This window comes from Bacillus sp. FSL K6-1218, assembly GCF_038006445.1.
In the GTDB taxonomy this organism is placed as follows: domain Bacteria; phylum Bacillota; class Bacilli; order Bacillales; family Bacillaceae_G; genus Bacillus_A; species Bacillus_A thuringiensis_S.
This window is the reverse complement of the sequence record NZ_JBBOVE010000001.1, coordinates 3,150,962-3,266,304: the sequence shown is the minus strand read 5'-3', so window position 1 is coordinate 3,266,304 and position 115,343 is coordinate 3,150,962. Positions and strand designations below refer to the sequence as shown.

Genomic DNA, 115,343 nt, shown 5'->3' with positions numbered 1-115,343 from the left:
AGAAGGAATGAAGGTTTTAGTACGGGTATAATATACGAATTTAATATTAGCTATAAAGAAATGATTGAAGTGGATGTAGATTTTAAAGTAGCAAAAAAAGTAATGTGAGAAGCATATAGATATTTTGATGGATTAGGAGGATTTAAATGATAAATGTTGAAAAATTGTCAACTTACGAATTATATTCTTCAGTTGATGAAAATGAAATTAAAAAAATTGAAGAGGAAATGGGATTAATACTCCCTAATGTTTATAAACAATTACTAAAGCATACAAATGGCTTTGTATCCGATAATGGAGTCGTTATATTTGGAGTGGATATAATAGATGAAATGAATAAAACATATGAAGTCCATGAATATGCAAAGGGTTATGTTGCTGTAGGAAGTAATGGTGGAGGCAAAATACTGTTAATGACTGCAAATGAAAACGCAACAGAGTTAGTACAAGTTGATTCGGGGATTATGGATCCGAATTATGCAACCACAGTAAGTGAGAATTTTATACAGTGGATAAATGACGGAGCGATAGATATTGACTGTGTGGACGAAGAACAGGAAGTGTTTAAGGAAAAACTGTGTAATCTTATATTGGTAAGTCCACCAGTAGGAGGGGCTATGGATTTAAAGAAAATACAAGAGGTATTTATCATCAAAAAGGGATTGTTTGACTTATTAAAAGGATCAAAACAATTACCATTCGTGTTAATGAAAGACATACCTGTTGAGTTGGCTTTAAAAAACATAGAACTGTTAGGCGAATTAGGGGATATATTGAAAATATCTAGTACTGATTAACTGATTTTAGGGCTTAAAATAGAGGGTATTTGAATTAAGCACCGTTTAATACAATTATTAATTCAAAATAATATTGTTGGAAAATTGCTATTGGTTCCGTGTATGTCTTATATAATCAATAAATTAAACTCTTAGAAAATATTATTTGAATTTAGAGCACTTGATTGTCGACTAAAGGCAACGAGTGCTTTTTATTAGATAGAAATGCTATAAATTTTTAGAAATTATTTTTTATGAATTCAGGCTAATGAAAATTACTAGTATTATATAATTGAAAGTACATTAGCAAAAGGTGCGGACTCCGTATCCCTATTCGTTAAAGGTGTAGAAATACTGCCAGATGGAAGTGTCGCTAGAACTGGAACGAACTATAGCGGGAAATTCCAAGAAGCCCATGATGCCTCAAAGGCGAGTATTCAGAGTAGGATCTCGAATTTGGAGAGTGGTGGGGTTAAGGGTACGGGTAATCCTGTTCATAGATCTGAAATTGACGAAGTAATTAAAAATAATTACGATAAAGACGGAAATTTGATTAATAGATCAATTGTGCCTAAGGGATATGATAGTGTTGAAGATTTCTTAAAACAAGTAGATGATACTACTATCAAAGAATTTGGGTATGATAGTGTTGATGAGTTTAAAGAAGTCGTGGGACTAACAGAAACATATTTGAATACTAAAACGAAAAATAATATATTAAATAAGCCTTTAGCAGGAGGAACACATGTGAAAAAAGGAGTAGATTTTGATATTTTAGGATTCCCAATATTTAAAGGGGACGATGTTAAATTTACAATGAGACTAGATAAGAATTTACATATTAGTCCAGATGAGGCACAGTTTAAGGAATGTACAAGGAAATTAAAAGAAGCGATTGATTCAGGCAAGATTCCAAAAGAATTGTTTTCTCCAGATCAATTAGCTCAAATAAATGCTGGTAAGGCAAGAATAAAAGGATTAACTTGGCATCACCATCAAGTCCCTGGCAAGATGCAATTAGTTATTTCAAAAGTACATAAAGTAAATCACTTAGGTGGAAATAAATTATGGGGAGATGGAATTAGATGAGAAAAGTAGAGTGGCAATTTGCTGATGCAACTGTAAGTGAAGATTTTGTAGTGGAAATTGGTAATGAAATAGGTGTTAAATTTCCAAACGATTATATAAAATGTGTAGCTGTGAATAATGGTGCTAATGTGGAACCAGAAATATTTAATGTGAATAATCATGAAAGAGTTTTTGGGACTTTATTATCTTTTGATGAAAATAGTGACGAATATATAGTTGAAGTATATAATGACTTTAGTGATACATTACCTAAAGAATTAATTCCATTTGCATTTGACCCAGCAGGAAATTTAATTTGCTTTGATTATAAAAATCATGAAGAAAATCCAATTGTTGTTTTTTGGGAACATGAAGATGCATGGGAAAAGGAAGCGCTGATGGAAAGTGAAGGGATTACGGCAGAAGAAGCAGAGAAAATCGCAAGAGAAAATGTATTTTACATTGCAGATACATTTACTGATTTTTTAAGTAAATTACACGATTAAAAAATATAATGATGAATGAAAAATAAATTTTATGTGAAGTGGATAGAAAAAATAATAGGGTGTTTGCAAATAGATACTCTATGATGGTTGTACCATCATAGAGTATTATTTGCAATGATAGAATAAAAAAAGAAGTACGAGCTTAGGCGAGATGACATTTTACATGGCGATGAATATAAACACACGGAATGTATACGAAACTAACGAACTCGTACAAACTCGTAAGTTTTAACGTAGTAGTTGTCATGACATATAAAAGGTGTCATACTGTTACTATAAAACTTACAAATTTATGCTACTTAACAACATATGAACTTAAAGCACTTGATTGTCTATGATAGGCAACAAGTGCTTTTTTCGTCTTAGTATAGAAATAAGTTATAATAAAAAAGTTAATATTTTGTTAGATTGAGAAAATAAAGAGTATCTACTAAAAAGCAGCTGTCGATGGCATAAAAACAGCCAGCCACAAAGTAAAAGAGGGTGTAAACTTTGTAGCTTCCACAGCAAAAGGATTTGCCGACAAAATCGGAAATCTATGGAACAAAGGCGCCACAAACGTAAAAACAACTTTCTTGCAGGGGAATGAAAAGATCCAGCACGCAGTAAAAACATTACTGGAATACAAATGGATCCCAGGCGATGGAAAAGGCTTCGCCATAGCTGGAGTAGGAAAGGTCTCAGGAGGAGGACAGTATTCTCTGAAAGAGGCTTATCAGTATATGGAGAGTAAGGTTGTTAAGGGTACGGGTGAAACTCCTAAGATAACTGAAATAAAAGAGAAAGATCTTGGGAAGCACATTATTAAAGGGAAAAATGGAAGAAAAGAACTGGCACCAAACGTGCGTTATATTACCGAGGATGGTTATAAATATACAACAGATGAGCTTGGTAGAATAGTAGATGTTGAGGCAGGAGAATTAATACTTCAAAAAGGAAAACGAAACAAAGGAATGCAAGTGGCAGCAGGCCGTGAAGATAGGTTACCTGATGATGATGGTGGCCACTTGATAGGAACTCAATTCCATGGTTCTGGAGATATTGATAATTTGATTGCTCAAAATAGACAAATTAATCGCTCTGGTGGAGAGTGGTATAATATGGAGCAAGAGTGGGCTAATGCGTTAGGTGGAAAGCCTCCTAAAAAAGTAACAGTAAAGATTGAACCAGTTTATCAAGGAACGTCATTAAGACCAAATTATTTTGAAATAGTTTATGAAATAGAAGGAAAAGGGATATTTGAGAAAACGATTAGAAATCGCGCAGGAGGTTGATTAAAGTGGAAAAAGAAATGAACAAGTTGTATAGAGAAATAGCTGAAACGGTTAATGAAATGATTCCAGAAGAATGGGAGAAATTTTATTTTTATGCTCAGATATCGGAAACTGGAGGGGGAACGTACTTTTTTTATAATACACCTGAAAATAGACAATGCTTTAATTATAGTGCGAAAATCCCATTTAACTATGCTATTGATAAAGAAGAATTTAAAAAAAATAAAAGAAAGCTGTTTGAGTTGAGTGATGAACTAAGAAATGTTTTTAAAGATAATCAGCAAGAACTTTGGTATTCCTTTACAATGACTCTTGAGAGTAGTGGGAAATTTAAGACGCATTATGATTATACAAATTGGTTCGATACAGAATATGGTTTTAGTGACCAAATGATTATTTGGAAAAATAAATACTTAGGAGAAGTACCAAATGATGGAGAATATAAAGCGTTAATCGATAAATATCATAGTGAATTTCCGAATAATCCTATTTAACTAAATGAAAGACAGAAAAAATAATAGGGCGTTTGAAAATAGATACTCCATGATGGTTGTACCATCATGGAGTGTTATGTGCAATGATAGAATAGAAAATAAAGTACGAGCTTAGGCGAGATGACATTTTACCGGGCGATAAATATAAACACATGGAATGTATATTAAACTAACGAACTCGTACAAACTCGTAAGTTTTAATATAGTATTTGTCATGATGTACAAAGGGTGTCATACTGTTACTACAAAACTTACAAATTTACGCTACTTAAAAACATATGAACTTAAAGCACTTGATTGTCAATTAAAGGCAACAAGTGCTTTTTTGTGTTTTAGCGTAGAAAATGGAAAAACAGCATTAGCATTTTGGAAGCAATATCCGTCACCCTCTTGTTTAGAGGGGGCAAATATAAAGCAATTAACGGCTTTTTTAGTAGAGGTTAGTCACAATACATGTTCGGTAAAGAAAGCAAGCGACATATTAAAACTTGTAAAAGAAGATGGACATACAATGAAGGAATATTAAGACACACGAGACTTTTTAGTGAGAAGTATTATACGGGAGATTGAGTTTAAAAAGAAAGAAATGAAATACATCGAAAGAGAATTAAAACAGCTAGTAAATCTACTAGATTATCAATTAGAGACGATGCCGGGAATAGAACTTGTGACGGCATCAGCATTAATTGCAGAAATTGAAGATGTAAGACGATTTCTAAATGCCAACAAATTAGCACGATTTGCGGGGATTGCGCCTGTTTACTTTGGTTCTGGTGGGAAAGGTAAGACACACAAAAGCAAACAAGGAAACAGGCGCTACACGCTTTATTTTATAATTTAGCAGTGGTGCAGCAAGTGCAAGTAGCAAAAGGCAGTAAGATGCCACGAAATCCAGTGTTTCATGCGTACTATCAAAAGAAGCTTAAAGAAGGAAAAACAAAAGGACAAGCATTGGTATGTATTATGAGAAGGCTTGTAAACATTGTATATGGCATGATGAAATATAAAACGGCATATGAATTGCCGATAGTAGAAGAAAAAGAAGTAGTTTAATAAGGTTTACATGGTTTGCTTTTTTATTGTGAGGGTTTAAGATTACAACATAGGGTACGGGTGATAGTAGTAAGACAAACCCTAACAAAATTAAACTAACCCCGGAAAGAGAAAAATACTATCGAATAAAAATAGATGAAGCCAAAGCACGGGGGGATTATAAGGAAGCAGATAACATTAGGTATAATCGTCATTGTGAAGAAACAAAAGAGCCTTTAGAACGTAAAGAGTGGGATGTTAAGCGTGAAAATTTAAAGAAAAGTCAAGAGCGTGGAAGAGAAGAAGAAATAAAAGGAAGAAAAGCTTTGGGAGAACACCTAAATCGTACATTAGAGGACAATAACTCTGGCAAGGTTGTTACGTATACATCCAGTGAAGGGCATCTTACGCGTCCAGATAGTATAGGTCGTAATGCTAAGGATGAAATCGATTTAGTTCATGATCACAAACACAAAATAAGTGACAAAGAACACGTTATTCATAATGACAGCCAAATGCGAGCTGAAAGAGAGATGCTCGAAGATAAAAGTGGAAGTCATATTGTGACAATATCAAGTGATAAACCCGATTTGAATGGAATTCCTCCTAAACCAAGACCAAGTGGGCCTTTAGGAGAAAAGAGTGAGATTTACTATACTGACCCAAGTAGTGGAAAAGTGACTCATAAATGGGAGGGCAATTCACGTTTACCTGGCGGAGGTCGATGGAAAAAACTATGAATAAAAATTATTATGTGACTATATTTTTTAGTATTAAGGAGGATATACATGAAACCTGATTTTTTCTCAATTACAATGTATCCTACAGTATCTTTTAACGAAGAAGAAGTATTAGGTCGTCTTTTGGATGTGTTTGAGTCAAATGAAAAATTTGCTCCTACTCATTGGGGTAACAGTGAAATGGTACGAGTAGAATATAATCGTCAGGAAATCCTGGAAAAAGTAGTTTCAGAGCATAAAGTATCAGAAGTTTACCTTTATCGTGATAAATCGGTGAACTATAGTGGGAGTTTTGAAGTTAACTGGAGTCATCGCTCATTTTTGAAGTTTGAGTTTCATAAATCGATACCTAAAAAATTATGGCCTGCTTTTTTTGAGTTATCTGACCAAATTGCAGAAATTGCGAAACCAAGTTATGGAGTAACTCAAATTTTTTGGCCTTTATCATATCCGTGGAATACCGAACGTGAACGATTACAAATGTGGATGGAAATATCTTCCCAACCAATACCAGTTAGGTTTCTTCCTAACGGTCCCTTAGGGGTAGGGGCTAGAACATACTTTAGCGGTCATATTTTAGAAATGTTTGATAAGGAATTATTACAAAATAGTCCAGCTGTGGTATCTGAGCTAGATTGGGGTGGCCTTTGTATTGATATTTTAAATAATCCATTAGAGAGTGATAGTGATACATTACTTGATAATTGGCTACAAGTAATGAAGTATTTTGAACCAGCACAAGTAATGGCTATACCAAGTTTTGATGAAGATCAAATGGGTGTAACTTATTCTCCAAATATTGCTTGGAAGGACTATCTGAAAAGCTAAATGAAAGGAGCTCGTAATAATGAATGAGAATGATAGAATAAGAGTCATGGAAATATTAAATCAATCTCAATACAATGATGAAATTATAGATGGGCTAGATATGAGCAATTTAGACCTTACTTTTTCTGATTTGTCAGAGGTGATGGCAGAGGGTATCATGGCAAAACAAGTCCATTTAAGAGCTTCTTCACTAATGAGAGCATCTTTTTTTGATTGTGATTTTGAGTTTGCTGATTTCAGGAGCTGTAATTTAGAGGAAATACATATTGCAGATTGTAGATTTGGTGAAGCTAATTTCTCTAAAGCCAATATGAAATATGCAAAGGTAAATATAAGTAGTTGTTTTGAAACATGTTTTGATGAAGTTGATTTTTCATATGGAGAATTAGTTGGAACGATATTAAATCATGCTACTTTTCGACGAGCAAATTTATATAAAATAGATGCAAAACAGGCCGACTGTACGGGAACGGATTTCAGCAACGCGAATCTTACAGAAGGTAACTTTGAAAAAGCATATTTAGAAGATGCTAATTTATCAGAAGTAAACGCTAGAAATGCAGATTTTACAAACGCAGATTTAACAGGAGCGACCCTTTTAAATGGTGATTTTACTGACGCGAATTTTACTGGTGCTAAACTTGACAATGTAGTTTGGACAGGAGCAAAGGTAGAAGGAGCCAAGTTTGACGAAAATGTGAAGGAACAAATCTTAAAAATGATTTAAATATGATGGGAAGTATATACATTTAAGCACTCGAAAACCTATGATTGGTAGCGAGTGCTTTTTTCGTAGAGATTGATAAATAAGTGAAAATCAATATAGATTATTTTTAAGGATTGTTAGATAGATTAAGTCGGGAATATTATATAATTGAAAATACAGTAGCAAAAGGTGCGGACTCCGTATCCCAAATCTTTAAAGGTGTAGAAATACTGCCAGATGGAAGTGTCGTTAGATCTGGAACGAACTATAGCGGGAAATTCCAAGAAGCCCATGATGCCTCAAAGGCGAGTATTCAGAGTAGGATCTCGAATTTGGAGAGTGGTGGGGTTAAGGGTACGGGGGAAGGTACTCAAACTAAAAAAATTAAACTGACTAATGAAAGAACTGCAGAATATGAAGAAGCTATGACAAAAGCAGCTAGAGATTTACCTCCTTATAGTAGAAAACCTAATAAACCAAGAGATTTTGAAGAAAAAGTAGTAGATGATTCTACAGGAATTACTACTTATACATTTACATCTAAGAAAAATGGGGAAACTTATAAAGTTAAATATGATAAAGATGGTTACCCAATTTTTAATTCAAAATATGAAACATCTTTATCAGAGTCATATCATTTAGAGCCTGACTCAGTGCAGTTTAAATATCTCTCACAAAAATTATATGACGATATAATGAAAGATCCAAACTTAGCAAAACAATTCAGCCAAACAGATATTGAGTTATTCAAATTAGGTAAGAAGCCAAAATCAGTCACATGGCATCATCATCAAGAGACTGGTAAAATGCAACTTGTTGATTACTATGAACATCAGGTTGCGGGTCATACAGGTGGTAGAGCAATTTGGGGTGGTGGAGATGACGGTAGAACAGGTAAACTGAAGAAAATTATTTTGGAGATGATAAAATGAGCCGAGTAACTTGGCTATTTACGGATGGAGCGATAGATGAGCAAGTAATTATTGCTGTGGAGAATTCATTTGGTGTCAGATTTCCAGATGACTACCGTGAATGCATTAAAAAAAATAACGGTGGTTATCCTGAGCCTAATATTTATGATATTAATGATGATGAGGGTGGAGCAGTCTTTGATTGTCTATTAAGTTTTACAAGCAAAGATGCAAATATAGAAGTTGTTTATGAATTAACTTCACTTCCGGAAGGTATTATTCCATTTGCAAGAGACCCATTTGGGGGACTTATTTGTTTTAATTACTGTGATACTAAAGATTCTCCGTCAGTAGTTTTCTATGATCAGGAATCAGTGAATGAGGATAAAATTAAATTAATATGCGACTCTTTTTCTGAATTGATTGAGAGATTATACTCTGATTGAGAAAAACAAAATGAACAGGAAAGAAGGTTAATTGTATGAGGAATTTAGATTTTGAATATACTTTTACCCCTATTGGCATTGAAGATATCGAAGATTTCGAAAATAAGTATGGTATATTGTTACCTGCTGATTATAAACAATTTTTGCTGTCTAAAAATGGAGGGAAAACTGAGCAACGAAGATTTAAAACTAATGATACAACTAAGAAAGGCGTAATAACATCGTCTGTTTCAATGTTTTTTCCTCTATCAATAGAAAATGAAATAAATCTAGAAGAGAAATTAAGAAGTTATAATTTGATGCAAGTGGTACCAAGTAATTTTCTTCCAATTGGAATTGACCCCGCGGGGAGTTTGATTTGTTTATCAATTGATGGGAAAGATAGAGGTAGTGTATATCATTGTGATATGGATTACTTTGAAGAAGATAACGAGTTAAGAGAGGAATACATCCGACTAATTTCTAAAAGTTTCTCTGAATTTGTGGATAATTTATATATTCCTGAAAACTAATGATAGGATTTTATTGATTGGAATTAGTTAATAGTTGGTTAATCTCTTTAATTTAAACGGGGCTTTCTTTATGGTCTAACGACCTAGAGAAAGCCTCTTCTTTTTCCCCGAATTATTTAAAAGTACAACATAGGGGACGGGTGAAGTTCCTAAAGTTAATCCGAAAATTAAAGTGAATTTTAAGACTGGTTATGATAAGCATTTAATTGAAGTAGAAGGTTTTAAAGCAAAACAGACTATAGGTATAAAAGATGGACACAACCTTGAAAACTTTGAATAGTACATTTTAGACAACTTCGGTGATCCGATAAAGAATATTAATCAAGGTGTAACAAAAACGCCACATCCGGATATTCTAGGTATTTATGAAGTTAAATACAAGCTCCCTGTTTATGACGGAATGAGCACGGCTTAACGGTGGAAAAAGGAATATCAGAATGTTCCAATTCCTGTTAAGGTTAGGCTTAGTCAAACGGCTGATTTATTCGGATTGAGGTCCCTCCAAGTTGATACGGAAAAGTTTGGAAACCTAATTAGCAAGTTCGAAAGGAAAGTCGATGAAGTTTCTAAGGGTACGGGTGAAGGTAGTAGGATTATTCCTGGTACTCCGGGTATTGCAATAGGAGGAAATTCTACTAAATTAGGAAAAAATATGATGACAGAAATGGGGCTTAGACGTTCAACTAAATGGAGTGGATATCAAGCACAGCATATTATTCCTTCTGAAATGGCAGATAATCCTGTCATTAAAAAGATAGGTATGAACTTTGATGACTCATCAAATGGTATTTTTCTAAGAGTACCAGATGATAATATAAGTACAATGGCTAGACACAGAGGATATCATTCTGTTTACAATGAAGTAGTTGCAAGAGCATTAAATAAAATGGATATTAGCCAAAGTATTGATAGTTTACAAAAGCAGGTATATGATTTGCAAAAAAATTTAAGGAAATTACAGGGGAATGGTTTACCATTGTACCCAAGCCCAGGTGCAACAGTAGAACTCTGGGAAAGAAAGCTAAAACAATTGGAAATACAAAATAAGTAAATATCAGTAAGGTGGTAAGGTGTAATGGAAAATAAAGATATTAGTTTGCTTGAAGAATTACTTTATAATACAAATAAAGAGGATACAATTAGCCGAATAAAGAATATAGATAATCCAATACTCCTTCATTGTTTTGCAGCAAATTATAATTGGAATAGTGGATTTGATATACCAAATGCAATTCTTGAAAACAAAGATTGTGACTTAGGAACGGGATTACTAATGTTTCATTATGCAGACGGATATCGATTATTAGAAAGTCCAGAGGAAGTTTCGAATTCTCCATTACAAGAATGGAAGGTTTTTATATTAAAACTTCAAAATAAAATTATGAATTTGGAGTTTAAAACACAAAATATATCATTTAGCTCTGAATTAACAAAAATTCAAATATTCAAGTTGAAAAAAAGGAACCCAAGTATTTCAGATATTCTTATTAATGAGTCACCAGGAAATATAATTGATATTCCTAAAATATAAATAAACATTAAAAACTCATTACAGTAAATAAATGAGCTTAGTTATAGTGATTTTATAAACCTTACTATACTAAATTATATTTTATGGACGGATATAATAAAGTTCGTGGTGCTAAATTTAAATACGCATAAGTATATATGAATAAAAAATAAAGTATATGTGAAGTAGATAGAAAAAATAAAAGGTTTTTTGAAAGTATGTACTCCATCATGGTTGTACCATCATGGAGTACTGTGTGCAATGATAGAATAGAAAATAAAGTAAAATCTTAGGTGAGATAGCATTTTATTTGGCGATGAATATAAACATATGGAATGTATATTAAACTAACGAACTCATACAAACTCGTAAGTGTTAACATAGTCGTTGTCACGACATATAAATGGTGTCATACTGTTACTACAAAATTTATAAATTTATGCTACTTAAAAATAGATGAACTTAAAGCACTCGATTGTCGATTAAAGGCAACGAGTGTTTTTTTGCGTATTAGCGTAGAAATTTAACAGATAACTATAATTTTATTATGTAAAATTTTTATATAGTTTTCTATACAACTAAAGAGAAGAAAAATGTTCACTATTACTTTCATTTCTGTTATAAAAATTCTACAATAGAAGACAGAACGTATATTTGGTATAATCAAAATATACTATATGAAATGATGTACATGAGTTTGAAATTCATGTAATGAGGTAAGAAATACATAACAATAGCTAATATTTAAAGTTTTCGTACCTATAGAATTCAATTCATGTTATATAAATCAATTGTTAGAAAGGAAAAGATGTAATGAATCAAATTTCATTTGAAGATTTATTTGAAGAAGAAAAAGAAAAGGTGGAGGTAGCTGAGGTATGTAAGGTACCAGCCCCTTTATCACCATTACAAAAAGATATTTTAGAATTAATTGATTCTGAAGAAATAAGTGCGCTTGAGCTATGTGAACGATTAATACGATCTGGTAAAATACCCGATGAAAGATTCACTACGAATAAGCCTAAAGCATATGGACAAGTATGTTTACTATTAGAAGGTTTTGTTACAGAAGGAAAACTTATTTTTATCAAAGATGATGAGAAAAGAGATAGGGTATATAAATTGAAAGAAGAAGTTTGAGATGTATAGGGGGGAGATGAATGATTGGTTCCCTTTAACTTGCAGTTCCGTTAGTCTAGTAATGTCCACTAAAAAGGTGTCAATCTCTCCTAGATTGACACCTTCATACTTTTAACATCTTACATACTTACGCTTGAAACCAAGTCTTCCTCTATCAAGTTCTTTCTGAATACTTTCAGAAGCATTTAACAAATTGCTTTTTTTATTATCACGTTTGACTTCAACTATACCAACTTCTTTTGCAGTCTCGACTGCTTTTTCATGTAGTGGTACATATGAGATTGCCACAGTGTTTAGGAAATTATTCATAGCGGATTTTGTTCGTTCTGGAGAATGATGAATTGTATCTTTCACCATTCCAAGCATATCGGAAATTTTACTTTCGGAAAATTCATTGTCTTTGCGGTTTCCTAAAAGCCAACAGTAGCAACTCCAGCCTGCAGACATTTTAAGCTCGTCCCCACTTGCAATCCATTTATCAGCAACATCTTGTGCGATATTTGACTCTGATAAAGTTACTGCCACCACATAATCGGATAGCATATAAAAATATGCCCCGTCTATCCAGCGATCAAAATCAGATTCACTCATAGATTTTGGGTCGGCAATAATACCTGCAAAGTACATAGCATCGTAGTTACCTGTGGCATAAAGCTCTTCAGCTAACTCTTGATTTAATTTTATTTTTTTAGCGATTGGTTTCATAGCACCTGTAGCTACTCCGAATACTGGCTCATGCGCACCGTTAGATATGTATATTTTTTTCGTTCGTTCCTTACCTAGAGCCTCAAGTTCTTGCATAACTGTTTTAAAATCCATAGCTGTGCACTTCCTTCCTTCATGTAAGAGCCTTTTTAAGTCTTTCATATTTCTTATTTTAATACTAATTGTATTTAAGAGGTATGTCTACTTTCTAAAGGCATCGAAACTTGGTTTGAATTTTAGATGAAATAAAGAGCTAATTAAAAGGGTGGTATAATATAGAAAAAGTGAATGATGAAAATCAAATAGGGGGTATTCAATTGGAAATAAAATTGAATCGATTATATAGAGAGATAGCGGAAATGGTTCATGCCATGATTCCAGAAGAATGGGAGAAATTTTATTTTTATGCACAAATATCAGAAGCTGGAGGGGGAACTTACTTTTTTTATAACAACTTCAGAAATAAACAAAATTATAAGTATAGTGTAGAAATTCCTTTTAAATACGAAGTTAATGAAGAGGAGTTTGAAAGGAAAGAAGATTCTTTATATAAATTGAGTAAGGAATTAAGAGATGTTTTTAAAGATAATCAGCAAGAGCTTTGGTACTCTTTTACAATGTCTCTGGAACATAGTGGGGAATTTAACATGCATTTCGATTATACCAATTGGCTCGAAACAGAATATAGTTTTAGTGATCAAATGATTATTTGGAAACATAAATACTTAGGTGAAGTACCAATTAATGAAAATGATAAAGCGTTAATTAATAAGTATGATAATGAATTTCCGAATAACCCCATTTAACTAAATGGAAAGAAGAAATGTTTTTTATAAAAATTATGTGTTTTAAAGTAGTCGGTAAGTTATAAAATTGGTTCTGCAAGATAAAAAATAAAGGAGAACTACAATGGAAGTACACGGAATGGTTTCAATATGGTTCGGTAATATGCAAACGCAAGATCAGTTGGATACATATATAGATGTTACGTATGATGAAGAAGGAGACGCTATACCAGCGAGTTTTTTTGTTGATTTTAATATTGATATGATTGATGTAGATGAGGATTTTATTGAAAAGGAAGTGTTAGAAGAAGCGAGTGATGACATTTCTATGTTATTAACGGGATGTTCATATGATGACAAAATACTTTCTCGAATTAAGGAAGTAGTTAAATTAAATAAATGCTATAATTCTATCGTTTTAATTTATAATTTTCAGTATGACAATTCGGTTAGTAATTTTGAAGCTTTTGATTTTGTGACTGCTACAAGTTATCTATAGTTAGAAGCAAAGTATAGTAGAATAAAAATGCATTTGTATAGTTTTTCCAATGAATATTTGGTATGATGGTGAATGGGAAAAATATACAAGCAGTTAGTGGTTCATAAAAGGGGGATTGAATTGAAAAGAACGCCTGAATTTGTATTAGGTTTAATTGGTGGCATTTTGGGAATTATTATTTCCATAATATTAATAGTTGTAGCGTTTAATATTATGGAAGGTGTTGATTACGAACTTTTAGCTTATTACTCTATTATTTTAACGGTTCAAATAGGGTTGTTCATTTTATCGTGTTTAGTAAACAAGGTTAATAATAAAGTTTATGGAGTTTGTATGATTGTGATTCCTATAGTTATGTTATTTATGTCATTATTCTTTTTACTTATTCCGACAATTTTACAAATTATATCTGGTTCATTTGCATTTAGGACATTAAAGTTAGAATCGAATGTAAGCTAAATATAATTATTAACGTCTGAATATTCGGTTTTTTAAATGTTTTCGTTTGCAGTTCAAATTAACATAAAGTACAAAGTTGTACGCTTTAGGAGGAGAAATAGATGATTATTTGGTCTGGTTGGGGTTTTTTAGTCGCAATTATTGTAATTATTAATACTCTTTTGGGTAAGGCTATCTTTGGATCTATAACGGGGGACGCTACATATTTTCAAGACCATAGTTGGCCAATGGCGGTAATGTTTATTATATCAGGGGTTATGTCTTGGTATTTAGGTAAATATATTAATAAGCCAGATGGGAAAGTTTATATAGATGCCGAAACTGGTGAAAAAGTTATGTTTAACAAAAAGCACTCATTATTTTTTATAAAAATGGAATATTGGGGACCGATTCTAGGAGTTATTGCGATTGTAACTTTAATTACAAGATAAAAAAAGAGGATGGGTATAGTAAGAGTAATCTATTCAAGTAGAAGGAGAAATCAGTCATGAATGCAAAGAAACTACTAGGGGTAGCAGTTCCGGTCATGTTGTTATTTGGTTGTGGAGTTTCTGAGAAAACGAACACTTCTAAACAGGAGAAAACGGAAGAGTCTAAAGTAAAAGAATCGAAGTCTAATAGTAAGAAAGAAAAAGTTTCAAAGGAAGACTATCCTAATAAAGTGTATAAATTAGGAGTAGAGTTTGATAAGTTGTTTGCGGAGCATAACAATATTACAAGAGAGGTTTTTGACGGTAAGAAAAAGAAATCAGATATAGTAGATAGTGTGAAAGAATTAAATAAAACGTTAGATAAATTCGAGTCGATAGATCCCCCTGCAGAGTATGTAAATCAACAAAAGGATTTTGAAAAAGCAATTAGTTATTTTAGAGAGTCTTTTTCTTTAATAAATGAAGTATTCACCAGAAAAGAAAAAAGAGAAAAAGGTGATAAGACTGATAAAGAGTTAATAGAGAAATCTGAAAAGCTAGTGAAAGAAGGAGATATTTACTGGCTTAAGGCATTCAAAGATCTTGAAGGGGATATTAAAATCGGTGACGGTACAGTATCAATGAAAGATTTGAAAGAGTTAGATAAGAAAGCTGGAATTAATACAGATAACGTTATGAAGAATGTGAAGGATGGTACGGAATTAATCGGTAATTGGGGATTCCAAGGAACAGACGGTTTCAATATGTCACTCATTTTAAAAGGTGATAAGACATTTGAAACGTATGGTAAAGGTGAGTATCCAAATAAAAAGAATTATATTGAAGGAACTTGGGAATATGATAAGGAAGCTTTTACAATCTATTTACATCTCAATAAACGTTTAGTAGACGGTGTAGAAGATACAATTCAAAAAAAGAAAATAGCATATAAAGTTCAAGATTATGATGGGGAAAACTTGCGATTATTTAATGAGACGTCATTTAATACAATTAAGTATGTGAAGCAAAGTTAAAGTTATGTAGGACTAGGTTTAAATGGCCTGGTCCTTCATTAAAGTGCGAGTATGTAAATAATATGTTATCTTTCGTTCTGTTTACTTAGTATCATGTTATTCTTTAATAGAGTAATAAATGGAGTTTTGCATTAAATATATGAGGTTGGTTACAAATGATAAAAAAATTTACTAGATTAGTATTAATAGTGGTTATCCCAATCAGTCTTATTACAGGTTGTGGGGCTGCTGAAAAAACTGAAGCACAAAAGCCGAAAGCGGTACAAACGGAGAAAAAGGACTATATGGATTACTCATATGGTAGCAAAGGTATATTAGTAAGTGGCAAAGCGAAAGAACGGCAACAATACGAGATTGGATATATGGATGATAATAAGTTAATTGGGATTGACGAAAATATTGAAGACTGCATTATTTTAGATAATAAAGATGAAGCAGGTCTCATTTGGAAGCAAATAGAGCGTGGATCTATTATTGAAGTGCAATACGGTAAGGATCGCAATGATATCGTAGGCGTGCAATTCGTAGGAGATCGTGAGTCATACGAAATTAGTGATAAGTTTGATCGGAATACGATAAATGAGATTGTTGAAAACGTTAAAGGGAATTTGTAATAGATGTATTTCGATAGTATAGGATCTCTTATTATGAAATTGTGAATCAACGGCATTTTTTATATGAAAATGCCGTTGATTTGCGTTAAAAAATAAATGCTATTCTATAGTCTTATAGAAAAACACGTATTAATCATAAATCAATTATTCTTCGTTCAGCTGTGATGATCGCCGCAAGGTTATTATCCAAAATAAAAGAGCACAAGCACTAACAGATAAACCTAATATGCATACGCCATTCCAACCATATTTTGCATACGTATTTGTTGAAAGAATTGCACCTGTTGCACTACCGATAGAATAAAAAATCATGTAACTGGCAGTAAGTCGACTTCTTGCTTCGGGACGCACTGTGAACAGCATACTTTGATTGGTGACATGTACAGCTTGCACCGCTAAATCTAAGAGGATAATGCCGAAAATTAGTAATAATAGAGAGTGATTAATAGATTTAATTAGGAGCCATGAAAGTACTAATAAAGATAAAGCTATGCCAGTTGTTCTTTGTCCTAATCCTTTATCAGCTAATTGTCCAGCTTTAGTAGCAGCTAATGCACCTGCAACTCCAGCAAGGCCGAATGCACCAATAGCTGTATGTGAAAGATTATGTGGTGTAACACTTAGAGGTAATACTAAAGAAGTCCATAAAATACTGAATGAAGTGAAAATGAGCAATGCTAATATTCCGCGAATGCGTAGGAGTCGTTCTTCTACAAATAATAAGATTACAGAACGTATTAACTTCCGGTAAGGCATAGTTGTCATTCTGCTCTGTTCAAGAGTAGGTAAATTACGATATAACAAAACAGTTACGAATAGTATAAGTGTAGCGGAGGTGAGATAAACGGACCGCCATCCAGCTAAATCTGTTAATGCGCCTGCAAATGTACGCGCAAGGAGAATGCCTATTACAACGCCGCTTGTAACAAAACCTACTATGCGTCCACGTTCTGCTGGTTTTGCTAAAATGGATGCGTATGCGACGAGTGTTTGCGTAACTGTTGCAAGGATTCCTACTAAGGCCATACCTATAAAAAGTACGATGGCCGAAGGAGCGGTCCCAACTACAATTAAAGCGATAACAGATAAAAGCATTTGAATAATAATGAGTCTTTTTTGGTTTAATAAGTCACCAAGTGGAACTAATAAAAGTAATCCGAATGCATAACAAACTTGAGTAATAGTAATCACAATACCGATAGTTGAATGACTAATCTTAAATTCATTTGATAAAGAATCAAGTAGTGGATGAGCGAAATATATATTTGCCACCGCCATCCCACAAGCTATTGCGAATAATAGAGTCATGTAGCGGGACATGTTTGTGCTAATAGGTGAATGTAACTGGGGATCATTATGTTTTAGAGTGGTCATTATCTTTTCTTTGCTATTCATAAAATCAGCTCCATTTTGTATTGTTGTAAATAACGTACCGAACGGTATGTTATTTTGTAAGTAAAATATAATCTTGAGTAAATGTATATGTCAAGTTTATTCTAATTTAATTCCGTTTTCTTTGACAAATCGTTTATAATTTAATACGATATATAATATACTGATTGGTACATAAAGTGTTGGTTTATAATCTGAAAATGTAGAGGAAGGAGATATTTTTAAATGGCTCGACTACGCGAATTTGATGAAGAAAAAGCTTTGGATGCTGCTATGCAACTTTTTTGGGAGAAAGGATACGCTGCTACTTCATTAAGTGATCTAACTGCTAAAATGGAAATACAAAAACCGAGTTTATATTCAGCCTTTGGTGATAAAGAGGGTTTATTTGAAGTGGCATTAAGGAGATACACAAATTTACATGCGGCTAATATACGAACAAAACTTCAAAACGAACAATCTGTAAAAGAAGCAATTCGGATGTTTTTTGAAAATCTGGTGGAAGAGGAATATAAAAAAGAGTTCAGTAAAGGCTGTTTTTGTATTAACACAATGGTTGAGCTTGCTCCTCATAATGAAAAGTTTGAAGTACTGACTAGAGAACATCAAATGTATCTTGCAGTTATCTTTCAAGAATTAATCATGAAAGGAATTCGATCAGGAGAACTACAAAGTGATTTGAACGCTAAAGCATTAGCGCAAACATTAGTCACGTCCCTAATTGGATTAACAGTGTTAATGAAATCACGCCCAGAACGTTCCGTTATAGATAATTCGGTATCTATAATAGTGTCGTTAGTAAAATAATTTTTGATTGAGATGTTAATCAAAAATTAAATGTTAAGAAAGTCGATTCCTTATTAAAATAAGAAATCGACTTGTTATAATTATATATTTTGTAAGTTGTCTTTCCAAAAATTATAGCTATTATCAATAACTTCTTTTAATTTGAAATAATTTTCTCAAGTAACTTGCACGCGGTAGAGAGTTTCTCCATCGTCTGTAAAAACACCCGAGTAATCATCTATATACTTCCACTCATCCTCATTGTTAAAGTAGTACATTGCGAATTGGTTGCCCTCATCATTTAACATGTCGTCTACTAACACGCCATCCCAATTTATATAAATTTGTGTGCCAGTCATTTGTTTAAGTTTAAATTGATTATTTTGACGGCATTTGTAATTAGTTGTAAAATAATGTTTGTTGACGAATTTTATAAAAAGTATGTTAGATGAAATTCATCTGTAGGGATGACATATAAATATTTTCTTAATGGGTATAAAATATAGTAATTTAAATATATAAATAAAAAGAAAATGCGTTAGAAGTACATAGTAGATTCATATTTTAAAAAGTTAATGTGACAATAAAGGGAGGTTGAGATACATACACGGCGGGAATGTGTATGTATCTATTATAATAATGAATAAGACAATCAAACAACAAGTAATCGCACTATCAACAAGTCTAGTGATTTTAGGGAGCGTACCTTTATCAGTATCAGCAGAAGAGATAAACAACTCTCAAACTGATCAACTTAATATTGCCCAAGGAGAACACGGATCGAGCGGATTAAATTATTCTAATTTCAAGTTGGAAGTTCCTAATCATGTACAAATTAACGAAGCAGAAGTATCTGAAAATGAAAAAATGCTTTTAGAAGAATATAAGCATAAACATGATGAAACAGAAGAATTAAACAAAATGCAAGATGCTAAGAAGGGACAAGTAGCAGAAAAGGAAGCTATTTCAAACATTGAAAAGGCATTTGAATCTGTAGATGGTCGAAATGATGGGTCTGATCGTCAAATGAAACCTGTTGCAAAGCCAAGAGGTATTCAATATAGCGCACAGAGTACGAAGAAATATGGAACACTTGCAGGAGTTCCATTTGTGGAGTGGATTGTTCCAACAGGAAATCCTGATATTCGTCCTGCAAATCCGATGAAAGCACGTTACATTACAATTCATGAGACCGCAAATACAGCCGCTGGTGCTAATGCTGAAAATCATGCGAAATATTTATACAAGCAAGCAACTGAAGGCACTTTCCGAACAGCTTCATGGCATTTTACTGTAGACGATAAACAAATTTATCAACACTTACCAACAAACGAAAATGGTTGGCATGCAGGAGATGGAGATGGATCAGGAAACAGGGAATCTATCGGTATCGAGATCGCGGTTAACCAAGATGGTGATTACAATAAAGCATTAGAAAATGCAAAACGACTTGCAGGTTATTTAATGAACAAAGAAGGAATTGGTGCAGATCATATTTACAAGCATCAACAATGGAGCGGGAAAAAATGTCCTGACATTTTAATTTCACGTGGTAATTGGGCTGGTTTCGTACAAGGAATTCAGTGGTATGCAAATATAAATGCGCAGATTGATACGCCTTTACAAGATAAAAATGACTCATTTAATCCAAATGAAAATAATCCAGCTGAACCTAGCATGGAACTAGTGGTAAATGGTAGTGGCATCAATGTACGTAGTGATGCGGGTATTGAACATCGTGTTGTACGTAAAGCTTCAAACGGAGATCGTTACAAAGTATTAGCAGTTAAAAATGGTTGGTATAAAGTAGGTAATGGAGAATGGATTTTCTATGACCCAAGTTGGATTAAAATTAACTACAATGTACCAAAGGAAGAAGTACAAAAGCCAAAAGATGATATTACAGGTGGCTGGTTTGAAGGGCATATTCGTAAATTAAACAGTCTAGGTATTATGCAAGGCGAAGGTAATGGTGTATTTGCGCCATATCGAAATGTAACGAGAGCGGAGTTTGCGAAATTAATCTCCAATGCTCTTAAACTACCAGAGGGAAATAAGTCATTTGTAGATATTAATGAGGCACATCCATCACTTCATGACGGTATTAAACGTTGTGCAAGTGCAGGAATTATTAATGGTCGTGGTGAAGGGATTTTTGATCCTAACTCACCAATTACTCGTGAAGAAGTATCTATTATGATTGACAAAGCATTACGATATAAAGGAATTACAGGTGAGTTAGTAGCATTACCATTTACAGATAAGCATTTAATAACATACAAAGAATCGGTTCAACGATTATACAGTCTAAAGGTAGTTAATGGTATTGGAAATAATGAGTTTGATCCCCGAGGTACAGCAACTCGTGGTCAGGCAGCTGCCTTTATTGTGAAGATGTTAGATTCAATGCAAAAATAAAAGGAAACTTTAATCAGTGAGGGCCACTCGCATTGCAATCGAGCAGTTTATTCACCGAATTTTGAAATGAGAGTGTTACTGCCCGCAAATAGCAGAATAAATTGTATGTAGAAGCTGACATTGGTAGAAGTAAAAAATAAGAAGAATTTGAAAGGAGCTATCCAAAATAATAATTTGGAATAGTTCCTATTTAGTAGGAAGAACAAATTGTATTTCATAGATTGTAATGCAGAATGCCCTTCCAAGCCCCTCATAAGCCCCTACCAAGTAATAAATCACTAAAACAAAAACAAAAACAAAAACAACTACAAGAACAAAACAAGCACGAAAAAATGAAACCGGCGTTGTAGTAGTAAAAAAAATTGTAATTCGAATGCCAAAACCATTCCAGCATTCCTATTTTTATAATGAAGGATTAAAATCTTCCTATTTACTAGCAAAGAGTGGAGGGAAACATATGGCGGTATACCGTAATGTGCAGGTGAACTTTTGGCAAGATGAATTCATATTAGATTTAACGCCAGAGGAGCGTTATTTTTACATATATTTGTTAACTGGTACGAAAACGAAGCAATGTGGTATTTACATATTACCGAAGCGTGTGGCAGAGCTTGAAACAGGTTATAGTATGGAGACTGTTGAGAAGTTGCTAAACAGGTTTGTTGAGTATGGAAAGATTCTATATGATACGGAAACGAAAGAGGTATTCATAATAAACTGGTTACACTATAACCCTATTTCAAATACGAATGTAGAAAAGTGCGTATTACGTGAGTTAAAGACTGTAAAAAGTAATGAGTTCATACATATCTTTTTACGTAAATGCCTTGAAGAAGAATACACGATTCCATTATTACTGCAGCATTTTGGTATGCCAAAAGAAGAGGATAATAGTAGTTCACAAGTAGTTATTGAAGAGAAAGAAGAAGCGGAAGAGGTAGAAAGTATAGAAGAGGACGTTCCAAATAGTGAAGTTTATAAGTTTTATGAACAAAATATTAGTAGTTTATCCCCATATATTGTGAAAGAATTGAAGAATTGGATACAAAGACTTTCTGGAGAGAAAGTGTTAGAGGCACTTAAAATTGCGTTTGAAAATAATCAGAAAACGTTAGCTTATGTGAAGGGGATTTTGAGGAATTGGTGTAAGAAAGAACGAGTAGATTTTAGTGAAGGAATCCATAGGAGAGAAGTATTCGGTTTGTATGATCCATAGTTTGGATAAGGATTTTTTCTAGTCTAAAAGGTTCTTTTACTATAGAAGCGAATAGTGTGAGAAAGGGGTGGTTATATGGAAGTCGTTATAAAGAAGAAACGAAAAAGGGGAAAAAGAATTTTTATTTGGGCTAGTAGTATCGTTCTTTTTTTAGTTATTTCCGCTGTGATTTTTTTGAACATATATACGCTGAAATCTATGCCAAAGATAGATGGAACGATAAAGCTAGAGGATTTACAACATGCTGTTACAGTGAAGCGTGATAGTAAAGGTGTACCGCATATTAGATCGGAAAATGCACATGATTTATATTTTTCACAAGGATATGTACAAGCGCAAGATCGGTTGTTTCAAATGGATTTAAGTAGAAGACAAGCTTCTGGTATGTTAAGTGAAGTTGTTGGGGAAGCAGCTGTTGACCGAGATAAATTGTTTCGAACACTCGGTTTACGGCGAGCAGCAGAAGCCTCAGTTAGTCAATATGATGGGGAAGTAAAATATGTCCTGCAGTCATTTGCTGATGGGGTGAACGCTTTTATACGTGAGGCGAAAGCGGAAAAGAAATTACCAGTTGAGTTTACTATATTAGGTTATGAACCTGCTGAGTGGTCAATTGTTGATACTTTAACAATTGGAAAGTATATGGCGTTTGACTTAGGAGGACATTGGCATGGACAGGCGTTTCGATATTGGGCGCTGAAAAACCTTCCGAAAGAGCAAGCAAATGAGCTATTTCCTAAATATCCGAAAGATGCTCCTAGATTGCTAGCTGAACTGAAAAATACAAATGTGGACGTAGCGCAAAGTTTTTCAAAAACGATAATTCCCCCGGAGTTTAACGGTAGTAATAACTGGGTTGTGAGCGGTGAGAAGAGTGCGTCAGGTAAGCCGATTTTAGCAGATGATCCTCATTTATCTCTTGCGACGCCTTCTATTTGGTATCAAACGCGACTTGAAATGAAAGGTTTAAATGTGAGTGGCGTTATTTTCGCTGGAGTACCAGGTGTTATATTAGGCCATAATGAAAAAATAGCGTGGGGCGTTACGAATACGGGGCCTGATGTGCAAGATTTATATATTGAGAAGAGAAATCCTAATAATGAAAATGAATTTCTGTATAACGATAAATGGGAGAAAGCTACCGTTGTTAACGAGTCGATTAAAGTAAAAGGCAGGAAGACAATTCCTTATAACGTTACGATTACGAGACATGGGCCAGTAATTTCAGAGTTTGCGGATAAGGGAAAGGAAAAAAAGCAAACCGTATTCTCTTTAAAGTGGACAGCTTTAGAACCGTCAGCTGAGTTAAAAGCTGTATTAAATATGAACAAAGCAAAAGACTGGAATGAGTTTGAAACCGCTCTTCAAGATTTTCATACACCAACCCAAAACTTTGTGTTTGCATCAAACGACGGTACAATTGCTTATAAAGCGAATGGAAATATACCAGTGCGTAAAAAAGGTGATGGTAGCTTGCCTGTTCCAGGATGGACAGATGAATATGAATGGGAAGGGTATATTCCATTTGATCAATTACCGAAAGTTGTAAATCCGAAAGAAGGGTTTATTTCAACTGCGAATAATAAAATTGTTGATGATGATTATCCGTACCATATTAGCGATACGTGGGCGCAGCCATATAGGCAAATGCGTATTCAAGAATTTTTGCAAGAGAAGGAAAAGTATACGGTGAAAGATTTAGAAGAGTTACAGATGGATCAAAAGAATTTATATGGGAAAGAGTTTACTCCTATATTTTTAAAAGAGTTAAATAAAGCATCTTTAAATGAGGTAGAGAAAGAAGGCGTAAACCAATTAACAAAGTGGAATTTTTACGATAGTAAAGATGAAGCGGCACCATTAATATTCCATTTGTTAATGAAAGAGATTTCAAATACGTTATTTTCAAAAGAAATACCGAAAGATGTAATGGAGTTATTTAAAGGGAAGTCACAAGTTGTTGATGAATTGATTCGAAAAGAAGTAGCGGGAGAAAATAGCGCTTGGTTTACGAAGTACGGAGGGTTAACAAAAGTTGTGCATACATCGTACGAGAATGTAATGAAGAAATTGCAGAAGGAATATGGACCCGATGTTGGGGGCTGGAAGTGGGGCGATTATCATCAACTCGCTTTTACACATCCAATTTCGAAATCATCGAGTATGTTAGCATTACTAGCTTTTAATCGTGAGAAACCAGTTCCGATTGGGGGAAGTCAAGTTACCGTTCAAGCAGCGAGTTACGGCGATAACGGCATTGTAAATCACGGGGCTTCTTGGCGATTCGTTATTGATACGAAAGATATGTCAAACGGTTATCATATCGTAGGACCAGGACAGTCGGGACATTTTAGAAGCGATTGGTATCATGATCAAATAGATGATTGGGTAAATGGCACGTATCATACGACTACTTTAAATACAGATGGAATTGAAGGGAAAGTATTAACTTTGCAGCCGAAGTGATAGTAAGTTCTTATTTGTAGATGGCCCAGCTTTATGAAGTAATAATCCTTCGGCTAATGAAAGTTTTGCATAATAAAAGAGACTCTTACGATTGTAAGAGTCTCTTTTATTATGATAATGGATAAAATATCCTTTTTGTAAATGAGCGACAAATTTTGACAAAATATTGTACAGAGACTTGTTATAATAGATTTTGGAATATTATGTTTATTAAACAGAGGATGAAGTAGTGTACAACAAGGAAAATTTCTTAATAGTCGCAGTGAAATCTAATAGGGGGATTTAATATGAGCATTAAAGTAATGAGAGCAACAGGGATAATGGGCGGAGCAGCAAGAGTTGCTGTAAAGGTAGATAACGAAGTAGTAATAAAACTTGAGAATAACGAAGAATATACGCTTCCTTTTGAATTAGGTGAAGCGAATATTAAAGTAAAACAATTCTTTTTTGGAAGTAAAGAAAAGAAAGTAAAGGATGGCGATGTAGTAGGAATTAAGATAAATAGTATTGCCATGCTATTACTGATAGTGTCAATGATAGCTGTTTTATTCGGTTCGTCAATTGGTATAAATATTGTTGTTTTTGGTGTAATAGGAGCTTTAGTTACGTTAGTATACGGATTGAATAACTGGTTTTGTTTAGAGGTTAAATAATTATTGTATATATATTTATTTCAGTTGATTTACTATACATGGGATGAAAATATTTTTAAGTGGGAAATGGAGAGAATCAGTATGAAGAAAATGGTTGTAATATCTAGTTTGGCGCTAATAGTAGGTTTAACAACTGGTTGTAGCAGCGAAAAAACAAGTGGACCTAAAACAGTATCTGTAAAAAAAGAAAAAGAGTTAGTAGCGAAAGATATTTTTAAAAAAGCAGCTGACGGATTAAAACAAGAGGAATATCTTACATTGACATCTCTTATGTCAATGAAGGGGAGCGGCCAATCAGAAGAAATTAAAATGAAAATACAGATGGAGCCGAAACTGAAGAATTCTAGAGCTGAAATGAAAATAAGTGGTACAGATATTGTAACGTATGAAGTAGATGGAAAGGTCGCTGCTCAAGTGAAAAACCCTGATACAGGAGAGTTAGTTACGATACCTAATGATCAATTTAATGTAAATGATGTAATGGTCAGTAAAAATTTACTTAATGAGTTAGATTTACCGGAAGCTTTGGCTAAGAAAATGAAAGCAAAGAAAGATGGAGACACATATAAACTTACACTTGAATTAAAGGGAAAAGAAGCGGTAGATACGTTACAAAAAATTAATGGAGATATGAAAAAATTAACGGAAGGATTTAATATGGATGCGTTTAACATTGAATATATAATAACAAAAGATTATAAATTTGAAGAGATGCGAACAACTATAACAGTGAGTGAAAGTAACTCAGATAAAAAAGCTAGTACAGATAAGCAAAAATTGGATGCAGTTGTGAGTATAAAGATTGATTCATATGAAAAGTTTGATTCAATTAAGTTACCAGAAGGGATTCAATAATTTCAATCGTAAAAGGATAAAAAGGAGCGGAAATCTGCTCCTTTTTTATTTTTCCTACTATTTTTAGAAGATTTATATGAATATAGTTGAACGGCACTTCATTTTTTTCTGGAATAAATGTGAAACGTTGTATAAAATAATCAAGAAAGCCAAAAATTATAGGGGGAAAGTTGTGAAGGAAAATAAGAGTTTAATAAGTTTTTTAGGAGTGTTTATTATGTTGTTTTCTTTTTGTTTTCAAGGAAATGTACAGGCAGATGTAAATACTGTTCAATCTGGAAAAATCAAATCAGGAAACGTAACAGTATGGGAAGTTGGAAATGTAGCGAAAGTATTAGCGGATGTGGAGCGCTTAAATTTAAATACAGTAAATGTACCGATTCAAGTGGATATCCCAAATGTGACTTCTACTAACATGGTAATTAATCAAGCGCAAAAGCAACAAGCTATTATTTTAATTCAAGAATTATTAAAGCGTAATATTCAAGTTATAGTGGAACCGTTCCCGTATATTCAGCAGGGGAATGTTGGAGAGACAGAATGGAACCCAAGTAACATTAATGATTTCTTCTGGAATTGGAAGACGGTTATTCTGCAAGATATTTTTAATTCCATTACAAGTAAATACAATGTGTATGGACTAAAGATTGCTTCTAATTTCGTGAATATGGAGTATGCAGAAGGATACTGGAGCAATACAATTGATTTTGTTCGTAATCAGTATAAAGGAAATGTTTTGTATCAAATGAACTGGTGGTTAACAGCAAGCTGGGATCCTTCTTATGAAGCGAAGTTTATAGAGAAAATAAACCGTCCGTATTTAAAGAAGGTAGATATTGTTAGTATCGATAGTTGGTTTGAAGTTTCTGGAAAAAGAAATCCGTCATATGAAGAAGTGAAGCAAAGTTTATTTGCGACGACAGTATATAACCGTGGACAAAATGTTGTTCAGCAATTGGAACAATTACATAATGCAACAGGAAAGCCCGTTTATTTTGGTGGATTTAACGTTCCAGCGCGTGAACTTGGACTGCAAAATCCGTGGAATCCAGATGTTTCTAATGTGTTTTCGAAAGATGTACAATTAAATGGATGGCGTGCTTACCGCGATGTATTAGAACCGAAACCATATTTTAAAGGTTTTTCAATTTGGTTTATTGGCTCTAATGATAGTACACATCCGTATCAAATACATAGTAAAGAAGCGGAGGCAGTTATTAACGGCTGGTACCGAAAATAATTTTTACAAAATAGGTAAGTTTTGAAGTTTACTACATATATTTCTAGTGAAAGGCCTTTCACCATCTTATCACCTAGGGGGCAATCATAATGAAATTTTTGTCTTACCTTACAGTAATTTTGGTGATTCTCGGCGGTTTGAATTGGTTGTTTGTAGCGTTAGATTACAATGTAGTTGAGAAATGGTTTGGTTCTATGCCGGCGCTTGTGGACACTATTTATTGGCTCATTGGTCTTTCTGCTATTTATCAAATTTTTGATCGGTTCTTCACGGATAATTAGCAATTATACTTTATTACTAGAGTGTTAAGTACGATTATGTACTTAACACTTTTTTGTATGTTTATAAAAATAGTTTGCACATGCAAGCGATTCCATTGCGTCTTGCGCCGTAATAATAGAAAACAAATTGACCGTATATTATATTTTAGGTTATAATTCAGAAAGTTTAAAAATTAATAAAAATGAGAAATAGGGAGGTTATGAGGGTAATGGAGAGAGTCTATAATTTTTCAGCAGGACCATCAATACTCCCTTTGCCAGTTTTAGAGAAAGTGCAAAAGGAGCTTGTAAATTATAACGGGACAGGCATGTCTATTATGGAAATGAGTCATCGATCTTCTTATTTTCAAAGTATTATAGAGGAAGCGAGTAACTTACTTCGTGAATTAATGAGCATCCCTGATGAGTATGAAGTTTTATTTTTACAAGGCGGTGCATCATTACAATTCTCTATGATACCACTGAACTTAATGAATACGTATAAAAAAGCTGGATACGTACTAACTGGCTCATGGTCTAAAAAGGCACTACAAGAAGCCGAAAAAGTTGGGGAAGTACAAGTAATTGCTTCTTCCGAGCAAGAGAAGTTTACTACGATTCCTAAACTGGACGGTTTACTAAGCGATGAAAAACTAGATTATGTACATATTACAACGAATAATACAATTGAGGGGACAAAATATGTGGATATTCCACATGTAGAAAGAGTGCCGCTCGTTGCGGATATGTCTTCAAATATTTTGTCAGAACAATATGATGTTTCGAAGTTTGGTCTTATATACGCGGGAGCACAAAAAAATTTAGGACCAGCGGGCTTAACGATTGCTATTATAAAAAGAGATTTAATTGGGGGAGCAGATCGCTCTTGTCCGACAATGTTAAATTATGAAACTTACAGTAAAAATAACTCCTTATATAATACACCGCCATCCTTTAGTATTTACGTAACAAAACTTGTACTAGAGTGGTTGAAAGAGCAAGGCGGAGTATCTGCGATTGAAGAACAAAATAGAATGAAATCTTCACTTATTTATCATTTTTTAGATGAATCTAAATTGTTTACTTCACCAGTTGATCCTGCGTATCGATCACTTATGAACATTCCATTTACAACGCCGTCAGAAGAACTTAACAATGAGTTTTTACAAAAAGCGAAGGAACGCGGTTTCGTTACGTTAAAAGGACATCGCTCAGTTGGCGGTATGCGTGCCAGTATTTACAATGCGATGCCAGTGGAAGGTGTAAAACAATTAGTGAATTATATGAAGGAATTTGAGCTTGAGAATAGATAGGGAGATGGGGATATGTTTCGTGTTCAAACGTTAAATCAAATTGCAGAAAAAGGTTTGCAAGTCTTTACTGAAGAACGTTATGAAGTAGGAGATAGAATCAATCACCCAGATGGAATTTTGCTTCGTAGCTACTCTTTACATCAAGAAGAGTTTTCAAAAGACTTAAAGGCGATTGCAAGAGCTGGCGCTGGTGTAAATAATATTCCTGTCGAGCGATGTACAGAAAAAGGAATTGTAGTATTTAACACGCCGGGGGCAAATGCTAATGCAGTAAAGGAACTCATTATTGCCAGTCTTATTATGTCTTCACGCAACATTATTAATGGTGTAAGTTGGACGAAAAACTTAGAGGGTGAAGAAGTACCACAGCTTGTTGAATCAGGAAAAAAACAATTTGTTGGATCAGAAATTGCAGGGAAACGTCTAGGTGTTATCGGACTTGGCGCAATCGGTGCTTTAGTTGCGAACGATGCGTTAGCGTTAGGCATGGATGTTATCGGATATGATCCTTATATTTCAGTTGAAACAGCTTGGCGTCTTTCTACACATGTGCAAAGAGCATTTAGCCTTGATGAAATTTTTGCAACGTGTGATTATATTACACTGCATATTCCTCTTACGAATCAAACGAAGGGGATCATTGGGGAACACGCTGTAGAGAAGATGAAAAGAGGGATGCGTCTATTTAATTTCTCTAGAGGAGAACTTGTAGATGAAAAGGTTCTTCAAAAAGCATTAGAAGAAGATATTATTACACATTACGTAACGGATTTCCCGAATGAGAATGTAATAAAGATGAAAAATGTAACAGCGACGCCTCACCTTGGTGCATCAACGTCTGAATCGGAAGAAAATTGTGCAGTAATGGCGGCGCGTCAATTACGTGAATATTTAGAGACAGGAAATATTCGTAACTCAGTAAATTATCCAAACGTAGAATTGCCGTATATCGGAAAGAAACGAATTACAATTATGCATCAAAACGTCCCGAATATGGTAGGGCAAATTACAGGATGCTTAGCGGAACATCATATTAATATTGCCGATATGATTAATCGTAGTAAACATTCTTGGGCATACACAATGATTGATATCGATAACGGAATTGATGATATAATAAAAGAGAATATTGTAGAAAATATAAGCAAAATTACAGGTGTTGTAGCCGTTCGAATGATTGTGTAAAGGAGAGAGGAATGTGGCAAAAATACGACCGTTTCGGGCCATTCGTCCAGTAGAGGAAAAAGCGGCACAAGTGGCAGCTTTACCGTATGACGTATTAAATAGTGAAGAGGCAAGGGAAGTTGTAAAAGGGAATCCATATTCTTTCTTGCATGTTGATAAAGCAGAAATTGATTTAGATCCTGAATTGTCACCGTATGATGATTGCGTGTATGAAAAAGCGGGCGACAATTTAAAGCAATTTATACGAGAAGAAGTGTTCATACAAGATGAAGAGCCAGCGCTATATATTTATGAACTGACGATGCAAGGAAGAACGCAGTCAGGCCTTGTCGTTTGTACATCTATTGATGAGTATGAAGATGATACAATTAAAAAACATGAAAGAACACGTCATGAAAAAGAACTAGATCGTATTCGCCACGTAGATGTGTGTGACGCAAATACAGGTCCGATATTTTTAACTTACCGTACAAAAGATGAAGTAAAGCATTTAATTAGAAGCTGGAAAGAAGAGCATGCGCCAATTTATACATTTACAGCAGAAGACGGTGTTAAGCATGTTGCGTGGAAGATTGCAGATGAAGATGTAATTACGACTTTAGTAAACGCATTTGAAGATATTCCTAATCTTTATATTGCAGATGGGCATCACCGTTCTGCATCAGCTGCAAAAGTAGGACTTATGAGAAGAGAACAATATCCAAATTACACAGGAGAAGAGGAATTTAATTTCTTCTTATCGGTTCTATTCCCTCATGATGAATTATCGATTTGGGACTATAACCGAGTTGTGAAAGATTTAAACGGTTTATCAGAAGAACAGTTTTTAAAACAAATCAAGCAATACTTCTATGTAGAAGAAGCACCTGTTTCTCCGTATAAACCAAATGAACCAAAAACATTTGGAATGTATGTAAATGAGAAGTGGTATAAGCTTACTGTGAAAGAAGAAACATTCGATGCGAATGATCTTGTTAGAGGTTTAGATGTATCTATCCTGCAAGATCATTTATTAAGCCAAGTACTTGAAATACATGATCCGCGTTCTGATTCACGCATTGATTTTGTTGGCGGAATACGGGGGTTAGAAGAACTAGAACGCCTTGTGAACAGCGGCGAATACAAAGCAGCATTCGCATTATATCCGACATCTATGGAAGATTTATTAGCAATCGCAGATGCCGGAGAAGTCATGCCGCCGAAATCAACGTGGTTTGAACCGAAACTGCGTAGTGGGTTGTTTGTTCATTCGTTAAAGTAAATATTGACTTCTATAGTTTTGAAAAACCGAAATGATTATAGTTTCGGTTTTTCTTATTTATAAAGTGTTTTTGAGGAGGGGTATAGATGAAATTGCAAGTAGGCGAAAAAATCACCTTTGAGCGAACTTTTACGAAAGAGGATGTTGTTTTATTTACGGAAGTATCGAAAGATGAAGGTGTTCATCATGTTACACCAGATGAGCAGGGGAGATTTGTTGTACAAGGACTGTTAACATCAACGTTGCCTACAAAAATTGGCGGTGATTATAACGTACTAGCTCGCAAGATGGATTTTGAATTTGTACGTCCTGTTTTTAGCGGTGATACGATTCGTTGTGACGTAACTATTGAACAATTTGAGCCCGATGAAAAAAATCGTACAAAAATTATTGCGATGTTTATATGTAGGAATCAACTTGAAAAAGAAGTTATGCAGGGGAGTTTTTCTGGGATTATTCTTTAGTTAGTAGGAAAAGTAATGAATAGGTGGGGGGCACATGCCTCTCGGGCTTAGATTTTTAATTCCCCCCATAACGAAAATTTTATGCATTGCTGGATACTGATAATAAGACGTTATGTAATATACTCTGTTCTTTTCTTAGCTAATAGAAGAATAGTTGAATAAGCTTGTCAACAAAAAAAGGACATTCCTAGTATTATAAGAAATGTCCTTTCCACTAAATTATAGGATATTTTGCTGGAATTCAAACTCTAAAATTAGTTTACTAGTTGGACCTGTAAACTGATAATTATAGGACCCTCTCAGATTTTCTAAGTTACCAGTAGCTTTAATAATTGTTCCTGGGGAATTTAGATTTCCTTTATCGAATATTCCTTGCTCTATAGCTGTAAATGTTCCTTGTTGCCCCTTATAAATTCCTTCAAAGTGTAAAAATCCAGAAATTTTAGCAGTAGCCAAGTGACCATCATTTATATTTGAATCTAAATAATATAATAAATATTCAACAAAAGCTTTTCCTTTTAATTCACCATCAATTTCATATTCAACATGGGCAATATTAATAGGGAAATCTTTTCTAGTATCATCGATTAGTTTTTCATCCCATTTACTTACTGTAAATGTTACTTCCATACACGTAATCTCCCTCCAATTATATACTTTTAAAAAGTATCAATTCACAGTCATATCTTATAGGAGTGTTTTTATTTATTCCACGCCACTCTCTAAAATAGAGAAAGACCCATTTTCACAATCAATTTCTGCCATCGCACCGTAAGGTAAAATAAACTTCGGCTCGGTATGACCAAAATTTAAATTATAAAGAATCGGCAAATCTTCTAAGTTATGTTCTTTCATAACTTGCAGTATTTCGTGTTTATATTCTTCATAATACATTTCGTCTTTTGGCTTACCAAAAATGATACCTTTTGCTTTTTGGAGAATGCCTTGCGCTGCATAATTTCGTAACCAATACTTTATATAACTTGGTTCTGGATGATCTTCAGAAGTTTCAAAGAAGATAATACTATCCTCCCAATGTTTTTTCTCAGGCCAAAGTTCTGTTCCTTTTGCAAATTCCAATACTTCTATACAACCACCAATTAAGCGTCCTTGTAAGGTAGTAGAGCCTTGAAGTAGTTCATAGCCATTGTTTTGTTGCATCGTACGCCTTGTATCTTTATTTACCTCTATCCATTCTAAACGCTCACTCGTCCATTCATGAGCTGGTTGAATTTCGCCAATTGTCTCATTTGAAAAGAGAGTCCGATTTACCATTTCAACCGTATATGGATCCATCTCTATATTTTCGGCAAAATCAGTTAAAATTGCTGGACCGTAAAAAGAGGAAATTCCTGCTTTATGACAAAACAAGTGTGAAATGGTAACGTCAGAGTACCCCATAAAAATTTTCGGGTTTTCACGTATTACATTAAAATCTATATAAGGAAGTAAGCGGATGCTATCTTCACCGCCAATATTCGCAATAATTGCTTTCACGCGTGTATCTTTAAATGCTGTCATTATATCTTCCGCACGGGCCTCTGGGTTGTTATAAAGGTATTCGCTACCTTTTAAACTATTTGGCATTGGGATAATCGTAAGACCAAAAACTTCTTCTAATCTTTTTACTCCTTGCTCATATCGCCATCTTATTTCAGAATCACCTGCTCCTCCCCATGAAGGACTTACTGTCGCCACAATATCTCCTGTTTGTAACCTCTTTGGTTTTATTAACATGTTAACTCCGTTCCTACATAATGTAATGGACTACGGCTATACAAACCGTAGCGCTGAAAAATATGATACATAACATTAGCTTCTTCATCATCAACAATTTAACCTGCTGTAACTCGAGAATCTAGTCTCATTGTTGTATATTTAAAAGTTACAGTATGCAACATTGCATAAGAAAGAGGGTTGATATTTTCTACAACCTGTAACTATAATAGTTACAGGTTGGTCGTATCCAATCAAAAATAAAATCATCATGAATGGAGATGTTTCATAATGTGTATGAAAAAAATAATTTTAGCAGGTGCTTTAGGTATCGCAGCATTATCAGGAACGAATGTACCAGGATTAGAACTAACAAAAGCGAGTGCAGCTTCTATTGAATCGAATTTTTCGACGTTAGAAGGACGAGTAGTAGAAGTAGATAACGGTGTGATTGTTGTAAAATCTAAGCAATATGAGGAACCTGTTAGTGTGTATATTGATTCAATTTCAAACGTGAAAGTAGGAGATGAAGTAAAAGCTACTGGATCTATGATGCGTAATTTTACAGAATATATGGTTGCAACTGCAGTTGAAAATACAACAAACAAGTTGGGTATGCACATGAAAGAAGACGGTTCTCCTGATTATGTAATTGGGAAAGTATCAAAAGTAGGAACGATGGAAGATGAGGGAGAAGGTTCTACTAAATATGTCGTAGTTGAATATCCATCGCTAAATGGGAAGAAAGATATTATTGATGTTTTCTTAACGAAGGGACAAGTATTTAATATGGGTGAGAAAGTGAAAATTGATATGAAGTATGTGGGCTGGGGTGGAAGTTCTATTAACTGGAACACAGTTGATCATATCGAAAAAGTTTATGAGGTAAAGAGCAACGTTGAAAATAATGATGATGTTTGGATTTGGTCTTAATTAGAATTCTGTAAATAACAAATGTATCATGCAGTACCCATTGAATCATCATATGTATGATAATTCGATGGGTACTTTTTTGTTTTATGTTTTTTTGAGAATAACGGATTTCCGATTAGAATATGATGTTAACACTGGAGCGAAGGTGAAAAAACAATATGGAAAGAGGTGTTTAAGGGTGGAGCGAGATGAGGTTTATTTACGAGCTAAAAAAAGAATGGAGAATTTAAAAGCATTTTACATTCATTTAACGGTTTATATACTAGTGAACTTAATGCTTTTTTTTATAAATATAAGCTCTGATTCAAGTAAATTATGGTTTGTATATCCACTTGCAGGTTGGGGGATTGGTATCGTTATACACGGATTGACAACTTTTCCATTTGGGATATTCGGAAAAGAGTGGGAAGAACGAAAGATTAAAGAATATATGGAGAAAGATAAGTAAATTTATTTCAATGCGTGAATATAAAATTTCATATGAATCTTTATGATCACACGCTTGAGGCGAAGCCTATTCTATAGCTTCGCCTATTTGCTTTGTATTCGAAGTTTGTGCGAGTGAGTATTCATATTCATTTTTTAGCATCAACTGCATGTGAAATCAAAACTTTACTTGTAGTACATAATAAATACAGTTGTTTTACTTTTTAAATTACATGTGGATATAGGATAAAGTTGTTTTATCATCCTATATTAAAATAAAAATAAACCACTGTTCGATTTGAATATTCCACGATATAATGGTGAGAGTTTATGACAGAATAAATATTTACATAAGAAGTGAGGTACTGTATGAAAAAAAGAACGACAGACATTATTTTTATTATTATTGGTGCATTTCTTTTTGCGTTAGGTGTCAATTTGTTTGTTATCCCGAACGAGTTTGGTGAGGGTGGAGTAACTGGTATCACGATTATTACGTATTATTTATTTGAATGGTCACCAGGCTTAGTTAACTTAATTTTAAATGCGATTTTGTTAATAGCTGGTTATAAATTTTTAAATAAGATTACAACAATTTATACGATTATCGCTGTAGTTACGAACTCGCTATTTCTTCATTTGACAGAAGGTTGGACGATTACTTCGGATGAAATGCTTGTAAATGCCATTTTCGGAGGAATATTTATTGGGTGCGGGATTGGTCTTATTATTCGAGTTGGCGGAACAACAGCAGGTACTACCATTTTAGCAAGGATGACGCATAAATATTTAGGCTGGAGCATTAGCTACGGTCTACTGTTCTTCGATTTAATTGTTGCGTTTTCATCTTATTTCATCATTGGTGCAGAAAAACTGATGATAACAATTATTATGCTATATGTAGCAACGAAAGTGATGGAGTTTGTAATTGAAGGTTTAAATCCGAAGAAAGCCATTACGATTATTTCTGATAACCCGAATGAAATAGCTGGGAAGGTAACTACCTTAATGGGCAGAGGGGTTACTGTGTACTCAGGTCATGGCTATTACACGAAAACTCCGAAGGAAATTCTTTATGTTGTTATTAATAAGCAAGAAGTAGTGAAGCTAAAGAGGATTGTTCAAACTACGGATCCAGCTGCGTTTATCGCTATACACGATGTTCGTGACGTATTTGGAGAAGGATTCGTTGATATTTCTAAAGCTTAGAACTTATTTTTCATTAAAATAATCTTAATACTAAAACGTAAGAATCTATTTTGAATAATCTTTTTTCAAAATAGATTCTTTTTTATTAAACACCATTCACTTTAAGTTCAAACTTTTACATTTTAAAGAAAACTGCCGATAGAACGCTCCAGTCGGTTCTTTAATTTTGAAATGTGAGAGTTGAATAACGATGGATTATATGTGATTTTTTAATCTACTCCCCATGAGTTCCGCCATTTGTTTTGCATCTGGATTTTCTTCATCGTACAATTTCTCAATAATGTTAATATAATCCGTCTTATTTCGATTTTGACTTAATTTATATGCAGCCTGGATGTCTCCCACCTTAATCTTAAATCCAACTATACCTTTCAGTTCATTTTCTAAGAGAGTAGGGGAAAGTTTATCCCATAATACTGGATTTTCACGATGCTCTTCATATTTTTTCAGCATTGTTGTTAATTCATCTATTAATTCCTCTTTACTTAAAATACTTGCTTTACCATATATATGGACCGCTTGATAATTCCATGTTGGAACTTCTTCATGTTCATACCAAGAAGAAGAGATGTAAGAGTGTGGTCCTTGAAATATTACAAGAACATCTTCACAAGTTTCAAATGTTCTCCACTGAGGATTCCCATAAGCCATATGTCCAGTAATAAAATAGTCATCACCTTGTTTAGTTAATCCAAAGGGCAAATGAGTTGCGATTGGTTTTTCTTTTTTTGTTGTGACGATTGTTCCAAAAGAGTTTTTTTGAACAAAATCCCAAATTTCATCAACATTTGTGACTTTAAAATACTTTGGAATATACATAATAGCCCACCTTTCAAAAAAAGTTATATGAGTGTTTTGATCATTATAAGGTCAACTTGTTCGTCATCGCCCATATAAAAGGAATGAGAGCCAGCTTGTACAAAACCTAATTTCTTATAAAAAGCAATAGCATTTTCATTTTTCTCCCATACGCCTAGCCAAATATTCTTTTTATTATGTTCTATTGCAATTTCAATAGCATTATTTAGTAGATATTTACCAAGACCATGTTTTTGAAAGGAGCTCTTTATATAAATTCTCTCTACTTCAAGTGATTCATTTCCCATTTCTTCAGACTGAGCATCATCAATATTGATCTTTAAATATCCAGCAATTTCATCGTTAAAGTAGACAAAAAAGAATTGAGAAGAGATATTGGATAATTCTTTTTCTAATTGTTTTAAGTTAAATGCCTTTTCCAAATAGTGATTCATACTTTCGGGTGAATTCTGATGTTTAAAAGTCTCATTAAATGTTTCATAACTAATATCTTGAATTCTGTGTATATCTTCAAGGGTGCACTTTTCTATATGTGTAGTCATTTGAATAGTTAGCTCCTTTATATAATCAATAATTTCTCTTATTTCCCTTTTTTACAAATTCCCAATCTTTTTCTATATTTTTTCTTACTCTTTGAAGAAGATTAGAAATAGTTTCCGCTTCTGTTTCCGAAAATCCCTCTAATGCAACAGTATTTGAATAATCGTTTTCTCTTTTAATAAAAGGATAGACATTTTTCCCTTTTTCTGTTGGGAAAAGTTTTTTGATTTTCTTGTTAGATTCATCTTCTTTCTTTTCGATAAATCCATTGATTTCAAGCTTTTTGATAGCACGGGCTGCGGTTGTACGATCTACTTTTATCATCTCAGATAGCTTTTCTTGAATGATTCCTGGGTTTTCACATATTCGCACAAGGTACAAATACTGACCTTTTGTAAGCTCATATTCTTTAAATTCTATATTACTAATAGAATCTAATGCCCTTGCAATCATGCCAATTTCACGAAGAATTTCTTTCATAATGAACTCCTGATCTTTTGTTTTTATTGCAAATGCAACAATTTGAAGTTACATTTAATATAAAATATTTTTATTGTAAATGCAACAAAAATGACGATGAAGAGGTTGATTAAAATGAAGTATGTTTTTTATGTATTAGGAATTTTAATATTAACCCTTGGTATTTCTTTCACAATACAATCAGATTTTGGCACTTCACCTTTTGATGCACTTTTAGTGGGACTTTCTTTAAATGTGGGGCTTACTGTGGGAAGCTGGGAAATAATAATAGCTTTATTATTAATATGTTGTAATTCGATATTAAAAAGACAAAGACCAGAGGTACTAGGGTTGTTAACAGCATTCATAACGGGTATTGGTATTGATGTGTGGCTATTTTTATTACGCAATTTAATTACACCTGAAATATGGTACAGTAAAATGATTTATTTTGGAATCGGATTAGTTATTACAGGATTAGGAACTGCAATATATTTACAAACAAATTTTGCTCCCATTCCAATTGACCGATTAACTTTAATCATACAAGAATTAACTAGAACGAATATCTTTATAGCACGAACATTTATTTCCCTTATATTCTTAATAATGGCAACGATTTTACATGGACCAATTGGTGTTGGAACTATATTAACTGTTTGTTTAGGTGGGTTATTACTGAATTTCTTTATGCCACTTACTAAAAAAGTAATAGATCACTTATTTGTACACCAGAGTACATCACCAAGTTATAAGAAAAATAAAGCAGCTGACCACAATGATAACAAAAGCATTTTCTAAGGAATCCTTTTCTTTTTCTTGCAAAAAATCCAATTGTTTCTTAATGTAAGGATGTAGAAGGATGAACAAGAGAGGGTTTAATGAACATGATACATATTTTATTAGCTGATGATGATAAGCATATTAGAGAGTTATTGCATTACCATTTACAAAAAGAGGGGTTTAAAGTTTTTGAGGCTGAAGATGGAAAGGTAGCGCAAGGCGTATTAGAGAAAGAGAATATTCACCTTGCGATAGTAGACATTATGATGCCGTTTGTTGATGGCTATACGTTATGTGAAGAAATCCGGAAGTATCATGATATACCGGTTATTTTATTAACTGCAAAGGATCAGTTAGTCGATAAAGAAAAAGGATTCATTTCGGGTACAGACGATTATATTGTAAAACCATTTGAACCAGCGGAAGTGATTTTTCGTATGAAAGCTTTATTACGTCGCTATCAAATGCTGAGTGCTGACATTATTACACTCCACGGAACGACAATTGATCGTAAAGGTGTTGAAGTGAAGTGTAACGGGCAGACGATTTTGCTTCCTTTAAAGGAATTTGAATTGTTATCGCAACTTGCTAGTTATCCTGGCAGAACATTTTCAAGAGAAGAGCTAATTGAATTAGTATGGGGAATGGATTTTGAAGGAGATGAACGAACGGTTGACGTTCATGTAAAGCGGCTGAGAGATCGTTTTTCAAAACGAACGGATGATTTTCAAATTACGACAGTGCGCGGACTCGGGTACAAGTTGGAGTTGAAATAAAATGAAATCACTATATTCTAGATTTGTTTTTATGACAGTCGGTATTATGCTTCTTAGTAGTATTATCGGTTTTTTATTAACGAATGTATATTATCAAGTGAAGTTAAAACCGTATAACAGTGAAAAGATTTTAAAGTATGCTGAGGAAGTTAAATCGTTATATGAAAAGCAAAGTGAAGAAAATCAAGAGGCGTACTTACATTCTATTGCGAAGCTAGGATATGAAATTTATATTGTCGACGATCAAAAGAATGGAAAGCGTATCGGTAATGCGTTTCGTAAGACTTCTATTAGCGACGATACAGTTCATAAAGTATTGCAAGGAGAAACGTTTAATGGTGTTTCCACCTATCCAACGCGCCTATTTATTACAGGTTTTTTCGATAATGAATTAATTAATAGCGTTGGTGTACCAGTGCAACACGGTGATAAACAGTACGCATTATTTATTCGTCCTGACATTCAGAACCAATTTGGCGAGATGAGGATTTTCTTAGCAGTATTACTTGGGTTTATCGTACTATTAAGTATTATTTTTATAGCGATTGCAGCAGGTTATATTGTTCGCCCAATCCGTAAATTTACGAAGGCTACGCAAAAAATTGCGAGTGGAGAATATAAAATTGAATTAGACGTAAAACGAAAAGATGAAATAGGAACGTTATCTACAAGCTTCCAAAAGATGACGAAAAGTATAAAAGAACTAGATGAAATGAGACAAGAATTCGTTTCGAACGTTTCGCATGAATTTCAATCACCGCTTTCTTCCATACAAGGATTTTCGAAGACGTTGCAAACAGAAAAGATGGGCATGGAAGAAAGAAATCATTACTTACAAATTATTGAGGGCGAAAGTAAGCGAATGTCTAGTTTATGTAAACAGTTACTTACGCTTGCTTCACTAGATAAAGAAGAAAAAGTTCTACAAATAAAAGAATTCAATTTGCAGAAGCAAATTAAAGACGTCATTTTTATGCTCGAGTGGAAATGGCGTGAAAAAGATATCGCTGTTGAATTTGATGTGCCGGACATTACAATTCAAGGTGATGAAAATTTACTTCATCAAGTGTGGAGTAATATTTTTACGAATAGCATTAAATTTTCAAACGATGCTGGGACGATTGAATTTTTTGTTGAAGAGCTAGAATCTAATGTCATTATCTCTATATCTGATAACGGAATCGGTATGGAAAAAGAAGAAATGGATCGTATTTTTGATCGTTTTTACAAAGTAGATACAGCAAGGGCAAGAAACATAGAAGGTAGTGGCTTAGGATTATCGATTGTGCAGAAAATTGTTGAACTGCATCATGGAAATGTTTCGGTGTATAGTACGAAAGGTGAAGGGACTACTGTTCGGGTGGAGCTTCCCAAATAGATGGAAGAGGCTGTTTGGAAACGGCCTCTTCTTTTTTTGGCGCTAGTATACGTGTAAAGTGAAAAAATGTGCCCCATTTTAATTATATAATCGGATGAGTTTATGGAGTGAGATCAGGAGGAAGTTTATTTAAAAATGTAGAATCCCTACAGAGTTATAAGGGTTTTATTAAAACTTGAACCGTGTAGGGAGGAAATTAATTTGAAACGAACTGACTTGTTATTAAACGCACTAGATTCAACATTCGATAAAGAGAGTTGGTATGCACCGTTTAAACATGCTATAGAAGGACTTACAGCCGAACAGGCTATGTGGAAACCATCTGGTGAGGAAACGAATACCATTTGGGAGAACGTTAATCATCTCATTTATTACAAAGAGAGGCTTGCTGCAAACTTGGAAGGTCATGAATGGGCACATAACCTTGACGGTAATGACACTTTTTATCTTACTAAGCAATCTAATGATGACACGGAATGGAAGGAAGTCGTTGAACGTTCTGAAAATGCTCAGCGTAATTTAAGACAGGTATTGAGCGTGATTTCTGAAAAAGAGCTTGAACAAAATCCACTTGAAGAGAAATTACTGGACATCATGCTTCATGATGCTTATCATACAGGCCAAATTATTCAATTAAGGAAAATGCAGGGGGCATGGCCAGCAAAGCGTTAACGGAACGTATTAGTTATTCCATTAAAGGGTGCTATTTTGCATCAAAAAGTAAACAAGCATAACCCCGTTCGAAATTTCGAATAGGGTTATGCTTGTTTGAGCTTTGTAATAGAAAGAAAATATTTTCTTTCTGTTACAAAGCAGTACCTTTCACCTGTTCTTCCTTAAACCGAAGCTCAAAAGTATCCGCTGTAATTTCATCAGCTTTCGGCAAAGCCCGTAATTTCGGATGAAGCAGCCATACGAGGGAGATGAATAAAATCCCGATGCTAGCGAGCGCAAAAATGATTTGGCTACTATATACATTCGCAGTGTATCCGCCAATTAAAGAGCCAAGCGGCATAGCAATTGTGCCCATACTCCGTGTGACTGAATTGATACGCCCAAGATATTGGTTTGGAATTACAATTTGACCAATAGTCGCAAATAATATGTTGGTCGCACCAATTGGTATCCAAGCTAAGCCGAATAAAAAAATAGATAACCATTGAAACGGTACAACCGTAGAGAGAAACCAAAAGAAAGCACCAGTCGCAAAGCTAATAATGGAGACACGGCCAACATTATATTTACCAACCCATGAACTGAATAGTGCTCCAATTAAACAACCGGCGGATATGGCGGCTAAAAAGAAACCATATAATTTCACACCGCCTAAAGAATCAGCGAAAGAAGGGAGTATTGCCATCGTCATACCGATTGAAAAATTAGCGACAACGGAACCGATTAAGAAGACGCCCATCAATGAACGAAAGACGATTGAAAAGCCTTCTTTTAAATCAGAGAAATATTGCTTAGTTGAAAGTGGTGTGTCTGTTTCAGTTTGTTTTGGTATTTTTAATGAAAAGAACAACAGGGCGGTAATCGCAAATGTAAAAGAGTCGATCACATATAAAGTGATTGCGCCAAATAGTGCTACTAATATTCCAGAAAGAGTCGTACAAATTAAATCAATGCCTTGGTATGCAAATGAGAAAAGTGAATTTCCTTTTAATAATTGTGTCTTATTCAGTAGAAGTGGTAAAGCTTTTGACTGTGCAGGATAGGCGAATTGTTCGATAAAAGCTACGATGGGCATGATGATGAGTAGTAGGTGGACTGTTAGTAGGTCGAAGTAGTGTGTAATAGGAATGATCAAAATAAGGATGCATTGCAAAACTTGTGTGATGACGAGGGTGTTTTTTATTGACCATCTATCAACGAATGGACCGGTAAGAAATTGAAGTGCAGAAGGTAATAGTGTAAGGAGACCAGCCAATCCAGAATAAAAAGGATTACCACTCAGTTTATATACGAGCCACATCGCCGCTACATAATACAAGCTATCTCCTATGTTTGTAAAAATTCTCCCTAAAAATAATAAGAGGAAATTCCGGTTTTTTAATACGTCCATTTAATCTACTCCTTTATAATAAAGTGAAACTTTAATCAGTGGGGTTTTGTTCATCCCACTGATTATTAGTTGAACCAATCGGGCGTTTATGGGCAGTTGACCTCCCACCTAACTTTTCTGTGCTCCAGCTGAATTTTGAGGTGAGAGTCTTACTGCCCGTTAATGCGGGATAAATTTATTCGGTAAAATAAAATTGACCGTTTATGTAAAAAAAATCGTATTACGATTTTTCTTCTTTTTTAACAAATTGCTGCATTGTTCTCTCAGCGATTTGAAGTGCAGTAGTAGAAATATAATAAGGTTTACTATTCGGATCTTTATCTGCACCTTTTGTGATTTCGTTTAATTCAGCCATTAATTCATAAAACTTTTTTACCCACACTTGAAATTGTTCTGGCGTAGCATCAAATTCCCAGCAGGATGAAACGTAATTCCACTTAGCTGGATCTTCACTTGCATTTTGTAATGTAAAAGCTTCTTCTGGTGCAGCGAGAATTTGGCTTTTCGTTCTTTCTATCATTTGTAAAAAGATTTGGCGACCTGATTCGCTTAATATTTCTAAATGAGGTAATAGATCTGCGGCAGGGGTGAAGCCTTTAGCGACAGATTGATAAAATTTTTGAACAATCCCATTCTTTTCTTCTGTATAAACGATCTCTATAAGACCATTCTTTTCTAATTCTTTTAAATGATAATGAATTTTCGCCCTTGAAATGCCGAATTTCTCAGATAGTAATTGTCCAGTATAAGGACGTTCGCATAGACGTATCATCATTTCGGCACGTAATGGATCGCTTAATGCTTTTAGTTGGCTATAAGTAGTTAGTGTTAATACGGGCTTCAACATGATCAACTCCTTGAATTAAATTACTCGGTCAATATTATTTGACTGAATTGTATCAAGGATCCTATTTATTTTCAATACTTTCAGAAAATTTATTTTTTTGCTCTGTAATCTTCTGTTCATATTCCGTTCATATTTCTTTTTTATGATTAGTGCATAGAAAGAAAGAGGAAGGAGCGAGCATAATGTTTTTAGCTCTGCGTGAATTGAAACAATCAAAATTAAGATACGGATTAATCGGACTCATTATGGTGTTATTATCATTTTTAGTCCTTGTTATTTCAGGATTAGCAAATGGATTATCATATGATAATGCTTCATCGATTCAAAATATGGAGGCAAATAAGTTCGTTTTAGCAGATGATGCGGAAAATAAATTACTTCGTTCACAAATTAAGAAAGACGATGTAGATAACGTAGTAAATCAAGTAGGCGAGAAAGAGGCAGTTCCGTTTCGTGTGAAAGTTTCAACATATGAAAAGAAAGAGAGTTCGAAAAAGGTTGATATTGCTATTTTCTCAAGCGAACGTGATTCATTTTTAGAACCGAACATTGTAAAAGGTGAAAAATTAGGTACAGCAAACAACGAAATGGTTGCTGATGAATCCATTAAAGAAAAAGGAATCGATATCGGGGATACAATTATCGATCCTGTTTCAAAGAAAGAGTTTACAATCGTTGGATTTACGAAAGATCAAATGTTTAGCCATACGCCAGTTGTTTATGTAAATGAAGACGTATGGAGTGCTATTTCACAACCAAACCAAAAAGATTATAGTGCAATTGCGCTGAATACAGATAAAGAGATTAAAAATGCTCACGTTATCGATAAAAAAGAAGTACTGCAAAGTATTCCAGGATTTAAAGAAGAGCAAGGAACATTAACGATGATCATTGCGTTCTTACTTGTTATCGCTGCGTTACTAATCGGTGTATTCTTCTACGTCATTACATTACAAAAAACACAGCAATTAGGCGTATTAAAAGCAATTGGTACGAAGAACTCGTATTTAGCAAATAGCCTAGTCGTACAGGCGTTATTCTTATCAGTCGTTGCGATGGTAATTAGTATCGTTCTTGTACAAGGATTAGAACAAATTTTACCAGCAGGTATGCCGTTCTTATTAACAACACCGATGATTGCACAATATGCCGCAATCTTTATCGTCATTAGTATTTTAGGAACACTTATTTCGTTATATCAAGTATTAAAAGTTGATGCGCTAGAAGCAATTGGAGGTGGGATGTAATGACTTCATTATTAAAATTAGACAAAGTAAGTAAAGTGTACGGAGAAGGGAATACGGAAGTAACAGCCCTTCATCCGATATCGCTTGATGTGAAAGCTGGAGAATTTATCGGAATCGTCGGTCCTTCTGGATCAGGAAAAAGTACGTTACTATCAATCGCGGGTGCATTATTATCACCGTCAAAAGGGGACATTTACATTCGTGAGCAAAATATTACACAGTTATCAGAAAAGGAAATGACAGATATTCGTTTGAAAAAAATCGGCTTCATTTTCCAGTTTGCAAACCTAGTTCCATATTTAAATGTGAAAGAACAATTACTTTACATTGCTAAGCTAAAAAAGGAAAGTAAACAAGAATCCGAAAAGCGTGCAGATCATTTATTAGCGGCATTTGGATTAGGAGAAAGAAAGAATCATTATCCAAATCAACTATCTGGCGGGGAAAAACAAAGGGTAGCAATCGCTCGTGCGTTCATGAACAACCCAGATTTAATATTAGCGGATGAGCCAACGGCAAGCTTAGACTCAAAACGCGCACGTGAAGTTGTTGAAATGATGAAACGCGAAGTGAAAGAGAGCCAAAAAGCAGCAATTATGATTACACATGATGAAAGAATGCTTGATGTATGTGATCGTATATTGACGCTTCGAGATGGACAGTTAATATAAAAAAAGAAAAACCGTACATGTATGTGCGGTTTTCCTTTTTTTATGGACTTATTTAGAGAATAACGTTTTAATTTTATTACGAGTAAGTAATAAAACACCGCCTAATACAGATACCATTCCTAGAGCCATATTGTTTGATTGCTCGCTACCAGCGTTAGGAAGTTCTTTAGCGTTATTGTTTTTAGTACCATTATTTGCTTGCGTTTGTTTAGACTGTGATACTTCATTAATCTTGTTATCAACATTTTGCTTCGTTGTATGTAACTCAGCTAATTTGTCGTCAATTTTTTTCTCAGTATGCTTAAAGTCATTGATTTTAATATCTAGGTCTTGTTTTTTCTTTGTTAAATCGTCTGAAACAGTTTGTTTCGATTGTTTAATTTCGTTAATTTTATTGATTAAATCTTGTCTAGCTTCTTGTAAAACAGCTAGTTTGTTTTTTACATCTTGTTTAGCTAATTCTAAGTTAGCGGAAAGACTGTCTAAATTGCCTTTAATTTTCTTAAGTTCCTCTAACGTGTTACCAGTATTCGGCTTGTTTTCTTTTAGTTCAGCGAGTTTGTCCTCAGCAGTTTGTTTCGCTTTCTTTAACTCAGCTAATTTTTCATCTACTTGTTTTTTAACTTCCTTAAGTTCATTAACCTTTTGATCAATGTTCTCTTTATGTTGCTTCATTTCATTCACTTTTTCATCGACAGTTTGTTTATGTTCTTTAATCTCATTCACTTTGTTATCGATATTTTGCTTATGCTCTTTTACTTCAGCAACTTTATCTTCTACTTGTTTTTTATGCTCTTTAATTTCAGCGATTTTATCTTCGGCGATTTGTTTGTCTTGCTGAAGTTTTGCATCTAGTTCTTGTTTATGCTGTTTAACTTCGTTAATTTTTTCATCAGCAACTTGTTTACGTTCATGTAGTTCATTCACCTTTGTATCAACATTTTCCTTAACTTTGTTAAGTTCATTTAATGTTTGATCCACGTTTTCTTTGTGTTGCTGTAATTTCGCATCTAACTCTTGTTTATGTTGCTTAATTTCAGCTAATCGATCTCCCGTACTTTGCTGAGGAGTAGCATCATTTACTTCCGCATGAGCAGAGTTCGCGCCAGCAATCATTGCTAAAGCTAGTGTAGACGCAGCAATTGTTTGTTTTGTTTTCATATTTTTGTACCTCTTTTCTTTCATATGCATGAACTGTTTTGTGTAAAAATGAGCATATAGAAGTAGATTCTTCCATCATTATATACCATCTGCGCCGTCTAGAGGAAGTATTTGCATAATAATCTATGATTATGTAATTTTTATAATCTCTTATTTTGGAGTAGGGGATAAATTTTTAGCTAGATGAACAATTTCTTCTATAGTAAAGCTTATATCTTTATTATTGCGAATAACAAACAAATAATCAGCCTCATTTTCTATAGGATCTACCACATCATCGTGAAGTGATTCAGTTTGTTGTCGATCAAATACTTCTTTGAAACTAGAATATCCACCTCTAAAAATATTGGTACTTCGCGTGCTTCGAGCCACTCTTTCGTAAAGTACATCATCTGGAATGTCAAAATGAACGAGTATGCGTACATATTCATTCTGTGGAAATAATTCGTTTAGTAAATATAACCTTCCATTTTTACTGCGATTGGAGTTACTAATAATAAGGTGTAAATTTGAATGTTCTTTCGCATAATCAACAATGAATTTTGAAAGACCGTGCTTTAGTGTATTTGAACCTTCTGTCGGCTGTAATTTTTCATAATGTGTGTTAATAAATTCAGCTTGGTTGTCTTGGTCCATAATAAAAGAATTAGGTAACTCTTTTTCTAGCTCTTTTGCAAATGTAGTTTTTCCACTGTGTGTTTTTCCAACTGTAATGATGACTAATCTTTTCATGATGCCCTCCATTTGTATTGTTATGAACTGGAATATTCGGTGTAGATCGAAATCTTCCTGCTAGAGATTACACAAATTGTTGGAGCGTTAGTAGGCTGAAAACTTGACGAAAAAACTTATTTATGCTATAATTTACCAATATAAAAATAAGGTGTATAATAGGGTTCTCCTGGCCAGGGGAACCCTATTTTTGTTGTGAAAATGAAGGAGAGTGTATGTGCGTGAAACAAGGTGAAGCAAGTGTAACGTCGTTAGTATCAGCATTCGGAAGGGCGTATCATAGTGAATTTGATAATCCTAAAATCTTTGATGATTATGTAGCTAAAGATTTCATTTCACAAAAAGAACGTAACAATATTGAAACGAACATGGTTCAAGGGATTCACTTTTTCAATACAGACATTGCAGAGCAGTTTCAAGACAATCCAAAAGAAATATTAAAATGGATTACACAAGTTCAATTATCGCCAACACCTTTAGCACGTGCCGCATATTGTGAAAGAGTATTACTACATGAAATTACATTAGGAGCGAAACAATACGTCATACTCGGTGCAGGCTTAGATACGTTCAGTTTTAGACACCGAGAATTAAAAAATAAAATAGAAATATTTGAAGTGGATCATCCTTCTACGCAGGCGTTTAAGAAGGAAAGAATAAAAGAAGTAGAACTTGAAGTTCCAAATAACCTTCATTTTGTTTCAATGGATTTCACGAAAGGATTTTCCAGTGAACAGTTACGGAATGAAGGATTTGAAAATAAAAAGACTTTCTTTAGCCTATTAGGTGTTACGTACTATTTAACGAAAGAGGAGCTTTCTAGTTTAATAGTACGTTTATTTGCGATGGTTCCAGAGGGGAGTTCTATCGTTTTTGATTATCCAGATGAAAACTTATTTACAGAAAAGGGACTGTCCAATCGAGTGGAAAATATGGTAAAAATGGCTGCAGTAGGCGGAGAACCGATGAAATCGTGTTTTTCTTACGCTGAAATGGAAGCACTGTTAGAGAAGGCGGGCTTACTTATTTATGAGCATTTATCACCAGAGGATATAAATACATTATATTTTGAAGGAAGAAATGATTATTTAGAAGCTTTTGAAACGGTGCATTATGTGCATGCGGTGAAGAGGTAGGAAATTAGTAGGCATGGAGAGGAATCTCTGTGTCTTTTTTTATAAAAAAGGAAATGAGCTGTAGTGGTGGAAAATATAATTATAAATATATTGATATACATATTACATATTACATATTATATAAATATATAATATGTATGAATTGATTTTTTGTAGAAACTAAAGGAAAGGGGAAATAGAAGATGTTGAAATTACAAGGGAAATATAATGAAGCAAAAGTGTTTACTACGAATGTTGAAGAAACTGCAGCAGGTCAAATTATTGATCTTTGTAACCAAGAATTCGTAAAGGATAGCAAGATTTGTATTATGCCAGATACACATGCGGGCGCAGGTTGTACGATTGGGACAACAATGACAATTCAAGATAAGATTGTTCCTAATTTAGTCGGGGTTAACTAATCGGCTCAGACTTTAAACTACTCACTCAATTGACTGGGAACCCTAACGATAAAAGGCGAGGGCAATCAGCAGCCAGTGGTTATGGTGACAGAATCGAATGGTTCAGAGACTTGTACCATGTTAGCAGACTAAGGTACAGAATTATTCCTCATCTATTTTGAATTGAAGAGGAATAATTAATACGGTGAGCCTACAGTAGAGACTGCATATCTCGATGACTGTAGAGAAGGTATAGTCCACTCTTTCAGGAAACTGAGAGGTAAGTACGATATTGGTTGTGGCATGGAAGTTGTTATGATTAATAAGAAAAAAGAGGAAATCAACTTCGATCACTTAGACGAAACGATACGTAAATTTGTCCCAAGTGGTTTTCGTATTCGAGATAAGGAACATAGATTTTCAAAAATGATTGATTTTGATAGTGTAAGAGCCCCGTTTACATTGCAACGTGCTCAAAAAAGTATTGGTACACTTGGCGGGGGCAATCATTTTGTCGAACTGAATGAGGATGATGGAGGAAATGTATACATTGTTATTCATAGTGGTTCGCGTAATTTAGGGAAACAAGTAGCAGAGTATTATCAAAACTTTGCTTACGAGCAACTTATAAACGTTAAATCTATTAAAGAAGAAATTATTGAGCGTTTAACGAAAGAAGGCAGACAACAAGAAATACATGAAGCTTTACGTGAAATTAAGAAACCGGTGATTCGTAAAGAGTTAGCTTATTTAGAAGGACAAGGATTTAAAGATTACATGAATGATATGAAAATTGCACAAAAATATGCGGAGTTAAATCGTAAAGCAATGATTGATGAAATCGTCACTACAATGGATTGGAAAGTAACAGATCAATTCACTACAATCCATAACTACATCGATATGGACAATATGATTCTAAGAAAAGGTGCTATTTCAGCTCAGAAAGATGAACGAGTAATCATTCCAATCAATATGAGAGATGGTTCAATCATTGCATTTGGTAAAGGAAATCCAGATTGGAACTTTTCTGGCCCTCATGGAGCAGGGCGTATTATGAGTCGCAAGAAGGCGAAAGAAGTACTTAACTTAGAGGATTTTCAAAATACAATGACAGAGGTTTGGACTACATCTGTTGCAGAAAGTACTTTAGATGAAGCACCAATGGTATATAAGCCAATGGATGAAATTATTGAGAATACAAAAGAAACAATTGATATTAAACATATTATTAAGCCACTTTACAATTTTAAGGCTAATTAAAAGAGGAGTAACGTTTATTAAAGAAAGAGAACTTGAAAAGATAGCATATTTTGTGGCGGTTATATAACAGAGATAAAAAGAAAACATATTAAACTAAGAGATTCATCATATTCATTTACATTTATGTAATGTTAAAGACTAGAAAGCTAGATTGGCGCGAATTGCTAATGTGGAGTGTGAAAAAAAGACAAAATATCTTAAAAAACACTTAATTTTTTATTCCATTAATCTTTACAATCTCCCCCTATAATGTGAATTGGACAAGCACCTAAGAGAAAGCAGAACATGTCAGTTTGTACATTCTATTATTAGGGGGAGAATTTGTATGAAAAAGACAGTTGCTTCGTTAGCAGTTATGGCGGCATTATTACCGACGTTTTCAGTGCATGCGGAAGGGAAAGAGCAAGTCCGAAAATCAGCTACAACTTTTAACGTTATTAGTGATATTCAAGGGGATTTAGGGGATTTTGATCATGTGCTAAAAGATATGAACAAAGTGACGCCACTTTCTAGAGCGCTTATTATGAATGGGGATATAACGCCGACTGGACAACAGTCACAATATGATGATGTAAAGCGTGTGTTAAATAAAAATAAGCATCCGGAAAATGTATGGTCTACTGTTGGGAATCATGAGTTTTATGCTGGGAAATGGACAGCGGATGGGAAACTCTCTCAAAGTACATGGCCAAATGGTGTAACTGAGGAAACTTTATTTAATCGCTATCTGAAATTTAGTGGACAAGAAAAGGTATATCATAAAAAAGAATTAGATGGCTATCCACTTTTATTTTTAGGAACTGAAAAATATATGAAATACCACGATTCAAAAATGTGGGACGAAGTATATATGAGTGATGAGCAATTAGGTTGGTTAAAACAAAATTTAGAAGAGTATAGTCAAAAAGATAAAAATAAGCCAATCTTTATTTTCTCTCATCACGTTTTACCTGATACAGTATCTGGATCAAGACAATCACCATATTTACAAGATTATTTAAACGTGGATAAATTGTACGATATATTAAAAGACTATCCGCAGGTTGTTTTCTTCACGAGTCATACACATTGGGATTTAAACTTACCTGACTGGGCTGGTAAAAAGAAAATTACAGGCGGAGATAAAAAAGGTTTCACTGTTGTAAATACGGGCGGGATTGAAACAGGCTGGATGTCAGCAGGACCAAATGGGGGAGAGAAAACTGCTCCAGATGGCTATTCATTTAAACAAGGGTTACAAGTGAAAGCATATGGTAACGATGTAATTGTGACAGCTTACGATTACAAACGTGATAAGGATATAAAGAAGTTATTAATTAGTGATTCAAAAATTGCGCAGATGGCACCAAATGTAACGGCAGATGATCGTAAAAATATAATTGTCGGTGCAAATGAATATATGGAGTATTCTATAGAAGGAACGAATGAGTGGCATACGTATAGTCAAGCAAATCCTCCGAAATTTGATGGAGATAAAACTGTATACGTACGTCATAAAGGTGAAATGAATTTAGAGCCGGGATTAACGCAGTTACTTCGTTTTTCGGTAAATAAGTGATTGGAGAGAGTCCACATTTGAATGTGTGGGCTCTTTTTTTGTTGATGAGAAAGTGTCGTTTTTTGTCGATAGATCGATATATTAAGAAAATCGTTGATATACTGCAAGTTACGATCGATATATTTGAAAAATCGTTGATATATTGTAAGTAATGAACGATATATTTAAAAAATCGTTGATATAAATTTCATGTACCGTAATTAAGTTAAAATCATTAATACGGTTTTACTTATCAAAATGAAATTCTAATACATTTTTAACCGAGAAAGATGACTTCACCATTTTTACGTGTAATAATAGTAACGTTACATATATTGCGAAAGAAGTACAAAAGGAGCGTTACAATGAATTTAGCTAAATTCCCGAGAAAAAAATATACAGAATCATATACACCAATTGAAAAGTTAAACAATTTTTCTGAAGCACTTGGTGGCCCGACTATTTATTTTAAACGAGATGATTTACTTGGTTTAACAGCCGGTGGTAATAAGACGAGAAAGTTAGAATTTTTAGTTGCGGATGCACAGGAAAAGGGTGCAGATACGTTAATTACAGCTGGTGGTATTCAGTCAAATCATTGCCGCCTGACACTTGCTGCTGCGGTAAAAGAAAAAATGAAATGTATTCTTGTATTAGAGGAAGGGCTTGAGCCAGAAGAGAAGAGAGACTTTAACGGAAACTATTTCTTATATCACTTATTAGGTGCTGAAAACGTCATTGTTGTACCGAACGGAGCAGACCTGATGGAAGAGATGCATAAAGTAGCACAAGAAGTAAGTGGAAAAGGTAGTACACCATATGTAATTCCAGTTGGTGGATCAAACCCTACGGGCGCAATGGGATACGTTGCTTGTGCCCAAGAAATTATGGCGCAATCATTTGAGCAAGGAATTGATTTCAGTTCAGTTGTTTGCGTAAGCGGTAGCGCTGGTATGCATGCGGGTTTAATTACTGGTTTTTCTGGAACGCAAAGCCATATTCCTGTAATCGGGATTAACGTAAGTAGAGGAAAAGCTGAGCAAGAAGAGAAAGTAGCAAAACTTGTAGATGAAACTTCAGCACACGTTGGTATTCCAAACTTTATCCCGCGCGACGCTGTTACGTGCTTTGATGAATATGTAGGGCCAGGCTATGCGTTACCAACGCCGGAAATGGTAGAGGCAGTTCAGTTACTTGCGAAAACAGAAGGTATTTTACTTGATCCAGTGTATACAGGTAAGGCGGTAGCGGGATTAATCGACTTAATTAGAAAAGGTAAATTTAATAAGGAAGACAATATTTTATTCGTACATTCAGGTGGTTCACCAGCTTTATATGCGAATACGTCTCTATTTGCGTAAGTGTAAAAAGCATTGGGTATCCAATGCTTTTTTGTTATATACTGGGATTATCGGGAAGTAGGAGAATTAAAATTTAAAATGGATCATATATACGGTACTCGGCATTTTTATTCTATTGATCTTATTTATAGGTTACGGAGTGTATTTGTATTTCACATCTTAAAAGAAAGATCATAATAGAAGGAACCATTTAGTAAGAAATATCGAATGAGAAGTAATCGTGAAATAGTAAAGAATATGTTCACGGCTAAAAGAGGAGTTGTTTAAAAAACTCTCCGCATCGTTATGTAGTGTTAATAAGAAGAAGTAGAAGGTAGAAGTAAATCTAAATCTAAATAAAACCAAAAAGGGATAAATAGGAAAATGTAGAATCTTTATATATAAGATGTTCTGAATTTTTAGATATAAGGTAGAGTGGAGGAAGAAAGATGATTCAATTTCCTATGGAAGATGCTGAACAATTTTTTAGATCCTATAGTATTGGTAGGTTTACAGTTAGTGAAGATGAAGGGAAATTAATTTTTAGTACAAACTTAAATGGTCATTCTAATTTATGGGCGATGGATTTACCCAATTTATCCCCTTATCCATTAACATATTGTAATCAATCAAGCAATTTTATTAAAATGGATTCTTTAAATCAATTTATTTTAGCTGGATTTGATAAAGATGGGGATGAAAATTATCATATTTATGCATTAAAACCAGAGGGTGGTGGATTGCTTGAATTGATTCCAGCAGGAGAGACAGAAAAGGATTACTTTGTGCATTTAACAGAGGATGGGGAACGATTATACTATGTCACAAGTAAAGATAACCCAATGTTCTTAAACTCTCGTTGTTATAATATACGCACAAAAGAAGATACGCTGTTGTTAACTGGTGTGGAGACACCTACATATGTAGAGGCAGTAAGTCCGAATGAATCAAGTTACATTGTTTTAAAGTCATATAGTAATACATATAATGTAGGACATGTAAAAAAGGGAGAAGAACTTATTTGTATAGTACCTTCCAGTGAGAAAGAACATACTATAGGGTCCATTTGTTATATTGATGAAAATACAGTGATTTTTGTTACAAATTATGAAGAAGAGTTTTCCTATGTAGCTTCTTTTGATTTAAATAAACAGGAATTCAAACCAATCTGTAAAATAGAGAAGGAAGATATATCTGATATAAAATGGCATGCTGAAACAAAAAATGGCTACATTGTTTCGTCGAAAGGTGTTACAGATAGGTTATATAAATTTGTATGGGATAAAAAAGAGTTAATTCTATTGAATTCTCCGGTAGATACGATAAGTCAAATTGAAATTACAAAATCGGAAAATTTATATTTACTAGGTGAAAGTGCGACGAAAACAGCAAACATCTATTACAAGAAAAATAGAGATACAGAATGGGCAGCATTAACAAAAAACTATGTTATTGGTCTATCTGAATCTTCTTTTGTTGAACCGAATGTTATAACATATGCCTCTTTTGATGGGTTAAACATAGAAGCATTATTATTCCGGGCGAAAGGAGAAGTACAAAACGGATATACAATATTTTGGCCTCATGGTGGTCCACAAAGTGCTGAGACGAAAGATTTCAGAGCATTATTTCAATATTTATTAAGGCAGGGATATAATATTTTTGCGCCAAACTTTAGAGGTAGTACAAGATATGGTTCAACGTTTACAAAAATGATTGAAGGTGATTGGGGGGAAGCACCGCGTTTAGATTGTGTAGCAGGGATCGAATGGTTATTTGAACAGGGGATATCAACTCCTGATAAATTATTTGTTATGGGCGGTAGTTATGGAGGATATATGACCTTATTGCTTCACGGGCGTCATTCAGAGTATTTCCGTGCAGCCATTGACATTTTTGGACCTAGCAATTTATTTAGTTTTATCGAATCTATGCCTGAAAATTGGAAACCGCTCGCAGTTAATTTAATAGGTGATATTAATAATGATAAAGATAAGCTTATACAAGATTCACCAATTACTTACTTAAATCAAATGAATAAACCACTCCTTATCATCCAAGGGGCAAATGATCCACGAGTTGTAAAGGAAGAATCGGATCAAATTTTTCACGCGTTGCAAGAACAAGGAGTAGATGTAGAATACCTAGTATTAGACGATGAAGGGCATGGATTTTCAAAAAAAGAAAATGAAATATATGTATATCGTCGCATAACAGAATTTTTAGCAAAGCATAAGTAAAAGAAATGGTATTTTATGGGGTATGATCATATCGCTATCAGGCTGAAAATGCAGAGAAATGAAAATGAAATTATTGAATAAATAAGAATGAAACAACTTAATCGTTACGTAACAAAAACGCTATTCTTTCCCTAGAATCATAGGAAAGGATAGCGTTTTTGTTGTGAACTTATTGATTTTGTATGAACTGAAATTGTTGTCTAAAGAGTTGCAACAGATTTTTTTATAAATTGAAAGACAAGGAGACGAACTTGGATGGAGTATTGGAAGCACACAATAAATATATTGAGGAGTACATGTTTGAAAACATTAAATCAATGGAAAATGAAATATTTTGTTGGAATGTCTGAGCTGCGGACCAATTCTATCACTTTAATTAACTAAAAGAAGAACTTCCCCATCCCGATTAGACTACTGATCATTCCTATTCCACTCATGGTGCCTTTTCCTGCTGTAAGTAAGTTTCCAAGCATTCCTAGCTGACCGTTACCTCCGTTATTTCCCCATCCCATTGGGGCCCACGGACCACCCCATCCTGGAGGGTTTCCAAAAACACCCGAGTTATTGGTATTGAAATTAAAGGGCTTGGCTGGCGGCGATAGTAAAGCGGCAAGATGACCTTGTGCGAACATCCCTGTATGATTGAATGGTTGAGCCCAGGGGAAGGGAGGTTTTTGAAAATTAAAACCTGCATGACCTGGTAATGGAGGCCAATTAGTAGGGTGACCTTGTGGCATTATCCCTGCATAATTGATTGGTTCCCCCCAAGAGAAGGGAGGGGGTTGGGGAGTGAATCCCGTATAATTGGCTGATGAATCCCAACTAACTGGATAGACTCGGTAACTCCAATTCTCAGGAATCTTCAAATCATTCATTACCTCAGATTTAGTTATTTCGGGCTGTGAATACAATGAAATTTGGTTAGTATATTGTTCCCTGTTTCCCTTTGAATTCAAATACCAATATTGGTGCATACGCTTATTCTCCTCACTTTAAAAATGTAATGTTAGACTTAGCCTATGTAATATTCCTTTTTATGGATGGTTACATAACTAGATCTACAAGCCTGTATTTAAAGGAATGGGTGTGTGGCCTTGTTGATTTAAAGTTTCACTTTATTTTAGAAGGGTATTTTCAGTTGCTTCTTTTATATATTTCAGCCTAATTTAATTTCCGTTAACAAACGTTTTTATAAAGGTTTAATCAACAAAAAGATTTTAAAATGTTATGTTGAGCAAGTGGAATTGCTAAAAAGAGAATATCCATTCGAAGAGTGTGGCAAAATACTGTAAGAGTAATGTTTTCTTGTGCAAATATGTAAACGATTTAAACGAATCAATGAAATTTATAATGAAGGGGCAATTAAATATATGAGTGAAACATTACATAAAAGAAAACCACCATATTTAATGCTTGTAATCCTTTTTATTGGGGCATTTGTTTCATTTCTAAATAACTCGCTTTTAAATGTAGCATTGCCATCAATAATGAAAGATTTAGACATTCAAGATTATTCAACGATCCAGTGGCTTTCTACAGGGTATATGCTTGTAAGTGGTATATTAATTCCGGCATCAGCATTTTTAATAACGCGTTTCTCGAATAGAAGCCTATTTATTACATCTATGGTGATTTTTATTCTTGGTACTGCCTTAGCGGCTGTAGCGCCAAATTTTGGTTTATTACTTACTGGTCGGATGGTTCAAGCGGCAGGCTCTTCAGTTATGGGGCCTTTGTTAATGAATATTATGCTAGTAAGCTTTCCAAGAGAAAAAAGGGGAACAGCAATGGGGATTTTTGGACTAGTTATGATTACAGCTCCAGCAATTGGACCGACACTATCAGGTTATATTGTAGAGTATTATGACTGGCGTTTGCTTTTTGAAATGATTTTACCGTTAGCAATCATTAGCTTACTGTTAGGGATTTGGAAATCTGAGAATGTCATGAAACAAAACAAAAATGCAAAACTTGATTATCTCTCATTACTATTATCTTCTGTCGGTTTTGGCGGTTTGTTATATGGATTCAGTTCTGCAAGCTCCGATGGTTGGACAAATAAAGTTGTCTTAACAACCTTAACCATAGGCGCTATTGCCCTAATTGCTTTTATTATCCGCCAATTAAAAATGGATGAGCCGTTATTGGATTTACGTGTTTACAAGTACCCAATGTTTGCACTTGCGTCTGTAATTGCAATTGTCAACGCGGTGGCCATGTTTTCGGGTATGATTTTAACACCAGCCTATGTACAAAACGTCCGTGGTATTTCACCGCTGAGCTCTGGGCTGATGATGCTTCCAGGTGCGGTAATAATGGGGGTTATGTCACCAATTACAGGTAAACTATTTGATACATATGGCCCTCGTATTCTTGGCGTAGTAGGGCTTTCCATTACAGCTGTTTCAACTTATATGCTGGCAAACCTGCAAATCGACTCTAGTCACACACATATTATTCTTATTTATACGTTGCGGATGTTTGGGATGGCGATGGTGATGATGCCACTTATGACAAATGGCCTTAATCAATTGCCAACTCGCTTAAACCCGCACGGTACGGCTGTTAATAATACAGCTCAACAAGTGTCCGGTTCGATTGGTACTGCTATTCTTGTTACGATTATGAATTCTGTAACAAAAACAAAAGCTGAAAGTCTAATGTCTGATATAGATCCAACAACCTTTACAGAAACTACGAAGGCAATAGTAACTCAGAAAGCTTTATTATCTGGAATTCAATATTCATTCTATGTAGCGCTTGGCATGAATGTTGTTGCCCTACTATTAGTTTTTTTCGTTAAACGTGTAGATACAAGTGCGGAAGCTGTCGAGAAGTTAAATCGGTAGAGAAGAATAAAACGCTAGATAATGATTCCTACAATTTTTTTTGCTGCTAAGGCGCCGATATTTAAAGCTGGAAAAGAACTGAAAGAAGCAGTGAAATAATTATATTTAGTGAAAGAGGACCTGATGTTCATATCAGGTCCTCTTTCATTAGTAACACGGTATACTTGCTTATCGTATTGGTTTAACTAAACTACTGATTTTTCGAATACTACAATCTTAAGCTCGTCAACTTCTCTATTTTGGGGTGTTTTAGAAGAAAATAAATCAAAATGATCGTTTTATAAACAAATGCAAGAGATGAGATCCGTTTGCAAATTCTCATAAACATTATAATTTTATCTTATCTTTTAACACCAATATTAAAAGGATCCAATTATATTTATTCGCTTCATTTTAATTTAGTATTTTTCTACAAGTTATAAATCTAATTGCCAAGCTTATACTCAATATCATAATCATGAATAGTTAGGGAAAAGATAAAATAAGGTAATCAATTACATATCTATATCCCAGGCGATTAATTACTATTTCCTTTTTATTAAATGGGATATTTTATTTCATGCTTTTTTGAAAGGGTGTTTTAAATGGAAAAAAAAGTATCTGTCATTCCTCAGCCGAAAACATATGGACCGCTGGGTAATCTCCCATTAATCGATAAAGATAAACCGACTCTATCGTTTATTAAGCTGGCGGAAGAGTATGGTCCTATTTTTCGAATTCAAACTTTAAGTGATACCATCATTGTCGTTTCTGGACATGAACTGGTAGCAGAAATCTGTGATGAAACACGGTTCGATAAAAGTATAGAGGGTGCTTTAGCAAAGGTTCGTGCTTTTGCTGGAGACGGATTATTTACAAGCGAGACCCACGAGCCTAACTGGAAAAAAGCTCATAATATTTTGATGCCTACATTCAGCCAACGGGCAATGAAAGATTATCATGCTATGATGGTCGATATTGCCGTACAACTCGTTCAAAAATGGGCACGACTTAATCCGAATGAAAACGTAGATGTTACAGGGGATATGACTCGCCTTACACTAGATACAATTGGTCTATGTGGTTTTAATTATCGATTTAATAGCTTTTATCGTGAGACCCCTCATCCTTTTATCACTAGCATGAGCCGTGCTCTAGATGAGGCGATGCACCAATTACAGCGACTGGATATAGAAGACAAACTCATGTGGAGAACGAAACGTCAATTTCAGCATGATATCCAATCTATGTTTTCTTTAGTAGATAATATTATTGCTGAACGTAAAAATAGTGGAGATCAGGAAGAAAATGATTTACTTTCCCGTATGTTAAATGTACAGGATCCGGAAACTGGTGAAAAATTAGATGATGAAAATATTCGTTTCCAAATTATTACCTTTTTAATAGCTGGGCATGAGACAACAAGTGGATTGTTATCTTTTGCAATTTACTTTTTATTAAAGAATCCAGATAAATTGAAAAAAGCTTATGAAGAAGTAGACCGAGTTTTGAAAGATCTGACTCCAACATACCAACAAGTTATGAAACTAAAGTATATCCGGATGATTTTAAATGAATCGCTACGTCTATGGCCTACTGCTCCAGCATTCAGTCTGTATGCAAAAGAAGATACGGTGATTGGTGGGAAATATCCAATTAAGAAAGGAGAAGATCGTATTTCTGTTCTTATTCCTCAGCTACATAGGGATAAAGACGCATGGGGAGACAATGTGGAAGAATTCCAACCTGAACGATTTGAAGATCCAGATAAAGTCCCTCATCATGCCTATAAGCCATTTGGAAATGGTCAGCGTGCATGTATCGGTATGCAGTTTGCACTTCATGAAGCCACACTCGTAATGGGAATGCTTCTTCAACATTTTGAATTCATTGATTATCAAGACTATCAGTTGGATGTAAAACAAACATTAACGCTAAAGCCTGGTGATTTTAAAATTAGGATTGTACCCCGAAATCAAACTATTAGCCATACTACTGTTCTTGCGCCTACAGAGGAGAAACTGAAAAAACATGAAATCGAACAGCACGTTCAGAAGACTCCTTCTATTATTGGAGCCGATAATCTTTCCCTTCTTGTTCTGTATGGCTCGGATACAGGGGTAGCAGAAGGTATTGCAAGAGAACTAGCAGATACAGCTGGTTTAGAAGGTGTTCAAACGGAAGTAGCAGCTCTTAACGATCGAATTGGAAGTCTACCGAAAGAAGGGGCGGTTCTTATTGTAACTTCTTCTTATAATGGAAAGCCGCCAAGTAATGCCGGACAGTTTGTGCAGTGGTTGGAGGAATTAAAACCGGATGAGCTAAAAGGTGTTCAATACGCAGTTTTTGGTTGTGGAGATCATAATTGGGCTAGTACTTATCAGCGAATTCCAAGATACATTGATGAGCAAATGGCTCAAAAAGGAGCAAAGAGATTCTCTAAACGCGGAGAAGGGGATGCAAGTGGTGATTTTGAGGAACAGCTCGAGCAATGGAAACAAAGTATGTGGTCTGATGCGATGAAGACATTTGGATTGGAACTTAACAAAAACATGGAGAAAGAACGCAGTACATTAAGTTTACAATTTGTTAGTCGTCTTGGAGGATCTCCTCTTGCGCGAACATATGAAGCAGTATATGCATCTGTATTAGAAAATCGTGAACTCCAATCATCTAGCAGTGAACGAAGCACTCGACATATTGAGGTATCCTTGCCAGAAGGTGCTACGTATCAAGAAGGAGACCACCTTGGAGTGCTGCCAATTAATAGTGAGAAAAATGTCAACCGAATTTTAAAACGCTTTGGATTAAATGGGAAGGATCAGGTCATACTGAGTGCAAGTGGACGAAGTATAAATCACATACCTTTAGACAGTCCTGTTAGTTTATTTGACCTTCTTAGTTATAGTGTCGAAGTTCAAGAAGCAGCCACTCGAGCACAAATACGAGAAATGGTGGCATTCACAGTATGCCCTCCTCATAAAAAGGAATTGGAATCATTATTGGAAGAAGGAGTTTATCATGAACAAATATTAAAGAAACGTATTTCAATGTTGGATCTTCTTGAAAAGTATGAGGCTTGTGAAATCCAATTTGAACGTTTTTTAGAACTTCTTCCGGCGCTCAAACCGCGTTACTATTCTATTTCAAGCTCTCCACTCGTTGCACAGGATCGTCTGAGCATTACGGTTGGTGTTGTGAATGCGCCTGCATGGAGTGGGGAAGGGACATATGAAGGAGTCGCTTCTAATTATTTAGCTCAGCGTCATAATAAAGATGAGATTATCTGTTTCATTCGAACGCCACAATCAAACTTTCAATTACCTGAAAATCCAGAAACACCAATTATTATGGTTGGGCCAGGTACTGGCATTGCACCATTCCGTGGATTCTTGCAAGCACGTCGTGTTCAAAAGCAAAAAGGTATGAACTTAGGACAAGCGCATCTATATTTTGGTTGTCGTCATCCTGAAAAAGATTATCTCTATCGTACAGAACTAGAAAATGATGAAAGAGATGGATTAATCTCTTTACACACAGCTTTTTCTCGTCTAGAGGGACATCCAAAAACATATGTACAGCATTTAATAAAACAAGATAGAATCAATTTAATTTCGTTATTAGATAATGGAGCTCATCTTTATATATGTGGTGATGGAAGTAAAATGGCTCCGGATGTAGAAGATACCCTTTGTCAAGCATATCAAGAAATTCATGAAGTCAGTGAACAAGAAGCAAGAAATTGGTTGGATCGTGTGCAAGATGAAGGGCGATATGGAAAAGATGTTTGGGCTGGTATATGAATGTTTCTTAATTAGATACATATTAACTAATGAACTTCTTTCGAATAAATTTCACTTTATTAGTATAGTGTATTTAGATGAATAGTGATTAACCGGACTATTTAGTATCTACTAAATAAAAAACAGGACCTGATATTCATCTATCAGGTCCTGTTTCACATAGACATTATACATGGATATTTTCCACACATTATCAATGTTTGTAATGTAGTTAGCCTTGTGGATCAGCGATAAAATCAGATATTATTTTTTCGATATCGAAAGGAGTAATCCCTTTATCCAAAGAAAAAATGCTTTCTGCTTCTTCGATGTCTTGAACGAGTTCACCTCTAGCTTCAATATGTAATCGGAACAAGTCATATAAATTCGGTTTAACTAAATTAGTTAAAGCCTTTCCAACTAGTATCATACCTTTTTGATTAGCCTCGATGGTATTATCATAAGTTAGATCTCTTGTAAGAGACAAATCTGTCCAAATCAATTTTCGTTCCTTTAAGTCTAAAATAACTGGAATAGAGATTTGGGTGTCGGCAGTAATATCCACTTTATCTTGAACAGTAGAAGGTTCAAATATTTCACCTGAACCAGGATATTGACGAACCATCCAACCAGTAAAGCATTCTGGTAAATCTTTATATGGTTGGTCTGTGTAAGAAAGCAAAGTCATGACTACATAGCGTCCACCATATTTCAGCACAGACGGAATATCGAAATCAATGAATTCAGATGCCCCCTTTGGTGCAGAAGTAATATCTCCACTATGGTAGGCTTTGAAATTTTTTGAACGTAAGTTCGTGAAGGATACATGTTCTTTGTATTGCCAATCTTCGTCGTACATTGCAGCAGACAAATCAATGTCAACGCGTCCTGTATGTTGTCCATTCACATAGCCTTCTTTCCACCATAGGAAAAAACGAATTGTATCTCCTTCTGGCAAATCTACTTTACTTCCTCGAGATAATGTGCGAAGCGCTTTGCTGGCTGAACGTTGAGAGAAGGGAACTAAGTGATTTTTTAACTGTTCATCCAAAAATACTTTTCCGAGACTTGGAAGTTCTGCGAAGCGATTTTTTAAAGTATCTTCACACATTTTTACAATCATTAAACAAATATCCTCTGAGATAAATGGAAGTGTATTTTCAATACCTATAGCTTTTGCTACATTTCCCTTTGGAAAAAAAGTACGAAATTCATTTTTATCATTTCGATGCTTAAAATGAGCCGTGAGTTGAAGTAATACAGGAGTAGAAACGTTTCCTATTATACTTAGAAAATCTTCGAGAATATTGAAAACATCTGTTGACTTATCACTACATAAACGGATTAAATGATCCAAACGTCTGGCAAATTCCCCCGGGCGAGTTTTTAAAAGATTTTTCGCTGTCATGATATCACGATTCAACAAAGCTGCTTCTATTTTTCCATTAAATGTTTCAACTTTAATGTTGTTGCGAAGAATCTCAAATGCTCGGTGGGTTTTTGGGAAACGAGTATGATATTCTGCTGGATGAAGAATTTCACCTAAACGAATCCAACGTTTTTTATATCGAAGCATATCTTCGGTAATGTTTCCGCATTGCTCTAACAATCCTAAAAGGAAGCGTCTTTCTGTTCGGTTAAACTTCTTGAATCGAACGGAGGATGCTAAACTCACATCGCCTTCAGATAAAGCAACTGCAAGGCGAAGAACATCAGTTGCCGTTTTAAAATACTTTGCAGCAGCATCGGCTGATATTTTTCTGTTTATTAATAAAACCCCAATTATAAAAGACATATTTTCCTTATGAGGAATTACATTAGGTAGAAAACAGGAAACATCTTCAGTGTGTGTAATAGCCCATTCTACATCTGTCTTATCAGTTGAGGAAATAGAGCTGTTTGCACTAATCAATTGAGAAATCATTTGATTGAAATCTTCTTCACTTCCTAAGTCAATAACTTTCAAATCAACTCTATCTAAAAGAGGAAGTCGTTCTTCTACTTTTGATACAGGTAGGCGCAACGTCACATAATGAATAACGGCATTGATGTATAAATCAGCGTCACTTAAATCCATCATTTGTTGCGGAAAGTTTGGATACATAGGAGTAAACTGAATATGTGCACCAACCATTTCTTTTAAATGTTTTACCAACTCTTTGTAAAACGATGTGAATGCATCAATCGAAAGTGTTTGCAACTCTTCTATTAAAGGCTCGGAAAAAGTAAATCCTAAACTTTCCAAGTTTTTTAAAACAGTGGCTAAATAAATGTTCGGTAGTTTATTTTCTTCTCTTTTTATAATTACTTTCAAACTTCTTCTTATGTAAATAGAATTTTTCATGAGAACGCCGATTATTCACTCCTTATAAAAGAGGGGAATAGTCTGACTGTCCTCCTTTCAGTGGTAGATTTTTATTTTTACATGCATAAACACACTAATTGTAGAAAAATGCACAGAGGTTATATAGCTATTTTTTATTGAAAAATTAGGGGTATAACATTTAGTTGTTAAGTGGTAATTTGTTAATTAAGAAAAGAAAACCTCTACATCAATGGTTGATAAACTAAAGTTTATTCAATCCCAAAGAAGAAAGAGGTTTTATAGTCTAATTATTTTCATAGGAAATTGACAACTCTAAAACAATTTGAAATTTCTAAAAAAGAAGGAAGAATTGTCATAGCCTATGTGTTTAGCAGGAAAGTAACATCCCTATTTCGCCAAAGAAGTTAGAAGGAAGGAACGTCATAGCCTGCTTTATTAGTATATTCTCTTGCGAAGAGCAATTCAAGTATACTGTCTGATTTTTTATATTTTTCTTAAAGGGGAATTTTCATGTTTATCCCGCATCAACGGGTAGCCCGATTGGTGAGGGGGGTTAAAGTTTCACTTTATAAATAGGGAGACCATCACATGCCCTTTTTATAATACTATTACGGGAGGATTTTTATTTTTGATATATTATACCATTTATTTAATGGTATAATATGGTATGCGTTCTATGGAATGGAGTTGAATGAGTATTATAAATACAAAAGGTGAAATTAAAAAAACAAAAAGAAAAGTATTACTAACTATACTTACTATGTTAGTAATTATAATTGGATTTGGGTATTGGAAACTTTTTAGTTTGCAAGGTGTTCCAAAAGGGGAATTAATTCGAACAGTGAAATCTCCAGATGGAAAATATCTCATCAAGACTTATTTTCATAATGCAGGATCATTAAGTGCGGATGCTGTTAGGGGCGAATTAGTTAACCTTGATACAGATTCAGAGAAAAATATATATTGGAATTATCCAGATACCGATCCATATATTGAATGGGTAAATAAGAATATTGTTAGAATTGGAGATCAAACTTTAGATATTTCACAGAAAGAAACCTATGATTGGCGTGATGATGATAAGCACGTTAAAGAAATGCCTAAACAGTTTAGTAGATAAAGCAAGAAAATTTAAATTTATTTAATCTTATTCGTTTAACTATAGATAGGATTATATGAGTGAAAAAGTCCATTTAGATTTTTTAAATGGACTTTTTTAGGTTTCTAGATACGACTCCTGATAATAATGGAACAAACTTGTTACTTAGGTTGTCTATTAAGTATACGTATAAAACAGGTGTTCATGATAGTTCGCTCATTTTATGAAAAGGAGATGCAAGAAGAGTGATATCCGATACACTTTTTAATTGTATCAATATGTATAACACCTAGAAAAACCATATATTCTTGAAAGAGGTTGAAAATGTATGATAGTCTTAAACAAGTTTTTTAACATTTTACATTACAAAAAGATGGTACCTGTAGTATTTCTTTCATGTGCAACGCTTATAGGCTGTTCCGATGGTAATACTCAATCTGAATTACCTAAACAAACAAATCAAACCAAACAAGAAACTACCGGTAATGATTCTTTTGCTAAACTTGAAAAAGAATTTGATGCTAAACTTGGTATTTATGCATTGGACACTGATACGAATCAAACCGTTACGTATCAATCAGATAAACGGTTTGCATACGCATCTACCCACAAAGCTTTAGCTGTGGGAGTACTTTTACAAAAGAAATCAATAGAAGATCTAAATCAAAGAGTTTTGTATACTCGTGAAGATCTTGTTAATTACAATCCAATTACAGAAAAGTATGTTGATAGTGGTATGACTCTGAAAGAGCTTGCAGATGCTTCTCTTCGATATAGTGATAATACTGCACAAAATCTTATTCTTAAACAATTAGGTGGACCTAGTGAATTCAAAAAATCACTGAGAGAAATAGGAGATACAGTTACGAATCCTGAACGTTTTGAACCAGAGTTAAACGAAGTGCATCCAGGAGACGTACATGATACTAGTACCCCAAAGGCATTAGCTACTAGTCTTCAGGCTTTTACGCTAGGAGATGTACTTTCAACTGAGAAACGGGATTTATTAATAGATTGGATGAAAAGGAATACTACGGGAGACAACTTAATTCGTGCTGGAGTTCCAGGAGGATGGGAAGTAGCTGATAAGACGGGCTCGGGATCTTATGGGACCAGAAATGATATCGCAATTATTTGGCCACCAAATAAAAAGCCAATTGTTCTTGCGATACTTTCTAATCATGATAAAGAGGATGCTAAATACGATGATAAGCTTATTGCAGAAGCAACCAAAATAGCGCTGGGTGTCTTAAAAGCTAAAAATAAATAATAATAGTATTAGTTATTGAAATTTTCCTGTTTTTCCGTCACAATATTGTGACGGTCTTTTTGTGTATTTTACAAAGAATCGTCTTAAGTAAAGAAAAAAGATAGAAACTATCTCTATTAAGTTTATTAATTAAGTAACAACAAATATATGCTTTATTGTATACTTATTGCATTTAATGTGGAGGAATAATATGGAGTCAAAAATTCTTATTGTTGATGATGATAAAGAGATTAGAAATCTTATCTCTGTATATCTGGAAAATGAAGGCCTAAAAACTCAAAAGGCAGAAGATGCTATACAAGCTTTACAACTGTTAGAAGAAAAGGAATTTGATTTGATTATTTTAGATATTATGATGCCGAATATGGATGGCATTGAAGCGTGTATGAAAATTAGGGAAGATCGTAATATGCCTATCATTATGCTATCTGCAAAATCTGAGGATATAGACAAAATTCAGGGCTTAGCCTCTGGTGCAGATGATTATTTATCAAAACCGTTTAACCCACTAGAATTAATCGCTAGGGTAAAATCCCAATTAAGAAGGTTTAAAAAATACAATACGTCCATAGAACATAATAAAAGTATTCTAGAAATTGGTGACTTAACCGTAAATACAGATACATGTCAAGTATGGGTAAGAGGAAAAGAAACAAGGTTGACTCCAAAAGAGTTTGCTATTCTCGAATTACTTGCCCGCAACAAAGGGGTTGTCCTGAGCGTTGCAAAAATATATGAAGCAGTTTGGAAAGAGGTTTTTTATAAATCAGATAATACCGTCATGGTACATATTACAAAAATAAGAGACAAAATTGAAGAGGACTCTAAACATCCTATTTATATTAAAACTGTTTGGGGAATTGGATATAAAATATGAAGAATGTTAGTTTTAGAAATAAGATTATTATAAAACTTCTTGGTGCTGTTGCAGTTAGTTTTTTTATTTCATTTGGTTTAACAATCCTCATTTTGGCATACGTCATAGATCCATTATTTATAAAACACGAAGAATTTGGTATGTTTGAATTCAATTTGGTATTGTTGTTCTTATTCGCGTTCGCAATCTTTAACTTTATAATAATTTTTTTGATATTGGTTCGAAAGAAAATAGTATATCTGAAGCTCATTTCGGATAATGTAAATGATATTGCAAATGGAAAACTAGGTCTGACAATTGGGATTAAGGGGAAGGACGAACTGACCCAACTTGCCCAAAATATCAACTATATGTCTAAGGAATTGGAAAATACATTTGAACAGGAAAGACGATTAGAACGTACGAAAAATGAACTCATAACGAACGTATCTCATGACTTACGCACACCGTTGACATCTATTATTGGTTATTTAGATTTATTAAAAAGAGGGCAATACGACAGTAAAACACAATTACAGGAATACCTTGAAACCACTTATTCAAAGTCACAGAGACTGAAATATTTAATTGATGAGCTGTTTGAATATACTCGTTTATCAGGCATAGATGCTAAGTTAAATCTTAATGAAGTTGATTTATCAGGTTTGTTGGAGCAAATAGTTGGAGAATACATTCCTATATTTGAAAAGGAAAGTTTAATCGTTCAAAAATCTATCACGGAAGAAACAATACCTATCTTCATAGATGTAGAAAAAATGGTACGCGTATATGAAAATCTCTTTATGAATGCGATAAAGTACAGCATGAAACCATCCGAATTATCCGTATGTCTTGAATTAATGGATAACAAAGCAATGTTGAAAGTGTCAAATAAAGTCGAGAAACCGCCTGTTAGCGATCCGAATAAATTGTTTGAAAGGTTTTTCAGGGGGGACAAGGCAAGAAAAGATGACCAGGGAAATGGTCTGGGGCTTGCTATTTCAAAAAGAATTGTTGAACTTCATGATGGTAATATACATGCAGAATATAAAGACGGCTGGATGTCCTTTATTGTTGAACATCCAATCAAATAGACTGGCTTATGGAATTACAGATTCCATAAGCTTTTTTTTATAAAACTTAAGAATTCTTAAGAATTTTACAGGGTGTTTCCTAATTTTCATAGATTATCATGGATGTATTCAAAGTGATGAGGTGAGTGAAGAAGATAAAAGGAAAGATTTCATTGTGGCTTAAGGGTGGATGCAACATGACTATTTTGTTAGTAGTAAACAAACATAGTAGCTTATTGTAATGAAATAAAAAAACGTAGGAGGATATATATGATAAAACCAGTTGTAGATGTAAAAAATATTCAAAAATTGTACGGTAAAAAAGGTGAGAATCAATCACACGCATTAAAAGGTGTATCATTCTCAATTCAAGAGGGGGAGTTTGTCGGTATTATGGGGCCATCTGGTTCTGGTAAAACAACATTATTAAATGTAATTTCAACGTTAGACACAGCAACGGGCGGCGTTGTTCAAATTGCAGGAACGGATATTACGAGAATGAAGCAAGGTGAACTTTCTGATTTCCGTTCGCAAAAGTTAGGGTTCATTTTCCAAGACTTTAATTTATTAGAGAACTTATCTATTTATGAGAACATTGCACTTCCACTTTCACTTCAAGGTGTTTCATCTCGTAATATTGGAAAGAAAGTAGAAAAAGTAGCTGATATGTTAGGCATTACAGCGATACTTCAAAAGTATCCTTCTGAAGTATCTGGTGGACAAAAGCAACGTTCCGCAGCAGCACGTGCGTTAGTTCATGAACCAGCAATTATTTTGGGAGACGAGCCGACTGGAGCTCTAGATTCTAAAAATGCAACGAGTTTACTTGATGCCATGACAAGCTTAAATAAAGAGCAAGGTGTATCCATTATGATGGTTACGCATGATCCTTACAGCGCAAGTTACTGTCAGCGTATTTTATTCATTCAAGATGGTGAGTTATATAAAGAAATTCATCGCGGTGGTACCCGTGAAGAATTCTATAAAGAAATTTTAGACGTGCTTGCAAACTTAGGCACACAAAAAGCGTAAGAAAGGAAGTTCAATTATGTTATTTAAGCTTTCTATGTCAGGCCTAAAAAGTAAGTTGCAAGATTACATTGTTTTACTTGTTGGTCTTATTGTCTCTATTTCAACTTTTTATATGTTTCAAACGCTAGCATCCAATAAAACGTTCCTTGAATCTAACTCTTCTATTAGGGATATTGTGGCTGTGTTTAAAATTGGTTCCTTTTTGTTAGCGGTTATCACATTTTTCTATATTTTATATGCAAACTCTTTCTTATCAGCTCTTCGTCAAAAAGAGTTTGGTATGTATATGATGTTAGGTGCAAAAAAGCATAAAGTTACATTACTTATGTTTATCGAAACAATCGTATTAGGCGCTGCATCTCTTTTGATTGGAATTACAATTGGTGTAGGATTTGCAGAAGGTATCGGTCAGTTATTAATGAAACAACTCGAGTTTGCTGGTGAAGGTTATAAAGCGTTTTATCTGCCATCTATAGCTATTACTTGCGTCTTTTTCTTTGTACTATTTGTATTATCGGCAATTATGAATAGTATTAAATTATCTCGTATTTCTGTACTGCAACTTGTACATGCAGATGAACAAACAGAACGTGTTGCCATAAAAGGAAAAATGACAGTTGTAGTTGCATTCCTTGGTATTCTTTTATTAGGTATTGGTTATGCATCACTGATTTATATGTCATATGCAAATTCGCTAATTATTTTGGGATTAATGGCCGTTGGATTAATCTCAGCAACCGTTGGTACTTACCTTATATTTGGATCCCTTCTCCCAGTTATGATTAACAAGCTAAAGAGTAATAAAAAACGTAGTGAAAAAGGCCTCAATGCTTTTACTTTTGCACAATTAAATTTCCGCATTAATGGTCTAACAAATGTGCTTGCAACAGTAACAATCTTAGTGGCTCTTGGTGCTGGTGGAATTGCTTGTGGTATGGCATTTAAAAACAACATCCTAAAAATTACAGATCAAATACAAATTTACGATTCAGTCATTCATAATCCAACAGCGGAAGAAAAGACAATTTTGGGTGATATCTTATTTCAAGAAAAACTAGAATATCATTACAAAGTGGATAATAAGTATGTTTATTATTTAAAAGAAGATGTAGAGAAAAATCACCCTTTCTCGCAAGGTATGAAAAATGAGAAAATTTCAGAGGAATTACCAATTGGTGCATTTTCAATAAAACGGGCGGAAGGAGAGACAGACACAAAACAATGGATTCAGGCTTTCAGAACGATCCAACCAGATTATTTATATCCTGATTATGAAATAAAAATTGTAGAACAAAACATATACGATGGGTTGAAGGGTAAAGAAAGTACTGTGTTTATAGGGAAAACAGATGATTTTGGATCATACATAAAAGAATGGAAAAAACTTGATGAATTACAGATAGCAAAATATAAAAATGTGAAAGCGGAAGAATTGGGTAGTAAGTATCAAACATATATTATGAGTCATGATTTTGCCAGCGGACTAATGTTTATGGGCTTTTTCGTTGGAGTTGCATTTTTAGCAATGATGGCAAGTTGCTTAATGTTTAAAGTTCTGTCGGGAGCATCAAAAGATGTAGCACGTTATCAAATGCTTCGTAAAATTGGTGTTCGCCGAGAATTATTAACAAAATCAATCTATAAAGAGTTATTCTTCATATTCTTATTCCCAGCAATTGTGGGGATTACTCACATATTAGTTGGTATGAACATGTTTGGAGCGCTTTTAATCGATCCGTACTCTCGCATTTGGTTACCACTTGTTATTTTTGTAGTAATTTATTCGATGTATTACTGGATTACTGTTCAATTATTTAAAGGAATTGTACTCCCTAAAAAAGATTAATGTAATGATGTTATTTATACGAAGTATCAACATAATCGGCCCCGTGTTATTGATTATACTGATTAGGAGGAATTTTGTTTAGTTAGCTTGATAGCGATAGGGTACCATCAAACACCCATCAAGTTAACAAATATAAATACCCTCAGAACAAAAATCCTGAAAGACACTTTCTTAATTTTCATTCTAGAGAATATCCGTTTCTTAAGTTAATAGTTTTGAGGCATTTCTTTTTCTTAAACTGTTGAATATAAGTACCCTCTAGTATAAATTTTACCATTGGAACAAGTGATTTTAACAACGTTAGGAGTGTTTCCTACAGCACAACGTAATTTGTGTTACATAGCAAGAAAAATAATCAAAATTTAAAGCGTGAAAAAGAAGCACCAAAGCAAGTAACATTGGTGTTTCTTTTTTTGGCTTTCGGGCACAGAGGTTCCTACAGCACTATTATAAAAGCGTAAGGGATTTGTAAGGAATAGGTAAGAAAAAAGAGATTTTCATTGTATATGATAAAAATATAAAGTGGCGCGAAGGGGGAAAGAGGTACGACTTATATATGAAAAACAAACCAGTAACAAGAGTGTTTTAAAGAAAAGAAGTAATTTCTAGAGTTAACATACATGTGGAAAAAGAGAAAGAAGGCATTGTATATTGAAGTTTGTTTATAATAGTTTTTAACCTGCTAGAAGGGATCGTAAAGTAGATTGTTAATCGCCTTGAAAATTTCTATTTCCGTATAATACTATGCATGCCGTATTAAAAATTTGAATTATGAAGGGAGAATTAATAAATATGAGCACGAGAAAAAGAATAGTAAGTAAGTTACTACTTGTCAGTGCAATTTGTACCATAACCATTCCTTCGGTTTCATATGCGGAGGAAGTAATTTTATCTAAAAATCTCGAGGATTATCCAAACTTATTTGAGGGACGGAATAAGGATGTATTGAAAAGAAGTTTATATCAAAATACATTTAATAATCCATTTAGTCACCAAATTAAATCGACATTAAAGGAAACAAACACAAATATAAAAAAAATAGACAATATTGAAGAGGGAAATCCTGTTATATCTACTGCTTTTTCATTTGTCCGTTCTATGCATACTGAAGATTATAAATCTGCATTTGATTTAACTTCTCGATCATTACAGAAAATAATATCTAAAAAGTGGCTGAAGAACTATTGGGAAGAACTGCCTACGCAAGTACAAAAAGGTTCTTTTATAGAAATTGGAGAGGTCACACAAAAAGAGAAAAATTCTATTCATACAAATGTAGAGATTCAATTAGTTTTTGAACAAATGACTGTACCTTTACTAATAAGACTAGATCCATCTGGAAAAATAGATGATTTTCAACTCAGTATGCCGTTTAGTCCTGTTGCAGATCGGCCATCATATAGTAAGCCTGAATCATTTATTGATAAAGAAGTAGTAGTTGGAAGTGGTGCATTTCCATTACCAGGAACATTATCTGTTCCAAAGGGGAAGGGCCCTTTTCCAGCGGTTATTCTTGTTCATGGAGCTGGAGCAGCCGATCAGGATTCAGCAACATATGCTTTAAAACCATTTCGTGATTTAGCTGAAGGTCTTGCCTCGAAAGGAATTGCTGTCCTTCGCTATAATAAACGAACCTATGAACATGGATTGAAAACAGAACTTAGTCCGTTTTATACAGTTGATAAAGAGACAACAGATGATGCACTTCTTGTGACTCATTTTCTTCAAAATGAACCTATGATAGATAAGAATCAAATTTATATTCTTGGTCATAGTCAAGGTGGAATGATGATTCCGAGGATAATTGAAAAAAATCAAAATCAAAATATTGCTGGGGCAATTGTGATGGGAGGAGCGGGCAAGGCATTCACAGACAATGTTTTAGATCAACTGGAGTATCGTCTTTCTATTGGAGAAATGAAACCAGAAGAATATAAATTTTTCAAATCGCAATTTGAATTATTAAAGGATCCTAATTTTTCTAGTCAGAATCCTCCAAAGGATTTTTCTTTAGGACCACCAGTATATTGGGATTCTATCCGTAAAATTAAAGCAGCAGAAATGTCAAAAAAACAAAAAACACCGCTTCTTATTCTTCAAGGAGAAAGAGACTATCAAGTTCTATCAAAAATTGAAATTCCTTATTGGAAAGAACAATTAAAAGAGAGAGATAATATTGATTATCGACTATATCCAAAGTTAAATCACTTCTTTACAGAAGGGAATGGAGAATTAAGTAAACCGGATGAATATTATAGTCCCGCTAATATCCCTGAGTATGTTATAAATGATATTGCTACTTGGGTGCAAGGAAGAGCGAAATGAAATTAGCAACCATATTTTTAAATAGCTATTTTCAGAGATAACTAGTGAATTAGGGGGCATTTGGCTTAGAGGAATCCTCACATGAAAATAGTTCTGTAGGTGGAGAAATTACGAGATAATTATTTCGAATTAGAAAGGAATAATTATCAGATGAAAAGACCTGAAACTGGCTTCCGTATAGCAATAATAAAGATGTTTAATTTCTAATATAGAAAACAATAGCGTTGCTACATTCAATAGGTAGTAACGCTATTTAAAGTTTTTTAAAACAGGGTGAACTTTTTTAAAAAACTACCTATCAAAAATGATATTCAATTAAATTCGTAAGTTTATCCTTTACTGTACCTTGTAACTACATTTTACCTTGCTGTAAAGAAACAAAAAAACATTTTTTTATTCAATAATTCCAATTTCTAGAGCCTTTTGAACAGCTTCTTCTTTGTTACAGACTCCTAGCTTTGTATAAGCTGTAGAAGCATAATTTCTGACCGTACCATTTGACAAATATAACCTTGATGCTATGGTAGTGTATCGAAGTCCCTTTGCTACTAGCTGCAATATTTCTATCTCTCTAGCCGTTAGCTCATAAGCGGTTGCTTTTGATTGTGGTGTCTCTTTTTGCTCATCAAACTTCTCAAATATTTTGTGAGACATTCCCTGATCAATCAGTGTCCCACCTTTGTGAATAAGTCGGATTGTATTAGCTAGCTCCAACGTTTCAATAGATTTGAGTAAAAAACCATCCGCACCGTTGCGAAGCGATTCCAACGCCTGTTCGGTATCTTGAAACGTTGTAAAAATCAATATGCGGATATGTGGCCATTGTTGTTTAATCTTTTTGGTTGCTTCGATTCCATCCATGTGCTGCATATCTAAATCCATAAGTATAACATGGGGTTGAAGGCGCCCACACAAATCGATGGCTTGATTGCCATCCTCAGCCAAGCCGACTACATTTAAATCTTCATATCTATCGAGTAGTGTCCTCAAACTTTCCCGAACAAATGGCTGATCGTCTACAATTAACAAACGAATAAGTCCATCTTTTATTTCAGTTTGTCGCGGTATGGTGCATGTAACAAGCATTCCTTCCTCTGGCTTTGTATATACAGACAAATGACCTTGCAAGTTCATTGCTCGTTCTTTCATCGCATTCATACCGAAGCCTTCCTGCCATTCTACATTTCCTTTTCCATTATCTTGAACTTCTAACCTCGTATATTGTTGTTCAAACTGCAATGAAACTATAATTTCAGTCCCTTGACCATGACGTACTGCATTCGTAAGGGACTCCTGTAAGCAACGAACGAATGTGATCTTCGCTTGCCGAGATAGTTGATATTCCTCTCCGAATGTCCTAAAACTTACATTTACCTGAGCGTGCTCCTGAAATTCGGCTCCAAGATTTTGTAGAGATTGAATCAAGGAAGACGATTGACACGGAGAATCCATTTGATGTAGGTAACCTCTCACGTCCTCAATGCTTTTACGTCCCATTTCAAGCAGAGAATCTAGCCTCTGTATACCCATTTCAGTAGCAAGTTCGGTACGCAGCGTTTCCATCCCCATAATAATAGAAGTATAAGCGTGACCAACTGTATCATGAAGCTCACTCGACAGTCTGTTCCGTTCTTCTGCCAGTGTAATACGTTCAATCTGAGACATATATTGCTCAAGTACCGCGTTTTGTTTACGAATCGCTTCATTTTGCTTATGATTGACGATTAATAAATGGAAAGCGAAGCCCATTACATAAGCAAGTCCATAGTAGGTAACCATAATCCAATAGTTATTACTTGGCGCAACCGCATAGAAAATTCCAGTTGTTATAAAAACTGTTGTTGGAGCTGTCCAATAATAGGACAAATGCTGACTATTCGCAGCAATCAGAAAAGCCGATATAAGAAATGTAACGTTAGCTCCCGGAAATAAAGAAGTTAAATATATACACAGTCCACCATATAGCAGTATTTCTGTGAACAAATAATATTTATAATTGAACAGTAAGGCTACCCATGGAATCGAGAAGGCAACAATTTCCCAAAGAATAATAATCCAAAGTGGCAATGTTAAACTATCCTGAAAATCTAATGTGGTTATGGCGATAGAGACACTAACAAGTATACGGACTCCTAACATAATCCAATCGTACCAAAACCAATACTTAACCATATCTAACAAGTCATTTACCCCCTAAATAGCCTACCTTTTTACTTCCTATATTATAAATTAATCCTTCATACATTGTTGTACTTTTTAATTTTACACTACAATTCTCTCATAGAAGGTAAACTTCTATTGATTTAGTTGCCGGATCATGCTATGTGTATAGCCTCCAATTTTCTTTGTCAAACCATCTACTATTTTAATACTTATGGCAGTAAATACTATACCCATAAACATTACAAAGAGTGACTTGGAAAAAGTATCTATCTGTATGAATATAATATTCATTTCAATGTAGCGATACAGTAGTGGTGCCAACAACAACATAAGTGGCATTACATAAAAAATGATTGCACTAATGAGACTGAAAATGCCAATCACTAATTTCTGCATTAACCAAAAGACAGCAGACCAAGTACGACGATCTGTAAGCACTAATTTCACCTGAGACCAGTTTGATGTATCCATTTTTATACTTCTATCGTAAGTGTCGGTCGAAATATCTGTATAAATTTTCGTCTGTATGCGCTCGAATTGGATAAAAGGTGTCGTAGTCTGTAGTACGCGTATAACTAGTGGAATCCCAATTACCGTAAATGAAAGGGTGAAACTGAATAGCAGAGCTATTAGGTAAAAACAAAAATAAAACAATCCTGTAACGAAAGTTAGCAATAAAAAATAACCATTCTGGATGAATCTTGATTTCATAAAGTTCTCGCTCCTATCTATGTAATAACCGAATTGTACTGCTTTTTTTGTCATTTTCACTAGTGTAAAAGTGTCATATGACACTTTTAAATGATGCTAAAAAGGGGAGAGTAACCTACTTCTGGTTAAAAAAGATACTTATATCAATCACCATAAAACAATCCCGTTCTTGCAGATGCAAGAAGGGATTGTTTTGTACTTTTATTTAATATGAGATGGACTTGTTTTTCGAATATGAAAAATAATATCAAATTGCTCAAGCAATGACGTATCAAAGTATGCCGATTCGTTGGGTAAAAGTCGTGCCCCTATACTTAGTAATGGTCTTTTTGTTTTAACCCATTTCTCTGCTGGTCCTTTAAGGTGACGGTTATCCAATAAAAACATTTTATATGGTACTTTTCCAAGGGTATAATTGAAACTATTTACATCTTGTGGAATCGGATCCGTTTTAATCTTATCTTGGGTGTCGCTGTATAAGGTGAAATTCCCCTCCGTAGTTGTACTGCCAATTGTGACATAATTATTGTCTAAACGTTCCTTCAAATACTGCCCCGCAACATAAGGGTATAATTTCTCATCGATAATTCCTTTAGCTATATGAATATTGTGTCCCCATACCATCGTTTTACCACCCAATGTCTCTTGTGCCCACATTGCATGATCGGTCAAGTATTGCTCATGTAGCTTTAACACACTTGGATAGTCGTTAGGAATTAGCATTGTGGTATATTTCTCTATTACACTTGCCGTTGCTTTCGCCCAGATGTACTCAGGTGAAACTATTTCTGTGTTGGCTTGCCCATTCTCATCTTTTAGTAATTGGGCTACTCTCTCAGCGTTTGCTTTGAAATTTTCTTTTGTTTCAGGAGCAAGGTCCATATATTCCTTTATACTTCCATTAAAAGCCGACAATTCTTTATAATTTTCTTCTACTTCTGCCAGCAAATCTGGTCGATGTAGCCTTACATAATCAATTACTTTATTAAAGCAATCTTGGTCCAACTCCTTTAAGTCGAGCCCAATAAATTGGATCTTTTTTTTATTGGATGGATTAGCATTATAATCTTTCATCCAGTCAATCATGGCTATAATTTCATCAGTAGGATATAACAAGTTTAAAAATTCTCTAGGGTTTCCTTTTCCTGTTTGGATATATTCATTTAGTTTTAAGCCGTTTCCCCAATCTTCTTCCATTGTGAAATTTGTAAAACCCATCTCAGTAACCAAATATTTCACAAGGCGAAACTTCATAGTGAAAATTTCAGAGCTTCCATGAGTATTCTCTCCTAATCCTACATATTGTGCGCTCCCAATCATTTTCTTAAGTGGTTTTAAATCCTCAAATGATTTTGACGGCTCTATCGTTTTTAATGGGTAAGCCTGTGATTGTATGGATTTAACTATATTTTTTTGTATTGATTGACCTGAATTTTCGACTGCTACTGTTTGAGCCTTTCCTACTTCTACACATCCTGTGACTAATAAAGCTGTACTAACCATTGCAATTATGCTTTTCTTATTCATTTTTTCCACCTCAATTGAATTATTTGTAAAGCAAGATTGATTCATTGTACTTGCACGAATCAATTGCCTTAATTCAATTGTTATCTATTCCATATCATATTTTCTAGTTACATATTGTCATAAGGTTAATTGACACAGGTCATAGACTAATCATTACACTTTTGTACTATCGGTTATGACAACTTATAAATAATAATTACATTGATGAGTCGTAAGTAAGACTAGACTATAAATTGGGGAGGGATTTTAAAGATGAATGAATCTGTATACAAAAATATTTTTATTCTAAGTTGTGTCTGTGGAAATGACAAGAAGTAAATTCGATAAACAAGTGAATTATAGGGGAAGGGCGGATTAAAATGATATTACACGCAAAATCGTTCCACAATAAAGATAAAATCCAACGTGCTAAAATAGGACTTCAACTCTTTCTGAGTATCTTAATCATTACTTCTATTATCCTAAATGTAGTAGTAATAATTACGAAAAGTATGCCGCTTATTGTGGTATATATGTTTACCCCAGCATTTTCTTCTATTTTGACTCGCATAATACTGAAAGAAGGGTTTAAAGATGTATCTTTTAGTCTCGGTAACTTAAAGATATGGAAGGGGATCGGTTTTGCTCTGCTAATCCCTATGATTATTTGTGGAATTACTTATTCTATCGCCTGGTTGAGCGGAATTGCGGGGTTTCAGTATCCCGAAGTTGGTATGTTTATTTTAGAACCGATCTACAATATGCTTGGGCTTCAGTATGTAACGGCACCATTCAGCTTCATTTATCTAGTAGTATTGAGCGGCATTTTCGGAAGTTTGCTTGGCTTAATCCCAGCTTTGGGAGAAGAAATGGGTTGGCGAGGTTATATGCTCACAAGGCTAGTCGATGCAGAGTTTTCACGGCCCATCCTTATTAGTGGATTGATTTGGGCAACGTGGCATGTTCCAATAGTTATTGCTGGTCTATATGTAGCGGGCCCATCTGTCGTTCTTTCAGTACTTGGTATCTATCTTTGTATTGTACCATTCGGTTATATTATAGCTTATTTACGAATTATCACAGGTAGCATTTGGCCTTCGGTTATCATCCATGCTACTTGGAATGCCATTATTCAAGGACCTTTCACACGTGCAAGTACAGGGTATCAAACTGAGATTTGGATTGGAGAATCTGGCTTGATAACCGCTATTATTATCTTGATTACTGCAATAATTACGTCTCGAATCGTAAATTTTACTAAATAGCATACGGATGTGTTTTAAATTCAATTAGTGAAATATGACGAGGCGAAATAAGATGCTCCTAAAAATATTAGAAAAAATCTAGTTGAACAGACTCTTACTTAATCTTAGGCTGCTGGATATGTGGGTACATCAAGCTAAGAAAATAAACTTGGTTGCCATAAAAAACATAATGTTTTCATTTAAAGGCTATGAGATGAAATTTCATCATCTTCATCAAGTTTGACCTTCAGGAAATAAAAAGTTAAACGATTATACAAATACTCTAACTGAAAAAACGATAGTCCTTCTACATTTTAGATAGAAGGACTATCGTTTATTTTTTTGACAAAATTAGGAGGTGATGTTTATAAAATGGATAATATAATTCGTATTTTACGTAAAGAGAAAAAGTTTTCCAAAGAAGATGTAGTTAATTCCTTTGGTATAACGGTTGATTGAAATTTCATTTTATAACTTGTAAAGGGCTGTGCAATGCATCGTACTATTGAAAAATCTAAATTTAATCATTAAATTGCGATAAAATGTGGTCGGAAATAATGAAATTTTAGGAAAAATAAGGTACACTAGTCTATGATTTTAATTGAAAATCGTTTGACGTTAATACATACGGGGGAAAGATTGATGAACAACAATACAACAAATGAATCAGTTGAAGAAATTGATCAAAAACGAGTAAGATCAAACAAAAGTTATACAAATTGGAAGTTTATCGCAGCGGGTATTGGTGTAATTGCACTTCTTATTGGGGGAATGAGTTATTATCAGGCAACTCACTTCAATTCGAATGTTACAATTAATGACACAAAAGTTGGTGGTCTGAGCGCTGATCAGGCAATACAGAAATTAAAGACATCTGGACTAGCAAACAAAGTCTATGTTGATCAACAACAAATTTTAGATGAAAAAGATACAAAAACGGAACTTACGGAAAAAGATTTGCCTCAAGTTAAGAAACTATTAAAAAACCAGTGGACATTTTTCCCTTCCTCAAAGGGAGAAAATTATTCATTGCTACCAGAGAAGGCAGATCAGTATCGTAGTGAAACGATGAAAAAACTTGTAGAAGAAAAGCTCATCTCTATGAATGAAAAGTTAAAAGCGCCTCAAGATGCTATGGCGAAGCTAGAACAAGGAAAAATTGTTATTTCGAAAAGTGTTGAAGGAAAACAGTATGACGTTACTAGTCTACTGAAAGATTACGATAAGCAAAAATATAAAAGCGAAATTCATCTGAAGTCTGCATACATAAAACCTATTAAAGAAGACGATCCGATTGTCAAAAAAGAGGAGAAAGCGCTACAGAATCTTCTTGGGCAGTCTGTTGAGTATAAAGTGCAGAATGAAGTTTATCCTTTAAAAGCGAAAGATTTAATTCAAAATGCTTCTATCTCAAAGGATATGAAAGTTACAATTGACGCGAGCGACATTAAGAATAAAATTACTGAAATTAATAATGCCAAATCAACATTAAATAAAGATTTCTCATTTAAAACGCATTCCGGTTCAGTCATATCAGTAAAAGGGCAAGGCTACGGCTGGGCACTAGATGTTGAAAAAGAAACTAAACAAGTTCAACAAGCCTTTGAGAAAGGCGAAAAGTCGCTTTCTGCTTCTAATATTCACGGAAATGGTTGGGAGAAGGAAGGTATCGGTTATAAAACAACATCGAATAATGGCATCGGAGACACGTATGCAGAAGTTTCAATTGCAGAGCAACAAATTTGGATTTACAAAGATGGAAAATTAGTTGTCACAACAAATGTAGTAACGGGTAAACATAGCACGAGTGAAGATACATCACCAGGTGTGTGGTACGTTCTATATAAACGAACACCATACACGCTGAAAGGAAGCGCAGTAGGTAAAGCTGATTATGCAGTTAAAGTAGATTACTGGGTTCCATTCACAAATAGTGGTCAAGGATTCCATGATGCAGGCTGGCGAAAAGACTGGGGAAATAATGCTTATTTAACAGGGGGATCAGGTGGGTGTGTAAACCTGCTGCCTAACGTTGCAAAAACTGTATATGATAGTTTGAACACGTATGATCCAGTTATTGTGTACTAGAAAATAGGTACGTATCAAGAAATAAGGCAGGAAATTTTACTTGATGGTATATGAAAAAACACCTCTTGAATTCGCATGCGAAGTATGTAAATTCAATGGAGGTGTTTTTTGTTTGAAAACAAGAGTTCATTGCTTATAAGAAACAAAGTAGGAAGAGGTTGAAGTGAAGAAACAGGTATTCAAACAGTCAATAAAATTGACATTGAATATCATTTTCACTTATTATGGAATCATTGCATTTAATTAGACATGACTTTTTTATTAATATAATAGATTTCTAATAAGGTGTCCCATTTAATAATTTAAACGTAGGAAAGGGTAATATAAAAATGAACTGGAAAAAAGGCGGATTATGGATTATTATTTTTTTCATTGTAAAAGGTACGATTTCAACATTGTTAATCGTTACAGGTGCTAAATATTTTGATTTATCATTTATGCAACTTTTCGTACTAATACTGGTCTTATTACTGATTTCTCTCATAAGCCGAAAATTACTGTATAAACATAAACAAAACAAAAAGCAAAAAGAACTAAATATATAATGAAGCCCCAGAGACCTTTGGATTTCTGGGGTTTTATTTCGATAGTTTTTTCGCATGTATATCAATTTAACAGAATAGGTTGTCCAAAATGATAAAATCGATGATGTTTAAAATGCGTCAGTTATTTTTACATAAGGATTGTAGAGAGTCTTTAAATATCAATTTTTATTTTGAAGCGACAGACGCGCATAAATTATGCTGGTTTTTCAATTGGTAGTTTAAATGTAAAAGTACTGCCTTCTCCTAATTCACTTTCAACTGTAATTTTTCCTCCGTGTAGTTCGACAATCCATTTTACCATCGACAATCCTAAACCTGTGTTTCCGGTGCTTGAAGATGTTCTTGCTGCGTCAACTCGATAGAAGCGGTCCCATATTTTCGTAATATGTTGCTCGCTGATGCCTATGCCATTATCGGAGACTTTACCTATTATGTTGGTTTCATCACGGAACAGTTGCATATGCACAGTGCCGTTCGCTTTGCTATAAGCAATCGCATTCGTTAGTAAATTCATTAATAAACGCATCATCAATGTTTGATCTGCTTTCATAAACAGGTCTTCCTCTATATGAGTTGTGATATCAATCGAAGCTTCTTGAACCATTAATGAAAGCTCTTCTACAACGATTTCCGTTAATTCACTCATATTGATACATTCAAATTGGAAAGTATTATGATTTTCTTGGTCAGCTCTTGCTAATAATAAGAGTTGTGAGATTAGCGCGGACATTTTACGTGATTGCTTTAAAATTACTTCTAAAGATTCTTCCATTTCTTTCGGATTATTCCTCAGTGATAAAGCGTATTCGCATTGCGAAATAATAACAGATGTTGGTGTTCTTAATTCATGAGATGCATCAGATGTAAATTGTTTTTCACTTTCGAATGATGTCTCCAATCGCTCAAACATTTTGTCAAAGGTTTGTGCTAAATGATACATTTCGTCTTTCGATGAACCTTGTAAATTAATTCTCTTCGAAAGGTCTTTACCATCACCAATTTCACTGGCTGAATCACTCATTTGTTTCACAGGTCGAAACGCTCTTTTCGTAATAAAATATCCTCCCACTGCCGCAATGAGAATAAGTAATGGAAATGTGATGAGTGTTACCACGATAAGCGTATTCATTGTTGATGATAATTGGTTCATCGTCATTATTCCACGAACCCAGACTTGCTCATCGCCACCTGCATTATGGAGAAAATCATATACTATCCATTCTTTATTACCATTTTTAATGGCTTGTATTTCATCGGATTTAAGCGATACCTTTTTATTAAAGCTTGTTGGACTACTTCCTGCCAATAGCTCACCTTGCTTACTATAAATGAGGAGATTTACTCCATCTTCTAAAGTTTCAAAATCATCGTCAATCTTTAACTGTCCATGCTTATATTTGATATCTTCAATACTTTCTTTTACTGTGCTCTTTAATTGATTTTTCATATTAAAAAGCACAACTTTATCTGAAGAAGCTAAAATAAAAGCTAACACGAGTGCCATAATAATTACAACTAACCCCGTATACCAAAGGGTTACTCTCATTTTTATTGATAGTTTTTTCATGATTCTACTCGCAATACGTAACCAGTTCCTCGTACTGTATGAATTAACTTCGTTTCAAACTGGCTATCAATTTTTTTACGAAGATATCGGACGTAAACATCAATAATATTCGAGCCACCTTCATAGTCGTAATTCCACACATGTTGCTCAATTTTATCTCGTGTCAACACAACTTCTTTATTACGAATCATATATTCTAAAATAGCAAATTCTTTACTGGAAAGAGTGATAACCTGGTCTCCTCTTGTTACTTTATGCATATTGCAATCTACCACTAGGTCAGCGATTTCAAATACATTAGATGTATTTCCTGTTTTTCTTCGCATTAACACTCGAATTCTTGCTAATAGTTCATCAAAAGCAAACGGCTTTACTAAATAATCATCCGCACCTAAGTCGAGTCCTGTTACGCGATCATCAATTGTATCTTTAGCTGTAAGAAGCAAGACAGGAGTTGTATTATTATCCGCGCGTAACCTTTGTAATACTTGTAAACCATCTATTCCAGGAATCATAATGTCAAGCACAATCAAGTCATAGGTAGCCATGTTTATATAATCCAAGGCATCTTCGCCATTCCCACATGCATCGACACTATAATATTCTGCATTTAATCGTTTCACCAATATATTTTGTAAGTCTTGTTCATCTTCGACAATAAGAACTCGCATTAACATTCTCCTTTTCCTCTTATTAATATGTATCACTATAATTCCAAAACATTAAAGAAAGATTAGAAACTATTTAATTATATCATTTTATTTTTTTGTACATTAATCTTCCTTTAATGTTTGTTCAGTAATATAAAGGCAAGGATAAGGTGCACATGTAAAGGGAGGAAAACAGAATGAGAAAGTGGATGTTGATTGGAGCAATGTCTTGTTTATTCTTAACAGCTTGTTCTACTCAAGCTGATAACAATACAGAAGTGCAACAACTGAAAGTGAAAAATGATAAATTACAAAAAGAAGTTGCTCAACTACAACAAGAACCAAACAAAATAGGGCCTGCTACGAATGATACGAAGCAAACACAAGATTTCAAAAACGAAGTCACATCTATTGTAGAAAAGGCAAATAACACGAAACCAGTTGGAGCAAAAGAAGAAAACTTAAATACGTACTTAGCAGCAAAAAAAGAAATTGACCAATTGGATGAAAAGATAGATCTATCTGATAATCAGCTAGAAGCAGATTATCACGCTGGAACGATAACTGTTGAACAATATCAAACGCAAGAAAGAGAACACGATATACTGGAAGATCAATTAGAGCAAGCAGAAAATGCACTTGAAGCAAGATTTGGAATAGATGATTAATCATGAAGGAGTGGATGAAAATGTTAAAACATAAAAAGAAAATAATTATAAGTGTAATTGCTATTTTAGTAAGTGGTATTGCTATTGTTAGTGGATATTATGGTATGGGTTACAATTATGCAAAAAAGAATGAAAAATACACAGAGAAACAAGTTCGTGAAATTTCTTTAGCTCATACAAATGGAGAAATTATTAATGTGAAAAAAGAATTCGAATTAGAAGATGACAACTTAGCACAATCAAAATTTGAATATGAAGTGGAAATTAAGACACCTGATAATCTGTTAAATATTTTAAAAGTTAGTGCTAGAACAGGTACAATAGAAATCAATAATGAAGATTAAATAAATATCGACAAATAAAATATTACGTACTTGATTTTTGTTATCGATAGCGAAGAAAAAGACGGTTCCCTAATTTTACAAGGGAATCGTCTTTTTTTTGTTCTATGGATCTATGCATTTTTTATACTTTCCTATCCTGGTGCGGTTTTAGGGTTCTTGTCTGTTATTGGATTAACTGAAAAACTGTATAAAACCTTGTATACCCTTAGTGTGGTTTTTTCCGAAATACTGGCGGTACCCCGTCGCTATCAATCTAAGCTCATACAACGTCAATTATATTAGGGGGTGTTTCAGTTCTCGTTTCTTTTTCATAAGCAGTAATTGCCGCATTTGCAATATATTAGAAGAACAAAGTAGAATGGCAATCAATTGCCCATACAAATGGCATTCCAATCGTTCTCGTTTTATCTTTTTACAAGGATGGATATGAAAGAATGACTTCCACTTATAAGAACGTGAAGAAGTGTTGATGCCGGTTGGAACTGTGGTAAAGGTTGAGGGTGGAATCTAAGGGAATATCAGAGATGTGCATGAAAGGTTATTAATCCATCTTCTATAAAATCGTGGGATTATATATGCACTTATTATCCTGGAGATTTTAAAATAAAACCTATCTAATTATAGAAGTGATTTGAACGTAAGGAAATTGTAAGAAATGGATAAGAAAAAAGAAATTTTTATTGTGTAGGATACAAATATAGAGAAGCGTAAAAGAGGGAGGGTAAATAGGATACATTTATACGAAAAACAAACTAGTAATAAGAGCATTCTATTGGTGGCAATTACTGAAAGAACAGAATACTCACTACAGTTCCTACAGGAAAGGGAAGAATCAATGGATATGGTCTAGGAATCTATGAAATTATATTTCCTAACGGTGTCCCGATATGGGAACATACAGATGTTATTCTAGGATTTGATACTTTTGCTGGAGGGGCATATGTTGACGGCAATTTCAACAGTATGGGTAGAGCCGAGAATACTGGTCTTTTTAAAAGTATTTTACTTGTTGAATATAGACAGTAGGGATAAAGCCAGAATAGTAGTTTATGTGATGTTTGTAATTGAACAAATAAAAGATGAAATCGATCATTTATCTAAGGAGGAATTTTTCTTATGGAAAATAAATTATCTGGAGTGTTAGCCGCTACCTTAGCTCTAACGATGAGTCTACCAACAGGAGCGATAGCGTCTTCTAGCAGTAAGGCTCCGGTTGTATCTAGCCAAGAAGTTGCTAGCAAAGATTTGGAGAAGATTGCTGCAGAGAACGCTGAACTACTCACGAAGTCCTATGAGACGACTAGCGTGCAGTATGCGCTGATTGATAATGGTAAACTTATTTTGTCGGGGCAGACAGGTAAGAACGACATAGAAGGGAAAGAACCATTAACTAAAGATACTCTATACGGAATTGGTTCAACCAGTAAAGTATATACGGCTGCGGCTGTTATGAAACTAGTAGACGAAGGAAAAGTTGATTTGGATGCTCCTGTTGCCCGCTATATTCCTGATTTCAAAATGAAAGATAAACGATATAAGCGCATTACACCGCGTATGCTGTTGAATCACTCCTCGGGTTTGCAAGGTTCGACGTTCAATAATGCATTTTTATTTAAAGATAATGATGCTTATGCCCATGATATCTTGTTGCAACAATTATCCAACCAAAACTTGAAGGCAGACCCTGGCGCGTTCTCAGTATACTGTAATGACGGTTTTACACTGGCTGAGATCTTGGTAGAAAGAGTCAGCGGTATGAGTTTTACTGAATTTCTACATCAAAAGTTTACAGAGCCATTAAAACTGAATCATACGATAACATCGCAAGACAAATGGGAAGATGAAAAGCGGGCTGGACAGTATTCTCCGACATACCAGGGACAGCTTCCAAGTGAAATGGTAAATGTGATTGGTACGGGAGGAATCTCTTCTACTGCAGAAGATGTGGTGCGATTCTCACAAATATTTATGGGACAGGGAAAAGAAATTCTCTCTAATAAAGCAGTCAAGGCGATGGAACAAGAAGAATATAAAAGAGGCATGTGGCCGGAAGATAGCGAAAACGTGTTCAACTATGGTCTTGGCTGGGATAGTGTGAAACTATACCCATTCAGTGAATATGGGATAAAAGCGTTGACTAAGGGTGGGGATACGGTACTGCAACATGCCACATTGGTCGTGCTTCCAGAACAGAAGATGGCAGCAGCTGTATTGTCCTCCGGCGGCAGCAGCACGACAAATCAACTGTTAGCAAACAAATTACTGTTAGCTAGGCTTAAAGAGAAAGGGACAATTAAGGATATAAAACCAGATAAATCCTTCGGCAAGCCAGTCAAGGCTAAAGTACCTCAAGACGTGGTAAAAAAAGCAGGTTTTTATGGAAATATCCAAAGCCATTTCAAAATAGAAATTACGAAGAAGGGAGAACTGTTTTTACCAACTAAACCGGAAGAAAAATATGTATATACGGCGGATGGAAGCTTTATAAACGAGAAGGGTACCTCCAAGCTTAACTTCGTCACAGAGAAGAATGGAAAAGTTTATTTGAGAGAGAGCACATATGAATTATCGCCGGGATTGGGGCAAAATGTGCTGACTCACTATTTAGCCCAGAAATTAGAAAACAATGTGTTACCGAAGAAAACAGTTGCTGCATGGGCGAAGCGTGAGGGTGGCAAGTTCTACCTCGTTAACGAAAAATTTAATTCTATGAACTATCTAGGACAACTAATGCCTCTTAACACACAAATTACGATCAAGGATGGGTATTGGGACGGCAAAAAAATTACAGGTCCAAATTCGGCAATGCATCAAATTCAGATTCCCGTGATGAATGGGCGGGATACGAAGGAAGCACATTTCTATACAGAGGATGGTACTGAATATATGGAGATGGCCAGCTTTTTATACGTCAGTGAATCTAACGTGAAATCCCTTGATGCAGGTCAATCAACGAAAGTTACACTGCAAAAAAATGGGCATGCGAAATGGTTTACGATTCCGCAAGAGGCAGCAGGGAAAACGATGAATGTGGAGTTGCCATCAGGAAGTTCATTCGCGGTGTATGATGGGAATGGAGTATGCGTCAATTTTAGCGTTGTTAGTGATAATAACAAAGTGAAACTACCGGAGAACGGAACGGTTGTATTTGCTGGCGCACCGAACTCCGAATTTACAGTCGCATTGAACTAGCTACAACTCGGGATAGACTTCAATAAAACAGTGCGACATGGAAAAGATATTTTATTTGTATCTTAAGTATTACCTTAAATGATATTACACTTAAATTCTTAGCTTAATAGCAATGGGATAGCACCACATGTCTACCAACCTAAGAAAATAAATCAAACCCATGTCCATCAAGCTAGTAAAAATAAATACCTCAAAAATAGTAAAATTGACATTCTCAGAGTAAAAATGTAAAAAATTATTGTTTAGGGGCAGCATAAAACATTAGTTTGATAGCGATATGGCGCTACTCATAAAAAAAGAAATAGGATAGAATATCCTATTTCTTTTTATTGATATAATAAAATGTAATGAATAGATCCAAAGTAATGATAATAATTAGAAGTAACAAGTGTATAAGTGCATCAGTTTTTCCGTTTAGTAAAGACTTTACAAAGAAATCCCATTCTGTTTCATAGGGAGGTTCTACCCAATTTCGTTGCAGTCGTAACATCATTCCATTTATGAAATAGACAATGCTTAATAGAACCCTTCCAACAAATAAGGCAGCTGTTTTTATATTTCAATCCTTTATCTTGATTACATAAAGGATTGGAAATAGTATCAGTATCCAAAAAACAATAATAAAGACTGTATTTCCCATTCTCTCCTCCTAACAAAATGATTGTGTTTTTAATCTTGGTAAATTCTTAGGTTGGAGGTATGTTTCATTGTTACTGGTTAAAACAAGGGCCAGAATTCAGGCTCCTTTTCTATCCCGCAAAATAAAGCTTTACTTTATCTCTCCGTCTCAAAAAACTCAATCCACTCTCCATCAGGACCAGCGAAGAAAATGTAACGTGTTCCATCTGGTAATGTTTCGATTTCTTCTCCTAGTAAGAAGGTTACTGCGTGTTTCTTTAGTCTTTCGATTTCATCCTCTAATGAATCTACCTTAAAGCAAATGTGATGTACTTTTCCTTCTGCTGGCAAGGAAGAATTGTAGCCTTCAATTAATTCGAGTATCGTTTCCTTCGATTCTTCCACACCTAAAAAAGCGAGTTTTAAGTCTGGATTCGGGTGCCCCATACGTTTAAGGAGCTGTAAGCCGACTACTTCTTCATAAAAAGTAATAGATGTTTCTAAGTTTGCAACCATAAGTCCTACGTGTTCAATTCTTCTAACTGGCATGTAGATTCCTTCTTTCTGAAAATTATATACAATATATTATTGAAAATTAAGAAAATAAGCAAGATAAAAACCTTACAAATTTTAGCGTGTTATATGGTATAGTGAGAAAGTATGTTTGGGGAGAAGGAAGGAGATTATACGATGAATATACCTACTCAAACTCCTTCATTATCGGAAACGATGAAAGAGTGGCATTATGCATTAGCATATGAAATTAAACATTGGAAAACGATAGGTGGTAGTAAAATTTCTATCATGAACGGTCGTTTTTTATATACAGATTATGAGAATACAGTGTATGTATTTCAGCTTATTTCGGAAGTAAGCTTACCTGAAGGTTCACCAATTCGAATTGAGTTCGATGGTGAGGAAGCGACAGGAGAAGTATTATCTGTACATGGATTAGAAATAGAATTGAAATTAAATGATTATATACAAGGTGAGATAAGAGAAGCAGTTTTATACAGTGAACCGTGGCAACTTTTAGAGCAACTACAAGAGCGATTAAAAGAAGCACGTAAAGATAAATTGAAACGTAATCGTATAAAGCGTCTCGTTGATGGGACGAGCAGTCCGAAGCATATTGAGAAGATGAAAAATCCGAAAAATGAACTAGCATATCGTTCGTTTTACAATCCGACAACGTACGTATGGGGACCGCCTGGAACAGGGAAGTCGTACAATTTATCACGTATTATTTCGGCTCATTACCAAAAAGGAAAATCGGTACTTGTGTTAGCTCATAGTAATGCGGCAGTGGACGTATTAATGAGCGAAGTAACGAAGCAAATTGAGAAGAAAAAGAAATGGACACCTGGCGAAATTGTTCGTTACGGTTATAGTCAACATGAACATATACGAAATCATGAAACATTACTTACGTCGAAGCTAGTTGAAACGACGAACGGATCTTGGGGAGAAGAAAGACTCTATTTAGAAGAAACACGACAAGATCTTCGTGAAAAGATTTTATCATATAAAGCGACTTCTGCTGATAAGAAGCGTATACAAGAGATTGAAAGTGATCTTCGAAAGCAAAAAGCGAAAATTAAAGAAGTAGAAAAAGAATACATTGAAAATGCGAAAGTAATTGGTGCAACTCTATCAAAATGTGCAATTGATGCGCTAATTTATGAGCGTACATTCGATTTAGTTGTCGTAGATGAAGTGAGTATGGCGTTCGTTCCGCAAATCGCATTAGCTGCTTCACTTGGAAAACGTATCGTTGTTTGTGGAGACTTTTTACAATTACCTCCAATTGCGATGGCGAACCATGAACTTGTTCGCAAATGGCTTGGGGAAGATATGTTTTACCATGCTGGGATTGTTGAGTCTGTTAATAAATCAGAAGCACATCCGAACCTATTTATGTTGCAGGAACAAAGACGTATGCATGCGGATATATCGAAGTTTACGAATTCGTTTATTTATAAAAATAGAGTATACGATCATCCGTCTGTTTCAGAGCGTAAAGAACTTGCGCAATTGCAGCCGTTCGCAAATGAAGCGAGTGTTTTATTTGATACGAGCCAAATGGGAGCTTTTTCGTTAAAAGATGCTGCTTCTGGTTCACGTTTTAACATTATGTCTGGTTTAGTAGCGATGCAAATGATGTTAATCGGATTGTTAGACGGTGTTCAATCAATTGGTGTTGTGACACCTTACAGGGCGCAGTCACGCTTTTTATCGACATGTATTAGAGAAATGTTGCAGAGAACGAAATATCAAAACATACCAGTTTTAGCGGCGACAGTTCATAAGTTCCAAGGTTCTGAAAGAGATATGATGATCTTTGATACGGTTGACAGTTATCCGCAAGAACGACCTGGCGTATTATTCTTTGATCACAAAAACCATCGCCTCGTCAATGTAGCAGTGACAAGAGCGAGAGGGAAGTTCATTCAATTATCAGATTGCCATTATATGCGTAAAAACCTTTCGAGAAAACAAGCGTTATCACAATTAACAGCTCATATAGAACGTCACGGAGATGTGTATGATCGCACGACATCAAGACAATTGTGGGAACGGAAAATTTCGAAACGTTTACGCTGGTTTATGGAAATGAATCTTGAAGAGCCGAAAGGGCTATTAAAAGATATTTTAGCCGCAAAACGAAAAATTATTATTTCAATTCCAAGTACAAAACAAGTGGATAAGCGAGTATGGCAAGCGCTAATGCGTACAAATGCACAGATAACAGTTTATAGTGATGGACCAGTTCCACTGAAAAATGTAAAGTTACAAAGACAAAATAAAGCATTCCCGTTTATCGTAATTGATGATGAAATCTTCTGGGCAGGCGCACCGCTTACATCTCAAATGATGTTTGAAGGTAGTACAGAATTTCCGTACGTATGTGCAAGACTGCAAGCGCCAGAAACAATTGGTGTATTAAAAGGATTTTTAGATATTCGGTAAATTCGGATAGGAATTCCTTGACTTTTATTTAGAATGAACTTAGAATGAATGTAATTTAATATAATTTTATGAAAATTCTTATCACGAGAGGTGGAGGGACTGGCCCTATGATACCTCGGCAGCGGATTCGTTATGAATACTGTGCCAATTCCAGCAAGGTAACTTGAAAGATAAGAAAGAAGCTCATTTTGACTGTATATACAGAAGCCTCTTTCTATCTTTTAGAAAGAGGCTTTTTTACGTGAAAATAAAAGGAGGAAGAACAATGGGAGCGACAGGAGTAACGTCACAAAGAAAAACAATTGAAGAGAGTATCGAAAGAAATAAGGAAAAGTACATAGAAACAAGTCATGATATTCATGCGAATCCGGAGATTGGAAACCAAGAATTTTACGCATCCAGAACGTTAAGTTTATTGCTAGGTAGTGCAGGATTTCAGTTGCAGCACAATATAGCTGGACATGAAACGGGATTTATCGCGCGAAAAAGCTCTGGAAAACAAGGACCGGCAATCGCATTTTTAGCGGAGTACGACGCTTTACCAGGACTAGGCCATGCGTGTGGTCACAATTTAATCGGCACAATTAGTGTTGCAGCAGCAATTGCATTATCAGAAACGCTTGAAGAAATTGGCGGGGAAGTTGTCGTTTTTGGTACACCAGCAGAAGAAGGCGGGCCAAATGGTAGCGCGAAATCAAGTTATGTAAAGGCAGGTTTATTTAAAAACATTGATGCGGCGCTTATGATTCATCCGAGTGGAAAAACAGCGACAACAAGTCCTTCACTAGCAGTCGATCCACTTGATTTTCATTTTTACGGAAAAACAGCTCACGCTGCAGCTTCACCAGAAGAAGGAATTAACGCATTAGATGCGGTGATTCAGCTGTACAACAGTATTAACGCACTTCGTCAACAACTTCCGTCAGACGTGAAAATTCATGGCGTTATTACAGAAGGCGGAAAAGCACCTAACATTATTCCTGACTACGCCGCGGCAAGGTTCTTCATCCGTGCAGCAACGCGAAAAAGATGTGCAGAAGTAACAGAAAAAGTAAGAAACATTGCTGAGGGAGCAGCGTTAGCAACAGGTGCAAAAGTAAAAATTCATCCATTCCAAAATGAAATCGATGAATTACTCGTAACAAAAACATATAACGATATAGTAGCGGAAGAATTAGAACTATTAGGTGAAGAGGTAAATCGTAAAGAAAGAGTAGGGATCGGTTCAACCGACGCAGGAAACGTAAGTCAAGTCGTACCGACAATTCATCCGTACATTAAAATCGGACCAGATGACTTAATTGCACATACGAATGAATTTAGAGAAGCAGCACGTTCAGAACTTGGAGATAAAGCATTAATTACATCGGCAAAAGCATTAGCAAATACGGCGTATCGATTAATTACGGAAGAAGGGTTGTTAGAGAAGGTGAAGGAGGAGTTTAGAGAGGCGCAGAGGAATCAAGGGTAAGGGGATTAAGGTACTTTTTTCGAATAGAGATCTAATTCATATGTAGAGATATAAAAAGAACATTGAAATATCAATGTTCTTTTTTGTTTACTAATCATTGATTTTATTGGCTTTCCCCATAAAGGAAAAGCTTTTACTGTTAGTGGAGGATAATACGTATCCTTTATTAGAACGACAATTTCTCCTCAAACTCACTCTTTAAAACAATTAAAGGAGATGACAAGCCAAATTGCATTAAAGAGTCTAAAAATGTAGCGAGAGAATCCATCGAATCGCTCATGACTTTCATCATATAATTAAACTCTCCACTAATTCGATATAAATCTGTTACTTCAGGAGCGGCATTACAAAATTGAATAAAATCAGAGCATTGGCTCGTTTTAAACATGATGAATGCTTGAATGTTTTTATTAATTTTGGAAGGCTCAAATTTCGTTCGGTAAGCCGCTATAACTCCTTGATCTTCAAGTTTGTTAATTCGTTCTTTTACAGCAGGCTGCGTCATGGATATAATACGTCCTATTTCTGAAACAGAAATTCTCGCATTTTCATACAACAAGTTCATAATTTTATGATCGATTTCATCCAGTTTTACTGCGTTTTGCATTGTGTAGCCTCCTTGTTTTGTTTTCTAAAGTAAATCATAAATTATAAATATAATATCATAAGTGAACGAACTAAATTACCTATAAATCTGTATTTAAAATGATTGGTTTTTGCATGAAAATATAAGTATAGGATTTATCAAAAAGGAATTTAGGAAGGATGGAAAAAATGAAGAACCTTGATGGGAAAGTAGCATTAGTAACAGGAGCGAGTCGCGGAATTGGCCGTGCGATTGCGATGAGATTGGCAAACGATGGTGCATTAGTTGCGATTCACTACGGCCGAAATACGGCAGCTGCAGATGAAACGATTAGTGAGATTGAATCTAATGGAGGAAAGGCATTCTTAATTGAAGCTAATCTCAATTCAATTGATGGTGTCAAAAAGCTTGTAGAACAATTGAAGACTGAATTACAAATAAAAGTTGGTACACCAGAGATTGATATTTTAGTAAACAATGCAGGGATAGGTACACAAGGGACGATTGAAAATACGACAGAAGAAGTTTTTGATGAAATTATGGCCGTAAATATTAAGGCGCCATTCTTTTTAATTCAGCAAACATTACCGTTACTACGAGTAGAAGGGAGCGTTATTAACATTTCATCAGCGGAAGTAAGACTTGGTTTTACAGGGTCCATTGCATACGGTTTAAGTAAAGGTGCACTAAATACGATGACACTTCCTCTAGCTAAACATCTTGGAGAACGGGGTATAACAGTGAATACAATTATGCCTGGATATACGAAGACAGATATCAATGCGAAATTGCTAGATGATCCAGAAATACGAAATTTTGCTACGAATTCATCTGTGTTCGGACGAATAGGGCAAGTTGAAGATATTGCAGATACAGTAGCATTCCTTGCTTCTTCTGATAGCCGCTGGGTAACAGGGCAGATTATAGATGTCTCTGGAGGGTTTTGTTTATAGGGGCACTACTCCATAACTAGTAATCTATAGAAAGGTAGGGATGATAAAGAAGTCTATTAAAACGTGATTTTTTCGCTAGGAAATTTGAATAAAGGGGCTATTTTTCATTATTCGTAATCTAAAATAATCAAATTTTATTTTACAGTAACAATAAAACAAATTGTTGACCGCGTGGTACAAAAAAGGTATTCTATTCATGTTATCTTTAAAATGAGAGGAGGATACGATTGAATAAACGCGGCAGACCTCGAGAGTTTGATTATTCCTCAATTGTAGATGTTGCAATGAAAACATTTTGGTTAAGAGGATATGAAGGGTGTTCTACACAAGATTTATGCAGTGATACAGGACTTGGAAAAGGAAGTTTATACAATACTTTCGGTAGTAAACATGAACTGTATAAACAAGTATTAGAACGCTACCATGAAATTGGGATTAGGGAACAAAGGAAATTGTTACATACCCCAATTCCAGTTAAAGAACGATTAAGTAATTTTTTTGAATGGGCATTGAAAGAAGACTTTGAGAATATGGATCAAAAAGGATGTTTATTGATTAATGCCAGTATAGAACGTGCTAAAAACGATTTAATGGTACAAGAAATTTTCTCGAAGCATGTTGAACTTCTTAAACAAGCTATTGAAACAGTGATGGAGGAAGGATTGCAAACAGGTGAAATTTCAAAGAAGCAATCAGCTGAGGAATTAGCTAGTCTGCTTTTAAGCAGTTATTACGGATTCCGTGTTCTTAATGTATCGATGCAAAATCGGATGTTGTCTGAACAAGTTATCAAAGGAACAGTAGAGTCTATTTGTGGCGCTTAGTGCGCTCTTTTTTCGCACTATTTTTGTACCCATCATTACAATAATGAATAAGGAGTGTTTTTATGCCATCGATTATTTATTTATTAGCTTTAGCAATCTTTTGTATGACTACATCAGAATTTATGGTTGCAGGTATGATGAATGAACTTGCTCTTGCATTCCAGGTTCCTGTATCATCTATTGGGTATTTAATTTCAGCTTATGCAGGAGCAATGGTAATAGGAGGCCCCATTTTAACTGCAATCCTCTTACGAATGCGCAGCAAACAAGCATTATTGTTTTTAATGTTCATATTTTTAATTGGTCAATCGCTCGGAGCTATTGCTTGGAACTATGATATTATGATGATTTCACGTATTATAACTGGTATTGCTTCAGCTTCAGCTTTTGGAGTTGCGATTTCCTTTTCTGCGACATTGGTTCACTCTGATTCAAGGGGAAAAGCTGCATCAATTGTACTTGCAGGTTTAATGTTCGCAACTGTATTAGGTTTACCTATAACAACCGTTATTTCGCAATATTTTGGCTGGCGTATTAGTTTTGGGGCTGTTTCTGTTCTTGTGCTAGTATCAGGGATTATGATTCAACGGTTGTTACCATCCTCTTCAAATAAAGAGCAATTAAATTGGAAAGATGAACTTCTGCGATTTAAGAATATTCATCTTTGGGCAGCGTACGTAACAAGTATGTTCATTATTGGTGGTACGTTTGCAGCATTTAGTTATTTCACTCCTATCTTTACAAATGTTACAGGGTTTTCAAGTGCAAGTATTCCATATTTACTTGCTCTCTATGGTAGCGCGACAGTAATTGGGAATATAATAATTGGCAAGTTCGCTGATAAATTTACAATGAAAATACTTATGGGTGGATTAATTATATTAATCATAGCGTTGTCTTTATTTGCTTTAAGTGCAGAGAATAAATACATTGCAGTTATTTCTACGATTTTTATTGGTTTAACTGGTGTAGCATTGAATCCAGCTATGGTTGCGAGGGTGATGAAAACAGCTAGTAATGGAATAATGATAAATACCGTTCATAGTTCTTTTATTACGCTAGGTATTGTTATTGGTTCGTCACTAGGTGGTCTTGGGATCAGTAAAGGATATGGTTTTGTATCTCCGCTATGGATTGGAGCTTGTTTAGCTATCCTTGGGGTAATTTCGTTATTCCCATATTTACATAAAGGAAAGGCAGATTAAGATGTTTAAAATTTCTTTATATGAGGTACTGCCACATTACCATCAAGCTAATACTTTCATATCCCCCTAAATTAAATTTTTCTTTCTCTACAGATAGCTATTCTGAGAAGCCGCTCATTTTTTCGTTTTGGGGGCATTTCTTTTTCTTAAGTTGATGGGCATGTATGGTGACCCCTATTAGACGATAGTGAATTAACAATTTCGGGGTTCAGTTCAATTTTATTCAAAATAAGATTTTTTTGCAGTAAAATCAATGTTAGTGGAACTTTTTTAATCAAACTTTTTTCTAAATTAACATAAATACTTGCAATATTTAAATTAGTACTATATAGTTCTAGTTATGACAAAGGTAAAATTAATGAATCAAAAACGTGTGATTGAAGTAGCTGCAACATTATTTTTAGAAAAAGGGTTTACTTATACAAGTATGGATGAATTAGTACGTGTAAGCAAAGTTTCAAAGTCTAATGTGTATTATCACTTTTCTAATAAGGAAGTATTATTAGAAGGGGTCGTTGATTATTGGATTGAAATGTATCAATCTGCAATTGATGACGTACTTTCTCAGAACCAATTTTTAGTTGAAGATCGTATCCAACTGTTTTTAAAGCAATTATCACAAGGAGTTCAGTCGAGAGAGTATAAGGGGAGCTGTCCATTTATTACTCTTTATATTCAAAGTCCTACACAGGCCACGCAAATAAAAGAAAAAATAGGTCTTTTTTTTACAGGATTACAAAAGAAAGTTTCTCTATTACTTAAACAAGGGGTAGAGAATGGAGAATTCAGAAATACGATTAATATTGATGAGGTTGCATCACTTTTTATTACAAATCTTGAAGGAGCGTTATTTATTTCAGAAACATTGAAGGATGCAACTGTAATCACGAAAACAGCAGATCATTTTTTAAAATTGCTTCGATAAAAGAAGCTTTTTTTTTACATCAAATTAGTACTGAATAGTACTAAAAAGGGGATCTTATATGAGAACAGTATTTTTAATTGGTGGAACAGGCTTTATTGGAAAGCAAGTAGTGAAAGAATTAGCCAATGAGGATGTTAAAATTCTTCTTTTAGTGAGGTCGAAAAGTAAAGCAATACGCCTTTTTCAAGAAAGAGGCATCTTAAAAAAGGAAGTTATGCACTTTATTGAAGGTGATTTGACGAAAATAGATTTAGGTCTAAGTGCTGAAGATAAGGAGAGGGTATTGAAAACGGATGTGATTATTCACGCAGGAGGCCCCATGGATATTCAAGCGACAAGTAAAGAGGCAGCTTCCGTATTTTTAAATGGCGCAAAACATATTAGTGAATTAGCTAAAAGTATTCATCAATTGAAGGGCTTGCAACAATTTATTCATGTTGTAGGTTATATGAGCCCCTTTGATGATAAAAATAGCAAGATTGCAATTGATGTGTTTCAAGAAGGAAACAATTATTTGAAAATAAAAAATCCATATGAGAGAACAAAATTTTTAGCAGATCTTTATATCCGTCACCAGGCAGCAGCAGTAGGTTATCCGCTTTCTGTAATTAATCCGCCAACTGTAGTCGGTAGTAGTAAAACAGGGAGTACAGAGCAGATAGCAGGATTAGGTTTGCTTGTGATGAGTATGCGAAGAGGGCTCATGCCAGTGATTCCTGGAGGTAAGGGATATAGGTTACCACTTATTTCAAACGATGAGCTTGCGAAGTTTATTGTGCAGGTTTTCAGATTGGAGCAACCGACTATTCAAACATATACACTTGTTGAAGACAAACAGCACGATCAGAACATTGCTGAATTATTAAGTATTATGTCGGAAAGTATGAATATGAGGGCACCAAAAATCTCTTTCCCAATGCCACTTATGAAAGCAATTATGAATAGTGGAGTAAGTAAAATAACAAAAATTCCTTCTGATGGACTGAATTTTATTACAAAACGAAAATTTTCAAATGTTTCAGCGAAAAAAATTATGGGAGGCGATTGGTTTAAGAAGACGAGTGTAATGAAATTTTTTCCTGCCGTAGTAGCTGATCTGGATTATCGAATGATGTATCAAAATGGCCAGCATAATCATTTATTTAAACGAACATTATGCGATAACACTACCCTTTACCAATTACAAGGAGAGGGTAAACCGTTTATTTTATTACATGGTTTATTGAGTGATGGAGAGGATTTATTTTCTTTAGCACAAGAGCTTCATGAAAAAACTGATCAACCTGTATGGATCTTGGATCTTCCAGGTTTGGGACGTTCTCCTTTTAAACAAGAGAAAAATCTTCTAGATATCTATTTGAATGTAGTGAAAAAGTTATTGGAGAAAGCTACTAATGGTGCACATCTAATTGGCCATTCATTCGGTGCGTTTATTCTTCTGGAAGCATTGGTACAAGAGTACATAGATAAGAAGTATTCAATCACTTTACTTCAGCCACCTGTCGCTAAAAAAAATGCTAAATTGCTAAATGTTCCCCAATTTATGAACAAATGGACATTAAAATTGGCAACTCCTAATTTGATAGGGCGTTATTTATTAAATAATGGTTTGTTTGAAAGTATGGAGAGCATCCCTGAACATTATATCGAAAAAATAAGTAACAGTTTTACTTCTCCTAGAATTTTAAATACTACGGTTCAGCTTAACAGTTTACTACTGAAAAAAGATCAAGGTGATTTCAATGAAGTAACAAAGTATAATCTTCACATTATTTGGGGGGATTATGACAGAGGTTATTCTGCTCCATCGCATCTTGGTAAGGTTGATTTTGTTCCATATGGCCATCATTTTCCTCTTAGCCATCCGAGTGAAACGGCAACATTAGTAATAAAAAATAGTAATACTAGCAGATGAGAGTGTGGGATAAATAAAAAGTGTGTAGTAAGATCGTTGTGTCTTTGAAATAAAATCGTACTGTTTTGGGTCCCACCCCATCATCATCAGACTAAGAAACGCCAATACCTCAAAACGAAAAAATGAGCATTTTGTTACAAGATAGTACAAAATTTCGTTCTGGGGGTACTATAAAATGTTAGCTTGATGGGCATGGGATCCCGCCCACATTTTAACGAAAATATACGCTAAGCAAATTCCAACATAAAGCGAGCCGAATTTTCTACTCTTAAGAAAAATTTCGGTTCGTTTTATGGTTTCATGACAAGTTGTTTACTGAACAATAAAGTTCTTTATTGGAACAGGCTACTTTCTTCAACAATCGGGCCAGATTGTTGAAGAAGAAATATAATAAAAATGCTTTTGATTGTTTTATTAAACGAATTAAACCGCAAAAAACAAGAAGAATTCCCCCACCTTTACTAGTACACTAAATCCTATAAAAAAGGGGGGGAGATTATGAACAATAAAGCCATTGGATTATTTCAAGGAATTGCGTTATACATTTCAGCTATTCTAGGATCAGGTGTCCTTTTTTTATCGGGGGTAACGGCCTCAATAGCGGGCCCTGCATCTATTGTATCCTGGTTTATCGTTATTATAATTAGTTTTCCGCTTGCTTATTCCTTTGCTAGTTTGGCACGGATATATCCTGATTCCGGTGGAGCAGCAACCTTTGTTAGAAATTCTTTTGGATATCATCTTGGCAATATCGTTGGGTGGTTTTACTTTGTAACAGCAGCAGTTGGTCAAACGATTGTATCTTTAACTGGTGCTTTTTACGTCAGTCAGGCATTTGGATTTTCGCATTTTGAAACAATTATAATTGCCGTCTTTATTTTGGTAATTGCAGGTGTTTCCAATTATTACGGCGTAAATGTTAGTGGTAAAGTTGCAGTGATTTTAAGTTCCTTATTACTGATTCTTTTAGCGTCAGCTGTATTTGTGGCGTTTCCAAGAATACAATGGGGGAATTTTACTCCCTTTGTTCCAAATGGATGGTTTTCTGTCGGGAACGCTATAACGGTTATCTTTTGGGCATTTTTCGGTTGGGAGGCGATTTGTAATCTGGCTGAGCACTTTAAAAGGCCAGAAAAAGATATTGTCAAAGGAGCAGTTATTAGTACAGTTGTCATTGGATTATTATTTTTAGCGCTAAGTCTTGTCACTATTGGAACGGCCACGTATGGCAGTCAAGAAAGCAACCTGTCTCCTATTGGTGTTATAATGGGAGATACAGTAGGCGGAGGTGCCAAAGTCGTTACAGCTGTTTTAGCTTTAATTATTTGTACAGGGACAGCGAATGCTTTTGTAGCCAGCCTAACGCAATTGGGATATTCATTAAGCAGAGATGGTGCTTTCCCAAAATTTTTCTCAAGGCTGCATGCAACTACTCAAATTCCAAGACAGATGGTATTGTTTGTTATCTGTTTTTCGGTAGCAGGTGTGTTAGTGACAAAAGCTTTGTCACTAACGTTTGATGATATTTTGTTTATACCGACTTCTCTTGGGATTCTAGTTTATGTTCTTTCAATGGCAGCAGGCGTTAAATTATTTAGGAAGAACACACTGGCATGGTGGGCATCGTTAATCTCTTTCATTTTATGTTTGCTGGTGATTCCATTTTTTCAATTGTATATATTTGTTCCGTTAATTGTCGTGGCTATATATGCGATTTATATGATTTTAAGTAATAAGATTTTCGCCTACAAGGGAGGATTAAAATCTAATGAAGGATCAAAATAACCTTTCTAGAGATACCATGTGGAAAGCAACAGTATCATGTGATTCAGCGTATGACGGGATATTCTTTTACGCAGTCAAGACAACTGGAATTTTCTGCCGGCCTTCTTGCAAGTCTAAGGTTCCTAATTATGAAAATGTATCCTTTTTTTCAAATGCGCACGAAGCTCAAAGGGCAGGCTATCGCCCATGCAAAAGATGCCGATCAGATCTAAATATAAAAATATACGACCCGTTCGAATGCGTTTTGGAAGATACTATGCGATTGATAAAAAATAATTATGTTCAAAACATGTCTTTAAATGAAATTGCATCAAGGGTAGGAGTTAGTCGTTTTCATTTAAATCGGATTTTCAAAGAAAGAACAGGGTATACTCCTCGAATATATCTAGAAAGGATCAGAGTTAAGAAAGCAAAGGAACTGCTCTTGACAACGGTCTTTAATAGTACAGAGATTGGTTATCAAACAGGCTATCAAAGTGTATCTAGCTTTTATAATGCATTTAAAAGAAATACAGGATTTTCACCGAGTCAATTCCGTGCTTTCCATAGTGGAAATACCGTAAACCAAGAACTTGACTGAATTCACGTTCTTTAACAAAAGATAGCATGAATTAACAAGAGTGCTTTGTACTTATCGTATTTTTCGATAAATCATTACTGATTGATTAAAAGTAAACAACTTTGTATTGAACAATAATAAGCCATTTTTTCTCTGTTATAGAATTGTAAGCTTTTTAATTCAATCCTCAACAAACGGGCAGGATTATTGAACAAGTTTTATGAACTTTAGTGATAGCATCATTAGTGAAATGCTTTATAACAACTAATTAAGGAGGGATAGAATATGAGAAATAACTTTCAAATCATTGCGTTACAAGAGAAGGAGTTTAATAACCTATTTCTAATGAATGAAGAAGTATTAAAAAGTATCGGGGCAGTCAAAATAATAGCAAATAAAAATCCTGGATATCCTTGCAGGATAAGTTTGAAGGATGCAGAGGTAGGAGAAGAGGTAATTTTACTGAATTACCAATATCATAGTGTTAATTCGCCTTATAAAGCAAGTGGTCCTATATTTATACGAAAGGGAGCAGCTACTGCTAAGCTAGATGTAAATGAAATTCCGCATATGTTACATCATAGGTATCTATCTGTACGCGGCTACAATGCTGACTCAATGATTGTAGAAGCAAGGGTTACAGAAGGTGTAAATTTAAGAGAAAATATAGATGAAATTTTTGATAATAAAGAAGTAGAATATATTCACATTCTTAACGCTAAACCAGGATGCTATAACTGCCTTGTTAATAGAGTGTAAAAAAATTGAAAATGCAAACTTCTATTATCCTATAAGGGATACCACCAATCGCTATCAAGCTAATTCAACAAAATCCCCCCTAAAATGAAAAAATACGCTATTCTTTTTGTAGAATCATAGGAAAGGATGGCGTTTTTGTATTTCTATTTCTGTATCTGATGAATTACAACTATTTGCTCAAGAGATTCAAAGTTTTTATCTCCAAATACCTTACGGGATCTTGCTAGAGATGTTGGTTTCGTACAACGAACCAGTAAATACCAAGCAAAAGATTTAGTCGCTTTATGTATATGGATGAGTCAAAATATCGCTATAACCTCTTTAGCTCAGTTATCTAGCTGTTTAGAAGCATCCACAGAAGTACCCATCAGTCCGGAAGGAATGAATCAAAGGTTTAATAAATCAGCCGTTCAGTTTTTACAACATATATTGACTAACCTTCTAAATAAAAAATTAACTTCATCTATACCACTTTCTTCTCCATACACCTCTGTTTTCAAGCGTATTTTTGTCTCTATGCCTATCTATCTCTTATACAAGATTTTATACATCATTGATATAGCGGGGATTCTAGGGATCTTCGCTATTCTTTTTTGCATAAAATCTTGTATAAAAAAAGTAGTTAGACTAGTGTGTTTTACTCCGGTTCATTTCAAAATATAATTGAAACTTCATCTTTAAATTAAAAAAAGAAGGTGTTACCTTTATATATTAATACCTTCGAAATATTGTATAACAGATAATTTTTATGCATTATTGATTAGCGTTGCTTATTGTGCTAACGAATCAGGATAGTGTGGCGACCGACCAACTAAATAGTTGCTTATCCTCAATTATTAGAAGGAAAGTTCTATCATTTCGCGAATTGATTAGACATAGACGAGTGCTATAATTTTCTATATATACATAAAGAGGTGACTACGCATGAATCAAAGACCGTCAGAAGAAGAATACGCCGGGGACTCCGGTGAATATATCCGTTTGGTGCCGGACGGTAACATCATCGACATTCTGCTCGCCCAGGAAAAGCAAATGACCGAGCTCCTGGCATCGTTGACCGAAAGCCAGGCCGCATATCGGTATGCGGAAGGAAAATGGACGCTGAAAGAAGTCGTGGGCCACATTGCAGACGCGGAACGCGTCATGACCTACCGCCTGCTCCGGTTCGCAAGAGGGGACCAGACGCCTCTGACCGGTTTCGATCAGGAATTGTTCATACCTCCTTTCGGAAGCTGGACAACCGCGCAGTTGGCCGAAGACTACCGGGCCGTACGGCAATCCACGGTTACATTGCTGCGCGGGCTACCGGCGGAGGCGTGGACCCGCAAGGGCACAGCCAACAACCTAAGCATTACGGCGCGCGCCCTCGCGTATGGCATCGCAGGACACGAACTTCATCACATGGGGGTCATCCGAAATCGGTACTTGAGTTAATTGTCGGCTGAGGCCTTTGGAATGGAAAAAACACCTCTCATACAGCCTTAGATACCGTTCTTATTGGGGGCCCGCCCCACAACCATCAACTTAAGTATTTAGACTATTTTTGAAATTAAAAGCACGTTACTATTCTCTTATGTTAATGAGAAAGGGTGACGTGCTTTTTATGAATATGCACTAAAAACAAGAGTTATATCGATTTTTCTCATTTTGGGGTATTTGTTTTTCTTAGCTTGATGATGATGGGGCACTACTCTATAATGATCAAATTAAAATTTAAAATAGTTATAGAGACTCCATTTCTCGGAAATATTGTAACTATTAAGTTGTAAAAAGAACCGTAGTTTTTCTAAATCAAAAAAACTTGATTAATAAGTTGCATAATGAACTCACTAGCGTATATACTATAAATATCAAAAAAAGTTGATGAAGGGAAGTGAACTACAGTGGCACAAGATTTTCAGCTCTATGAGAAAAAGTTTAAAGCGTTGGCGGATCAAAAGCGATTAGAGATTATGTATGAACTTTGTCAGCGAGGCCAGACATGTGTATGTGATTTAACTGAAGTTTTTGAAATGACGCAATCTAAGTTGTCATATCATTTAAAGATTTTATTAGATGCAGGTTTAATTGTAAAAGAAACAAAAGGTACGTGGAGTTATTATGATTTAAATGATGCGGAAGTGAATAATTTATTATCAGAAGAATTGTGCTGTATCTTTAGAAAAACAGGCAAAGGTAGCTGCTGTTAAAATTTTGCGTTATTAATCAAAAAAAATTGATTAATGATATATAAAGAGGAGGAATAAGGTATGAGATATGTTCACGTTGGTATAAACGTTACGAGTTTAGAGAAGTCTATTGAATTTTATGAAAAGGTATTTGGTGTATCACCAGTTAAAGTGAAATTAGATTATGCAAAATTTTTATTAGAGATGCCAGGGCTTAATTTTACGCTGAACGTACGAGATGAAGTGAATGGAAATCAGGTAAATCATTTTGGTTTTCAAGTGGATACAGCTGAAGAAATCATATTACATAAAGAAAGATTAGAAAAAGAAGGTTTCTTTGCGCGTGATGAGATGGATATAACTTGTTGCTATGCAGTACAAGATAAGTTTTGGGTAACGGATCCCGATGGTAATGAGTGGGAGTTCTTTTATACCAAAGCAGATAGTGATGTTCACAAAATAGAAGAGTCATTTTGTTGCACGACTTCAAATGAGGTAGCTAAAAATTCTTGTTGTTAATAGGAGATGGAAAATAAAATGAAACGTTTATCTTTTCTAGACCGATATTTAACACTATGGATCTTTCTAGCGATGGCTGTTGGGATTGGTTTAGGGTTTGTGTTCCCTAGTGTAGTAGACGGATTGAATACATTACAGGTTGGAACGACGTCTATTCCGCTTGCTGTTGGTTTAATTGTAATGATGTATCCACCATTAGCGAAAGTTCGCTATGAGGAAATGGGCCGAGTATTTAAAGATGTAAAAGTGTTAGTTCTATCTTTAGTACAAAACTGGATTATTGGTCCGGTACTTATGTTTGTGTTAGCAATTATTTTTCTTCCTGATAAACCAGAATACATGGTTGGACTCATTATGATTGGATTAGCACGTTGCATTGCAATGGTAATAGTTTGGAATGACCTTGCTGATGGGGATAAAGAGTATGCAGCAGGTTTAGTGGCTTTTAACTCAGTATTCCAAATGTTATTCTTCTCGGTTTATGCATACGTGTTTGTAACGGTAATTCCAGAATGGTTAGGGATTGAAGGTGCTATTGTCGATATTACAATGATAGAAGTAGCGAAATCAGTATTTATCTATTTGGGAATTCCTTTTATAGCAGGTATGTTGACACGTTTTGTACTCGTTAAGTTAAAAGGAAGACAGTGGTATGAAAAGGTGTTTATACCGAAGATTAGTCCACTTACATTACTTGCATTACTATTTACAATCATCGTTATGTTCTCTTTAAAAGGGGAGATGATTGTTAGCGTACCACTAGATGTAGTAAGAATAGCGATTCCATTATTAATCTATTTTATTGTGATGTTTTTTGTTTCTTTCTTTATGGGAAGAAAAATTGGTGCAAACTATTCGGTAACTACAACGTTAGCATTTACAGCAGGTAGTAATAACTTTGAGTTAGCGATTGCTGTAGCGGTTGGTGTGTTTGGTATTCATTCGGGCGCAGCATTTGCAGCTGTTATCGGACCATTAGTGGAAGTACCTGTAATGATTGCACTTGTAAATGTCGCTTTTTGGTTTAAGCGTAAATATTTTAATGATCAACCAGTATAATTAAAAACAAAGGCGGAAAACAACATGGAAAACAAAAAGACAATTTATTTCTTATGCACAGGAAATTCATGCCGAAGCCAAATGGCAGAAGCATGGGGCAAACAATATGTAGGGGATAAGTGGAATGTATATTCTGCAGGTATTGAAGCACATGGAGTAAATCCAAATGCTATTAAAGCGATGAAAGAAGTTAATATTGACATAACGAATCAAACATCAGATATAATTGATGTAAATATTTTAAATAACGCTGATTTAGTTGTTACCCTTTGTAGTCATGCGGATTCGGTTTGTCCTTCGACACCTCCGCACGTAAATCGTGTTCACTGGGGATTTGATGACCCGGCAGGAAAAGAGTGGTCTGAATTTCAACGTGTTCGCGATGAAATTGGAAAACGTATAAAGAGATTTTCTGAAACAGGGGAGTAAATAAAGGAAAGAGCCAATCTTCTATCGTATAGGGGATTGGCTCTTTCCTTTATTGTACATAGTTATGACTGCATTGGTTCGCATAAATTACCCAAAAGCAGAGGATATTCTGTTGGGTTTATAAAGTTAGAAATGTATTTAATCATGTAGGTGTTCATAAATAATAAAGTTGTTTAGAATTAGAGATGGTATGATGAATAATCACACTATCTTTCCCTTTTTATGTATAATTAAATAAAAGGATTTTTGGATATCTAAATAAAGGATAGTATATTAGCGCAAGGGGGAGAATGATGGATAAGTTGTTACAAGAAATCATAAATTGGTTAAAGATGAGAGACGAACAAATTGTTATCGGTATTTCAGGGCATGGTGCAGCTGGAAAAACAACGTTTACTAATAGACTCGTAAACCTACTAAATCAAAATGAAGTAAATTATATTAATACAGATCCTTACATTGTTAGTTCGGATATCCGTAAGCACGCAGTGATTCACTATACATATCAAAATGAAAATCATCGTTATAAAATGACAGCTTGTCACCCAGCGGCGCACCATTTGGCAGCTTTAGAAAGAGATATTCATATGGTTAGAGCTGGGCTAGATTTTTATACGATAGATACGCATTATATGAAAAGTAAGTTGATTTCTTCGGAAAATAAAGTAACGATTGTGGAAGGAATGAGCGCCGCATTTATTGATCCTGATTTATTTGATTTGAAAATTTATTTTTATACAGATGGCGAAACGGAACTAATAAGAAGGTCAAGCCGGGATATAGCTGAAAGAGGAGCCGATATAAATTATTTAAAGCAGTCTCATGAAGAACGCCGGATTCAATATGAAGTATTTATGCATTCGTATAGTCAGCGTTTTGATATCATTATCAAAACTTCTGATGAAACAATATGTATAGAAAAAAATACATTTGAGTTTTATAAAGTTTAAATGAAAATCCTCAATTTGTTAATTGCATTATAACGGTTATTTTTTCTTATTTAGTACTTGTATTAAACAAATGTATTATTTAATCAATAATACATTCACTATGAAATAACTAGATTTTTAAAAAGATTTAGTAGCCTTCTTTCATCTACATAGATAGAAGGCTACTGTAATTTTGGCGGCAAAATTACATAACTTTATTATTACTCTACAGTAGGGTAGAATTCTTTATTTGAATACATTAGGTGTATCTTAAAAATCCTCACTTTAAAAGGTTTTTATTCGGAAGTACAAGAATGGATTTTTGCATGAAAGGGGAATAGGGTGAAACACATAATAAGAAATGTAGTAATAAATTATTTTAAAGAAATTCATTCACTAATAGTGGAAGAAGAATTACATAAGAACAGTTGGCATACAGATTTGCATTATAAAATCATCGTAAATGGAGATCGGTATTCCGCACGGTTTATGAATAGCGATCGAACAACTAATCCAGCTGTTGGGACATTATCAAATGAACAATTGAAAGAGCAAGTACGATTTGCGTATTATTTACGAGAGCATGGAATCCCATTTATGCAGATTAAGGAGAATCGGGCGGGAGAGTCATTTACATTTGTTACTTGGAATGATGAACAGTATCGGTTTGTATTGTCTACTTGGATTGAAGGGGAGCATGTTACTCATTGTACAGAAACGATGGCAGAGATTTTTGGAAAGGAAGCAAGAAATATACATGATATTTCTTGTACATTTCAAAGCTCGACTTTTCAAAAGAAATCTCATTTAGATGGATATGGTGAGTTTATAAAGCTATTAGAAAATAAAGGTGGTACATGTAAGGAATTGCGAGGGTATATAGAGCTCGCTAAGTGTCATATAGAATGTGCATATACGAGTAATTTGGAGTTTATTGTACAAACTGATTTAAATCCTTTGAATGTTTTATGGGAATCAAGTCAAAAGGTAAAAGGAATTGTAGATTTTGAATCTATTAGTTATGTTGACCGCGTTGAAGGGTTATCCTTTTTAATAAAGTGGTATTCTCGAACAGAAGGAATACATTCGCATGAAGTATGTTTAAGTGTTGCTAGTTCATTTTTAGAAGGATATAAGGCTAATAATATTTTAACCTCAAACGATTATAAAAGACTGTCTTCATTATTATGGTTATCTGGTAGTTTGAATTGGAATTTTGTGAAGAAAACGCTAAATGTACTAGAAGATGTGGGGCAGCTAGAGGAACATTTTGAAGTTTATAGAGTGAGAGGAGAAAGACTATCTTCATTGTTAATTTGTAGATAACAGTTATTGTCCTAATTTGCGATTCAAAAAAGAAACTATATGAGGTGTCCGAAAATGAAAATACAAATAGTATTGTTTGATGGCTTCGGAGAGCTTGTCTCCTTTGCGCCGTTTGAGGTGCTCAAAAGAGCGATAGAAGAAGGAGCTCCATTTACGGTTGAATTCATATCAAGTGAACCGAAGCAAGCAGTTACTACCTCGTTTGGAGTTACAGTTAAACTACATGATTTTTTACGAATGGATAATCGTCCAGATTTGTTAATTGTACCTGGTGGCGGTTGGAATCATAAAGCAGAGGATGGGGCACGAAAGCAAGCAGAGCTTGGTACTTTGACTAAAATGATTAGAGAGATGCACAATGCAGGAACGATTGTTGCTGGAGTTTGTACAGGAGGTATGTTACTAGCTGTATCCGGTATATTGAATGGTAAAAAGGCGACGATGCACCATTTGGCGCAGAATGAAATGAGTGAATACGGGGCAGAGCTTCTTCCTTACAGAATTGTGGATCAAGGGAATGTTATTACCGCAAGAGGAGTTACTTCAGGAATTGATTTAGGGCTTTGGATTACGGAAAGATTCGCAAGCTCCCAAATTGCAGCTGCTGTTGAATATAGGATGGAATACGAGCGGCGAGGGATTGTTTGGAAGTGATTTGACCTTAATCATAGTTTTTGCTGTAGGGCGTATTAAATGTCTTCAAAGAAAAATAGTCAACTCATACGAGTAGGCTATTTTATTTATCTTGCTATTTGCGCGGAAAAAGATTGTCCCTTAAAATTAGGTGAATGAGAGGAAGTTAAGCGGGAATTGGGATGCACGTAAAAGTACGATTAGTGTAGTCTATTAATCAGTGAGTAATGGCCCCTCACTAATTAAAGTTTCATTTAATAACTTTTTACGTTATTAAAAGTAGATTTGTTAGAAAGGATAATCATTTATTGATATAATGAATGGATGTGAAGTAGGCAATAGATAGAAAGATACTTCTAGCGATTTTATACTTAAAATGTAGGGAGATTGAACAGAGTTATGGGGAATGAAAAAGAAATTAGTTCCGCTAAATTAATATGGAAGATGACGCGCCCACATACATTAACGGCGACGTTTTCTCCTGTAATTTTAGGGACAGTGGCATCGCTTTATGTTGCCGAAATTGATTGGCTTTTATTTATTGCGATGATGATTGCATGTTTAGCATTGCAAATCGCAACGAATTTATTTAATGAGTACTATGATTTCAAACGTGGATTAGACACTGCTGAATCCGTTGGAATTGGTGGCGGAATTGTCCGTCATGGATTGAAACCAAAAAATGTGTTAACAGTTGCGCTTTTATTGTATGTAGTAGCAGCACTTATCGGCATTTATATTTGTATGAATAGTAGCTGGTGGTTAGTCGTCATCGGTTTAATTGGAATGGCAGTTGGCTATTTATATACAGGTGGTCCATTACCGATTGCGTACACTCCATTTGGAGAACTAGTTTCTGGATTGTTAATGGGGACATGTTTTGTACTCATTGCTTTCTTTATCCAAACGAATACTGTAACGATTGAAAGTGTATTGATTTCTATTCCAATTGGAATTTTAGTCGGTGCAATCAATATGTCAAATAACATCCGAGATATAGAAGAAGATATTAAAGGTGGAAGAAAGACATTAGTAATCCTCCTTGGGAGAGAAAAAGCCATAGTAACACTAGCGGTAGCCTTTTTCATTGCGTATTTATGGATTGCCGTAATTGTATTAATGGGTTATATAAGCCCTTGGGCATTAGTTATGTTCCTAGGTTTGAGAAAGCCAATCTCTGCTATTCAAAGTTTCCAAAAAGGAGCAAAGGATCCTGGGTATATGCGCATCGCAATGAAGTCAACAGCGATGACAAATACGATTTTTGGTTTCTTATTATCAGCAGGATTATTAATTAGTTATCTGTTTTAGATAAAAAATCTTGTTAAATAACTTAACCCCAATTTCTCAATTTTAATATGGAGAGATTGGGGTTTTTATTTTGAATTTGTTTAACGTTAAGAACATTTTCATTCGAAATGCAAATACCAATAAAGTGCAACTTCATCATTTTGCATATCCAAACCTTTATAAACAAGAAAATCAAATCCACCAATTACAAATCCACATTTTTCATAAAATTTACATGCTGCGACATTATTATTTTGCGTTTCAAGCATGATACCTGGCATATTTCCTTTTTTTGCCCACTGCTTTGCTTGATCAACTAATCTTTTACCAACTCCGATTGTACGATATTTTTTATCTACCGTTATATCTTCTATGTAAGCATAGTGGTTCCAATTCTTTTTCAATACCATTAATCCAATGATTTGGTTATGTACCAGTGCTATGTAAATTACTTGATTAGGTTTATTTATATATTCATTGTAAGGCAGTTCTTCATTATCATCTTGATTTTGTAAATAACTTTTTTCATAACTCGGAACGTCTTCTACTGTATATTCTATACGTTTATTTCCTTTGGAAAGAGAAAGAATTAACCGAGCATTCACTATAAAACTGTCATCAATCTCCGGGAGATCATCTAAATCATTTGTTTTTAACTCTCTAATTACAAGGTTCATCGGGGCACCTCCACATAATAATATTGCTTCTAGTTCTTCATTTGGTTCAAATGAATTCCAATTACAAGATTATAATAGAATTTCAATAGTATGGCTAACTCAGTATTTTATCTTTATAACAGTATGCTATTATCTTGATATAAAAATTTTGTTTAGAAAGAGTAGTATTTTTTATTTTAGATGTATATCCAGTTTTCAAATTTAACTGTATTAGAGAAAACAATATTTTTCTAAAGAGTGGATGCAATACGTTATTCTTTAACTAATTTCGACATTATCTGCATTTTATCTTCACCTTCCTCTATTAATCTACTTATTGTAAATATCAACTGGAGTTAATGCTTAGCTGTATAAATAATGAATATGAAAATTAGTAGGGAAAGGATCGAAACATAATGAAAGAATCACAAAATAAGAAAAAAACAAATGTAGGAACTAAGGCAATACTATCTCTAGGAGTTGTTTTAGCAACGACTTTTTTCACCTTCTTTTTAATTGGGAAATGGAACTCTATCCCAGCGAAGGGAGTAGCTAATGAAAGTAGTAATCAAGTTAATACGCAACAACAAGAAAAGAAAAATGAAACACCACCACCAAAACAGAAAAGACCTGATGGAAAACCGGTAGGAAAGGTTGTTTATTTAACATTCGATGACGGTCCTAGCGAATTAACTGGGAAATTTTTAGATGTACTAAAAGAACAAAATGTTGCCTCGACATTTTTTATGCAAGGTAGCAATTTACAAAATACAGGTTTTCAGGAAAATGTAAAAAGAGCGGTAAAAGAAGGACATTATATTGGTGCTCATAGTATGACACATAATAGTGATAAGCTATACAAAAAGGGACAATTTGTACCGGAGATGAAAGAAACGTTAGCTCTGATCCATAATATTACGGGTACAACTCCTAAACTAGTTCGTCCGCCATATGGATCTGCACCGGGATTAAAGGGTGAGGAAATTCGTAATCAAATTGTAGAAGCAGCAATAAAAGTTTGGGATTGGACAATAGACTCAAATGATTGGAAATTAAAAGATAATCCAACTCAGATTATCGAAAATGTAAAGAGACAGACAACAGAAGAAGTAGAAGTTGTTTTAATGCATGAAAAGGCGCAAACATTACAAGCTCTTCCTGAAATTATTAAATTTTATAAAGAGCAAGGGTATGAATTTGGAGTATACAATGATGAGGATCATTTTCAACTAAACTTTCAGAGAGATCAACGTCTATAGTATAAACATAGTTATTTTTAAAAGATAAGGTCATGTTATTACAGTTATTTCATTGAAGGGTGTTTTAGTGAAAGAGTGATTCTATTAAATAAATTAAGAGCATGTTCTGATTCATCTTTCTTCAGGACATGCTTTTTTTGCTCGTTTCTATAAGCTCATTAGTACCTATTTAACAAAGCATCAGTTACAAGTTACTTTATGGATACCTCATTTTAGAATAACTAACTTATAGAAAAAATTGAATAATTTTCATGTGTAAGGAGATTTTAAGAAGGATATAGAGGGGATATTTTCCTGTTGTTTTCTAGACAAATGATTACTTACCCAAAAACCATGTAGTGGAACGGTTTCTAAAGCTTTTTTGTCAAGAAATCACTAACACTAAAGTTCAAGTATAAAAACATAAACCACTCGATAAATGGGGTAGTATGATGAAAAAACTTAGTAGAAAGCGTTTGAGAAAAGATATTCAGGAACTTGAGAGTGTAAGTATGCTGCTCCAAAATGATCAAGAGTGCGAACTCAAGCAGAGTGTATCTGCGAATGAAGAAGTTTTGAGACAAGTTTTTGAAAATTGTTCCGATATTGTTTTTCGTCCAATAATCATAGATAGTCAAAATAAAATTCTTTTTATTTATATAGATGGATTAGTTGACACTAAAGTTGTGGAACAAGTTGTTTTGAAACCAATGATGTTCGAAGGTCTGCCTAGTGGAGTAAAGAGTGTGGATTCGGTAGGAGAAATTATACAAAATCAGCTCATTGCGGTTTCTCAAGTAAAGACAATCTCTAAAGTTCGTGAGGTTATAGAAGCAGTATTGAAAGCGAATATCGTCATTTTAACAGAAGGAGAGAGTCAAGCTCTAGTCGCTGATTTAAAAGGTTTTGAAAAACGAGGTATTGAAGAGCCGGCTGCCGAGATCTCTGTTCGTGGCCCTCGGGACGGGTTTACGGAAACGATAAGGGTCAATACGAGCCTGATTCGCCGAAGAATTCGAAGCCAAAAACTAAAAATGGAACCTTATTCGATTGGGGAATTGTCACAGACAGATGTGGTAATTGCCTATATTGAGGGAATTGCACCTGATTCGGTTTTGGATGAAGTTCGCCAAAGGGTAAAGCGAATTCAAATTGATGGAGTGTTGGAGTCAGCTTTCATTGAAGAGTTTATTGAGGACCAACCCTTTTCGCCCTTTCCACAAATTCAAAATACTGAGCGGCCAGATGCGGTTTGTGCAAGTTTATTAGAGGGGAAAGTCGCCATTTTAGTAGATAACACACCTTTCGTTTTGATCGTTCCTATGACATTTTGGACTGGTCTGCAAGCAGCGGAGGATTATTACGAACGCTCCATCTACACAACTTTTGTTCGATGGATTCGTTTAATATTAATTAATATTTCATTATTTCTTCCTTCTCTCTATGTTGCTATTACAACCTTTCATCCTAAATTAATTCCGACAAATTTGCTTATTAGTATTGCAGCTGCGCGAGAAGGCATTCCGTTCCCGGCTGTCATAGAAGCGCTAATGATGGAGTTTTTATTTGAAGGCTTGAGGGAAGCGGGGGTTCGGTTACCAAAACCTGTTGGATCAGCAGTTAGTATTGTCGGAGCACTTGTTATCGGGCAAGCTGCTGTGCAAGCAGGTATTATTTCCGCACCTTTGGTCATTGTTGTGGCGACGACCGGTATTGCGTCATTTGCGTTCCCGCGCTACAACTTAGGAACAGCTTACCGGATGTTACGCTTTCCGATGCTGTTATTGGCAGGGAT

At 34.7% G+C, this 115,343-nt stretch carries 106 protein-coding genes, 5 pseudogenes and 1 riboswitch (2 of these 112 running past the window's edge); of the genes and pseudogenes, 87 read left to right on the top strand and 24 right to left on the bottom strand.

Annotation, left to right across the window (positions count from 1 at the left end; translation table 11 throughout):
• The 16 genes and pseudogenes from MHI26_RS16580 to MHI26_RS16505 form a co-directional block, all read left to right on the top strand.
• A protein-coding gene (locus MHI26_RS16580) for a hypothetical protein (protein ID WP_061666579.1) crosses the window boundary here: on the top strand, positions 1-108 show its end. The gene continues 357 nt to the left of window position 1, outside the view; the window shows 108 of its 465 coding nt (coding positions 358-465); the start codon falls outside the window, past its left edge; it ends in the stop codon at positions 106-108.
• Between the two features lie 38 nt (positions 109-146).
• A complete protein-coding gene (locus MHI26_RS16575; RefSeq protein ID WP_061666578.1) occupies positions 147-797 on the top strand; it encodes an SMI1/KNR4 family protein in 651 nt (216 codons plus the stop codon).
• Between the two features lie 333 nt (positions 798-1,130).
• On the top strand, positions 1,131-1,865 hold the full coding sequence (locus MHI26_RS16570; RefSeq protein ID WP_430794016.1) for an HNH endonuclease: 735 nt from the start codon (positions 1,131-1,133) through the stop codon (positions 1,863-1,865).
• Positions 1,862-2,350: an SMI1/KNR4 family protein gene (locus MHI26_RS16565; protein ID WP_001233230.1), complete on the top strand. Its 489-nt coding sequence runs from the start codon at positions 1,862-1,864 to the stop codon at positions 2,348-2,350. Before MHI26_RS16570 ends, MHI26_RS16565 begins: the two co-directional genes overlap by 4 nt.
• A 575-nt stretch (positions 2,351-2,925) precedes the next feature.
• Entirely contained in the window at positions 2,926-3,624 is a 699-nt protein-coding gene (locus MHI26_RS16560; protein WP_001161860.1) for a DNA/RNA non-specific endonuclease, read from the top strand.
• Positions 3,625-3,629: 5 nt separating this feature from the next.
• The gene (locus MHI26_RS16555) at positions 3,630-4,118 is read left to right on the top strand and encodes an antitoxin YezG family protein (RefSeq protein ID WP_061668096.1); all 489 of its coding nucleotides are present in this window, start codon (positions 3,630-3,632) and stop codon (positions 4,116-4,118) included.
• 331 nt (positions 4,119-4,449) lie between these two features.
• Positions 4,450-5,171: pseudogene (locus MHI26_RS16550) on the top strand (transposase); the annotation flags it as partial.
• A 68-nt stretch (positions 5,172-5,239) separates the two neighbouring features.
• Positions 5,240-5,890, top strand: a pseudogene (locus tag MHI26_RS16545) (ADP-ribosyltransferase); the annotation flags it as partial.
• Positions 5,891-5,938: 48 nt separating this feature from the next.
• Positions 5,939-6,718 carry a hypothetical protein gene (locus tag MHI26_RS16540; RefSeq protein ID WP_061668093.1) on the top strand — a complete coding sequence of 260 codons (780 nt, stop codon included), beginning with the start codon at positions 5,939-5,941 and terminating at the stop codon, positions 6,716-6,718.
• Positions 6,719-6,737: 19 nt separating this feature from the next.
• Complete coding sequence (locus tag MHI26_RS16535; RefSeq protein ID WP_061668092.1) at positions 6,738-7,445, top strand: pentapeptide repeat-containing protein; 708 nt, start codon at positions 6,738-6,740, stop codon at positions 7,443-7,445.
• Between the two features lie 113 nt (positions 7,446-7,558).
• Positions 7,559-8,356 (top strand): HNH endonuclease, encoded by a 798-nt coding sequence (locus MHI26_RS16530; RefSeq protein ID WP_097888914.1) that lies wholly within the window; start codon positions 7,559-7,561, stop codon positions 8,354-8,356.
• Positions 8,353-8,781 carry an SMI1/KNR4 family protein gene (locus MHI26_RS16525; RefSeq protein ID WP_000092333.1) on the top strand — a complete coding sequence of 143 codons (429 nt, stop codon included), beginning with the start codon at positions 8,353-8,355 and terminating at the stop codon, positions 8,779-8,781. Before MHI26_RS16530 ends, MHI26_RS16525 begins: the two co-directional genes overlap by 4 nt.
• Before the next feature lie 35 nt (positions 8,782-8,816).
• Entirely contained in the window at positions 8,817-9,293 is a 477-nt protein-coding gene (locus MHI26_RS16520) for an SMI1/KNR4 family protein (protein ID WP_061666903.1), read from the top strand.
• 490 nt (positions 9,294-9,783) lie between these two features.
• Positions 9,784-10,344, top strand: a complete 561-nt coding sequence (locus MHI26_RS16515; protein ID WP_225988058.1) for an AHH domain-containing protein — start codon at positions 9,784-9,786, stop codon at positions 10,342-10,344.
• Positions 10,345-10,368: 24 nt separating this feature from the next.
• Complete coding sequence (locus MHI26_RS16510; protein ID WP_000428103.1) at positions 10,369-10,824, top strand: DUF4274 domain-containing protein; 456 nt, start codon at positions 10,369-10,371, stop codon at positions 10,822-10,824.
• 792 nt (positions 10,825-11,616) lie between these two features.
• Positions 11,617-11,943, top strand: coding sequence for a DUF3895 domain-containing protein (locus MHI26_RS16505; RefSeq protein ID WP_001071909.1), 327 nt, complete (start codon positions 11,617-11,619; stop codon positions 11,941-11,943).
• A gap of 111 nt (positions 11,944-12,054) precedes the next feature.
• Here the strand turns inward: MHI26_RS16505 and MHI26_RS16500 are convergent, their stop codons facing one another.
• Positions 12,055-12,762: a DNA alkylation repair protein gene (locus MHI26_RS16500; RefSeq protein WP_061666904.1), complete on the bottom strand. Its 708-nt coding sequence runs from the start codon at positions 12,760-12,762 to the stop codon at positions 12,055-12,057.
• A gap of 203 nt (positions 12,763-12,965) precedes the next feature.
• Between MHI26_RS16500 and MHI26_RS16495 the strand changes: the two genes are divergently transcribed.
• From MHI26_RS16495 to MHI26_RS16470, 6 genes are all read left to right on the top strand, one after another.
• Positions 12,966-13,454 carry an antitoxin YezG family protein gene (locus MHI26_RS16495; protein ID WP_061666905.1) on the top strand — a complete coding sequence of 163 codons (489 nt, stop codon included), beginning with the start codon at positions 12,966-12,968 and terminating at the stop codon, positions 13,452-13,454.
• A gap of 103 nt (positions 13,455-13,557) precedes the next feature.
• Positions 13,558-13,932, top strand: a complete 375-nt coding sequence (locus MHI26_RS16490; RefSeq protein WP_061666906.1) for an immunity 22 family protein — start codon at positions 13,558-13,560, stop codon at positions 13,930-13,932.
• 120 nt (positions 13,933-14,052) lie between these two features.
• Positions 14,053-14,391 (top strand): DUF4064 domain-containing protein, encoded by a 339-nt coding sequence (locus MHI26_RS16485; protein WP_000831724.1) that lies wholly within the window; start codon positions 14,053-14,055, stop codon positions 14,389-14,391.
• Between the two features lie 101 nt (positions 14,392-14,492).
• Positions 14,493-14,822 (top strand): hypothetical protein, encoded by a 330-nt coding sequence (locus MHI26_RS16480; protein ID WP_000587853.1) that lies wholly within the window; start codon positions 14,493-14,495, stop codon positions 14,820-14,822.
• A gap of 56 nt (positions 14,823-14,878) precedes the next feature.
• Positions 14,879-15,835 (top strand): DUF3994 domain-containing protein, encoded by a 957-nt coding sequence (locus MHI26_RS16475; protein ID WP_061666907.1) that lies wholly within the window; start codon positions 14,879-14,881, stop codon positions 15,833-15,835.
• A gap of 155 nt (positions 15,836-15,990) precedes the next feature.
• Positions 15,991-16,449: a hypothetical protein gene (locus MHI26_RS16470; protein WP_000591634.1), complete on the top strand. Its 459-nt coding sequence runs from the start codon at positions 15,991-15,993 to the stop codon at positions 16,447-16,449.
• 144 nt (positions 16,450-16,593) lie between these two features.
• Here the strand turns inward: MHI26_RS16470 and MHI26_RS16465 are convergent, their stop codons facing one another.
• Positions 16,594-17,844, bottom strand: a complete 1,251-nt coding sequence (locus tag MHI26_RS16465) for an MFS transporter (protein ID WP_061666908.1) — start codon at positions 17,842-17,844, stop codon at positions 16,594-16,596.
• A 222-nt stretch (positions 17,845-18,066) separates the two neighbouring features.
• Here MHI26_RS16465 and MHI26_RS16460 point away from each other — a divergent pair, with 222 nt between their 5' ends.
• On the top strand, positions 18,067-18,648 hold the full coding sequence (locus MHI26_RS16460) for a TetR/AcrR family transcriptional regulator (RefSeq protein ID WP_000113327.1): 582 nt from the start codon (positions 18,067-18,069) through the stop codon (positions 18,646-18,648).
• A gap of 80 nt (positions 18,649-18,728) precedes the next feature.
• Here MHI26_RS16460 and MHI26_RS16455 read toward each other — a convergent pair.
• A pseudogene (locus tag MHI26_RS16455) lies at positions 18,729-19,007 on the bottom strand (DUF7832 domain-containing protein); the annotation flags it as partial.
• Between the two features lie 259 nt (positions 19,008-19,266).
• Between MHI26_RS16455 and MHI26_RS16450 the strand changes: the two are divergent.
• From MHI26_RS16450 to MHI26_RS16400, 11 genes are all read left to right on the top strand, one after another.
• Complete coding sequence (locus MHI26_RS16450) at positions 19,267-21,045, top strand: S-layer homology domain-containing protein (RefSeq protein ID WP_061666932.1); 1,779 nt, start codon at positions 19,267-19,269, stop codon at positions 21,043-21,045.
• A gap of 373 nt (positions 21,046-21,418) precedes the next feature.
• Positions 21,419-22,261, top strand: a complete 843-nt coding sequence (locus MHI26_RS16445; RefSeq protein ID WP_141526931.1) for a DnaD domain-containing protein — start codon at positions 21,419-21,421, stop codon at positions 22,259-22,261.
• A 75-nt stretch (positions 22,262-22,336) separates the two neighbouring features.
• Positions 22,337-24,727, top strand: coding sequence for a penicillin acylase family protein (locus MHI26_RS16440; RefSeq protein ID WP_000454316.1), 2,391 nt, complete (start codon positions 22,337-22,339; stop codon positions 24,725-24,727).
• 287 nt (positions 24,728-25,014) lie between these two features.
• Positions 25,015-25,380 carry a hypothetical protein gene (locus tag MHI26_RS16435; protein ID WP_061666910.1) on the top strand — a complete coding sequence of 122 codons (366 nt, stop codon included), beginning with the start codon at positions 25,015-25,017 and terminating at the stop codon, positions 25,378-25,380.
• 81 nt (positions 25,381-25,461) lie between these two features.
• Positions 25,462-26,235, top strand: a complete 774-nt coding sequence (locus MHI26_RS16430) for a DUF6612 family protein (RefSeq protein ID WP_000738992.1) — start codon at positions 25,462-25,464, stop codon at positions 26,233-26,235.
• A gap of 172 nt (positions 26,236-26,407) precedes the next feature.
• Positions 26,408-27,475: a glycoside hydrolase family 113 gene (locus MHI26_RS16425; protein WP_061666911.1), complete on the top strand. Its 1,068-nt coding sequence runs from the start codon at positions 26,408-26,410 to the stop codon at positions 27,473-27,475.
• Positions 27,476-27,564: 89 nt separating this feature from the next.
• Positions 27,565-27,756 (top strand): DUF378 domain-containing protein, encoded by a 192-nt coding sequence (locus MHI26_RS16420; RefSeq protein WP_000670803.1) that lies wholly within the window; start codon positions 27,565-27,567, stop codon positions 27,754-27,756.
• Between the two features lie 209 nt (positions 27,757-27,965).
• On the top strand, positions 27,966-29,048 hold the full coding sequence (serC, locus tag MHI26_RS16415; protein WP_061666912.1) for a 3-phosphoserine/phosphohydroxythreonine transaminase: 1,083 nt from the start codon (positions 27,966-27,968) through the stop codon (positions 29,046-29,048).
• Between the two features lie 12 nt (positions 29,049-29,060).
• The gene (locus MHI26_RS16410) at positions 29,061-30,233 is read left to right on the top strand and encodes a 3-phosphoglycerate dehydrogenase family protein (RefSeq protein ID WP_000490228.1); all 1,173 of its coding nucleotides are present in this window, start codon (positions 29,061-29,063) and stop codon (positions 30,231-30,233) included.
• 13 nt (positions 30,234-30,246) lie between these two features.
• The gene (locus MHI26_RS16405; RefSeq protein ID WP_061666913.1) at positions 30,247-31,494 is read left to right on the top strand and encodes a DUF1015 domain-containing protein; all 1,248 of its coding nucleotides are present in this window, start codon (positions 30,247-30,249) and stop codon (positions 31,492-31,494) included.
• Between the two features lie 86 nt (positions 31,495-31,580).
• A complete protein-coding gene (locus MHI26_RS16400; RefSeq protein ID WP_048544764.1) occupies positions 31,581-31,958 on the top strand; it encodes a MaoC/PaaZ C-terminal domain-containing protein in 378 nt (125 codons plus the stop codon).
• Between the two features lie 219 nt (positions 31,959-32,177).
• Here MHI26_RS16400 and MHI26_RS16395 read toward each other — a convergent pair whose 3' ends face one another.
• On the bottom strand, positions 32,178-32,588 hold the full coding sequence (locus MHI26_RS16395; RefSeq protein WP_061666914.1) for a DUF3224 domain-containing protein: 411 nt from the start codon (positions 32,586-32,588) through the stop codon (positions 32,178-32,180).
• A 75-nt stretch (positions 32,589-32,663) separates the two neighbouring features.
• Positions 32,664-33,695, bottom strand: a complete 1,032-nt coding sequence (locus MHI26_RS16390) for a S66 family peptidase (RefSeq protein WP_061666915.1) — start codon at positions 33,693-33,695, stop codon at positions 32,664-32,666.
• A 270-nt stretch (positions 33,696-33,965) separates the two neighbouring features.
• On the opposite strand from MHI26_RS16390, the gene MHI26_RS16385 reads away from it, so the two are divergent.
• The 3 genes from MHI26_RS16385 (at position 33,966) to MHI26_RS16375 (ending at position 36,242) form a co-directional block, all read left to right on the top strand.
• On the top strand, positions 33,966-34,607 hold the full coding sequence (locus MHI26_RS16385) for a F0F1 ATP synthase subunit alpha (RefSeq protein ID WP_000335913.1): 642 nt from the start codon (positions 33,966-33,968) through the stop codon (positions 34,605-34,607).
• Positions 34,608-34,785: 178 nt separating this feature from the next.
• Positions 34,786-35,055, top strand: a complete 270-nt coding sequence (locus MHI26_RS16380; protein ID WP_061666916.1) for a 2TM domain-containing protein — start codon at positions 34,786-34,788, stop codon at positions 35,053-35,055.
• 347 nt (positions 35,056-35,402) lie between these two features.
• The gene (locus tag MHI26_RS16375; RefSeq protein WP_000747489.1) at positions 35,403-36,242 is read left to right on the top strand and encodes a YitT family protein; all 840 of its coding nucleotides are present in this window, start codon (positions 35,403-35,405) and stop codon (positions 36,240-36,242) included.
• 195 nt (positions 36,243-36,437) lie between these two features.
• Here MHI26_RS16375 and paiB read toward each other — a convergent pair whose 3' ends face one another.
• The 3 genes from paiB to MHI26_RS16360 are packed head-to-tail and all read right to left on the bottom strand — an operon-like array spanning position 36,438 to position 38,081.
• Positions 36,438-37,061 carry a protease synthase/sporulation negative transcriptional regulator PaiB gene (paiB, locus tag MHI26_RS16370; RefSeq protein WP_000275825.1) on the bottom strand — a complete coding sequence of 208 codons (624 nt, stop codon included), beginning with the start codon at positions 37,059-37,061 and terminating at the stop codon, positions 36,438-36,440.
• A gap of 23 nt (positions 37,062-37,084) precedes the next feature.
• On the bottom strand, positions 37,085-37,603 hold the full coding sequence (locus tag MHI26_RS16365; RefSeq protein WP_061666917.1) for a GNAT family N-acetyltransferase: 519 nt from the start codon (positions 37,601-37,603) through the stop codon (positions 37,085-37,087).
• Positions 37,604-37,628: 25 nt separating this feature from the next.
• On the bottom strand, positions 37,629-38,081 hold the full coding sequence (locus MHI26_RS16360) for a MarR family winged helix-turn-helix transcriptional regulator (RefSeq protein WP_000658986.1): 453 nt from the start codon (positions 38,079-38,081) through the stop codon (positions 37,629-37,631).
• A 114-nt stretch (positions 38,082-38,195) separates the two neighbouring features.
• Here MHI26_RS16360 and MHI26_RS16355 point away from each other — a divergent pair, with 114 nt between their 5' ends.
• From MHI26_RS16355 to MHI26_RS16340, 4 genes are all read left to right on the top strand, one after another.
• Positions 38,196-38,861: a YczE/YyaS/YitT family protein gene (locus MHI26_RS16355; RefSeq protein ID WP_061666918.1), complete on the top strand. Its 666-nt coding sequence runs from the start codon at positions 38,196-38,198 to the stop codon at positions 38,859-38,861.
• An 80-nt stretch (positions 38,862-38,941) separates the two neighbouring features.
• Positions 38,942-39,619 carry a response regulator transcription factor gene (locus tag MHI26_RS16350; RefSeq protein ID WP_001055963.1) on the top strand — a complete coding sequence of 226 codons (678 nt, stop codon included), beginning with the start codon at positions 38,942-38,944 and terminating at the stop codon, positions 39,617-39,619.
• Position 39,620: 1 nt separating this feature from the next.
• Complete coding sequence (locus MHI26_RS16345; protein WP_061666919.1) at positions 39,621-40,997, top strand: sensor histidine kinase; 1,377 nt, start codon at positions 39,621-39,623, stop codon at positions 40,995-40,997.
• A gap of 201 nt (positions 40,998-41,198) precedes the next feature.
• Positions 41,199-41,669 (top strand): DinB family protein, encoded by a 471-nt coding sequence (locus tag MHI26_RS16340; protein ID WP_061666920.1) that lies wholly within the window; start codon positions 41,199-41,201, stop codon positions 41,667-41,669.
• A gap of 133 nt (positions 41,670-41,802) precedes the next feature.
• Here the strand turns inward: MHI26_RS16340 and MHI26_RS16335 are convergent, their stop codons facing one another.
• Together MHI26_RS16335 and MHI26_RS16330 are read right to left on the bottom strand one after the other, a co-directional pair.
• Positions 41,803-43,062 (bottom strand): MFS transporter, encoded by a 1,260-nt coding sequence (locus tag MHI26_RS16335; RefSeq protein ID WP_061666921.1) that lies wholly within the window; start codon positions 43,060-43,062, stop codon positions 41,803-41,805.
• Between the two features lie 220 nt (positions 43,063-43,282).
• Complete coding sequence (locus MHI26_RS16330; protein ID WP_061666933.1) at positions 43,283-43,906, bottom strand: ArsR/SmtB family transcription factor; 624 nt, start codon at positions 43,904-43,906, stop codon at positions 43,283-43,285.
• A 185-nt stretch (positions 43,907-44,091) separates the two neighbouring features.
• On the opposite strand from MHI26_RS16330, the gene MHI26_RS16325 reads away from it, so the two are divergent.
• Positions 44,092-45,156, top strand: a complete 1,065-nt coding sequence (locus MHI26_RS16325; RefSeq protein WP_061666922.1) for an ABC transporter permease — start codon at positions 44,092-44,094, stop codon at positions 45,154-45,156.
• Entirely contained in the window at positions 45,156-45,827 is a 672-nt protein-coding gene (locus tag MHI26_RS16320; protein WP_000202597.1) for an ABC transporter ATP-binding protein, read from the top strand. Before MHI26_RS16325 ends, MHI26_RS16320 begins: the two co-directional genes overlap by 1 nt.
• Before the next feature lie 48 nt (positions 45,828-45,875).
• On the opposite strand, the gene MHI26_RS16315 is transcribed toward MHI26_RS16320, so the two are convergent.
• Together MHI26_RS16315 and MHI26_RS16310 are read right to left on the bottom strand one after the other, a co-directional pair.
• Positions 45,876-46,988, bottom strand: coding sequence for an LPXTG cell wall anchor domain-containing protein (locus MHI26_RS16315; RefSeq protein WP_061666923.1), 1,113 nt, complete (start codon positions 46,986-46,988; stop codon positions 45,876-45,878).
• Between the two features lie 150 nt (positions 46,989-47,138).
• Positions 47,139-47,720, bottom strand: a complete 582-nt coding sequence (locus MHI26_RS16310; RefSeq protein ID WP_061666924.1) for an ATP-binding protein — start codon at positions 47,718-47,720, stop codon at positions 47,139-47,141.
• A gap of 215 nt (positions 47,721-47,935) precedes the next feature.
• Here MHI26_RS16310 and MHI26_RS16305 point away from each other — a divergent pair, with 215 nt between their 5' ends.
• The 6 genes from MHI26_RS16305 (at position 47,936) to MHI26_RS16280 (ending at position 55,616) form a co-directional block, all read left to right on the top strand.
• Positions 47,936-48,856: a class I SAM-dependent methyltransferase gene (locus MHI26_RS16305; protein ID WP_086406989.1), complete on the top strand. Its 921-nt coding sequence runs from the start codon at positions 47,936-47,938 to the stop codon at positions 48,854-48,856.
• A 182-nt stretch (positions 48,857-49,038) separates the two neighbouring features.
• Positions 49,039-49,257 carry an RtcB family protein gene (locus MHI26_RS16300; protein ID WP_000916238.1) on the top strand — a complete coding sequence of 73 codons (219 nt, stop codon included), beginning with the start codon at positions 49,039-49,041 and terminating at the stop codon, positions 49,255-49,257.
• A 282-nt stretch (positions 49,258-49,539) separates the two neighbouring features.
• The gene (locus MHI26_RS16295) at positions 49,540-50,499 is read left to right on the top strand and encodes an RNA-splicing ligase RtcB (protein ID WP_000454384.1); all 960 of its coding nucleotides are present in this window, start codon (positions 49,540-49,542) and stop codon (positions 50,497-50,499) included.
• Positions 50,500-50,824: 325 nt separating this feature from the next.
• Positions 50,825-52,057, top strand: coding sequence for a DUF4073 domain-containing protein (locus MHI26_RS16290; protein ID WP_000754297.1), 1,233 nt, complete (start codon positions 50,825-50,827; stop codon positions 52,055-52,057).
• 344 nt (positions 52,058-52,401) lie between these two features.
• Complete coding sequence (locus MHI26_RS16285) at positions 52,402-53,397, top strand: D-cysteine desulfhydrase (protein WP_001046607.1); 996 nt, start codon at positions 52,402-52,404, stop codon at positions 53,395-53,397.
• 428 nt (positions 53,398-53,825) lie between these two features.
• On the top strand, positions 53,826-55,616 hold the full coding sequence (locus tag MHI26_RS16280) for a S9 family peptidase (protein WP_000614105.1): 1,791 nt from the start codon (positions 53,826-53,828) through the stop codon (positions 55,614-55,616).
• Between the two features lie 380 nt (positions 55,617-55,996).
• On the opposite strand, the gene MHI26_RS16275 is transcribed toward MHI26_RS16280, so the two are convergent.
• Positions 55,997-56,590 carry a hypothetical protein gene (locus MHI26_RS16275; protein WP_061666926.1) on the bottom strand — a complete coding sequence of 198 codons (594 nt, stop codon included), beginning with the start codon at positions 56,588-56,590 and terminating at the stop codon, positions 55,997-55,999.
• Positions 56,591-56,986: 396 nt separating this feature from the next.
• Between MHI26_RS16275 and MHI26_RS16270 the strand changes: the two genes are divergently transcribed.
• A complete protein-coding gene (locus tag MHI26_RS16270; RefSeq protein ID WP_000005104.1) occupies positions 56,987-58,465 on the top strand; it encodes a DHA2 family efflux MFS transporter permease subunit in 1,479 nt (492 codons plus the stop codon).
• Positions 58,466-59,049: 584 nt separating this feature from the next.
• Positions 59,050-62,247 (top strand): bifunctional P-450/NADPH--P450 reductase, encoded by a 3,198-nt coding sequence (cypD, locus tag MHI26_RS16265; protein WP_061666927.1) that lies wholly within the window; start codon positions 59,050-59,052, stop codon positions 62,245-62,247.
• Between the two features lie 211 nt (positions 62,248-62,458).
• Here cypD and MHI26_RS16260 read toward each other — a convergent pair whose 3' ends face one another.
• The gene (locus tag MHI26_RS16260; RefSeq protein ID WP_061666928.1) at positions 62,459-64,570 is read right to left on the bottom strand and encodes a TerD family protein; all 2,112 of its coding nucleotides are present in this window, start codon (positions 64,568-64,570) and stop codon (positions 62,459-62,461) included.
• Positions 64,571-65,243: 673 nt separating this feature from the next.
• On the opposite strand from MHI26_RS16260, the gene MHI26_RS16255 reads away from it, so the two are divergent.
• From MHI26_RS16255 to MHI26_RS16225, 7 genes are all read left to right on the top strand, one after another.
• Complete coding sequence (locus MHI26_RS16255; RefSeq protein ID WP_000022540.1) at positions 65,244-65,672, top strand: DUF5412 domain-containing protein; 429 nt, start codon at positions 65,244-65,246, stop codon at positions 65,670-65,672.
• 307 nt (positions 65,673-65,979) lie between these two features.
• Entirely contained in the window at positions 65,980-66,921 is a 942-nt protein-coding gene (gene bla / locus MHI26_RS16250) for a class A beta-lactamase (RefSeq protein ID WP_061666929.1), read from the top strand.
• A gap of 190 nt (positions 66,922-67,111) precedes the next feature.
• Positions 67,112-67,798, top strand: coding sequence for a response regulator transcription factor (locus tag MHI26_RS16245; protein ID WP_000444080.1), 687 nt, complete (start codon positions 67,112-67,114; stop codon positions 67,796-67,798).
• A complete protein-coding gene (locus MHI26_RS16240) occupies positions 67,795-68,871 on the top strand; it encodes a sensor histidine kinase (protein ID WP_000800290.1) in 1,077 nt (358 codons plus the stop codon). The genes MHI26_RS16245 and MHI26_RS16240 overlap by 4 nt, the downstream gene beginning before the upstream one ends.
• Positions 68,872-69,120: 249 nt before the next feature.
• On the top strand, positions 69,121-69,882 hold the full coding sequence (locus MHI26_RS16235) for an ABC transporter ATP-binding protein (RefSeq protein WP_000595172.1): 762 nt from the start codon (positions 69,121-69,123) through the stop codon (positions 69,880-69,882).
• Between the two features lie 16 nt (positions 69,883-69,898).
• Complete coding sequence (locus MHI26_RS16230) at positions 69,899-71,728, top strand: FtsX-like permease family protein (protein ID WP_000897817.1); 1,830 nt, start codon at positions 69,899-69,901, stop codon at positions 71,726-71,728.
• Positions 71,729-72,520: 792 nt separating this feature from the next.
• Positions 72,521-74,053 (top strand): alpha/beta hydrolase, encoded by a 1,533-nt coding sequence (locus MHI26_RS16225; protein ID WP_061665901.1) that lies wholly within the window; start codon positions 72,521-72,523, stop codon positions 74,051-74,053.
• A 393-nt stretch (positions 74,054-74,446) separates the two neighbouring features.
• Here the strand turns inward: MHI26_RS16225 and MHI26_RS16220 are convergent, their stop codons facing one another.
• The 3 genes from MHI26_RS16220 to MHI26_RS16210 form a co-directional block, all read right to left on the bottom strand.
• Positions 74,447-76,234: a hybrid sensor histidine kinase/response regulator transcription factor gene (locus MHI26_RS16220; protein ID WP_061665902.1), complete on the bottom strand. Its 1,788-nt coding sequence runs from the start codon at positions 76,232-76,234 to the stop codon at positions 74,447-74,449.
• Between the two features lie 114 nt (positions 76,235-76,348).
• A complete protein-coding gene (locus MHI26_RS16215) occupies positions 76,349-76,927 on the bottom strand; it encodes a sensor domain-containing protein (protein WP_061665903.1) in 579 nt (192 codons plus the stop codon).
• 201 nt (positions 76,928-77,128) lie between these two features.
• Positions 77,129-78,454, bottom strand: coding sequence for an erythromycin esterase family protein (locus MHI26_RS16210; RefSeq protein WP_061665904.1), 1,326 nt, complete (start codon positions 78,452-78,454; stop codon positions 77,129-77,131).
• Positions 78,455-78,813: 359 nt separating this feature from the next.
• On the opposite strand from MHI26_RS16210, the gene MHI26_RS16205 reads away from it, so the two are divergent.
• The 3 genes from MHI26_RS16205 (at position 78,814) to MHI26_RS16195 (ending at position 82,310) form a co-directional block, all read left to right on the top strand.
• The gene (locus tag MHI26_RS16205) at positions 78,814-79,698 is read left to right on the top strand and encodes a CPBP family intramembrane glutamic endopeptidase (protein WP_061665905.1); all 885 of its coding nucleotides are present in this window, start codon (positions 78,814-78,816) and stop codon (positions 79,696-79,698) included.
• A gap of 621 nt (positions 79,699-80,319) precedes the next feature.
• Positions 80,320-81,765: a L,D-transpeptidase family protein gene (locus MHI26_RS16200; RefSeq protein WP_001064081.1), complete on the top strand. Its 1,446-nt coding sequence runs from the start codon at positions 80,320-80,322 to the stop codon at positions 81,763-81,765.
• Between the two features lie 329 nt (positions 81,766-82,094).
• Positions 82,095-82,310, top strand: a complete 216-nt coding sequence (locus tag MHI26_RS16195) for a hypothetical protein (protein WP_001104092.1) — start codon at positions 82,095-82,097, stop codon at positions 82,308-82,310.
• Between the two features lie 193 nt (positions 82,311-82,503).
• Here MHI26_RS16195 and MHI26_RS16190 read toward each other — a convergent pair whose 3' ends face one another.
• Together MHI26_RS16190 and MHI26_RS16185 are read right to left on the bottom strand one after the other, a co-directional pair.
• Positions 82,504-83,877, bottom strand: coding sequence for a sensor histidine kinase (locus MHI26_RS16190; protein ID WP_061665906.1), 1,374 nt, complete (start codon positions 83,875-83,877; stop codon positions 82,504-82,506).
• Positions 83,874-84,548: a response regulator transcription factor gene (locus MHI26_RS16185; RefSeq protein ID WP_042973360.1), complete on the bottom strand. Its 675-nt coding sequence runs from the start codon at positions 84,546-84,548 to the stop codon at positions 83,874-83,876. Before MHI26_RS16185 ends, MHI26_RS16190 begins: the two co-directional genes overlap by 4 nt.
• Before the next feature lie 176 nt (positions 84,549-84,724).
• Between MHI26_RS16185 and MHI26_RS16180 the strand changes: the two genes are divergently transcribed.
• Both MHI26_RS16180 and MHI26_RS16175 read left to right on the top strand, forming a co-directional pair.
• Positions 84,725-85,195: a hypothetical protein gene (locus MHI26_RS16180; protein ID WP_001233666.1), complete on the top strand. Its 471-nt coding sequence runs from the start codon at positions 84,725-84,727 to the stop codon at positions 85,193-85,195.
• A 20-nt stretch (positions 85,196-85,215) separates the two neighbouring features.
• Positions 85,216-85,539 carry a PepSY domain-containing protein gene (locus MHI26_RS16175; RefSeq protein ID WP_061665907.1) on the top strand — a complete coding sequence of 108 codons (324 nt, stop codon included), beginning with the start codon at positions 85,216-85,218 and terminating at the stop codon, positions 85,537-85,539.
• Positions 85,540-85,830: 291 nt separating this feature from the next.
• On the opposite strand, the pseudogene MHI26_RS16170 reads toward MHI26_RS16175, so the two are convergent.
• Positions 85,831-85,983: pseudogene (locus tag MHI26_RS16170) on the bottom strand (IS4 family transposase); the annotation flags it as partial.
• A 496-nt stretch (positions 85,984-86,479) separates the two neighbouring features.
• On the opposite strand from MHI26_RS16170, the gene MHI26_RS16165 reads away from it, so the two are divergent.
• Both MHI26_RS16165 and MHI26_RS16160 read left to right on the top strand, forming a co-directional pair.
• Positions 86,480-86,683: a hypothetical protein gene (locus MHI26_RS16165; protein WP_000954377.1), complete on the top strand. Its 204-nt coding sequence runs from the start codon at positions 86,480-86,482 to the stop codon at positions 86,681-86,683.
• Positions 86,656-88,731: a serine hydrolase domain-containing protein gene (locus MHI26_RS16160; protein ID WP_000428431.1), complete on the top strand. Its 2,076-nt coding sequence runs from the start codon at positions 86,656-86,658 to the stop codon at positions 88,729-88,731. Before MHI26_RS16165 ends, MHI26_RS16160 begins: the two co-directional genes overlap by 28 nt.
• A 316-nt stretch (positions 88,732-89,047) precedes the next feature.
• On the opposite strand, the gene MHI26_RS16155 is transcribed toward MHI26_RS16160, so the two are convergent.
• Positions 89,048-89,287, bottom strand: a complete 240-nt coding sequence (locus tag MHI26_RS16155; RefSeq protein ID WP_225988060.1) for a hypothetical protein — start codon at positions 89,285-89,287, stop codon at positions 89,048-89,050.
• A 218-nt stretch (positions 89,288-89,505) separates the two neighbouring features.
• On the bottom strand, positions 89,506-89,898 hold the full coding sequence (locus tag MHI26_RS16150; protein ID WP_061665908.1) for a VOC family protein: 393 nt from the start codon (positions 89,896-89,898) through the stop codon (positions 89,506-89,508).
• A gap of 111 nt (positions 89,899-90,009) precedes the next feature.
• Here MHI26_RS16150 and MHI26_RS16145 point away from each other — a divergent pair, with 111 nt between their 5' ends.
• Together MHI26_RS16145 and MHI26_RS16140 are read left to right on the top strand one after the other, a co-directional pair.
• Complete coding sequence (locus tag MHI26_RS16145; protein WP_003307377.1) at positions 90,010-92,319, top strand: AAA domain-containing protein; 2,310 nt, start codon at positions 90,010-90,012, stop codon at positions 92,317-92,319.
• Between the two features lie 75 nt (positions 92,320-92,394).
• Positions 92,395-92,496: riboswitch (SAM riboswitch) on the top strand.
• Between the two features lie 88 nt (positions 92,497-92,584).
• Positions 92,585-93,790, top strand: coding sequence for a M20 family metallopeptidase (locus MHI26_RS16140; protein WP_061665909.1), 1,206 nt, complete (start codon positions 92,585-92,587; stop codon positions 93,788-93,790).
• 166 nt (positions 93,791-93,956) lie between these two features.
• Here the strand turns inward: MHI26_RS16140 and MHI26_RS16135 are convergent, their stop codons facing one another.
• Entirely contained in the window at positions 93,957-94,397 is a 441-nt protein-coding gene (locus MHI26_RS16135; RefSeq protein WP_001178566.1) for an Lrp/AsnC family transcriptional regulator, read from the bottom strand.
• Positions 94,398-94,564: 167 nt separating this feature from the next.
• On the opposite strand from MHI26_RS16135, the gene MHI26_RS16130 reads away from it, so the two are divergent.
• From MHI26_RS16130 to menA, 18 genes and pseudogenes are all read left to right on the top strand, one after another.
• Entirely contained in the window at positions 94,565-95,329 is a 765-nt protein-coding gene (locus MHI26_RS16130; RefSeq protein ID WP_042973363.1) for an SDR family oxidoreductase, read from the top strand.
• A 227-nt stretch (positions 95,330-95,556) separates the two neighbouring features.
• On the top strand, positions 95,557-96,153 hold the full coding sequence (locus tag MHI26_RS16125) for a TetR/AcrR family transcriptional regulator (RefSeq protein ID WP_001042194.1): 597 nt from the start codon (positions 95,557-95,559) through the stop codon (positions 96,151-96,153).
• Positions 96,154-96,215: 62 nt separating this feature from the next.
• On the top strand, positions 96,216-97,358 hold the full coding sequence (locus MHI26_RS16120) for an MFS transporter (RefSeq protein ID WP_001139229.1): 1,143 nt from the start codon (positions 96,216-96,218) through the stop codon (positions 97,356-97,358).
• Positions 97,359-97,716: 358 nt separating this feature from the next.
• On the top strand, positions 97,717-98,283 hold the full coding sequence (locus tag MHI26_RS16115) for a TetR/AcrR family transcriptional regulator (protein ID WP_061665910.1): 567 nt from the start codon (positions 97,717-97,719) through the stop codon (positions 98,281-98,283).
• Positions 98,284-98,341: 58 nt separating this feature from the next.
• Positions 98,342-100,198, top strand: a complete 1,857-nt coding sequence (locus MHI26_RS16110) for an alpha/beta fold hydrolase (protein ID WP_061665911.1) — start codon at positions 98,342-98,344, stop codon at positions 100,196-100,198.
• A 498-nt stretch (positions 100,199-100,696) separates the two neighbouring features.
• A complete protein-coding gene (locus MHI26_RS16105) occupies positions 100,697-101,983 on the top strand; it encodes an APC family permease (RefSeq protein ID WP_061665912.1) in 1,287 nt (428 codons plus the stop codon).
• Positions 101,967-102,563: a bifunctional transcriptional activator/DNA repair enzyme AdaA gene (locus MHI26_RS16100; protein ID WP_000654819.1), complete on the top strand. Its 597-nt coding sequence runs from the start codon at positions 101,967-101,969 to the stop codon at positions 102,561-102,563. The genes MHI26_RS16105 and MHI26_RS16100 overlap by 17 nt, the downstream gene beginning before the upstream one ends.
• A 264-nt stretch (positions 102,564-102,827) precedes the next feature.
• Entirely contained in the window at positions 102,828-103,301 is a 474-nt protein-coding gene (locus MHI26_RS16095) for a DUF1203 domain-containing protein (RefSeq protein ID WP_001245406.1), read from the top strand.
• Between the two features lie 139 nt (positions 103,302-103,440).
• Positions 103,441-103,808 (top strand): annotated as a pseudogene (locus MHI26_RS16090) (IS4 family transposase); the annotation flags it as partial.
• Positions 103,809-104,225: 417 nt separating this feature from the next.
• A complete protein-coding gene (locus MHI26_RS16085; protein ID WP_061665913.1) occupies positions 104,226-104,735 on the top strand; it encodes a DinB family protein in 510 nt (169 codons plus the stop codon).
• 449 nt (positions 104,736-105,184) lie between these two features.
• Positions 105,185-105,490: an arsenical resistance operon transcriptional regulator ArsR gene (gene arsR, locus MHI26_RS16080; RefSeq protein WP_000046018.1), complete on the top strand. Its 306-nt coding sequence runs from the start codon at positions 105,185-105,187 to the stop codon at positions 105,488-105,490.
• Positions 105,491-105,550: 60 nt separating this feature from the next.
• A complete protein-coding gene (locus MHI26_RS16075) occupies positions 105,551-105,988 on the top strand; it encodes an ArsI/CadI family heavy metal resistance metalloenzyme (protein ID WP_001271034.1) in 438 nt (145 codons plus the stop codon).
• 18 nt (positions 105,989-106,006) lie between these two features.
• Complete coding sequence (arsB, locus tag MHI26_RS16070) at positions 106,007-107,047, top strand: ACR3 family arsenite efflux transporter (RefSeq protein ID WP_000826573.1); 1,041 nt, start codon at positions 106,007-106,009, stop codon at positions 107,045-107,047.
• Between the two features lie 24 nt (positions 107,048-107,071).
• Positions 107,072-107,476 carry an arsenate reductase (thioredoxin) gene (gene arsC, locus MHI26_RS16065; RefSeq protein ID WP_000428370.1) on the top strand — a complete coding sequence of 135 codons (405 nt, stop codon included), beginning with the start codon at positions 107,072-107,074 and terminating at the stop codon, positions 107,474-107,476.
• Positions 107,477-107,769: 293 nt separating this feature from the next.
• Positions 107,770-108,426, top strand: coding sequence for a uridine kinase family protein (locus MHI26_RS16060; RefSeq protein ID WP_000359530.1), 657 nt, complete (start codon positions 107,770-107,772; stop codon positions 108,424-108,426).
• Positions 108,427-108,747: 321 nt separating this feature from the next.
• Complete coding sequence (locus MHI26_RS16055; RefSeq protein WP_000680499.1) at positions 108,748-109,731, top strand: phosphotransferase; 984 nt, start codon at positions 108,748-108,750, stop codon at positions 109,729-109,731.
• Positions 109,732-109,785: 54 nt separating this feature from the next.
• Positions 109,786-110,385 carry a DJ-1/PfpI family protein gene (locus tag MHI26_RS16050; protein ID WP_000701558.1) on the top strand — a complete coding sequence of 200 codons (600 nt, stop codon included), beginning with the start codon at positions 109,786-109,788 and terminating at the stop codon, positions 110,383-110,385.
• A 378-nt stretch (positions 110,386-110,763) separates the two neighbouring features.
• Complete coding sequence (gene menA, locus MHI26_RS16045) at positions 110,764-111,675, top strand: 1,4-dihydroxy-2-naphthoate polyprenyltransferase (protein ID WP_061665914.1); 912 nt, start codon at positions 110,764-110,766, stop codon at positions 111,673-111,675.
• 98 nt (positions 111,676-111,773) lie between these two features.
• Here menA and satA read toward each other — a convergent pair whose 3' ends face one another.
• Positions 111,774-112,331 carry a streptothricin N-acetyltransferase SatA gene (gene satA, locus MHI26_RS16040; RefSeq protein ID WP_061665915.1) on the bottom strand — a complete coding sequence of 186 codons (558 nt, stop codon included), beginning with the start codon at positions 112,329-112,331 and terminating at the stop codon, positions 111,774-111,776.
• A gap of 395 nt (positions 112,332-112,726) precedes the next feature.
• On the opposite strand from satA, the gene MHI26_RS16035 reads away from it, so the two are divergent.
• Positions 112,727-113,569 (top strand): polysaccharide deacetylase family protein, encoded by an 843-nt coding sequence (locus tag MHI26_RS16035; protein ID WP_000665158.1) that lies wholly within the window; start codon positions 112,727-112,729, stop codon positions 113,567-113,569.
• 428 nt (positions 113,570-113,997) lie between these two features.
• Positions 113,998-115,343: the 5' portion of a spore germination protein gene (locus MHI26_RS16030; RefSeq protein WP_003307387.1), read on the top strand. Its footprint extends 247 nt past the window's final position; only the first 1,346 of its 1,593 coding nucleotides appear in the window; the start codon lies at positions 113,998-114,000; its stop codon lies off the right edge, out of view.

Bases quoted from the DNA above. Each gene is read 5' to 3' on its own strand.
- MHI26_RS16375 (WP_000747489.1), top strand. From the start codon at position 35,403: ATGAAAAAAAGAACGACAGACATTATTTTTATTATTATTGGTGCATTT.
- MHI26_RS16240 (WP_000800290.1), top strand. From the start codon at position 67,795: ATGAAGAATGTTAGTTTTAGAAATAAGATTATTATAAAACTTCTTGGT.
- MHI26_RS16160 (WP_000428431.1), top strand. From the start codon at position 86,656: ATGGAAAATAAATTATCTGGAGTGTTAGCCGCTACCTTAGCTCTAACG.
- MHI26_RS16105 (WP_061665912.1), top strand. From the start codon at position 100,697: ATGAACAATAAAGCCATTGGATTATTTCAAGGAATTGCGTTATACATT.
- MHI26_RS16175 (WP_061665907.1), top strand. From the start codon at position 85,216: ATGTTAAAACATAAAAAGAAAATAATTATAAGTGTAATTGCTATTTTA.
- MHI26_RS16335 (WP_061666921.1), bottom strand. From the start codon at position 43,062: ATGGACGTATTAAAAAACCGGAATTTCCTCTTATTATTTTTAGGGAGA.
- MHI26_RS16215 (WP_061665903.1), bottom strand. From the start codon at position 76,927: ATGAAATCAAGATTCATCCAGAATGGTTATTTTTTATTGCTAACTTTC.
- MHI26_RS16445 (WP_141526931.1), top strand. From the start codon at position 21,419: ATGCCAAAACCATTCCAGCATTCCTATTTTTATAATGAAGGATTAAAA.
- MHI26_RS16390 (WP_061666915.1), bottom strand. From the start codon at position 33,695: ATGTTAATAAAACCAAAGAGGTTACAAACAGGAGATATTGTGGCGACA.
- MHI26_RS16525 (WP_000092333.1), top strand. From the start codon at position 8,353: ATGAGCCGAGTAACTTGGCTATTTACGGATGGAGCGATAGATGAGCAA.
- MHI26_RS16140 (WP_061665909.1), top strand. From the start codon at position 92,585: ATGGGAGCGACAGGAGTAACGTCACAAAGAAAAACAATTGAAGAGAGT.
- MHI26_RS16120 (WP_001139229.1), top strand. From the start codon at position 96,216: ATGCCATCGATTATTTATTTATTAGCTTTAGCAATCTTTTGTATGACT.
- MHI26_RS16400 (WP_048544764.1), top strand. From the start codon at position 31,581: ATGAAATTGCAAGTAGGCGAAAAAATCACCTTTGAGCGAACTTTTACG.
- arsC (WP_000428370.1), top strand. From the start codon at position 107,072: ATGGAAAACAAAAAGACAATTTATTTCTTATGCACAGGAAATTCATGC.
- MHI26_RS16035 (WP_000665158.1), top strand. From the start codon at position 112,727: ATGAAAGAATCACAAAATAAGAAAAAAACAAATGTAGGAACTAAGGCA.
- MHI26_RS16135 (WP_001178566.1), bottom strand. From the start codon at position 94,397: ATGCAAAACGCAGTAAAACTGGATGAAATCGATCATAAAATTATGAAC.
- MHI26_RS16210 (WP_061665904.1), bottom strand. From the start codon at position 78,454: ATGAATAAGAAAAGCATAATTGCAATGGTTAGTACAGCTTTATTAGTC.
- serC (WP_061666912.1), top strand. From the start codon at position 27,966: ATGGAGAGAGTCTATAATTTTTCAGCAGGACCATCAATACTCCCTTTG.
- MHI26_RS16095 (WP_001245406.1), top strand. From the start codon at position 102,828: ATGAGAAATAACTTTCAAATCATTGCGTTACAAGAGAAGGAGTTTAAT.
- MHI26_RS16410 (WP_000490228.1), top strand. From the start codon at position 29,061: ATGTTTCGTGTTCAAACGTTAAATCAAATTGCAGAAAAAGGTTTGCAA.
- MHI26_RS16460 (WP_000113327.1), top strand. From the start codon at position 18,067: ATGGCTCGACTACGCGAATTTGATGAAGAAAAAGCTTTGGATGCTGCT.
- MHI26_RS16280 (WP_000614105.1), top strand. From the start codon at position 53,826: ATGATTCAATTTCCTATGGAAGATGCTGAACAATTTTTTAGATCCTAT.
- MHI26_RS16145 (WP_003307377.1), top strand. From the start codon at position 90,010: ATGTTTGGGGAGAAGGAAGGAGATTATACGATGAATATACCTACTCAA.
- MHI26_RS16315 (WP_061666923.1), bottom strand. From the start codon at position 46,988: ATGAAAACAAAACAAACAATTGCTGCGTCTACACTAGCTTTAGCAATG.
- paiB (WP_000275825.1), bottom strand. From the start codon at position 37,061: ATGTATATTCCAAAGTATTTTAAAGTCACAAATGTTGATGAAATTTGG.
- MHI26_RS16100 (WP_000654819.1), top strand. From the start codon at position 101,967: ATGAAGGATCAAAATAACCTTTCTAGAGATACCATGTGGAAAGCAACA.
- MHI26_RS16195 (WP_001104092.1), top strand. From the start codon at position 82,095: ATGAACTGGAAAAAAGGCGGATTATGGATTATTATTTTTTTCATTGTA.
- menA (WP_061665914.1), top strand. From the start codon at position 110,764: ATGGGGAATGAAAAAGAAATTAGTTCCGCTAAATTAATATGGAAGATG.
- MHI26_RS16325 (WP_061666922.1), top strand. From the start codon at position 44,092: ATGTTTTTAGCTCTGCGTGAATTGAAACAATCAAAATTAAGATACGGA.
- MHI26_RS16230 (WP_000897817.1), top strand. From the start codon at position 69,899: ATGTTATTTAAGCTTTCTATGTCAGGCCTAAAAAGTAAGTTGCAAGAT.
- MHI26_RS16075 (WP_001271034.1), top strand. From the start codon at position 105,551: ATGAGATATGTTCACGTTGGTATAAACGTTACGAGTTTAGAGAAGTCT.
- MHI26_RS16540 (WP_061668093.1), top strand. From the start codon at position 5,939: ATGAAACCTGATTTTTTCTCAATTACAATGTATCCTACAGTATCTTTT.
- MHI26_RS16435 (WP_061666910.1), top strand. From the start codon at position 25,015: ATGAGCATTAAAGTAATGAGAGCAACAGGGATAATGGGCGGAGCAGCA.
- MHI26_RS16350 (WP_001055963.1), top strand. From the start codon at position 38,942: ATGAACATGATACATATTTTATTAGCTGATGATGATAAGCATATTAGA.
- MHI26_RS16395 (WP_061666914.1), bottom strand. From the start codon at position 32,588: ATGGAAGTAACATTTACAGTAAGTAAATGGGATGAAAAACTAATCGAT.
- MHI26_RS16205 (WP_061665905.1), top strand. From the start codon at position 78,814: ATGATATTACACGCAAAATCGTTCCACAATAAAGATAAAATCCAACGT.
- MHI26_RS16150 (WP_061665908.1), bottom strand. From the start codon at position 89,898: ATGCCAGTTAGAAGAATTGAACACGTAGGACTTATGGTTGCAAACTTA.
- satA (WP_061665915.1), bottom strand. From the start codon at position 112,331: ATGAACCTTGTAATTAGAGAGTTAAAAACAAATGATTTAGATGATCTC.
- MHI26_RS16420 (WP_000670803.1), top strand. From the start codon at position 27,565: ATGAAATTTTTGTCTTACCTTACAGTAATTTTGGTGATTCTCGGCGGT.
- MHI26_RS16115 (WP_061665910.1), top strand. From the start codon at position 97,717: ATGAATCAAAAACGTGTGATTGAAGTAGCTGCAACATTATTTTTAGAA.
- MHI26_RS16450 (WP_061666932.1), top strand. From the start codon at position 19,267: ATGAATAAGACAATCAAACAACAAGTAATCGCACTATCAACAAGTCTA.
- MHI26_RS16430 (WP_000738992.1), top strand. From the start codon at position 25,462: ATGAAGAAAATGGTTGTAATATCTAGTTTGGCGCTAATAGTAGGTTTA.
- MHI26_RS16440 (WP_000454316.1), top strand. From the start codon at position 22,337: ATGGAAGTCGTTATAAAGAAGAAACGAAAAAGGGGAAAAAGAATTTTT.
- MHI26_RS16185 (WP_042973360.1), bottom strand. From the start codon at position 84,548: ATGCGAGTTCTTATTGTCGAAGATGAACAAGACTTACAAAATATATTG.
- MHI26_RS16200 (WP_001064081.1), top strand. From the start codon at position 80,320: ATGAACAACAATACAACAAATGAATCAGTTGAAGAAATTGATCAAAAA.
- MHI26_RS16255 (WP_000022540.1), top strand. From the start codon at position 65,244: ATGAGTATTATAAATACAAAAGGTGAAATTAAAAAAACAAAAAGAAAA.
- MHI26_RS16465 (WP_061666908.1), bottom strand. From the start codon at position 17,844: ATGAATAGCAAAGAAAAGATAATGACCACTCTAAAACATAATGATCCC.
- MHI26_RS16475 (WP_061666907.1), top strand. From the start codon at position 14,879: ATGAATGCAAAGAAACTACTAGGGGTAGCAGTTCCGGTCATGTTGTTA.
- MHI26_RS16520 (WP_061666903.1), top strand. From the start codon at position 8,817: ATGAGGAATTTAGATTTTGAATATACTTTTACCCCTATTGGCATTGAA.
- MHI26_RS16285 (WP_001046607.1), top strand. From the start codon at position 52,402: ATGAATTTAGCTAAATTCCCGAGAAAAAAATATACAGAATCATATACA.
- MHI26_RS16300 (WP_000916238.1), top strand. From the start codon at position 49,039: ATGTTGAAATTACAAGGGAAATATAATGAAGCAAAAGTGTTTACTACG.
- MHI26_RS16565 (WP_001233230.1), top strand. From the start codon at position 1,862: ATGAGAAAAGTAGAGTGGCAATTTGCTGATGCAACTGTAAGTGAAGAT.
- MHI26_RS16310 (WP_061666924.1), bottom strand. From the start codon at position 47,720: ATGAAAAGATTAGTCATCATTACAGTTGGAAAAACACACAGTGGAAAA.
- bla (WP_061666929.1), top strand. From the start codon at position 65,980: ATGATAGTCTTAAACAAGTTTTTTAACATTTTACATTACAAAAAGATG.
- MHI26_RS16345 (WP_061666919.1), top strand. From the start codon at position 39,621: ATGAAATCACTATATTCTAGATTTGTTTTTATGACAGTCGGTATTATG.
- cypD (WP_061666927.1), top strand. From the start codon at position 59,050: ATGGAAAAAAAAGTATCTGTCATTCCTCAGCCGAAAACATATGGACCG.
- MHI26_RS16235 (WP_000595172.1), top strand. From the start codon at position 69,121: ATGATAAAACCAGTTGTAGATGTAAAAAATATTCAAAAATTGTACGGT.
- MHI26_RS16305 (WP_086406989.1), top strand. From the start codon at position 47,936: ATGTGCGTGAAACAAGGTGAAGCAAGTGTAACGTCGTTAGTATCAGCA.
- MHI26_RS16190 (WP_061665906.1), bottom strand. From the start codon at position 83,877: ATGAAAAAACTATCAATAAAAATGAGAGTAACCCTTTGGTATACGGGG.
- MHI26_RS16500 (WP_061666904.1), bottom strand. From the start codon at position 12,762: ATGGATTTTAAAACAGTTATGCAAGAACTTGAGGCTCTAGGTAAGGAA.
- arsB (WP_000826573.1), top strand. From the start codon at position 106,007: ATGAAACGTTTATCTTTTCTAGACCGATATTTAACACTATGGATCTTT.
- MHI26_RS16290 (WP_000754297.1), top strand. From the start codon at position 50,825: ATGAAAAAGACAGTTGCTTCGTTAGCAGTTATGGCGGCATTATTACCG.
- MHI26_RS16355 (WP_061666918.1), top strand. From the start codon at position 38,196: ATGAAGTATGTTTTTTATGTATTAGGAATTTTAATATTAACCCTTGGT.
- MHI26_RS16480 (WP_000587853.1), top strand. From the start codon at position 14,493: ATGATTATTTGGTCTGGTTGGGGTTTTTTAGTCGCAATTATTGTAATT.
- MHI26_RS16060 (WP_000359530.1), top strand. From the start codon at position 107,770: ATGGATAAGTTGTTACAAGAAATCATAAATTGGTTAAAGATGAGAGAC.
- MHI26_RS16385 (WP_000335913.1), top strand. From the start codon at position 33,966: ATGTGTATGAAAAAAATAATTTTAGCAGGTGCTTTAGGTATCGCAGCA.
- MHI26_RS16490 (WP_061666906.1), top strand. From the start codon at position 13,558: ATGGAAGTACACGGAATGGTTTCAATATGGTTCGGTAATATGCAAACG.
- MHI26_RS16050 (WP_000701558.1), top strand. From the start codon at position 109,786: ATGAAAATACAAATAGTATTGTTTGATGGCTTCGGAGAGCTTGTCTCC.
- MHI26_RS16275 (WP_061666926.1), bottom strand. From the start codon at position 56,590: ATGCACCAATATTGGTATTTGAATTCAAAGGGAAACAGGGAACAATAT.
- MHI26_RS16130 (WP_042973363.1), top strand. From the start codon at position 94,565: ATGAAGAACCTTGATGGGAAAGTAGCATTAGTAACAGGAGCGAGTCGC.
- MHI26_RS16535 (WP_061668092.1), top strand. From the start codon at position 6,738: ATGAATGAGAATGATAGAATAAGAGTCATGGAAATATTAAATCAATCT.
- MHI26_RS16180 (WP_001233666.1), top strand. From the start codon at position 84,725: ATGAGAAAGTGGATGTTGATTGGAGCAATGTCTTGTTTATTCTTAACA.
- MHI26_RS16165 (WP_000954377.1), top strand. From the start codon at position 86,480: ATGTTGACGGCAATTTCAACAGTATGGGTAGAGCCGAGAATACTGGTC.
- MHI26_RS16270 (WP_000005104.1), top strand. From the start codon at position 56,987: ATGAGTGAAACATTACATAAAAGAAAACCACCATATTTAATGCTTGTA.
- MHI26_RS16575 (WP_061666578.1), top strand. From the start codon at position 147: ATGATAAATGTTGAAAAATTGTCAACTTACGAATTATATTCTTCAGTT.
- MHI26_RS16295 (WP_000454384.1), top strand. From the start codon at position 49,540: ATGGAAGTTGTTATGATTAATAAGAAAAAAGAGGAAATCAACTTCGAT.
- MHI26_RS16470 (WP_000591634.1), top strand. From the start codon at position 15,991: ATGATAAAAAAATTTACTAGATTAGTATTAATAGTGGTTATCCCAATC.
- MHI26_RS16505 (WP_001071909.1), top strand. From the start codon at position 11,617: ATGAATCAAATTTCATTTGAAGATTTATTTGAAGAAGAAAAAGAAAAG.
- MHI26_RS16245 (WP_000444080.1), top strand. From the start codon at position 67,112: ATGGAGTCAAAAATTCTTATTGTTGATGATGATAAAGAGATTAGAAAT.
- MHI26_RS16365 (WP_061666917.1), bottom strand. From the start codon at position 37,603: ATGACTACACATATAGAAAAGTGCACCCTTGAAGATATACACAGAATT.
- MHI26_RS16510 (WP_000428103.1), top strand. From the start codon at position 10,369: ATGGAAAATAAAGATATTAGTTTGCTTGAAGAATTACTTTATAATACA.
- MHI26_RS16085 (WP_061665913.1), top strand. From the start codon at position 104,226: ATGAATCAAAGACCGTCAGAAGAAGAATACGCCGGGGACTCCGGTGAA.
- MHI26_RS16260 (WP_061666928.1), bottom strand. From the start codon at position 64,570: ATGAAAAATTCTATTTACATAAGAAGAAGTTTGAAAGTAATTATAAAA.
- MHI26_RS16110 (WP_061665911.1), top strand. From the start codon at position 98,342: ATGAGAACAGTATTTTTAATTGGTGGAACAGGCTTTATTGGAAAGCAA.
- MHI26_RS16320 (WP_000202597.1), top strand. From the start codon at position 45,156: ATGACTTCATTATTAAAATTAGACAAAGTAAGTAAAGTGTACGGAGAA.
- MHI26_RS16225 (WP_061665901.1), top strand. From the start codon at position 72,521: ATGAGCACGAGAAAAAGAATAGTAAGTAAGTTACTACTTGTCAGTGCA.
- MHI26_RS16360 (WP_000658986.1), bottom strand. From the start codon at position 38,081: ATGAAAGAAATTCTTCGTGAAATTGGCATGATTGCAAGGGCATTAGAT.